This is a genomic window from Streptomyces sp. NPDC008139, assembly GCF_042957025.1.
In the GTDB taxonomy this organism is placed as follows: Bacteria; Actinomycetota; Actinomycetes; order Streptomycetales; family Streptomycetaceae; genus Actinacidiphila.
Map to the genome: position 1 here is coordinate 1 of NZ_JBIBHM010000018.1, position 115343 is coordinate 115343.

The 115343-nt window shown below is 71.6% G+C and carries 98 protein-coding genes, 1 tRNA gene and 2 pseudogenes (1 of these 101 running past the window's edge); 28 read left to right on the forward strand and 73 right to left on the reverse strand.

Going from position 1 to position 115343, the window contains the following annotated elements:
• Nucleotides 1-325: 325 nt before the first annotated feature.
• The 3 genes from ACFZBB_RS30740 to ACFZBB_RS30750 form a co-directional block, all read right to left on the reverse strand.
• Complete coding sequence (locus ACFZBB_RS30740; RefSeq protein WP_391129249.1) at nt 326-916, reverse strand: GNAT family N-acetyltransferase; 591 nt, start codon at nt 914-916, stop codon at nt 326-328.
• Between the two features lie 258 nt (nt 917-1174).
• On the reverse strand, nt 1175-1954 hold the full coding sequence (locus ACFZBB_RS30745; RefSeq protein WP_391129253.1) for an SDR family oxidoreductase: 780 nt from the start codon (nt 1952-1954) through the stop codon (nt 1175-1177).
• An 83-nt stretch (nt 1955-2037) separates the two neighbouring features.
• A complete protein-coding gene (locus tag ACFZBB_RS30750) occupies nt 2038-3003 on the reverse strand; it encodes a TIGR01777 family oxidoreductase (protein WP_391129256.1) in 966 nt (321 codons plus the stop codon).
• A 206-nt stretch (nt 3004-3209) separates the two neighbouring features.
• Between ACFZBB_RS30750 and ACFZBB_RS30755 the strand changes: the two genes are divergently transcribed.
• The gene (locus ACFZBB_RS30755; protein ID WP_391129259.1) at nt 3210-3650 is read left to right on the forward strand and encodes a VOC family protein; all 441 of its coding nucleotides are present in this window, start codon (nt 3210-3212) and stop codon (nt 3648-3650) included.
• 42 nt (nt 3651-3692) lie between these two features.
• Here the strand turns inward: ACFZBB_RS30755 and ACFZBB_RS30760 are convergent.
• Nucleotides 3693-4269: pseudogene (locus ACFZBB_RS30760) on the reverse strand (TetR family transcriptional regulator).
• A 55-nt stretch (nt 4270-4324) separates the two neighbouring features.
• Complete coding sequence (locus ACFZBB_RS30765) at nt 4325-4525, reverse strand: hypothetical protein (protein ID WP_391129261.1); 201 nt, start codon at nt 4523-4525, stop codon at nt 4325-4327.
• On the opposite strand from ACFZBB_RS30765, the gene ACFZBB_RS30770 reads away from it, so the two are divergent.
• Nucleotides 4506-4934, forward strand: coding sequence for a hypothetical protein (locus ACFZBB_RS30770; protein WP_391129264.1), 429 nt, complete (start codon nt 4506-4508; stop codon nt 4932-4934). The genes ACFZBB_RS30765 and ACFZBB_RS30770 overlap by 20 nt on opposite strands.
• Before the next feature lie 115 nt (nt 4935-5049).
• Here ACFZBB_RS30770 and ACFZBB_RS30775 read toward each other — a convergent pair whose 3' ends face one another.
• The 12 genes from ACFZBB_RS30775 to ACFZBB_RS30830 all read right to left on the reverse strand — a co-directional run bounded on the left by ACFZBB_RS30775 (nt 5050) and on the right by ACFZBB_RS30830 (nt 17558).
• A complete protein-coding gene (locus tag ACFZBB_RS30775) occupies nt 5050-7905 on the reverse strand; it encodes a DEAD/DEAH box helicase (protein ID WP_391129267.1) in 2856 nt (951 codons plus the stop codon).
• Nucleotides 7906-8049: 144 nt separating this feature from the next.
• Nucleotides 8050-8946 carry a diacylglycerol kinase gene (locus ACFZBB_RS30780; RefSeq protein WP_391129270.1) on the reverse strand — a complete coding sequence of 299 codons (897 nt, stop codon included), beginning with the start codon at nt 8944-8946 and terminating at the stop codon, nt 8050-8052.
• Nucleotides 8947-9030: 84 nt separating this feature from the next.
• Nucleotides 9031-9960: a twin-arginine translocase subunit TatC gene (tatC, locus tag ACFZBB_RS30785; RefSeq protein ID WP_391129273.1), complete on the reverse strand. Its 930-nt coding sequence runs from the start codon at nt 9958-9960 to the stop codon at nt 9031-9033.
• A gap of 68 nt (nt 9961-10028) precedes the next feature.
• Nucleotides 10029-10316, reverse strand: coding sequence for a Sec-independent protein translocase subunit TatA (tatA, locus tag ACFZBB_RS30790; protein WP_391046241.1), 288 nt, complete (start codon nt 10314-10316; stop codon nt 10029-10031).
• Nucleotides 10317-10563: 247 nt separating this feature from the next.
• Nucleotides 10564-10767: a hypothetical protein gene (locus tag ACFZBB_RS30795; RefSeq protein ID WP_355332978.1), complete on the reverse strand. Its 204-nt coding sequence runs from the start codon at nt 10765-10767 to the stop codon at nt 10564-10566.
• 142 nt (nt 10768-10909) lie between these two features.
• Nucleotides 10910-11164: a hypothetical protein gene (locus tag ACFZBB_RS30800; RefSeq protein ID WP_391046240.1), complete on the reverse strand. Its 255-nt coding sequence runs from the start codon at nt 11162-11164 to the stop codon at nt 10910-10912.
• A 12-nt stretch (nt 11165-11176) separates the two neighbouring features.
• A complete protein-coding gene (locus ACFZBB_RS30805; RefSeq protein ID WP_355333585.1) occupies nt 11177-12103 on the reverse strand; it encodes a WYL domain-containing protein in 927 nt (308 codons plus the stop codon).
• A gap of 141 nt (nt 12104-12244) precedes the next feature.
• A complete protein-coding gene (locus ACFZBB_RS30810; protein WP_391129276.1) occupies nt 12245-13183 on the reverse strand; it encodes a WYL domain-containing protein in 939 nt (312 codons plus the stop codon).
• Nucleotides 13184-13303: 120 nt separating this feature from the next.
• Nucleotides 13304-13675, reverse strand: a complete 372-nt coding sequence (locus tag ACFZBB_RS30815; RefSeq protein ID WP_391129279.1) for an FKBP-type peptidyl-prolyl cis-trans isomerase — start codon at nt 13673-13675, stop codon at nt 13304-13306.
• A gap of 39 nt (nt 13676-13714) precedes the next feature.
• Nucleotides 13715-14725 carry an FKBP-type peptidyl-prolyl cis-trans isomerase gene (locus ACFZBB_RS30820; protein WP_391129282.1) on the reverse strand — a complete coding sequence of 337 codons (1011 nt, stop codon included), beginning with the start codon at nt 14723-14725 and terminating at the stop codon, nt 13715-13717.
• Between the two features lie 205 nt (nt 14726-14930).
• On the reverse strand, nt 14931-16292 hold the full coding sequence (gene pafA, locus ACFZBB_RS30825) for a Pup--protein ligase (protein ID WP_391129284.1): 1362 nt from the start codon (nt 16290-16292) through the stop codon (nt 14931-14933).
• A gap of 9 nt (nt 16293-16301) precedes the next feature.
• Nucleotides 16302-17558: an MFS transporter gene (locus ACFZBB_RS30830; protein WP_391129287.1), complete on the reverse strand. Its 1257-nt coding sequence runs from the start codon at nt 17556-17558 to the stop codon at nt 16302-16304.
• A 153-nt stretch (nt 17559-17711) separates the two neighbouring features.
• Here ACFZBB_RS30830 and ACFZBB_RS30835 point away from each other — a divergent pair, with 153 nt between their 5' ends.
• The gene (locus ACFZBB_RS30835) at nt 17712-18776 is read left to right on the forward strand and encodes a substrate-binding domain-containing protein (RefSeq protein WP_391129290.1); all 1065 of its coding nucleotides are present in this window, start codon (nt 17712-17714) and stop codon (nt 18774-18776) included.
• Nucleotides 18777-18999: 223 nt separating this feature from the next.
• On the opposite strand, the gene prcA is transcribed toward ACFZBB_RS30835, so the two are convergent.
• The 5 genes from prcA to arc form a co-directional block, all read right to left on the reverse strand.
• Nucleotides 19000-19746, reverse strand: coding sequence for a proteasome subunit alpha (gene prcA / locus ACFZBB_RS30840; protein WP_188282987.1), 747 nt, complete (start codon nt 19744-19746; stop codon nt 19000-19002).
• A 71-nt stretch (nt 19747-19817) separates the two neighbouring features.
• Nucleotides 19818-20663: a proteasome subunit beta gene (gene prcB, locus ACFZBB_RS30845; RefSeq protein ID WP_391129294.1), complete on the reverse strand. Its 846-nt coding sequence runs from the start codon at nt 20661-20663 to the stop codon at nt 19818-19820.
• Entirely contained in the window at nt 20664-20882 is a 219-nt protein-coding gene (locus ACFZBB_RS30850) for a ubiquitin-like protein Pup (protein WP_188282985.1), read from the reverse strand. It lies immediately after the preceding gene.
• A gap of 144 nt (nt 20883-21026) precedes the next feature.
• Nucleotides 21027-22538, reverse strand: a complete 1512-nt coding sequence (gene dop, locus ACFZBB_RS30855; protein ID WP_391129298.1) for a depupylase/deamidase Dop — start codon at nt 22536-22538, stop codon at nt 21027-21029.
• Between the two features lie 93 nt (nt 22539-22631).
• Nucleotides 22632-24398 (reverse strand): proteasome ATPase, encoded by a 1767-nt coding sequence (arc, locus tag ACFZBB_RS30860; protein ID WP_355332999.1) that lies wholly within the window; start codon nt 24396-24398, stop codon nt 22632-22634.
• A 284-nt stretch (nt 24399-24682) separates the two neighbouring features.
• On the opposite strand from arc, the gene ACFZBB_RS30865 reads away from it, so the two are divergent.
• Nucleotides 24683-24988 (forward strand): ferredoxin, encoded by a 306-nt coding sequence (locus ACFZBB_RS30865; protein ID WP_391129302.1) that lies wholly within the window; start codon nt 24683-24685, stop codon nt 24986-24988.
• Nucleotides 24989-25055: 67 nt separating this feature from the next.
• Here ACFZBB_RS30865 and ACFZBB_RS30870 read toward each other — a convergent pair whose 3' ends face one another.
• The 3 genes from ACFZBB_RS30870 to ACFZBB_RS30880 form a co-directional block, all read right to left on the reverse strand.
• Complete coding sequence (locus tag ACFZBB_RS30870; RefSeq protein ID WP_391129303.1) at nt 25056-25622, reverse strand: hypothetical protein; 567 nt, start codon at nt 25620-25622, stop codon at nt 25056-25058.
• A 232-nt stretch (nt 25623-25854) separates the two neighbouring features.
• A complete protein-coding gene (locus ACFZBB_RS30875) occupies nt 25855-26775 on the reverse strand; it encodes a tRNA (adenine-N1)-methyltransferase (protein ID WP_391129306.1) in 921 nt (306 codons plus the stop codon).
• A gap of 116 nt (nt 26776-26891) precedes the next feature.
• Nucleotides 26892-28121 (reverse strand): site-2 protease family protein, encoded by a 1230-nt coding sequence (locus ACFZBB_RS30880; protein ID WP_391129309.1) that lies wholly within the window; start codon nt 28119-28121, stop codon nt 26892-26894.
• Nucleotides 28122-28250: 129 nt separating this feature from the next.
• Here ACFZBB_RS30880 and ACFZBB_RS30885 point away from each other — a divergent pair, with 129 nt between their 5' ends.
• Both ACFZBB_RS30885 and ACFZBB_RS30890 read left to right on the forward strand, forming a co-directional pair.
• The gene (locus ACFZBB_RS30885; protein ID WP_355333010.1) at nt 28251-29135 is read left to right on the forward strand and encodes a PD-(D/E)XK nuclease family protein; all 885 of its coding nucleotides are present in this window, start codon (nt 28251-28253) and stop codon (nt 29133-29135) included.
• A 19-nt stretch (nt 29136-29154) separates the two neighbouring features.
• Complete coding sequence (locus tag ACFZBB_RS30890) at nt 29155-29826, forward strand: response regulator (RefSeq protein WP_188282977.1); 672 nt, start codon at nt 29155-29157, stop codon at nt 29824-29826.
• A 113-nt stretch (nt 29827-29939) separates the two neighbouring features.
• Here ACFZBB_RS30890 and ACFZBB_RS30895 read toward each other — a convergent pair whose 3' ends face one another.
• From ACFZBB_RS30895 to metH, 8 genes are all read right to left on the reverse strand, one after another.
• On the reverse strand, nt 29940-31538 hold the full coding sequence (locus tag ACFZBB_RS30895; RefSeq protein ID WP_391129312.1) for an ABC transporter substrate-binding protein: 1599 nt from the start codon (nt 31536-31538) through the stop codon (nt 29940-29942).
• A gap of 26 nt (nt 31539-31564) precedes the next feature.
• Nucleotides 31565-32917, reverse strand: coding sequence for an oligopeptide/dipeptide ABC transporter ATP-binding protein (locus tag ACFZBB_RS30900; RefSeq protein WP_391129315.1), 1353 nt, complete (start codon nt 32915-32917; stop codon nt 31565-31567).
• The gene (locus ACFZBB_RS30905) at nt 32901-34001 is read right to left on the reverse strand and encodes an oligopeptide/dipeptide ABC transporter ATP-binding protein (protein WP_391129318.1); all 1101 of its coding nucleotides are present in this window, start codon (nt 33999-34001) and stop codon (nt 32901-32903) included. Before ACFZBB_RS30905 ends, ACFZBB_RS30900 begins: the two co-directional genes overlap by 17 nt.
• Entirely contained in the window at nt 33998-35041 is a 1044-nt protein-coding gene (locus ACFZBB_RS30910) for an ABC transporter permease (protein WP_355333020.1), read from the reverse strand. Before ACFZBB_RS30910 ends, ACFZBB_RS30905 begins: the two co-directional genes overlap by 4 nt.
• Nucleotides 35041-36060 (reverse strand): ABC transporter permease subunit, encoded by a 1020-nt coding sequence (locus ACFZBB_RS30915; RefSeq protein WP_391129321.1) that lies wholly within the window; start codon nt 36058-36060, stop codon nt 35041-35043. The genes ACFZBB_RS30910 and ACFZBB_RS30915 overlap by 1 nt, the downstream gene beginning before the upstream one ends.
• Before the next feature lie 116 nt (nt 36061-36176).
• Nucleotides 36177-37736, reverse strand: coding sequence for an ABC transporter substrate-binding protein (locus ACFZBB_RS30920; RefSeq protein ID WP_355333024.1), 1560 nt, complete (start codon nt 37734-37736; stop codon nt 36177-36179).
• Between the two features lie 332 nt (nt 37737-38068).
• The gene (locus ACFZBB_RS30925) at nt 38069-38770 is read right to left on the reverse strand and encodes an HAD-IA family hydrolase (RefSeq protein ID WP_391129323.1); all 702 of its coding nucleotides are present in this window, start codon (nt 38768-38770) and stop codon (nt 38069-38071) included.
• 155 nt (nt 38771-38925) lie between these two features.
• Entirely contained in the window at nt 38926-42414 is a 3489-nt protein-coding gene (gene metH, locus ACFZBB_RS30930) for a methionine synthase (RefSeq protein WP_391129326.1), read from the reverse strand.
• Between the two features lie 328 nt (nt 42415-42742).
• Here metH and ACFZBB_RS30935 point away from each other — a divergent pair, with 328 nt between their 5' ends.
• From ACFZBB_RS30935 to ACFZBB_RS30950, 4 genes are all read left to right on the forward strand, one after another.
• Nucleotides 42743-43507, forward strand: coding sequence for an IclR family transcriptional regulator C-terminal domain-containing protein (locus ACFZBB_RS30935; RefSeq protein ID WP_391129329.1), 765 nt, complete (start codon nt 42743-42745; stop codon nt 43505-43507).
• A 190-nt stretch (nt 43508-43697) separates the two neighbouring features.
• Nucleotides 43698-44486: an MIP/aquaporin family protein gene (locus ACFZBB_RS30940; RefSeq protein WP_188282971.1), complete on the forward strand. Its 789-nt coding sequence runs from the start codon at nt 43698-43700 to the stop codon at nt 44484-44486.
• Nucleotides 44487-44556: 70 nt separating this feature from the next.
• Nucleotides 44557-46131: a glycerol kinase GlpK gene (glpK, locus tag ACFZBB_RS30945; protein ID WP_391129332.1), complete on the forward strand. Its 1575-nt coding sequence runs from the start codon at nt 44557-44559 to the stop codon at nt 46129-46131.
• Between the two features lie 8 nt (nt 46132-46139).
• Nucleotides 46140-47747, forward strand: coding sequence for an FAD-dependent oxidoreductase (locus ACFZBB_RS30950; RefSeq protein ID WP_391129335.1), 1608 nt, complete (start codon nt 46140-46142; stop codon nt 47745-47747).
• On the opposite strand, the gene ACFZBB_RS30955 is transcribed toward ACFZBB_RS30950, so the two are convergent.
• The gene (locus ACFZBB_RS30955) at nt 47744-48595 is read right to left on the reverse strand and encodes a hypothetical protein (RefSeq protein ID WP_391129338.1); all 852 of its coding nucleotides are present in this window, start codon (nt 48593-48595) and stop codon (nt 47744-47746) included. The genes ACFZBB_RS30950 and ACFZBB_RS30955 overlap by 4 nt on opposite strands.
• A complete protein-coding gene (locus ACFZBB_RS30960) occupies nt 48592-49167 on the reverse strand; it encodes a TIGR03086 family metal-binding protein (RefSeq protein WP_391129341.1) in 576 nt (191 codons plus the stop codon). The genes ACFZBB_RS30955 and ACFZBB_RS30960 overlap by 4 nt, the downstream gene beginning before the upstream one ends.
• Nucleotides 49168-49275: 108 nt before the next feature.
• Between ACFZBB_RS30960 and ACFZBB_RS30965 the strand changes: the two genes are divergently transcribed.
• Nucleotides 49276-50121, forward strand: coding sequence for a DUF6597 domain-containing transcriptional factor (locus ACFZBB_RS30965; protein WP_391129344.1), 846 nt, complete (start codon nt 49276-49278; stop codon nt 50119-50121).
• Nucleotides 50122-50266: 145 nt separating this feature from the next.
• Nucleotides 50267-50938, forward strand: coding sequence for a FadR/GntR family transcriptional regulator (locus ACFZBB_RS30970; RefSeq protein ID WP_355333046.1), 672 nt, complete (start codon nt 50267-50269; stop codon nt 50936-50938).
• A gap of 198 nt (nt 50939-51136) precedes the next feature.
• On the opposite strand, the gene ACFZBB_RS30975 is transcribed toward ACFZBB_RS30970, so the two are convergent.
• The 7 genes from ACFZBB_RS30975 to ACFZBB_RS31005 form a co-directional block, all read right to left on the reverse strand.
• A complete protein-coding gene (locus ACFZBB_RS30975; protein ID WP_391129347.1) occupies nt 51137-51991 on the reverse strand; it encodes an amidohydrolase family protein in 855 nt (284 codons plus the stop codon).
• A gap of 4 nt (nt 51992-51995) precedes the next feature.
• Nucleotides 51996-52985, reverse strand: coding sequence for an aldo/keto reductase (locus ACFZBB_RS30980; protein WP_391129350.1), 990 nt, complete (start codon nt 52983-52985; stop codon nt 51996-51998).
• 28 nt (nt 52986-53013) lie between these two features.
• A complete protein-coding gene (locus ACFZBB_RS30985; protein ID WP_188282963.1) occupies nt 53014-54051 on the reverse strand; it encodes an ABC transporter permease in 1038 nt (345 codons plus the stop codon).
• The gene (locus tag ACFZBB_RS30990; RefSeq protein ID WP_391129353.1) at nt 54048-55634 is read right to left on the reverse strand and encodes an ATP-binding cassette domain-containing protein; all 1587 of its coding nucleotides are present in this window, start codon (nt 55632-55634) and stop codon (nt 54048-54050) included. The genes ACFZBB_RS30985 and ACFZBB_RS30990 overlap by 4 nt, the downstream gene beginning before the upstream one ends.
• Nucleotides 55635-55637: 3 nt before the next feature.
• Nucleotides 55638-56675 carry a substrate-binding domain-containing protein gene (locus ACFZBB_RS30995; protein WP_391129356.1) on the reverse strand — a complete coding sequence of 346 codons (1038 nt, stop codon included), beginning with the start codon at nt 56673-56675 and terminating at the stop codon, nt 55638-55640.
• 207 nt (nt 56676-56882) lie between these two features.
• Nucleotides 56883-57692 carry an SDR family oxidoreductase gene (locus tag ACFZBB_RS31000; RefSeq protein WP_391129359.1) on the reverse strand — a complete coding sequence of 270 codons (810 nt, stop codon included), beginning with the start codon at nt 57690-57692 and terminating at the stop codon, nt 56883-56885.
• Nucleotides 57689-59014, reverse strand: coding sequence for an enolase C-terminal domain-like protein (locus ACFZBB_RS31005; protein WP_391129362.1), 1326 nt, complete (start codon nt 59012-59014; stop codon nt 57689-57691). Before ACFZBB_RS31005 ends, ACFZBB_RS31000 begins: the two co-directional genes overlap by 4 nt.
• A gap of 282 nt (nt 59015-59296) precedes the next feature.
• Between ACFZBB_RS31005 and ACFZBB_RS31010 the strand changes: the two genes are divergently transcribed.
• A complete protein-coding gene (locus ACFZBB_RS31010; RefSeq protein ID WP_391129365.1) occupies nt 59297-60394 on the forward strand; it encodes a PAC2 family protein in 1098 nt (365 codons plus the stop codon).
• A 59-nt stretch (nt 60395-60453) separates the two neighbouring features.
• Here the strand turns inward: ACFZBB_RS31010 and ACFZBB_RS31015 are convergent, their stop codons facing one another.
• From ACFZBB_RS31015 to ACFZBB_RS31040, 6 genes and pseudogenes are all read right to left on the reverse strand, one after another.
• On the reverse strand, nt 60454-61155 hold the full coding sequence (locus tag ACFZBB_RS31015; RefSeq protein WP_391129368.1) for an NPCBM/NEW2 domain-containing protein: 702 nt from the start codon (nt 61153-61155) through the stop codon (nt 60454-60456).
• A gap of 20 nt (nt 61156-61175) precedes the next feature.
• A pseudogene (locus tag ACFZBB_RS31020) lies at nt 61176-62036 on the reverse strand (glycoside hydrolase); the annotation flags it as partial.
• A gap of 123 nt (nt 62037-62159) precedes the next feature.
• Nucleotides 62160-63389, reverse strand: coding sequence for a cysteine--1-D-myo-inosityl 2-amino-2-deoxy-alpha-D-glucopyranoside ligase (gene mshC, locus ACFZBB_RS31025; RefSeq protein WP_391129371.1), 1230 nt, complete (start codon nt 63387-63389; stop codon nt 62160-62162).
• Between the two features lie 118 nt (nt 63390-63507).
• On the reverse strand, nt 63508-64425 hold the full coding sequence (locus ACFZBB_RS31030; RefSeq protein WP_391129374.1) for an SCO1664 family protein: 918 nt from the start codon (nt 64423-64425) through the stop codon (nt 63508-63510).
• Nucleotides 64389-64979 carry a DUF3090 domain-containing protein gene (locus tag ACFZBB_RS31035; protein WP_355333071.1) on the reverse strand — a complete coding sequence of 197 codons (591 nt, stop codon included), beginning with the start codon at nt 64977-64979 and terminating at the stop codon, nt 64389-64391. The genes ACFZBB_RS31030 and ACFZBB_RS31035 overlap by 37 nt, the downstream gene beginning before the upstream one ends.
• A 102-nt stretch (nt 64980-65081) precedes the next feature.
• Complete coding sequence (locus ACFZBB_RS31040) at nt 65082-65801, reverse strand: MSMEG_4193 family putative phosphomutase (protein WP_391129377.1); 720 nt, start codon at nt 65799-65801, stop codon at nt 65082-65084.
• A 194-nt stretch (nt 65802-65995) separates the two neighbouring features.
• Between ACFZBB_RS31040 and ACFZBB_RS31045 the strand changes: the two genes are divergently transcribed.
• Nucleotides 65996-66625 (forward strand): hypothetical protein, encoded by a 630-nt coding sequence (locus ACFZBB_RS31045; protein WP_355333075.1) that lies wholly within the window; start codon nt 65996-65998, stop codon nt 66623-66625.
• 140 nt (nt 66626-66765) lie between these two features.
• Here the strand turns inward: ACFZBB_RS31045 and ACFZBB_RS31050 are convergent, their stop codons facing one another.
• Complete coding sequence (locus tag ACFZBB_RS31050) at nt 66766-67821, reverse strand: LLM class F420-dependent oxidoreductase (protein ID WP_355333077.1); 1056 nt, start codon at nt 67819-67821, stop codon at nt 66766-66768.
• A gap of 219 nt (nt 67822-68040) precedes the next feature.
• Between ACFZBB_RS31050 and ACFZBB_RS31055 the strand changes: the two genes are divergently transcribed.
• Together ACFZBB_RS31055 and ACFZBB_RS31060 are read left to right on the forward strand one after the other, a co-directional pair.
• Nucleotides 68041-69021 (forward strand): aldo/keto reductase, encoded by a 981-nt coding sequence (locus ACFZBB_RS31055; RefSeq protein ID WP_391129380.1) that lies wholly within the window; start codon nt 68041-68043, stop codon nt 69019-69021.
• A gap of 595 nt (nt 69022-69616) precedes the next feature.
• Nucleotides 69617-71854 (forward strand): helix-hairpin-helix domain-containing protein, encoded by a 2238-nt coding sequence (locus ACFZBB_RS31060; protein ID WP_391129551.1) that lies wholly within the window; start codon nt 69617-69619, stop codon nt 71852-71854.
• A gap of 147 nt (nt 71855-72001) precedes the next feature.
• On the opposite strand, the gene ACFZBB_RS31065 is transcribed toward ACFZBB_RS31060, so the two are convergent.
• Entirely contained in the window at nt 72002-72610 is a 609-nt protein-coding gene (locus ACFZBB_RS31065) for a hypothetical protein (protein WP_188283517.1), read from the reverse strand.
• A 47-nt stretch (nt 72611-72657) separates the two neighbouring features.
• Here ACFZBB_RS31065 and ACFZBB_RS31070 point away from each other — a divergent pair, with 47 nt between their 5' ends.
• Nucleotides 72658-72846, forward strand: a complete 189-nt coding sequence (locus tag ACFZBB_RS31070; protein ID WP_188283518.1) for a DUF5703 family protein — start codon at nt 72658-72660, stop codon at nt 72844-72846.
• Nucleotides 72847-72966: 120 nt separating this feature from the next.
• Here ACFZBB_RS31070 and chpH read toward each other — a convergent pair whose 3' ends face one another.
• Nucleotides 72967-73200: a chaplin ChpH gene (gene chpH / locus ACFZBB_RS31075; RefSeq protein WP_391129383.1), complete on the reverse strand. Its 234-nt coding sequence runs from the start codon at nt 73198-73200 to the stop codon at nt 72967-72969.
• A gap of 146 nt (nt 73201-73346) precedes the next feature.
• Entirely contained in the window at nt 73347-74684 is a 1338-nt protein-coding gene (locus ACFZBB_RS31080; RefSeq protein ID WP_355333086.1) for a M20/M25/M40 family metallo-hydrolase, read from the reverse strand.
• A gap of 245 nt (nt 74685-74929) precedes the next feature.
• Between ACFZBB_RS31080 and ACFZBB_RS31085 the strand changes: the two genes are divergently transcribed.
• The 5 genes from ACFZBB_RS31085 (at nt 74930) to ACFZBB_RS31105 (ending at nt 78718) form a co-directional block, all read left to right on the forward strand.
• Nucleotides 74930-75014 (forward strand) — tRNA-Leu (locus ACFZBB_RS31085).
• Between the two features lie 230 nt (nt 75015-75244).
• Nucleotides 75245-75769, forward strand: a complete 525-nt coding sequence (locus tag ACFZBB_RS31090) for a hypothetical protein (protein ID WP_391129386.1) — start codon at nt 75245-75247, stop codon at nt 75767-75769.
• A 107-nt stretch (nt 75770-75876) separates the two neighbouring features.
• A complete protein-coding gene (locus ACFZBB_RS31095; RefSeq protein ID WP_391129554.1) occupies nt 75877-76983 on the forward strand; it encodes a histidine kinase in 1107 nt (368 codons plus the stop codon).
• Nucleotides 76980-77645 (forward strand): response regulator, encoded by a 666-nt coding sequence (locus tag ACFZBB_RS31100; RefSeq protein ID WP_391129389.1) that lies wholly within the window; start codon nt 76980-76982, stop codon nt 77643-77645. The genes ACFZBB_RS31095 and ACFZBB_RS31100 overlap by 4 nt, the downstream gene beginning before the upstream one ends.
• Before the next feature lie 68 nt (nt 77646-77713).
• Nucleotides 77714-78718, forward strand: coding sequence for an ElyC/SanA/YdcF family protein (locus ACFZBB_RS31105; protein WP_391129393.1), 1005 nt, complete (start codon nt 77714-77716; stop codon nt 78716-78718).
• A 48-nt stretch (nt 78719-78766) separates the two neighbouring features.
• Here the strand turns inward: ACFZBB_RS31105 and ACFZBB_RS31110 are convergent, their stop codons facing one another.
• On the reverse strand, nt 78767-79207 hold the full coding sequence (locus ACFZBB_RS31110) for a type II toxin-antitoxin system PemK/MazF family toxin (RefSeq protein WP_391129396.1): 441 nt from the start codon (nt 79205-79207) through the stop codon (nt 78767-78769).
• A 113-nt stretch (nt 79208-79320) separates the two neighbouring features.
• Between ACFZBB_RS31110 and ACFZBB_RS31115 the strand changes: the two genes are divergently transcribed.
• Nucleotides 79321-79497 (forward strand): hypothetical protein, encoded by a 177-nt coding sequence (locus tag ACFZBB_RS31115; RefSeq protein WP_188283525.1) that lies wholly within the window; start codon nt 79321-79323, stop codon nt 79495-79497.
• Nucleotides 79498-79618: 121 nt separating this feature from the next.
• On the opposite strand, the gene ACFZBB_RS31120 is transcribed toward ACFZBB_RS31115, so the two are convergent.
• From ACFZBB_RS31120 to ACFZBB_RS31145, 6 genes are all read right to left on the reverse strand, one after another.
• Entirely contained in the window at nt 79619-80461 is an 843-nt protein-coding gene (locus tag ACFZBB_RS31120; protein WP_391129399.1) for a DUF1206 domain-containing protein, read from the reverse strand.
• 39 nt (nt 80462-80500) lie between these two features.
• Nucleotides 80501-81580, reverse strand: a complete 1080-nt coding sequence (locus ACFZBB_RS31125; RefSeq protein WP_391129402.1) for a YhjD/YihY/BrkB family envelope integrity protein — start codon at nt 81578-81580, stop codon at nt 80501-80503.
• A gap of 321 nt (nt 81581-81901) precedes the next feature.
• Complete coding sequence (locus ACFZBB_RS31130; RefSeq protein WP_391129405.1) at nt 81902-82507, reverse strand: response regulator; 606 nt, start codon at nt 82505-82507, stop codon at nt 81902-81904.
• A complete protein-coding gene (locus tag ACFZBB_RS31135) occupies nt 82504-83862 on the reverse strand; it encodes a histidine kinase (protein ID WP_391129407.1) in 1359 nt (452 codons plus the stop codon). The genes ACFZBB_RS31130 and ACFZBB_RS31135 overlap by 4 nt, the downstream gene beginning before the upstream one ends.
• 142 nt (nt 83863-84004) lie before the next feature.
• Nucleotides 84005-84820, reverse strand: coding sequence for an ABC transporter permease (locus ACFZBB_RS31140; RefSeq protein ID WP_391129410.1), 816 nt, complete (start codon nt 84818-84820; stop codon nt 84005-84007).
• A complete protein-coding gene (locus ACFZBB_RS31145; protein WP_391129413.1) occupies nt 84817-85857 on the reverse strand; it encodes an ATP-binding cassette domain-containing protein in 1041 nt (346 codons plus the stop codon). Before ACFZBB_RS31145 ends, ACFZBB_RS31140 begins: the two co-directional genes overlap by 4 nt.
• A gap of 155 nt (nt 85858-86012) precedes the next feature.
• Here ACFZBB_RS31145 and ACFZBB_RS31150 point away from each other — a divergent pair, with 155 nt between their 5' ends.
• Nucleotides 86013-87080, forward strand: coding sequence for a phosphotransferase (locus ACFZBB_RS31150; RefSeq protein WP_391129416.1), 1068 nt, complete (start codon nt 86013-86015; stop codon nt 87078-87080).
• A 132-nt stretch (nt 87081-87212) separates the two neighbouring features.
• Here ACFZBB_RS31150 and ACFZBB_RS31155 read toward each other — a convergent pair whose 3' ends face one another.
• From ACFZBB_RS31155 to ACFZBB_RS31195, 9 genes are all read right to left on the reverse strand, one after another.
• Nucleotides 87213-88046 (reverse strand): glucose 1-dehydrogenase, encoded by an 834-nt coding sequence (locus tag ACFZBB_RS31155; protein WP_391129419.1) that lies wholly within the window; start codon nt 88044-88046, stop codon nt 87213-87215.
• Nucleotides 88047-88153: 107 nt separating this feature from the next.
• Nucleotides 88154-89026, reverse strand: a complete 873-nt coding sequence (locus tag ACFZBB_RS31160; RefSeq protein WP_391129422.1) for an NAD-dependent epimerase/dehydratase family protein — start codon at nt 89024-89026, stop codon at nt 88154-88156.
• Complete coding sequence (locus ACFZBB_RS31165) at nt 89020-93153, reverse strand: hypothetical protein (RefSeq protein WP_391129425.1); 4134 nt, start codon at nt 93151-93153, stop codon at nt 89020-89022. The genes ACFZBB_RS31160 and ACFZBB_RS31165 overlap by 7 nt, the downstream gene beginning before the upstream one ends.
• Nucleotides 93150-94109, reverse strand: a complete 960-nt coding sequence (locus ACFZBB_RS31170) for an ABC transporter permease subunit (protein WP_391129428.1) — start codon at nt 94107-94109, stop codon at nt 93150-93152. The genes ACFZBB_RS31165 and ACFZBB_RS31170 overlap by 4 nt, the downstream gene beginning before the upstream one ends.
• Complete coding sequence (locus ACFZBB_RS31175; protein ID WP_355333125.1) at nt 94106-95005, reverse strand: sugar ABC transporter permease; 900 nt, start codon at nt 95003-95005, stop codon at nt 94106-94108. The genes ACFZBB_RS31170 and ACFZBB_RS31175 overlap by 4 nt, the downstream gene beginning before the upstream one ends.
• Nucleotides 95006-95043: 38 nt before the next feature.
• Nucleotides 95044-96390 carry an extracellular solute-binding protein gene (locus ACFZBB_RS31180; RefSeq protein ID WP_391129431.1) on the reverse strand — a complete coding sequence of 449 codons (1347 nt, stop codon included), beginning with the start codon at nt 96388-96390 and terminating at the stop codon, nt 95044-95046.
• A gap of 140 nt (nt 96391-96530) precedes the next feature.
• Nucleotides 96531-97832, reverse strand: a complete 1302-nt coding sequence (locus ACFZBB_RS31185; RefSeq protein WP_391129434.1) for an enolase C-terminal domain-like protein — start codon at nt 97830-97832, stop codon at nt 96531-96533.
• A 53-nt stretch (nt 97833-97885) separates the two neighbouring features.
• Complete coding sequence (locus tag ACFZBB_RS31190; protein WP_391129437.1) at nt 97886-100804, reverse strand: hypothetical protein; 2919 nt, start codon at nt 100802-100804, stop codon at nt 97886-97888.
• A 19-nt stretch (nt 100805-100823) separates the two neighbouring features.
• Nucleotides 100824-102971 (reverse strand): alpha-galactosidase, encoded by a 2148-nt coding sequence (locus tag ACFZBB_RS31195; protein ID WP_391129440.1) that lies wholly within the window; start codon nt 102969-102971, stop codon nt 100824-100826.
• 345 nt (nt 102972-103316) lie between these two features.
• Between ACFZBB_RS31195 and ACFZBB_RS31200 the strand changes: the two genes are divergently transcribed.
• Nucleotides 103317-103565 carry a hypothetical protein gene (locus ACFZBB_RS31200; RefSeq protein WP_391129443.1) on the forward strand — a complete coding sequence of 83 codons (249 nt, stop codon included), beginning with the start codon at nt 103317-103319 and terminating at the stop codon, nt 103563-103565.
• Between the two features lie 77 nt (nt 103566-103642).
• On the opposite strand, the gene ACFZBB_RS31205 is transcribed toward ACFZBB_RS31200, so the two are convergent.
• From ACFZBB_RS31205 to ACFZBB_RS31215, 3 genes are all read right to left on the reverse strand, one after another.
• Nucleotides 103643-104707 (reverse strand): substrate-binding domain-containing protein, encoded by a 1065-nt coding sequence (locus ACFZBB_RS31205; RefSeq protein WP_391129446.1) that lies wholly within the window; start codon nt 104705-104707, stop codon nt 103643-103645.
• A gap of 86 nt (nt 104708-104793) precedes the next feature.
• Nucleotides 104794-107853, reverse strand: coding sequence for a glycoside hydrolase family 2 TIM barrel-domain containing protein (locus tag ACFZBB_RS31210; protein ID WP_391129449.1), 3060 nt, complete (start codon nt 107851-107853; stop codon nt 104794-104796).
• A 164-nt stretch (nt 107854-108017) separates the two neighbouring features.
• Nucleotides 108018-109046, reverse strand: coding sequence for a substrate-binding domain-containing protein (locus ACFZBB_RS31215; RefSeq protein ID WP_391129453.1), 1029 nt, complete (start codon nt 109044-109046; stop codon nt 108018-108020).
• Between the two features lie 198 nt (nt 109047-109244).
• Here ACFZBB_RS31215 and ACFZBB_RS31220 point away from each other — a divergent pair, with 198 nt between their 5' ends.
• The 3 genes from ACFZBB_RS31220 (at nt 109245) to ACFZBB_RS31230 (ending at nt 113578) form a co-directional block, all read left to right on the forward strand.
• Nucleotides 109245-111479, forward strand: coding sequence for a hypothetical protein (locus ACFZBB_RS31220; RefSeq protein WP_391129456.1), 2235 nt, complete (start codon nt 109245-109247; stop codon nt 111477-111479).
• 138 nt (nt 111480-111617) lie between these two features.
• Nucleotides 111618-112484, forward strand: a complete 867-nt coding sequence (locus tag ACFZBB_RS31225; RefSeq protein WP_391129459.1) for a serine aminopeptidase domain-containing protein — start codon at nt 111618-111620, stop codon at nt 112482-112484.
• Complete coding sequence (locus tag ACFZBB_RS31230; RefSeq protein WP_391129462.1) at nt 112481-113578, forward strand: Gfo/Idh/MocA family oxidoreductase; 1098 nt, start codon at nt 112481-112483, stop codon at nt 113576-113578. The genes ACFZBB_RS31225 and ACFZBB_RS31230 overlap by 4 nt, the downstream gene beginning before the upstream one ends.
• Nucleotides 113579-113613: 35 nt before the next feature.
• Here ACFZBB_RS31230 and ACFZBB_RS31235 read toward each other — a convergent pair whose 3' ends face one another.
• Together ACFZBB_RS31235 and metE are read right to left on the reverse strand one after the other, a co-directional pair.
• Nucleotides 113614-113967 carry a hypothetical protein gene (locus tag ACFZBB_RS31235; RefSeq protein ID WP_391129465.1) on the reverse strand — a complete coding sequence of 118 codons (354 nt, stop codon included), beginning with the start codon at nt 113965-113967 and terminating at the stop codon, nt 113614-113616.
• A 247-nt stretch (nt 113968-114214) separates the two neighbouring features.
• Nucleotides 114215-115343 carry the end of a 5-methyltetrahydropteroyltriglutamate--homocysteine S-methyltransferase gene (gene metE / locus ACFZBB_RS31240; RefSeq protein ID WP_391129468.1) on the reverse strand. It continues 1178 nt past the right edge of the window, so 1129 of the gene's 2307 nt are visible here — the last part of the coding sequence; its start codon lies beyond the right edge, outside the window; its stop codon occupies nt 114215-114217.

The following is a 115343-nucleotide window of genomic DNA, read 5'->3' on the forward strand; positions in this document are numbered from 1 at the left end:
CCCTCCGCGCGAAGTCCACGCCGAGTATGAGAAGTTGCGAATCGCCGCGTGAAATAAACGGTCAGAAGCCTGTCCGGAAAACGTGAGGCCCCTCACTGCGCGAGCGCCGCCCGTATCGGGGAACTGGAAGCGGGCGGCGACCCCGCCGTCGCGGATGCACTGCTGGAACGGTCGCGTCGGCGCGCGACACCGGCGCTCATCGACGTGCTGCGCCGCTACCCGCCCGCGACGCGCGGCAGCAGCCGCGTCGCCCACCTGATGAGCACGCTGGACGACTCCCTGCGCCGAGGCGAGTGACGCCGAGGCGCCCGGAAGCGAGCGCCCGTCAACGCCGGCCGGGCCCGGCCTTTGACGTCGATTCCGGTGTCTTTCCCGGTCCGCGATGCGCGCCGACCCGCTGGGCCAGCACTTGTCCCGGCCACGCCCCGAACAGGAAAGGATCGGTGGGAACGAATCCGTTGCGCTCGTAGAACGCGATGAGTTCGCCGCCGCCGCCCGCCCAGCAGTCGACCCGCAGCAGGTCGACGCCTGCCCGCCGGGTCTCCCGCACGGCATGGGCCAACAGCGTCGCCCCGATGCCGAGACCGGCGTGCCGTCGGTCGGAGACCAACAGCCGTACGTACCGCTCGGGTTCCCCGGCCGGGGCGATCGGCATCTCGGGACTGGGCCCGGAGTCCAGCACCATGGCCCCGACCGGTGCTCCGCCCAACTCCGCTATGTGTGGGGCACCTTCGGCCATATACCGCTCAACCCGCTCCGCACCACCGGGCTTCTTCGAATACGGTGTCGTGCCCCACTGCTCGGTATTGCCGCGATCGTTCATCCAGACCACGGCGGAGTCGAGCATGTCCAACACCACTGGTGCGTCGGCCGGGCTGCCCGGTCTGATCCGTATCACACGCCTGTCGTCGTTCATGGCGAAAGCCTATGGGGCGGCGCCGACAGGAGGACGGTCACCGGACTCTTCTCGCGAACGTCCCGGATACCCTGGGCGGCCAAGGGCGCAAGTTCCCAACTCCGCCGACGCCTTGACGCGACTTTCACACCCGGTCACACGGAGCGCGGCCCGGGGGAATCGTTGGTCGGGCTCGCGGCAGCGTCACATGGTCCGCCGGGCAGAGCCTGGGCCGGTCGTAACTGGGCTTACCCCCCGGTCCTGCCGCGTCCCGCCCCGTCAGTGAACGGAGAATCCGCCGTCGACGAAGACCGCCTGGCCGGTGACGTAGGCGGAGGCGCGGCTCGCGAGGAAGACCGCCGCGCCCGCGAAGTCCTCGGGCAGGCCGTTGCGCCCGACCATCGTGCGGGCGGCCAGGGCCGCCACCTTCTCGGGGTCGGACGACAGACGCGTATTGAGGGGGGTCATGACGAATCCGGGCACCAGGGTGTTGCAGGTGACGCCGTACGGCGACCAGGCCTCGGCCTGCGAGCGGGCCAGTGACTCCAGCGCCCCCTTGGAGACGCCGTAAGCGCCGCTCTGGACGAAGGCCCGGTGCGCCTGCTGGGAGGTGATGTGGATGATCCGGCCGAAGCCGCGTTCCGCCATGCCGGGCCCGAAGCGCTGCCCCAGCAGGTAGGGCGCCTCCAGGTTGACCGCCATCGTGGTGTCCCACACGTCCTCGCCCAACTCGCCCATCGGGGGCCGCAGGTTGATACCGGCGGAGTTGACGAGGATGTCGGGTTCGCCGAACGCCTCGGCCGCCTCCTCGGCGGCCCCGCGCATGCCGTCGCGCGTACTCAGGTCGGCGCTCACCCAGGCCGCCCGGCAGCCGTCGGCCGCCAGCTCGCCAACCGTCGCGGCCAGCTCCGCCTCCCGGCGCGCCACGACCACGACGCTCGCCCCCGCGTGTGCGAGGGCCCCGGCGACAGCGCGGCCGATGCCGGAACTGCCGCCGGTCACCACGGCGACCCGTCCCTCCAGCGAGAACAGTTCGGAGAGGTAGGTCTGTGACGTCATGCCCGGATCCTAAACGGCGGACTCACGGCGACGACGACCAGGCCGACCGCAGGCCCGTGGCCGGTTACGCGGCGTCGCCCGCTTCACGGACCCGCATCGCTGCCGCACGCCCGCGTCCTGGCTCGCTCCACGAGGGACGTGGCGGCGCTCCCCCACTCGGGACGGGCGAAAGTGAACCCGGCCGCGAGCAGTCGCCCCGGCACCACCCGGCGGCTCTTGAGCAGCAGCTCCGTGTCCGAGCGCAGCGCGAACGCCCCCAGCTCGGCCATCCAGCGCGTCGCGGGCAGCCCCAGCGGGACGCCCCAGGCCGCGCGCAGCGCCCGCATGAAGTCGCGCTGCGGAAGGGGGCCGGGCGAGGCGAGGTTCACCGGCCCCTCGATGTCCTCGCGGGCGATCAGGAACTCCACCGCCCGCACGAAGTCCTCGTCCTGGATCCAGGAGACGTACTGCGCGCCACCGGCGACCGGACCGCCGAGCCCGAGGCGCGCCAGTCGTGACAGCACGTCGAACACGCCTCCCCGGTCCGGGCTCATGACCATCGCCGAGCGCAGCGCCACCTTGCGGGTCGCGGGGGTCGGCGCCTCGGTCTGCGCCCGCTCCCAGTTCTCGGCGATCGCGACGCTGTACGCCCAGTAGTCCGGCACTCCGTCCTCCGAGCCGCCGATCACCCCGGTCGCCTCGTCGTGTGCCGCGTCGAATCGGTGGGCGTAGACCGTCGCCGTACTCATCTGCAACCAGAGGCGCGGTGGCCGCGCGGCGGCGGCGATCGCCTCGCCGACCACCCGCGCCGAATCCACCCGGGAGTCCATCATGGCCTGCCGGTTCTCGGCGGTGTACCGGCAGGAGACGCTGCGCCCGGCCAGATTGATCACGACGTCGCAGCCGTCGATCGCCTCGGCCCAGCGGCCGAGTGTGGCCCCGTCCCAGCCGATGTCGCGCGCCCGCGCGGGACGCCGGGTCACCACCGTGACCTCGTGTCCTGCCGCCGTCAGCGCGCGGTCGAGAATCGCGCCCACCTGTCCGGTTCCCCCGGGCAGCACTACCTTCATCGGACCCCCTCGGCTTGGCTCGGCATCAGCCTAGCCCCCTTTTTTGAACACGTTCAACTGGGGAGCCGGGTGCACTCAGGGCGCGCGGCGGCACGCATGCTGCCCGAAAATGTCGAGGACGAGAGATGTCGAGAACGAGCCACCGGCTCCGTCCCAGGGACAGCGGCGGCCATCACCGGCCGCGCGAGGACGAAGGAGAGACCAGCATGGCCATTCAGCGGATGGACAACGTCGGCATCGTCGTCGAGGACATGGACGCCGCCATCGCGTTCTTCGTGGACCTCGGTATGGAACTGGAGGGCAGGGCCGAGGTCAAGGGCCGCTTCGCCGACCAGTGCACCGGACTCGACGGCGTCCACTGCGACATCGCGATGGTCAGGACCCCGGACGGTCACAGCCGGCTCGAACTGGCCAAGTACCGCACCCCCAAGGCGATCAGCGGCGGACCGCGCGACCGGCCCCACAACATCCTGGGCACCCACCGCGTCATGTTCGCCGTCGACGACATCGAGGACACCGTCGCCCGCCTGCGCCCGCACGGCGCCGAAGTCCTCGGCGAGATCGCCCGGTTCGAGGACAGCTTCCTGCTCTGCTACGTCCGGGGCCCGGAGGGCATCATCGTCGGGCTGGCCGAGCAACTGAGCTGAGGGGCCAGCCCAGTTCGGCCACCTCCTCGGCGGTCCCCCGGCTCAGGGAGCGGGGATGTCCGCGATGCGCAGGGCGGCGTCGGCGGCGGCGCGGGCGAAGGCGGGGACGGGGCGGGCCGCCGGGGTGGAGCGGTGCACGAGGATGACGCCCTCGATGAGGGCGAAGATCAGGTCGGTGCGGAGGGCCGGTTCGGGGGACGGGCAGCGCGCGCCCCGGGGTGGCGGCCGCCAGCAGGCGGGCGTAGGCGGCCTTGAGGCCGGCGCGGGCGCGGCGGAAGGCGGTGATGCGCTCGGCGGCGACCTCGGGCAGGAGGTGGAGGGCGCCGAGATTGTGCGGCCCCGCACAGAGATGTTTGGCGTCGTAGCGGCACAGGTCCCAGAGTCTGGCTTCGGCGGGGCGGGCGTCGTCGGCGAGCAGCGCGCGGGCCAGGTCGAGGGACGGGGTGACCGTGCCTTCGAGGAGTTCGGCGAGCAGATCCTCCTTGCCGCCGACGTCGTGGTAGATCGACGCCTGCCGCATCCCGGCCTGCTCGGCGACCGCCCGCGTGGTGGTGGCGGTGTAGCCGCGGGTGGTGAAGAGTTCGGCCGCCGCCGCGAGCAGTTCCTCGCGCACGCTCATGCCGCTGTCCGGCCGATGCCGCCGTACGGCTGGGCCCCGCACCGGCCAAGTCCAGCTATCTGGACGGGGAGGACCACGGCCGTATCCGCCGCGTCACCGCAAGCACCACCGCTCTGCTGACCGTCACGCTCACCGGGACGGCCCTGGCGGGCTGTTCGTCGTCGGACTCGTCCGACGACAGCGCCAAGCCGTCCGCGTCGGCCGGGACACCGTCCGCCACGCCGACGACCTCGGCGGTGCCGACGAAGACCGCCAACGGCAGGCTGGACTACACCGGGGACACCACCGGGACCGCCCTGTTCACCTCGGCGATCTCCTGCGAGGTCGTGGCGGGAAAGCTGGTCGGGGTGACCGCCCCCGACAGGACGGACGCGTCGGCGCCGAAGTCCCCGTCGTTCATCGCGACGACCGGGGGCCTCCAGAAGCTGGCGCTGCTCCAGCCGACGGCCACCGACTCGTACTCCCAGCGGTCGTCCGGCAGCGTGACGGCCGCCAAGAGCGCCGGGACCTGGAAGGTGACGGTGAAGGACCTCGTCATCGTGGGCAACCACGGCGGCGACCGCAAATCGATCACCGTCAACGGCTCACTGACCCGCACCAAGCTCACCGGTCAGTGCGTCGGGGCGTCGGGGCGTCGGAGCGGCCGTAATGCCGTGATGCAGTGATGCAGTGATGCAGTGATGCCGTGATGCAGCGATGCAGCGAGTCAACGCGCGGACAGCCCGCGCGGCCCGTCATCCTCCGGGACCGGGCCGCACGGGTTCACGCCGCCGGGGCGGCTCACCCCACCGAGGAGTACGCGACGACCCCGCGTCGCAGCCCGTCGACCGCCCGGCGGGCGTTGCGGCGGACCGGGCTGCCCTCGGGAGCGGCGTCGCTGATCTGGCCCAGGACGTCGATGAGCTGCTTGCACCAGCGGACGAAGTCACCGGCGGGCATGTCGGCGTCGGAGAGGACCGCGTCGAGGCCGTGGCCCGAGGCCCAGCGGTAGGCGGGCCAGGCGAAGCCGAGGTCGGGCTCGCGCTGGCCGACGCCCTCGGCCTGGTTGATGTGGTGGGACTCCTCCAGCGCGTCGAGACGGCCCCAGATGCGGACCATCTCGCCGAGGGCTTCCTTCGCGTTGCCGGTCGGCAGCTTGGGCGCGACGGCGTCGTCGGCCTGCCGGGTCTCGTAGACCAACGCCGAGGCGCAGGCCGCCAGTTCGGCCGGGCCCAGGCCGTCCCAGATGCCCTCGCGCAGGCATTCGCTGGCGAGCAGGTCCAACTCGCCGTAGAGCCGGGCGAGCCGCCGTCCCTCGGGAGTGACCTTCTCGGCCTGGAGATAGCCCAGTTCGGTGAGCAGCGCGCAGATCCGGTCGAAGGTGCGGGCGATGGTGTTGGTGCGGCCCTCGATGCGCCGCTCCAACTGCTGGGTGTCGCGCCGCAGTCGGTGGTAGCGCTCGGCCCAGCGGGCGTGGTCCTCGCGCTCCTCGCAGCCGTGGCAGGGGTGCGCGCGGATCGCGGTACGCAGCCGGGAGATCTCGGTGTCGTCGGCCGCGGCGGCCCGCTGCTTGCGGTGCCGTGAGGGTGCGGCCCAGCCCGCGGTGCCCGCCTTGGAGCGCATCGCGGAGGCGAGATCGCGCCGGGACTGCGGGCTGCGCGGGTTGAAGGACTTGGGGATCCGCATCCGGTCCAGCGCCTCGACGGGAACGGGGAAGTCTATCTGCCCGAGCCGCTTGACCTGGCGTTCCGCGGTGAGCACCAACGGGCGCGGGCCGTCGGCGAATTCCTCGTTGCGATGCGGGTGGCCGTTGGAACGGCCCGCGGGGACACCGGGTTCGAGGACCAGCGCGAGCCCGGCGTACTTGCCCGCGGGGACGTGGATGATGTCGCCCGGCTTCAGCTTCTCCAGCGCGTCGGAGGCCGCGGCGCGGCGCTGCATCGCGCCCTGCCTCGACAGTTCCGACTCGCGTTCCTTCAGCTCCCGCCGCAGCCGCATGTAGGCGTCGAAGTCGCCGAGGTGGCAGGTCATCGACTGCTTGTAGCCGTCGAGCCCTTCCTCGTTGCGCTGCACCTGCTTGGAGATGCCGACCACCGAGCGGTCGGCCTGGAACTGCGCGAAGGACGTCTCCAGCAGTTCGCGCGAGCGGTGCCGCCCGAACTGCCCGACGAGGTTGACCGCCATGTTGTACGACGGCTTGAAGGACGACCGCAGCGGATACGTACGGGTGCCCGCGAGTCCGGCGACCGCGCCCGGGTCGAAACCGCGCTGCCAGAGCACCACGGCGTGGCCCTCGACGTCGATGCCCCGGCGGCCCGCGCGCCCGGTGAGCTGGGTGTACTCGCCGGGGGTGATGTCGGCGTGGGTCTCGCCGTTCCACTTGACGAGCTTTTCCAGCACCACGGAGCGGGCGGGCATGTTGATGCCGAGCGCCAGCGTCTCGGTGGCGAAGACCGCCTTGACCAGGCCCTTGACGAAGAGCTCCTCGACGACCTCCTTGAAGGTCGGGAGCATGCCCGCGTGGTGGGCGGCGATGCCGCGCTCCAGGCCCTCAAGCCATTCGAAGTAGCCCAGGACGTGCAGATCCTCGTCGGGGATGGCGCGGGTGCGCTCCTCCACGATGGCGCGCACCTGGGCGCGCTTGTCCTCGGTGTTCAGCCGCAGGCCCGCGTAGAGGCACTGCTGGACGGCGGCCTCGCAGCCCGCGCGGCTGAAGATGAAGGTGATGGCGGGCAGCAGTCCTTCGTTGTCCAGCCGGTCGATGACCTCGGCGCGGCTGGGCGTCCACACCCGGCTGCGGGCGCGCCGCTCCCGCTCGCGGTCGGCCTCGCGGCCGCGCTTGGCCCGCGGGTGGTAGCTGCGCTGGTTCTCCATCCGCGCGAGCCGTTCCAGATCGGCGTTGACCTCGCGGCGGCCCTTGCCGTCGGTGGCGCCGGCCTTCTCCTCGAAGAGGTCGTACATCCGGCGGCCGGCCAGCACGTGCTGCCACAGCGGGACCGGGCGGTGCTCGGAGACGATGACCTCGGTGTCGCCGCGGACGGTGTCGAGCCAGTCGCCGAACTCCTCGGCGTTGGAGACGGTCGCGGAGAGCGACACGAGGGTGACGGACTGCGGGAGGTGGATGATCACCTCTTCCCAGACAGCGCCGCGGAAGCGGTCGGAGAGGTAGTGCACCTCGTCCATCACCACATAGCCGAGGCCCTCGAGGGCGGCGGAGCCGGCGTACAGCATGTTCCGCAGGACCTCGGTGGTCATGACGATCACCGGCGCGTCGCCGTTGACGCTGTTGTCACCGGTCAGCAGGCCGACCTTCTCGGCGCCGTAGCGCTTGGCGAGGTCGCTGTACTTCTGGTTGGACAGGGCCTTGATGGGCGTGGTGTAGAAGCACTTGCGGCCCTCGGCGAGGGCGAGGTGGACGGCGAACTCGCCGACGATGGTCTTGCCCGAGCCGGTCGGTGCGGCGACGAGGACGCCGCTGCCCGCCTCCAGCGCCTGGCACGCCTCGACCTGGAAGGGATCGAGGCCGAACTCGTACATCTCACGGAACTGGGCGAGGGCCGTTGCGTTCTCCGCTGCGCGGCGACGGCTGGCGGCGAAGCGCTCGGCGGGCGACATCTCATCGAGCGCCATCTCATCTGCGGACATCTCATCGGTCATCTTGGCTCCGAGCCTACCCGCCACCACTGACACGGCACGTGATCTTTATTGCCGCTATACCCGTCGAGCGGCCGGATCAGGCCCGCCACGCCGACCGGATCAGGCCCCCCACGGCGCGCACCGCGCACGCGCGCGGCAACCGGCTCAGACCAGCAGCCGTACGGCCTTCGACACCGTCTCGGCGACCAGCGGCAGCGGGCCGATCCGCTCGCCGTCCGCGTAGCCGGTCACGCCCTGCGCCGGGTCGACGTCCAGCCGGACGCGGGCCGCGCGGTGCACGGTGACGACCGGGTGGCTCGGGTGGGTGCCCCGGTAGACGCGGGGGAAGACCCGCAGCAGGGTGGTGCGGCTGCACGGGCCGACCACGCACACGTCGAAGAGCCCGTCGTCCATCACCGCGTCCGCGCAGATCCGCATGCCGCCGCCGTACGACGAGCCGTTGCCGACGGCTATCAGCGTGGCCTCGATCTGCCGCTCCGGCGCGTCGTCGAAGGTCACCCGGTACGGGATCGGCCGCAGCGCCGCCAGCTCCGCGAGCATCGCCAGGTCGTAGCGGAAGCGGCCGACGGGCCACCGCATACGGTTGCCGCGGTCGTTGACCCGCGAGTCGAAGCCGGAGGCGAGGACGGTGCCGAACCAGCGCTCACCTGTCCTGCCCAGGTCCAGCGCCCGGCTGCGGCCGTCCCGCAGCGCCTCGGCGATGCCCGTACCGGCTGCGGCGGCGTCCCGGACCGGTAGGCCGTTGACCCGCGCGAAGTCGTTGCCGGTGCCGACTGCGACCACGCCGAGCGGCGTGTCGGTCCCGGCGACCGCCTGGAGGGCCAGCGAGACCATGCCGTCACCGCCGACCGCGACCAGCGCCCCCGTACCGCTGTCGACGGCCTGCCGGGCGCGGGCCAGCGCGTCGGCCGCATCCTCGCCCACGACGGTACGGACGCCGTAACCGGCTTCGCGGAGCGCGTGGGCGGCGGGCTGGGCGGCGCGGGCGCCCCGGCCGCGTCCGGCGACGGGATTGACGAAGAGGGTGATCTCGCTGGTCACGCGCGGACCCTACCGGACAGCCGCCCCCCACCAGTAGCGGTGGGGGGCGGCGGTGTCAGGGGTCGGCCGGGCGCGGTCGTGCGCTCAGGTCGCGTCGTCGTAGCCGTCGTCGACGCGCTCGCCGGTCCGGTCCTCGTACGGCTCGGCGGCGATCTGCTCCGGGACGTGGTCCAGGGTGGACGCCTCGTCCGGGTCGAGGGCATAGTCCGGGTTCGCCTCGAGTCGGCGCTTGCGACGGCTGTCGTTGAAGAAGCAGATGCCCATGGCGACGAAGTACAGGAAGACGATCGGCGCGGCCAGCAGGCACATGGTGAGCGGGTCGCCGGTGGGTGTGGCGACCGCGGCGAAGACGGTGATGCCGATCACCATGCCGCGCCACCAGCCGAGCATGCGACGGCCGCTGACCATGCCGGTGAAGTTGAGCAGCACCAGCACCAGGGGCAGTTCGAAGGCGAGGCCGAAGACGATCACCATGCGGACGACGAGGTCGAGGAAGTCGTCCAGGGCCAGCAGGTTGGTGGTGTCATCCGGCACGAAGCCGATCATGATCCTGGCGGTCTGCGGCAGGATCGCGTAGGCCAGCCAGGCACCGGCGAAGAAGAGCGGGACGCCGGCGCCGACGAAGCCGAGGGTGTACCGCTTCTCGCTGCGGTGCAGACCGGGCGCGAGGAACGCCCAGAGCTGGTAGAGCCAGACCGGCGAGGCGCAGACAATGCCCGCCATCAGCGAGACCTTCAGCGCGATGGAGAAACCGCCGAGCAGACCGTTGACGGTCATCTGGGCGCAGGGCTGACCGTTCTTCTGGTGCGTCGCACCGTCCACGCAGCCGACCGATTTAAGGATCGGGTGCTGGAAGAAGTGAATGATGTCCTTGTAGACGAACGCCGCCACGATCGTGACGGCCAGGATCGCCAGGACGGACTTGGCCAGCCTGTTGCGCAGCTCACGCAGGTGGTCCGCGAGGGGCATCCGCCCCTCGGGGTCCTTCTCCTGCTTGCGGGCAGTCTTGAGCACCCACGTCCTCGTCTCGTGCGGCAGCCGCCCGGCTCGCGGTCGGCTTCGTCCTTCAGCAGAGGGTCAGGTCAGGCCTGGGGCGTGCGGTCCGCCGGCTCGGAGACCGGACGGGCGCTCGTGGTGTCGCCGGGCGCGGCCTGGATGGTGCGGGGCGCGGCCTGCTCCTGGGGAGCCGGGGCGGCGGTCGACTCCGCGGTGCCGGAGTCGTCGTTCTTCATCGCCTTGGCCTCGCTCTTGAGGATGCGCGCCGACTTGCCGAGCGACCGGGCCATGTCGGGCAGCTTCTTCGCGCCGAAGAGCAGGACGACGACGAGAAGGATCAGGACGATCTCTAGGGGCTTGAGATTGCCGAGCATAAAATGTCTACCTTCTCACCGGTGGGCGGCGTGTTCCGTGACTGCGAGGGCGTGGCGCTCGCGCGTCCGCTTCCGCAGGTGCACGACGATTCGGGCAGGTGCCCGGCCGCCGCGCTGGCTGTGATCGTATCGTGCACCGATGAACACCGGGGAATGCCCCGGAATCCGCCGGATTGCGACCCTCGCCGCGCTCGTGAGTACGGGCCGCCCGGTCAGCGTACCCCGCGTTCGCGGCCTCGCGGCAGGCTCAGCTTCTGGAGATCTGCCCGGCACGCTCGCTCAACGGGCGTGCGGCGCGCTGTAGACGGTCGCCTGCGGCGGCCAGCGCGTCGGTGGCCGCGGCCACCTGCCGGGCCAGTTCCTGGACGGCGGCGAAGACCCGGACCGCCAGCACCCCGAGCACCAGGAGTCCCGCGGTCGCCAGGCCGACGCAGAGATAGAGCCACCACATGGGCCGCGAGCCTACCGGTTCCGTTTCCGCGCCGACGCCACCCGTAGCGGCCTGTTCCGTACCAGCCTGTTCCGTAGCGGCCTGTTCCGTACCGCCCCCGTGCGCGCCGGCCCTGTCCGCGGCCGCCCGACGTGAACACCCGTCAGTGGGCGTGGAGCCGCATCGTGCGGACCCCGCCGACCGTCAGCAGTTCGACGATCCGCTCCCCCGCCGGTTTGCGGACGGCGGTGTCGCACTCGGGGCAGGTGAAGGAGTAGAAGGTCGTACGCGCCGAGCCGCCGATCGCCAGCAGCAGCGCTCCCGCGGACAGTTCGAAGCTGGTGCGGCAGTGCGGGCAGCCCGCGCGGAAGAGCACGGGCATGGTCATGGGCGCGCAGCCGGACGCCGTGGCCGTCATCGTGATGTCCTCTCACTCCCCGTAGGCGGCGAGCGCCAGCACGGCGGCGTCGCGCGCGTCCCCCGCCAGTTCGGGGGGCGACACGATCCGGCCGTCCTTGCCGAGCCGCAGCGCGAGCCGCCGCAGCGACCCGGGGTCGGGGGTGCGCAGGGTGATGCGCAGGCCGCCGTCGGGCTGCTCCTCGGCACTGTCGTGCGGATAGTATTCCGCGACCCAGCGCCCGCCGGGGCCCACTTCGATCACTACCTCGGGGTCGTCGCCCGCGGGCTGGACCAGGCCCTGCGACAGGTCGCGCGGCTGGAGCCGCGGCGGGTCGGACGGCTCGTCCAGCAACCGGATCTCCTCGACCCGGTCCAGCCGGAAGGTGCGCCGGTCCTCCGAGAGGCGGCACCAGCCCTCGAAGTAGGTGTGGCCGACGGCGAACAGCCGGATCGGGTCGACCTCGCGCTCGGTCAGCGCGTCCCTGGCGGGCGAGTAGTAGCGCATCCACAACCGCCGCCGCTCGGTGATCGCCCGGTCCACGGTGGCGAACACGCTGCCCTCGGACTCGAAGGTCACCGAGAGCTGCGCGCTGGCCCCGGCCGCCTCGCCCGCAGCGGCCTCCAGCTTCGCCCCGGCGCGCAGCAGCGCCTGCCGGTCGCTGTCCCGCAGGCCCGGCAGATTGGCCACCGCGCGGGCGGCCACCAGCAGCGCGGTGGCCTCGTCTGCGGCCAGCCGCAGCGGCTGCGCCACGTCGTCCGCGGTGCCGGGGTTGTGCCACCAGATGCGTTCGCCGTCGGTGTCGATGTCCAGCAGGTCGCCGCCGCGGAAGCTGGTGCCGCACAGCGGCAGCACATTGAGGTCGCCGATCAGCTCGGCCTCGGTCACCCCGAAGGCCCGTGCCACCTCACTGACCCGCGCTCCGGGCCGCTCCCGCAGATACGTCACCAGGGACAGCATCCTGCGCGTCTGGTCGATCGCGTTGCTCACGCCGCCGTCCCCCGCCTGTTCTTCGCTTCCGTGCCCGACCGGCGCAAGGCCGCGGCCGTCGTCCTTGTCCGCCGCCCGGCGGCCCCGCGTGCGTCGCTCACGTCGGCCACGTCAGCCCTTCGCCACGGCGCGCAGCCGGTCCAGCACGTCCGTGCGCAGTTCCTCGGGCGCCAGGACGAGTACGTCGGGGCCGAACTCGGCCAGCCAGGCGTCGAGTCCGTGCCCGTACGGGATCTCCAGCTCGTCCCAGTCGGCGTCCACCGGGGTGGTCGTCACGGCGCGGGAGCGCAGCGGGTAGCCGCTGTCGCGGCGCAGCCGGATGCGGGCGGTCGCGGTGGCGCCCTCGCCCGCCCAGCGGGCCACCGCCTCGCGGACGTCGACGTGCGCGGGCACCTCGGCGGTGAAGGCGCCGCGGGCGCGGACCTTGCCGCTGATCCGGGAGAGCCGGAAGACGCGGACGGCGCCGCGGTCGCGGTCCCAGCCCGCCACGTACCAGTGGCCGCGCCAGCACTCCAGCGCCCACGGCTCGATCTGCCGCGGCTCCGGCCGTGCGGCGTTGGCCTTGCGGTACTCGAAGGAGACGGCGCGGCGCTCGCGGGTGGCGAGCATCAGGGCCTCGAAGGCGGGTTCCGGCGTGGGGATGCGCGGTTCGAGGGCGCTGTGGGTGTCCTCGTACGGAACGCCCGCCGCACGCAGCTTCTGGAGCGCGCCGCTGGCGGCCTCGGCGAATCTGGCCTGCTGCCAGACCTTGGCGGCCAGCGCGAGCGCGGCGGCCTCCTCGGGGTCGAGGGCGATGTCGGGCAGCCGGTTGCGGTCGCGCCGCGCCAGGTAGCCGAACTCGCCGTCGATGCTCTCCACCGTGTCGATGACCAGACCCAGCTCGCGCAGGTCGTCCTTGTCCCGTTCGAACATCCGGTTGAAGGAGTCGTCGGAGGTGACCTCGTGGTACGCCTCGATGGAGCTGCGCAGCTCGCGTTTGCTGACCGGCCGCCGGGTGTTCATCAGGCACAGTGCGAGATTCATCAACCGCTCAGCCTTGGCAATCGCCATCCCGCACCCTTCGTTCGGCTCTCGTCGCCGACCGTACCGCTCCGAGGTCCCGCGACAAAAGCCGAGGAGCCCCGGCCTGGCAGGCCGGGGCTCCTGTGACGGCTGTGCGGACGGGCCCGATCAGACGGCGACGAGGTCGCAGACGAAGATCAGGGTCTCGCCGGGCTTGATCGCGGCACCGGCGCCGCGGTCGCCGTAGGCGAGGTGCGCGGGGATGACGAGCTGGCGGCGACCGCCGACCTTCATGCCCTGCACGCCCTGGTCCCAGCCGGCGATGACCTGTCCGACACCGAGCTTGAACTGGAGCGCGGAGCCGCGGTTCCAGCTCGCGTCGAACTCCTCGCCGGAGGAGAAGGCCACGCCGACGTAGTGGACGGAGACCGTGTCCCCGGCCTTGGCGACCGGGCCGTCGCCCTCCCAGATGTCCTTGATCTCCAGGTCGGCCGGCGGCTCGCCGCCCGGGAAGTCGATCTCGGGCTTCTCGATGCTCACTTCAATGCTCCTTGTGCGTTGCGGGCAACCTGGACAGTCTTACAGAATCGCCAGGATGTCCAAGGAGAAGACCAGGGTGGCGTTGGCCGGGATGTTGCTGCCGCTGGGCGGCGTGGCGCCGTAGGCCAGGTCTCCGGGGGTCACCAGCATGACGCGGCTGCCCGCCTTCTTGCCGACCAGGCCCTCCTGCCAGCCCTTGATGAGCTGTGCGAGCGGGAAGGCGGCGAGCTGACCCGCGGTGTAGCTGGCGTCGAACTCCTTGCCGCCGTCCCACAGCACGCCCTTGTACTGGAGCAGCAGCGTGTCGGTGGCCTTCACCGCGGCGCCGTCGCCCTCCAGGATGTACTCGGAGACCAGCTTGGTCGGTGCCTTGACCTTGGGCACCGTGATGCTGGGCGCCTTGCCGTCGGTGTTGGTGCCGACCTTCGGCAGATTCGCGTCGTTCTGCGGGACGGCCTTGCCCTTGGCGGAGCTCTTGGCGTTGTAGGTCGCCAGCACGTCGATCACGAAGACCAGCGTGTCGGTGCCCTTGATGCCCGCCTGGGAGTTGCCCGAGGTGCCGTAGCCCAGGGCCGGCGGGATCGCCATCTCGACGCGGCTGTTGACCTTCTGGCCGACCAGGCCCTTGTCCCAGCCGGGGATGACCTTCCCCTGGCCGATGACGTTGGTGTACGGCGCGCGGCCGTAGGAGGTGTCGAAGACCTTGGCGGTGTCCCAGATCTGGCCGAGGTAGTTGGTCGTGACGTAGTCGCCCGCGACGATGGCGGCGCCGTCGCCCTGGATGACGGTCTTGACGGCCAGGTCGGTGGACGGGGTGCCGGTGCCCTTGGCGACGGCGGGCTTCTCGCCGAACTTGGTGCCGCCGGTGATGTCCGGTACGGGGCCCGCCACGATCTTCGTGCTGGGCGTGGCGGACGCGGACGGCGAGCCCGAGGTCGAGGGGGATTCGGATGCCGCCGGGTCGCTCTTGCTCTTGCTGTCGTCGCTGCCACAACCGGCGGCGGTGAGCATGAGCGCGGGCACGGCGAGCAGTACGGAGCGTCGGCGCACGGATGTCCTCGGTTCGGATCGGGTTCGGGAACGGCGGCTGGATGCCGTCCCACACCCTACGGCGTGCCACAGGCCCCGTACGAGTTCTGCACGGGGCCTGTGTGCCGTCTGTGACGCCGACTCATGGCGTGCGCCGGTACGTCTAACCGACAGGTCGTACCGGGATGTCACGCCGTCGGTAGGACATATCGGCTCGCGTACCGGCCTACATACCGGCGATGAGCTTTTCCACCCGGTCGTCGACCGACCGGAAGGGGTCCTTGCACAGCACGGTGCGCTGCGCCTGGTCGTTGAGCTTCAGGTGGACCCAGTCGACGGTGAAGTCGCGACGCTGTTCCTGCGCGCGGCGGATGAAGTCGCCGCGCAGCCGCGCCCTGGTGGTCTGCGGGGGCACCGACTTGGCCTCGAAGATCTTCAGGTCGCTGCAGATCCGCTTGGCCTGGCCCTTGCGTTCCAGCAGGTAGTACAGGCCGCGGCGGCGGTGGATGTCGTGGTAGGCGAGGTCGATCTGGGCGACCCGGGGGTGGGACATCGTGATGTTGTCCCGGTTCCGGTAGCGCTCGATGAGCTGGTACTTCATCACCCAGTCGATCTCGGTGCCGATCCGGGCGAGGTCGCCGCTGCCGATGGAGTCCAGGGTGCGGCCCCACAGCTCCAGGACCTGCTCGATGACACCGCTGCGGATGCCGCGGCGCTCGCAGAACTCGACGGCCTTGGAGTAGTACTCCTGCTGGATGTCCAGGGCGGACGCCTCGCGTCCCGAGGCGAGCCGGACCTTGCGGCGGCCGGTGATGTCGTGGCTGACCTCGCGGATGGCCCGGATCGGGTTCTCCAGGGTCAGGTCGCGCATCACGGTGCCCGCCTCGATCATCCGCAGGACGAGGTCGGTGGCGCCGACCTTGAGCAGCATCGTGGTCTCGGACATGTTGGAGTCGCCGACGATGACGTGCAGGCGCCGGTAGCGCTCGGCGTCGGCGTGCGGCTCGTCGCGGGTGTTGATGATCGGACGGGAGCGGGTGGTGGCGGAGCTGACACCCTCCCAGATGTGCTCGGCCCGCTGGCTCACGCAGAAAACGGCGCCGCGCGGGGTCTGGAGTACCTTCCCCGCGCCGCACAGAAGCTGCCGGGTGACGAGGAACGGAATGAGGATGTCCGCGAGCCGGGAGAATTCCCCGTGCCTGGCGACCAGGTAATTCTCGTGACATCCGTAGGAGTTGCCGGCCGAGTCGGTGTTGTTCTTGAAGAGGTACACATCGCCTGCGATGCCCTCTTCGTGAAGGCGCCGTTCGGCGTCCACGAGAAGGCCCTCAAGGATGCGTTCGCCGGCCTTGTCGTGCGTGACGAGTTCGGTGACGTTGTCGCACTCGGGAGTGGCGTACTCCGGGTGCGAACCGACGTCGAGATAGAGGCGGGCACCGTTGCGGAGGAAAACATTGCTGCTTCGGCCCCATGACACGACACGGCGGAAGAGGTACCGCGCCACCTCGTCAGGGGACAGACGCCGCTGTCCCCTGAACGTGCATGTGACGCCGTACTCGTTCTCCAGCCCGAAAATGCGGCGGTCCATGTCTGAACATTACGCCTGATGCGTGGTGCTGAAACGAGGTTCGACCGCTCCGTTTCGATCTTTTTCGGAGGGGCTCCGGAGGTTTGGCGGCGTCAGGATTCGGCCGGTGCACAGCAGGACGAGCATCGCGACCGCGCCGCCCGCGCCCGCGACCCCGAATCCGGCGGCCGTTCCGCCGTGTTGGGCGGCGACTCCGGCGGCGGCCGTGCCGAGCGCCGCGCCGACCCCGGCGGAGGTCACCACCCAGGAAAACGCCTCGGTGACGGTGCCGGCCGGGGCGTGTCGGTCGACCACGAGGAAGCCGCAGGCCAGGGCGGGGGCGAGGAAGAGTCCGGCGAGCGCGGCCAGCGGCAGCATCCACGGCAGGCCCGGCACCAGCGCCAGCGGCGGGTAGCAGAGGGCGAGGCCGACCGAGAGCAGCCGCAGGCGGCGCTCGGGCACGCCGGACCAGACGCGGGCGCCGTAGGTGAGGCCGCCGACGAGGGCGCCCGCGCCGTTGGCGGCCAGGACGTACGCGGCGACCGGGCCGCCGCCGTGCGCGTCGCCGTAGGCCACGGCGGCCAGCGAGACGGCGCCGAGGGCGATGCCGACGAAGAAGAAGGCGCCGAGCAGGACAGCGAGGCCCGGTGAGCGCAGCGCGCCGAGCCAGTGGGCCTCGTGCGGGGCGGCCCGCCACTGCCGGGACGGCCGGGAGGTCACCACGACGAGGGTGCCCGCGACGCCGAGCGCGCCGGTGACGATCAGGGCGACGGCCTGCGAGGCGGCCGAGACGATGACGGTCACCAGCAGCGGCCCGAGGGTGAACAGCACCTCCTGCGCGGCGGCGTCCAGCGCGTACGCCTTCTGCACCCGCTCCTCGTCGCCGAGCACGGAGGCCCACAGCGCCCGCAGGCCGCCCTCCAGCGGCGGTGTGGCGACCCCGGCCAGGACGACGGCGGCGACGGCCAGCGGCAGCGGGTCGGGGCCGACGGCCGCGAGCAGTCCGAAGCCCGCCGCGGCCAACAGCGCGGCGGCGGTCATCACCCGCGGCTGGCCGCGCCGGTCGACGGCCCGGCCGAGCAGCGGCTGCCCGATGGCGACGGCGGCGCCGTAGATCGCGGACAGGGCGCCCGCGAGGCCGTATCCGGCGCCCTCGGAGCGCGCGAAGAGCACGATGGCGAGCGCCGCCATGGCGTTGGGCAGCCGTCCGAGGAGGGTCCCGCCGAGCAGCCGTGCGGCGTGCCGTGTACGCAGCAGGTCCCCGTATCCCGCGGTCTGCCCAGCCATCCCGGCTCCTCTCCCCCGGCGGTCCCCGGTGCCTCGCCGCCGCGACCGGCGGCTCACGACCCGCGAGCCGCGGCCCGCGCCACGGCCCGTACCGCGACCCGCAGAGCCGCGACCGCTCACGTGTTACGTATAACGTCTACGGTCATACGTACCATGTCGGCAGTCGGCGGGTCCACCCGCAGGAGCGAACGGGAAGGGTGCGGAAGGTTGACGGGGAGTACGCGGCCGACCTCTCGTGACGTCGCGCGGGCGGCCGGAGTGTCGCAGGCGACGGTTTCGCTCGTGCTCGGCGGGAAGTGGCACGGCCGGGTGTCGGAGCGGACGGCGCACGCCGTACGGGACGCGGCGGGGCGGCTCGGCTACCGGCCGAATCTCGCCGCCCGCAATCTGCGGCTCGGCCGCACCCGGACGGCCCTGATGGTGGTGCCCGCGCTCACCAACGAGTACTTCGCCCGCGTCTATACGGGGGCGGCGCTGGTCGCCGCCGAGCACGGCTTCGGCGTGGTGCTCTACCCGTCACCCGACGGCGTCGGACCGGCCCGCGACCCCTTCGGCTCCGCCCGGGCGGCCATCGACGGGGTCATCGCCTCCTCGATGGCCGCGGACGCCCTGACCGGCATCGGCGGCGGTGAACTGCCGCTGGTGATGCTGGACAGCGGTCCGGCGGCGCCGGGCGGTCCCCCCACGGTCGACCTGGCGGTCGGCGACGGATTCCGGCAGGTGGTGCGCCACCTCGTCGCGCTCGGGCACCGGCGGATCGCCCATGTCGCGGCCGACATCGACAGCTGGACGTTCCACGAGCGCACGCGGACGGTCGCGGCCGAGCTGGCCGCGGTTCCCGGGGTGGAACTCACCTCCGAGCGCTGCCCGTTGGACGTGGACGCCGGCCGCTCCGCCGCCCTGCGCGCTCTGCGCGGGCCCGGTCCCCGGCCCACCGCCCTGCTGTGCGACGACGACATCCTGGCCGCCGGGGCGTGCAAGGCCGCCAGGAGCCTCGGGCTCCGGGTGCCCACGGACCTGTCCGTCACCGGCTTCGACGATCTGGCGTTGGCCACCGCGCTCGATCCCGAGCTGACCAGCGTGCGGCTGCCCGCCGAGGCGGTCGGGGACCGCGGCATGACCGCGCTGCTCACCCTTCTCGACGGTGGCTCCGTCGGGCCGGTGGAACTCCCCGTCGAACTCGTCGTCCGCGGCTCCTCGGCCCCGCCACCGGCCTGATCCCTCGCCTGGTCACCACCCGCCTCGGCGGGGCGGTTCGGCTGTCCCCGCCCCCACCGGCCGGTGGGGGCGGGCCGCGCAGTTCCCCGCGCCCCTTAAAAGATCGGCTCGCCGCCCGGACGAAGGACGGTGCGCCCCGCAGGTCACCACCCGCCCCCGCGGGGCAATCCGGTTGTCCCCGGACCACCGGGCCGGTGGGGGCGGGCCGCGTCCCTGCGGGGCGCTACTCCTCCTCGTCCGAAGGGTCGTCCGTGGTGGCCGTCGAGGCGGACTCGGTCTCCAGCAGGCGGGAGAGCTGGCGGCCGAGGATGCGCTTGAACTTGCGCTGCTGGGGGCGGGTGCGGTCGAGGACGGCGACCTCCAACTGCTCGGCGGTGAGCTGGCGGTCGCTGCCGTTGTTGTCGCGGCCGAGGGATTCGACGGCCAGCGCCAGCGCCTCGGCGAGCGTCATGCCGTCGCGGTGCCGCTGGTCGAGGTAGCTGCCGATCTGGTCGGAGTTGCCGCCGACCGCGACCGCGCCGTGCTCGTCGACGATCGACCCGTCGTGCGGCAGCCGGTAGATCTGGTCGTCCTCGGGGGCCGAGCCGACCTCCGCGACGATCAGCTCGACCTCGTAGGGCTTCTCCCCCACGCTGGAGAAGATGGTGCCCAGGGTCTGCGCGTAGACGTTGGCCAGCCCACGGGCCGTCACGTCCTCGCGGTCGTAGGTGTATCCGCGCAGATCGGCGTAGCGCACGCCGCCGATCCGCAGATTCTCGAACTCGTTGTACTTGCCGACCGCCGCGAAGGCGATCCGGTCGTAGATCTCGCTGACCTTGTGGAGTGCGCGGGACGGGTTCTCGGCGACGAAGACGATGCCGTCGGTGTACTGGAGCACGACGACGCTGCGGCCACGCGCGATGCCCTTGCGGGCGTACTCGGCGCGGTCGGCCATGGCCTGCTGAGGTGAAACGTAAAAGGGCGTGGACACCGGCTAACCGTGCCTTTCTGCTGTCGGCTCTGAGGGATACGTCGCTTGACCGGTTCTCAACTGACCGGCTCTCAGAGCACTTCGGCCCGCGGGCCGTCAGGGTGCTCCAGACGTCCGTCCAGCACGGCGCGGGCGATCTCGGAGACCTCGGCCTCGCTGAGCCTGCGGAAGCCGTCTTCGGTGATCACCGCGACGATCGGGAAGATCCGCCGGGTGATGTCGGGGCCCCCGGTGGCCGAGTCGTCGTCCGCGGCGTCGTAGAGCGCCTGGATGACGGCGGTGGCCAACTGACGCTCGGTGAGGTCGCTGCGGTAGAGCTTCTTCAGCGAGCTGCGGGCGTAGACCGAGCCGGAGCCGGTCGCGGCGAAGCCCACGTCCTCGCTGCGACCGCCGGTCACGTCGTACGAGAAGATGCGGCCCTTCTCGCGCTCGGTGTCGTATCCGGCGAAGAGCGGGACGACGGCCAGCCCTTGGAGCGCCATGCCGAGGTTGCCGCGGATCATGGTGGACAGCCGGTTGGCCTTGCCCTCCAGGGACAGCGTCGCCCCTTCGATCTTCTCGTAGTGCTCCAGCTCCAGTTGGAAGAGCTTGACCATCTCCACCGCGAGGCCCGCGGTGCCCGCGATGCCGACCGCCGAGAACTCGTCGGCGGGGAAGACCTTCTCGATGTCGCGCTGGGCGATGACATTGCCCATCGTGGCCCGCCGGTCACCGGCGAGGATGACCCCGCCGCTGAAGGTGGCGGCCACGATGGTGGTGCCGTGCGGGAGTTCGACGGCGCCCTTGATCGGCGGGAGCGACCGGTTGCCCGGCAGCAGCTCCGGCGAGTGGTCGCCCAGGAAGTCCAGGAAGGAGGAGGATCCCGGCGTCAGGAACGCCGCCGGGAGCCGTCCGGTGCCATACGTGCCGTCTGCCACCTACTCGCCGCCCTTCTGCACGAAGGAACGCACGAAGTCCTCGGCGTTCTCCTCGAGTACGTCGTCGATCTCGTCCAGCACCGAGTCCACGTCGTCGGAGAGCTTCTCCTGGCGCTCCTTGAGGTCGTCGGCCGCCTGGGCGTCCTGCTGGACCTCCTCGACCTCCTCCGTGGAACGCGTCGCCTTCTGCTGTCCGCCGTCGGTGTCCTTGGTAGCCATGTCCCTCACCCCGCTATTCCGTGCGCTCGGTTGACTGCCTACAAGATCAGACCCTACAAGCAGGGCCCGACATCAGCGCTCGATTACGTCAACGTACGAGTGCCACTGGGTTGTTTCCCGGTTCTGGACCGTTTCAGCCGCGGATCAGCCGCCGGAAAGGATCCGTACCAGGTCCTCCGCCGTACGACAGCGGTCCAGCAGCTCCTTCACATGCTTGCGGGTGCCCCGCAGCGGCTCCAGCGTGGGAACCCGCTGGAGCGAGTCCCGGCCGGGCAGATCGAAGATCACCGAGTCCCAGGAGGCGGCGGCGACGTCGTCCGCGTACTGTTCGAGACAGCGCCCGCGGAAGTAGGCCCTGGTGTCCTCGGGCGGCTTCGTGGCTGCCCTGACGACATCGGGCTCGTCCAGCAGCCGCCGCATGCGGCCGCGCTCCACCAGCCGGTTGTAGAGGCCCTTGTCGGGGCGTACGTCGGCGTACTGGAGGTCGACCAGGTGCAGCCTGGCGGCGTCCCAGCCCAGGTTGTCGCGGCGACGGTAGCCCTCCAGCAGCTCGCGCTTGGCGATCCAGTCCAGCTCGCCCGACAGGCTCATCGGGTCGTTCTCCAGCCGGTTGAGCACGTCCTCCCAGCGGGCCAGCACATCGCGGGTCTGCGGGTCCGCGTCGACGCCGTAGCGCTCCTCGACGTATTTGCGGGCCAGCTCGAAATACTCCATCTGGAGCTGTACCGCGGTCAGCGTCCTGCCGTTACGCAGCGTGACGAGCTGTCGCAGTGTGGGGTCGTGGGAGACCTCGTGCAGGGTGCGGACCGGCTGGTCGACGGCCAGGTCCACCTTGATGAAGGAGTCCTCGATCATGGAGAGCACCAGCGCGGTGGTGCCCAGCTTGAGGTAGGTCGAGATCTCGGAGAGGTTCGCGTCGCCGATGATCACATGGAGCCTGCGGTACTTCTCGGCGTCGGAGTGCGGTTCGTCGCGGGTGTTGATGATCGGGCGCTTGAGGGTGGTCTCCAGGCCCACCTCGACCTCGAAGTAGTCGGCGCGCTGGCTGATCTGGAAGCCGTCCTCACGGCCGTCCTGGCCGATGCCGACCCGGCCCGCGCCGGTCACGACCTGGCGGGAGACGAAGAAGGGCGTCAGGTGCCGCACGATGTCCGAGAACGGGGTCTCCCGCTTCATCAGGTAGTTCTCGTGCGTGCCGTAGGACGCGCCCTTGTTGTCGGTGTTGTTCTTGTAGAGGTGGATCGGCTGCGCGCCGGGGACCTGCGCCGCCCGCAGCGCCGCCTCGGCCATGATGCGCTCGCCCGCCTTGTCCCACAGCACCGCGTCCCGCGGATTGGTGATCTCGGGCGAGGAGTACTCGGGGTGCGCGTGGTCGACGTACAGCCGCGCGCCATTGGTGAGGATCACATTGGCCAGGCCGATGTCCTCGTCGGTGAGCTGCGTGGAGTCGGCCGAGTCCCGGGCGAGGTCGAAGCCCCGGGCGTCCCGCAGCGGGTTCTCCTCCTCGAAATCCCAGCGGGCCCGCCTGGCCCGGTGCATCGCCGCCGCGTAGGCGTTGACGATCTGGGACGAGGTGAGCATGGCATTGGCGTTGGGGTGGCCGGGGACCGAGATGCCGTACTCCGTCTCGATGCCCATTACTCGCCGTACGGTCATGCGGCCCTCCTTGCCCGGCTCCGGCCCGTGCTGAGCCGGAAACACACCGGCTGCGGGTACCCGCTGTGGGGACCCGCAGCCGGAGGGTAGTGCTTACAGATACTGTCCCGTGTTCGCCACGGTGTCGATGGAGCGTCCGGTGTCCGCGCCCTGCTTTCCGGTCACCAGGGTGCGGATGAAGACGATCCGCTCGCCCTTCTTGCCGGAGATACGGGCCCAGTCGTCGGGGTTGGTGGTATTGGGCAGGTCCTCGTTCTCCTTGAACTCGTCCACACAGGCGGCGAGCAGGTGGGAGACGCGCAGGCCGCGCTGGTCGTGGTCGAGGAAGTCCTTGATCGCCATCTTCTTGGCCCGGTCGACGATGTTCTGGATCATCGCTCCGGAGTTGAAGTCCTTGAAGTAGAGGACTTCCTTGTCCCCGTTGGCGTAGGTGACCTCCAGGAAGCGGTTCTCCTCCGTCTCGGAGTACATCCGCTCGACCACCGACTGGATCATGGCGTCCACGGTGCCCGCCTTGGATCCGCCGTGCTCCGAGAGGTCCTCGGTGTGCAGCGGCAGGGTGTCGACCAGGTACTTCGAGAAGATGTCCTTGGCCGCTTCCGCGTCGGGACGCTCGATCTTGATCTTCACGTCCAGGCGGCCGGGCCGCAGGATCGCGGGGTCGATCATGTCCTCACGGTTGGACGCGCCGATGACGATCACGTTCTCCAGGCCCTCCACACCGTCGATCTCGGCGAGGAGCTGCGGGACGATGGTGTTCTCCACGTCCGAGCTGACACCGGATCCGCGGGTGCGGAAGAGAGATTCCATCTCGTCGAAGAAGACGATGACGGGGGTGCCCTCGCTCGCCTTCTCCCGCGCACGCTGGAAGACCAGGCGGATCTGCCGCTCGGTCTCGCCGACGTACTTGTTCAGCAGCTCGGGACCCTTGATGTTGAGGAAGTAGCTCTTGCCCTGCGGCTGCCCGGTGACCTCGGCGACCTTCTTCGCCAGTGAGTTGGCGACCGCCTTCGCGATGAGGGTCTTTCCGCAGCCGGGAGGGCCGTAGAGCAGCACGCCCTTGGGCGGGCGCAGTTCGTACTCCTTGAAGAGTTCGGCGTGCAGATAGGGCAGCTCCACCGCGTCGCGGATCTGCTCGATCTGGCCGCCGAGTCCGCCGATCTGGCGGTAGTCGATGTCGGGCACCTCTTCGAGGACGAGCTCTTCGACCTCGCTCTTGGGGACCCGTTCGTAGACATAGCCGGAGCGCGGTTCCAGCAGCAGGGCGTCGCCGGTCCGCAGGGCGCCGTCGAGGAGAGGTTCGGCGAGCCGTACCACCCGCTCCTCGTCGGTGTGTCCGATCACCAGGGCGCGCTCGCCGTCCTCCAGGACCTCCTTGAGGGTGACGATGTCGCCGACGCGCTCGAACTCCATCGCCTCGACCACATTGAGCGCTTCGTTGAGCATCAGCTCCTGTCCGCGCCTGAGGTCTTCGAGGTCGACGGCCGGGCTGACGTTCACCCGGAGCTTGCGCCCGCCGGTGAAGATGTCGGCCGTGCCGTCGTCATTGGCCTGAAGGAATACGCCGAAGCCGGCAGGTGGCTGCGCGAGCCGGTCGACTTCCTCCTTGAGGGCCACGATCTGGTCGCGGGCCTCCCGGAGGGTGTTCGCCAGCCGTTCGTTCTGCGCGGACACACCTGCCAGGTTGGTCTGCAGCTCGACGATCCGCTCCTCGAGAATCCTCGTGTGCCGCGGAGAATCGGCGAGCTTGCGTCGCAGGACGGCGATCTCCTGCTCAAGAAAGGCGACCTGGCTCATGGGGTCTTCCGAACCACGAGCGGGTCGGCCGCCACGGTTGTAGTCGTCGTCGTGGGCCGCCACGGTCCTCACCTCCTCCAAGGGGAGCTGGACGTTTCCAGACCCTACCTGGGCCGGTAGGGGTGTAAACCCCTAGATCAAAAAGACGATCGCGGTGTGTCCGATCTTCACCCTTGCGTACGTCCCTCCGCCAGTGAGATACCCACCGAGACCCGCCGATCACCATCGGAAAGCCGCCGGTTGTATCGTCGATCCGGTCAACACCCTGCGAGGGCTGTTGCTTCCTGATGGTGTTGCTGATGAGTTTCTGATGCTTCCTGAACGACGAACGGCAGGCGAGGGTTTCCGTGGGCAACGAGACGGCCGAAGCACTCGAGGTCTGGATCGACCAGGACCTCTGCACCGGTGACGGGATCTGCGTGCAGTACGCGCCCGAGATTTTCGAGCTGGACATCGACGGGCTGGCCTATGTGAAGGGTCCGGCTCCGGAGGGTGAGGAAGCCGAGCTGCTCCAGACACCTGGTGCCACCGTACCCGTACCGCTGCCGCTGTTGCGGGATGTGGTGGACTCGGCCAAGGAGTGCCCGGGCGACTGCATTCACGTGCGGCGCGCGGCGGACCGGGTCGAGGTGTACGGCCCGGACGCCGACTGAGCCGGACGGGCGGACGGGGCGGACGGGGGGCGGGCGCCGGGCCCGCGCGGCCGGACGCCGCCCGCGGTCAGATGCTGTTGTTCGCCGGGCCGGGCAGCGCCACGTAGCGCCCGTCGCGCCACTCCCAGGAGTAGTCCCGCTTCAGGTCGGGGCAGCAGCGCGGCGTGGTGTCGCTCGAATAGCCGAGCACGGTGGCCCGTACGGTACGGCCCTGGAGCCGGAAGCCGGTGACGGACCGCTTGTCGGCGGGCCTGACCAGGGTCTCGGCGATCGTGGGACGCCCGCCCGCGGTGGCGGGCGCGGCGAGGACGAAGACGCCGCTGGGCGGGGTGCCGGTGTCGGCCCGGCAGCGCACCACGACGACCGTCTCGGGCCGCCCGTCGCCGTCCAGGTCGCCGGACACCTGGTTCAGGACCTCCACCGGGGCGCCCGCGCAGTCCAGCGGGTACGTGACCGCCTGGGGGTCCGGCGGGGCCGCCGGGGTGGCGGGCGCCTTGGCGCCGCCCGATGAGGCGTCCGCGGGCTGTACGAGGGCCCCCGCGGCCACGATGGCGCCGAGCGCGGCGGCCGTGGTGATCCAGTGCACCGTGCGGGCGCGGGTGTGCGGGAGGGCCGGGCCTGCGGACGGCTGCACTCGCCTGTCTCCTGGGGTCGAACGGCGGGGGGTGGCCAGCATGGTGCCATACGTCACACCAGGGGGGAACGGCGGGGCGGCAGTTGCCCGTGGTACCGCCCGTGCGGTTCGGGGAAAGGCGCACGGACCCGGGGAATCGGACCGCGAAAAAGCCGCCGCCGGTGCCCATCGGAGGGCAAACCGGCGGCGGCCGGGTGAAGTTGGCCGAAACGGCGCTGTTGACCGGGTGGCGCTACGAGGCGGCGTCGGCCGTGGCGGAGCCGCCGCTCGCGCTGCCGGGCCCGGTGTAGTCCTCGCCGTAGGCGCCCTTGGCGGGCCTGCGGCGGCGCAGCGGGGGCTCGACGCCGTCCGCGAGGCGGCGGGCGGTGAGCAGGAAGCCGGTGTGTCCGATCATCCGGTGGTCGGGGCGGACGGCCAGTCCCTCGACGTGCCAGGTGCGGACCATGGTCTCCCAGGCCGCGGGCTCGTTGAAGGTGCCGTGCTCGCGGATGGCCTCCACCGTACGGGCGAGCTGCGTGGTCGTGGCCACGTACGCGCACAGGATGCCGCCGGGGACCAGGGCCTTGGCGACCGGTTCCAGGCACTCCCAGGGCGCCAGCATGTCCAGGATGACCCGGTCCACGTCGGTGTCCGAGAGGTGGTCCTGGAGGTCGCCGACGGTGAGCTGCCAGGCGGGGTGCGGGCCGCCGAAGTAGCGCTCCACGTTCTGGGTGGCGATCTCGGCGAAGTCGGCGCGGCGCTCGTAGCTGTGCAGCATGCCGTGGTCGCCGATCGCCCGCAGCAGGAAGCTGCTCAGCGAGCCGGAGCCCACGCCCGCCTCGACGACCCGGGCGCCGGCGAAGATGTCGGCCATCGCCAGGATCTGCCCCGCGTCCTTGGGGTAGACCACGGCGGCGCCGCGGGGCATGGACAGGACGTAGTCGGGGAGCAGGGGGCGCAGCGCGAGGTAGGCGACGTTTCCCGTGGTTCGGACAACACTGCCCTCGGGAGCACCGATCAGCTCGTCGTGCGGGAAAGCGCCCTTGTGGGTGTGGAACTGCTTTCCGGCTTCGAGCGTGAAGGTGTAGTGGCGTCCCTTGGGGTCGGTGAGCTGGACCTGGTCCCCGACTTTGAAGGGCCCGCGTCGGCGGGCGGCACCGGTCGGTTCGGACATAAGACCACCCTACCGGCTGTTTTACGGCCGCCTGTGCACGCGGCTTCCGGCCGCCCGCTCACCAGGGCCGCCGACGTGGCCCGTTCACGCGCCGGCCCGATCACGCGTCGGGCCGATCACGCGTCGGGCCGGGACATCGCCGAGAGGAAGGCGCGTTCGACGTCCACGGTGGACAGGACGCCGTAGATCTCTCCGGTGGGCTCGACCACCAGGTACTCCGTGGAGGGGGCGGCCCGCAGGGCGTCGAGCAGCTCCTCGCCGGACAGCTCGGCCGAGACGCGCATGCCGGGGGTGAGGTCCTGGGCGAGGCCGCTGACGGCGACCCAGGGGCGGCGGTGCTCGGGGATGTTGACGATCGCGGACTCGCGGACCAGCGCGGTCGCGGCTCCCGCGCCGTCCACGACGACCAGGGCGCGCGCCCCCGCCTCGTTGGCCCGGCGCAGCGCCTCGGACAGCGGGGTGTCGGAGGCGACGGGCACGGCCCTGCGGGTGAGGGTGCGGGCGCGCAGTCCCGGCAGCCGCTCGCGCAGCCTGGCCATGCGCAGGCTGTTGCCCGCGCCGGTCCAGATGATGGCGGCCAGGATCGCGGCGAGCAGGGCGTCGGTGAGCGAGTCCGCGCCGCTGCCGTCGCCGTTGTTGCGCAGGCCGCCCGCGTACGACAGCAGGGGCAGGCCGATCAGTACGGCGATGGCCAGGCCCCGGCCGACCCAGGCGGCGGCGACGGTGCCGGTCATCGGCTTGCCGCTGATCTTCCAGACCACGGCGCGCAGCATCCGGCCGCCGTCCAGCGGCAGGCCGGGCAGGAAGTTGAAGATGGCCACGATCAGATTGCTGACCATGAGTCCGGCGAGCAGCACTCCGGGGACGGTGCCGGACTCCACGAACTGCATGCCGCCGAAGAAGACCCCGGCCAGGACCAGCGAGAGCAACGGGCCGACGAAGGCGAGCACGAATTCGCGGCCCGGTGTTTCCGACTCCTTCTCGATCTCGGAGACGCCGCCGAAGAACTGGAGCTGGATCCGCCGTACGGGGAGCCGGAAGCGGAGCGCGGCGACGGTGTGGGCCAGTTCGTGGATGAGCACGGAGGCGTAGAAGGCGACCGCGAAGAAGAGCGAGACCAGGTAGCGGATGCGGCCCAGCTCGGGCAGCACGGTTTCCAGCTGGCCGCCGAAGACCCAGGTGATCAGGGCGGCGACCAGGAACCAGCTCGGGGCGACATAGATCGGGACACCGTAGAAGCGGCCCATCAGGATGCCGCCTCCGGGCTCGCGCGGCGGCTTGTCGCTGCCGCCGTCCCGGCCCGGGATGTCGGTGTTCTTGGACGGCGGCCGGCCGCTCTCGCTCACTGGTTCCCCTCGTCAGATACGGACCCTGAGTCGATCATGCGGGACGACGGGCTCCGCAACCATGCTATTGCCCCGCTGTTCCGGGCGGGACACCCGCACTGTCGGTGGCAGGCCGTAGGGTCGTCTGCCATGGGCACCAGCACCGAGAGCATCCCGCCGCGACCGCCGTCGTCGCTGTCCCCGTCGCGCGCGGCGGACTTCATGCGCTGCCCGCTGCTGTACCGGCTGCGGGTGATCGACCGGCTGCCCGAGCAGCCGAGCGAAGCGGCCACCCGGGGCACCGTGGTGCACGCCGTGCTCGAACGGCTCTTCGACGCCCCTGCCGCCGAGCGTACGGCCGAGCGGGCCCGGGCGATGGTGCCGGGCGAGTGGCGGAAGCTGCTGGCGGCCCGCCCCGAGCTGGCGTCGCTGTTCCGGGCGGCGGACGACGCGGTGGACGCGGGGGCGCTGGCGCAGTGGCTGGAGAGCGCCGAGCGGCTGGTGGACCGCTGGTTCACCCTGGAGGACCCGACGCGTCTGGAGCCCGCCGAGCGCGAGCTGTACGTGGAGACGGTGCTGGAGTCCGGGCTGACGCTGCGCGGATACGTGGACCGGCTGGACGTGGCACCGGCCAGCGGCGACCTGCGGGTGGTGGACTACAAGACGGGCAAGGCACCGCGCCCGGAGTACGCGGACGAGCCGCTGTTCCAGATGAAGTTCTACGCGCTGGTGCTGTGGCGGCTGCGCGGTGTGGTGCCGCGCCGCCTCCAACTCGTCTACCTGGGCAGCGGGGACGTGCTGACGTACGACCCGACCGAGGGCGATCTGCGGGCCACCGAGCGCAAGTTGCAGGCCCTGTGGGAGGCGATCAGGGAGGCGACGGCCAGCGGGGACTGGCGCCCGCGCCGTACGCCGCTGTGCGGCTGGTGCGACCACCAGGCGTTCTGTCCCGAGTTCGGGGGGACTCCCCCGCCCTATCCCCTGGCGGAAATAGCGGGTGCGCTGCCTCTCGTGGGCGAGAATGGCCCGATCTAGCGAAGGCGAAGGAGAACCCGTGGCTATTCGCGTCCTGCTGGTGGACGATCAGCCCCTGTTGCGTACCGGTTTCCGGATGATCCTGGAGGCCGAAGGCGATCTCGTCGTGGTCGGCGAGGCCGGGGACGGCCAGCAGGCCCTGGACCAGGTGCGGGCGTTGCAGCCCGATGTGGTCCTGATGGACATCCGGATGCCCCGGATGGACGGGGTGGAGGCGACCCGGCAGATCACCGGGCCCGACCGGTCGGGGCCGGCCAAGGTGCTGGTGCTGACCACCTTCGACCTCGACGAGTACGTGGTGGAGGCGCTGCGGGCGGGGGCCAGCGGCTTTCTGCTCAAGGACGCTCCCGCCGCCGAGTTGGTGCAGGCGATCCGGGTGGTCGCGGCCGGTGAGGCGATGCTCGCGCCGAGCATCACGCGGCGGCTGCTGGACAAGTACGCGGGCCGGCTGCCGTCCGGTGAGGACGCGGTGCCGCAGCCGCTGCACTCGCTGACCGAGCGCGAGGTCGAGGTGCTGAAGCTGGTGGCCCGCGGGTTGTCGAACGCGGAGATCGCCGCCGAGCTGTTCGTCAGCGAGACGACCGTCAAGACCCATGTCGGCCATGTGCTCACCAAGCTGGCGCTGCGCGACCGCGTGCAGGCGGCGGTCTACGCGTACGAGAGCGGGCTGGTGCGCCCCGGGGCGGGCTGACGCCGCCCGCGGGCGTACGACATGCGTGAAGCGGCCGGCCGCGGTCCCTGAGGTTCGGGACCGCGGCCGGCCGCTTTCATCGTCGCGCCGTCACCGGACGGCCGGTCTCCGGGTCAGCCGGAGACGCCGCGGCCCAGCTCCCAGAACTGCGTGGTGGTCGAGGAGTTGAGCGCCCACTCGACACCGGTGATGTCGTTGCGCGACGCGATGTACTGCTTGCCCTGCCACAGCGGCAGCATCGGCACGTCCTGCGCGATGAGGTTCTGCGCGGTCGCGAAGTCGGCGCTGGCGGTGCTGCGTTCGGCCTGCTTGCGGGTGGCGGGCAGGATCTGGTCCTGGATCTGCTTGTTCTGGTACGGCAGGTTCAGGAAGTTGTCCTTGTCGAAGAACGGCGCGATGTAGTTGTCGGGGTCCGGGAAGTCCGGGAGCCAACTGATCGCGAAGATCTGGTAGGCGCGGGAGGACGCCTTGGACAGGAAGGCGTTCCACTGCTCGCTCTTGGCCGTGACGGTGAACAGGCCGCTGGCGTTGAGCTGCCGGGCGATCTCCTCGGCCTCCGGCTGGTTCATCGTGCCGCCGGTGTCACGGCGGTAGTTGATGATCAGCTCGACCTTGTCGTCGATGCCCGCGTGGTGCAGCAGCGACTTGGCCTTGCTGACGCTCGGCACCTGGTACTTGTTGAAGAACGAGTTGATGTGACCGGTGATGCCCTGCGGCACGACCGAGTACAGCGGCTCGGCGGTGCGCTTGTAGACGTCACGGGTGATCGCCTGGCGGTCCAGGACCCACGCCATGGCCTGCCGGACCGCGACGTCCTTGAGGTTCGGCGAGTCGGTGTTGAGGAACAGGTAGCGCGCCTCGCCGCCGGGGGCCTCGGTCAGCTTCACGTTCGGGTCGGTGCTCTGGAGCAGGTTGTTGATCTGGTCCGGGTTCAGCGTGCGCGACATCACGTCGATGCTGCCGGCCTTGAGCGCCGCCTCCATCTTCTTGGAGTCGGCGAACAGCTTCAGGTCGACCTTGCTGTTGTTGAGCTTGAGGATGCCGCCGTAGTGCGAGTTCTTGGAGAACACGCCCTGCTTGGCCTGGACGAAGGAGTCCAGCGTGTACGGTCCCGAGCCGACCAGCTTGAAGCCGTTGTACGGCTTGTCCATCTCGTAGACCCGGCTGTCGACGATCGCGGCGGCCGGGGTGGCGAGCTTGGCCGGGAAGGTGGCGTCGGCGGCCTTCAGGTGGAAGATCACGGTCTTGGAGTCGGGCGCCTCGACGGACTTCACGTTCGATATGAGGGACGCCGGGCCGACCTTGTAGTTGATCTTCTGCATGCGCTCGATGGAGAACTTGACGTCCTCCGCCGTGAGGTCGTGGCCGTTGGAGAACTTCTGGCCGTCGCGCATCGTGCAGGTGTACGTCAGCCCGGACGTGTCGTTGTAGTGGCACTCCTTCGCCGCGTCCGGGGTCGGAGTGGTGCTGCCGCGCGGGTAGGTGAGCAGCATCTGGAACGTGTTGTAGAAGATGTTCCAGGTCGCGCTGTCGTAGGAGGTCGCCGGGTCGAGGGGGGCCGGGTTGTCCTTGGTCAGCTCGATACTGTCCGTGGTGCCGACGACGATGGCTTTGCCGCTGTCGCCGCTCCCCCCGCCGGTACCGCCGCACCCAGCGATCAGGGGTGTCATGACGCCCAGCAGGGCGGGCAGCACCAGAAGCTTGCGGTTCATCGTCGTCGTTCTCCTCTTGTTCCCGCTCATGTTCCCTGGGCGCTCGCGGCGTGCTGGTGCAGGTGGCAGGCGACTTGCACGCCGGTCTTCGGAATCAGGTTGAGGCGCGGATCGCGTGGCGGGGCGAACTCCACCACGACCCGGCCGCTTTCGGCATGCATCGTGACCACTCCGCGCCAGAAGGGCTCACGCGGTTCGGCTGCCGATGCTTCCTCGCGCAGACGCCGGAGGTATTCCAGCACATCCTCGGCCGTGTGGCTTCTTCCGGGGGCGATCGATACGCGGCCGAGCCCTGGAGCGGACAGTGAATCGAGGTCCGCGAACAGCGCCTTCTCCACGGTGGTGTCCTGCGGGGGCAGCTCCAGCCAGCGGCGTTCCAGCAGGGCGCGCAGGTCTCGGGCCTCCCAGCCGCACTCGGCGACCGCGACCGGGCAGCGCGGGTGAAAGGCGCAGCCCAGGGGCGGTGCGGCGGCGTCCGGGATCTCGCCGCGCGGCAGTTCGCGCTCCACGGCCAGCCGCGGGTCGGGCTCCGGGATGGCCGCGAGCAGGGCCTTGGTGTAGGGGTGCTGCGGGTCGGCGAAGACCTGTGCGGTCGGGCCGTACTCGACTATCCGGCCGAGATACATGATGGCGATGGTGTCACAGAAGAACTTCGCGCTCGCCAGGTCGTGGGTGACGTAGACGTACGTGAGGTCCAGGTCGCGCTTGAGGTCCAGCATGAGCTGGAGGATCTTGGCGCGGACGCTCATGTCGAGCATCGAGATGGGCTCGTCGGCGACCAGCAGTTCCGGCTCGGCGATGATCGCGCGGGCCAGTACGGCGCGCTGCTTCTGACCGCCGGACAGGTCGGCGGGGAACTTGGAGAGGTAGCGCTCGGGCGGGGTGAGGCCGACGCGCTCCAGTGCGTCGGTGACCCTGGCGTCGTACTCCTGGTCGCTGTCGACGAGTCGGTGGATGCGCAGCGGGTGGCCGACGGCGGTGCGGATGTCCATCGCCGGGTTGAGGGAGGCGTGCGGGTCCTGGAAGACCATCTGGAGCTTGCGGCGCAGGGGGCGCAGCGCGCGTTCGCCGAGGCCGCCGATCTCCTGGCCGCGGTAGCGGATGGAGCCGCCGGTGGCTTTGTTCAGGCCGATCAGGGTGCGGCCGAGGGTGGTCTTGCCCGAGCCGGACTCGCCGACCAGGCCGAGCACCTCGCCCTTGCGCAGGGTGAGGCTCACGCCGTCGACGGCCCTGACGGCGCCGGCCGCCCGGCCGCCGAAGCATCCCAGCAGGCTGCCGCGCAGGCCGAAGTGGACTTCGAGGTCGTCGACCTCGACGAGCGCCTCCGCGCCGTCCCCGGCGGCGTCGCCGGAGGGCATCACATCAGGCTTCGTCAGCAACGCTGATCTCCTTCACCGCGGCGAGCGGCTCGCGCCCGCCCGTTCCCAACTCGTCGGCCAGCGAGGGATCGGCCTCGATGGCCTGGTGCCAGCAGGCGCTGTGCACGCCGGAGGGCAGCGTCACCTCGGGCGGCTCCGCCGTCGCGCATCCCGCCATCGCCACCGGGCAGCGCGGGTGGAACCGGCAGCCTTCCGGCGGTCGCACCAGATCCGGCGGACTGCCGGGGATGTAGTGCAGTCCCGTGGTGGACAGGGAGATGGTCGAGCGGAGCAGTTCCTTGGTGTACGGGTGCTGCGGGTCGGCGAACACCGCGCGGGCATCGCCCTGTTCGACGATGTGGCCGGCGTACATCACCGCGACCCGGTCGCACGCTTCGGCGACGATACCGAGATTGTGCGTGATCAGCACCAGTGAGGTGTCGAAGTTCTTCCTGAGGTCGGCGAGGATCTTGATGATCTGCGCCTCGACCAGGACGTCGAGGGCCGTGGTGGGCTCGTCGGCGACGATGAACGCGGGCCGCAGCACCAGCGCGAGCGCGATCATGATGCGCTGCCGCATGCCGCCGGAGAACTCGTGCGGGTAGTTCTCGTAGCGGCTCTCGGGGATGCCCATGCCGCGCAGCGCCTCCAGGGCGCGCGCCTTCACCTCGCGCTTGGGGAGGTCCTTGTGGTGGGTGCGCAGGGCCTCCTCGAAGTGCTGGGAGATCCGCATGAGGGGGTTGAGCCGGGTCATCGGCTCCTGGAAGATCAGGCCGAGTTCCGGGCCGCGCAGCTTCTGGATCTCGCGGTCGGACAGTTCGGTGAGGTTGCGGCCCGCGCCGCCCTCGCTGTTCAGCACGACCTCGCCGTCGACCGCGGCGGCGGCCGGAGTGAGGCCGAGGACGCCGCGGCCGAGGGTGGACTTGCCGCAACCGGACTCGCCGACCAGTCCGAGGGTCTCGCCGGGGCGTACGTCGAAGCTGACGCCGTCCACGGCGCGGACCGGGCCGCGGTCGGTGCCGTACCAGACGCGCAGGTCGCGTACGGACAGGACGGGTCCGGCGGGCGCGGGCCCGGCGGGGACGGGTTCGGTCACGGTGGTCACTTGGCGGCCGTCCCTTCGGGGGTGATGACGGTGCGGCGGCGGGTGTGCGGCGGGAGCAGCACCTTGGAGATCCGGCGGCGGCGCATGGTCGGGTTGAGGACGTCGTTGAGTCCTTCGCCGAGCAGGGTGAAGCCGAGGATCGCGATGACCATGGCCAGGCCCGGGTAGAGGCAGGTCCACCACATGCCCGCGTTGACGTCGTCGATGGCGCGGGAGAGGTCGTAGCCCCACTCGGCGGCGTCGGTGGGCTGGATGCCCAGGCCCAGGAAGCCGAGGCCGGCCAGGGTGGCGATGGCGTCGGCGGCGTTCATCGTGGTGATGACGGGCACCGACTGGATGACGTTGCCGAAGAGGTACTTGCGGATGACGACGGACGGTTTGGCGCCCATCGCGCGGGCGGCCTCGACGAAGGTCGCCTCGCGGGCGGAGAGCGCGGAGGCGCGGACCACCCGGAAGTACTGCGGGATGTAGACCACGGTGATCGACAGGGCGGCGGTGATGATGCTGCCGCCCGCGATCCCGGCGAAGACGAATCCTGCGACGATCGCCAGCAGCAGGTAGGGGAACGCGAAGAGCGCGTCCATCACGAGCACCAGGATGCGGTCGAGCCAGCCGCCGAAGTAGCCGGAGAGCAGGCCGAGCAGGACGCCGATGATCAGTGAGAACACCACGGCGAGCACCATCACCTCCAGCGCGGTGCGGGCGCCGTAGATGGTGCGCGAGAGCACGTCGAGACTCTGCACGGTGGTGCCGAACCAGTGGTCGCCGTCGGGCGCGCCCTGCTTGGGGAAGCGGGTGCCGCCGGACTGGTACGTGTCGAAGTCGTACGGCGCGATCAGCGGGCCGAAGACGGCCATGATCACGAAGAGCGCGGAGATCAGGGCGCCGGTCCAGAGCATGAACCGCGGTACGCCGCGGGCCTCGCGGATCGCCGCCCAGATCCGCCGCAGGCCGCCGAAGCGGGTCGACCTGGGGGCGGGCAGCTGTGCCTGCGGGGCCTCGGTGGCCGGGCCGGGGGGTATGGGGGTTGTCTGGGCCATCAGTACCGCACCCTCGGGTCGATCAGCGCGTTCACGAAGTCGATCAGCATGCTGATCACGACGACGACCAGGGCGAAGACGGTGACGATGCCCTGGACGGCGACGTAGTCGCGCTGGTTGATGTAGTCGATCAACTGGCGCCCGATGCCGGGCCAGTTGAAGATCTGTTCGGTGAGCACCGCGCCGCCGAGCAGCATGGCGACCTGGAGGCCGAGGACCGTGATCACCGGCACCAGGGCGTTGCGGAAGCCGTGCCGCGCCACGACGTGGCGTTCCTTGACGCCGCGGGCGCGGGCGGCCTCGATGTAGTCGCCCTGGAGCGACTGGATGAGGTTGATCCTGATCATCCGGATGAAGACGCCGACCACGAGCAGGCCGAGGCAGACCGACGGCAGGATCAGGTGCTGGGTGATGTCGCCGACCGCGTCCCAGTCGCCGGCCAGCACCGCGTCCACGATGAGGATGTGCGTCTGGGTGGGCACGTTGAGCTGCACCAGCGGGGAGGCCTGGCCGGAGGTGGAGCCGAAGGCGAGCATCAGCAGCGGCGCGGTGACGAACACGGGCGCGGCGTAGCTGACGGTGCTGAAGAGCCGGCTGGTGACGTCGACCGCGCGGTCCCGGTAGCGGCCGGCGAGCAGGCCGACGGGGATGCCGATGACGGCGGCGAAGACCAGCGCGCCCGCGGTGAGGGTGAGGGTGGCGCCGCCGTTCTCGACGATGATGTCCCGCACGCTGCGACGGTCGGAGAACGTGGTGCCGAAGTTCAGGGTGCCGACGGACTTCAGGTAGTCCCAGAACTGCTGGTGGATGGGGGCGTCGAAGCCCGCCGCGTGGCGTCTGGCGGCGAGTTCGGCCGCGCTGAGCTTGCCGCCCTGCGAGGCCGAGATGGGGTCGCCCGGCGCCACCCGCATCATGACGAAGACCAGGACCAGCAGGATGAGGACCATGGGCACGGCGAGCGCGATCCTGGTGAGGACGTAGCGGCGCAGCGACCCGGACTGCTTGCTCGTGTTGCTCAACTGAGTGTGTCTTTCTTCAGGAACAGAACAGGCTCAGGTACGGGCTGGGGTGCGGGCTGGGGAACAGCCGCGGCGGCCGGTCCGCGGGGGCGTCACCCCCGCGGACCGGCCGTCCGTCACTTGGAGCCGAGCTCGTAGAACCGGAACATCGTCGGGTCGAGCGCCTTGTCGGCGCCGGTCACGCCGTCACGGATGACCACGGTCTGCTTGCCCTGCCAGAGCGGGATGATCGGGACGTCGTCGGCGACGATCTTCTGGATGTCGGCGAACGCCTGGTCGCGCACCTTGGCGTCGTCGGTGCCCTGCTCCTTGACCAGGAGCTGCTGGATCTCCGGGTTGTCGTAGCCGGTGCCGAGGAAGGGCTGCTTGCCCAGGAACGGCGAGACGTCGTTGTCGGCGTCCGGCAGGTCGGGGAACCAGCCGATCATGTACGAGGCGTACGTGTCGGACTTCTCGTCCTTCTGGTACTGCTGCCACTCGGTGGAGCTGAGCTTCACCTTGAACAGGCCGGTGGCCTCCAGTTGCCGCTTGATCGCGGTGGCCTCGTCGGCCGCCGCGGCGCCGTAGTGGCTGGGGGTCCAGGCGTACGCGATGTCGACGGGGGCGGTGATGCCCGCGTCCTTGAGTATCGCGGCGGCCTTGGCCTTGTCCGGGGCGCCGTACTTGTCCTTGAAGGCCTCGGTGTGGCCCTGGATGCCGTTGCCGACCATGGAGTAGAGCGGGGCCACGGTGCCGTCGTAGGCGTCCTTGGCGATGCCCTCGCGGTCGATGACCTGGGCGACGGCCTGGCGGACCGCCTTCTGGTCGGACGGCTTCACCTTGGCGTCGAAGACCAGGTAGCGCTTCTCGGTGCCGGTGCCGTCGAGCACCTGGATGCCGGAGGTCTTCTTCAGGTCCGCGGTGTCGGTGGGCGACAGGGTGCGGAAGGCCGCGTTGACCGTGCCGTCCTTGACGGCCTGCTTGAGCGCGGACGCCTCGGAGAAGTACTGGAGCACGAACTGGCCGTTGTTGAGCTTGGCCGGGCCCTTGTAGGTCTTGCTGGCCAGGAACGACGCCTGCTGCTTGGGCGTGTACTTGTCCAGCGTGTACGGACCCGAGCCGATGATCTTCGAGCCGTCGAGGAGCTTGTCCTTCGGGAAGGTCTTCTCGTCGACGATCGCGCCCGCGTCGGTGGCGAGCACCGAGGGGAAGGTCGAGTCGGCGTTCTTCAGGTGGAAGACCACCTGGTCGTCGCCCTTGGCCTCGGTGCTGTCCAGGCTGGCGAGCAGGCTGGACGGGCCGTTGGGCGCCGCGATGCCGACCATGCGGTCGAACGAGAACTTCACCGACGCGGCGGTGAGCTTGTCGCCGTTGGAGAACACCAGCCCCGGCTGGAGCGTGCAGGCGTACGTCTTCGGGTCGGTGAAGGCGCACGACTTGGCCGCGTCCGGTTCCGGCGTGGTGCCGCCGGTCGGGAAGTGCATGACCTTCTGGTAGACGCTGTCGATGACCTCCCAGGAGCCGTAGTCGTACGCTCCCGCGGGGTCGAGTGACGACACCGAGTCGATGGTTCCGACGATCACGGCGCCTTTTCCGCCACCGGCCGACGAGTTGTCCTTCTTGCCACCACACGCGGACGCACCGACGGCCAGGAAGGCCACGGCGGCTGCGGCGACGACACGCTTGTTACGTGACATCCAGTGAATCCCCTTGCTCAAATGCCGGTCGTTCGATTCGGCATTGACCAGCAGGGACACTAGCCGGAGGGACCTACTCCGCTAGAGCACGGCGGAGTTGAGGCGGAATTACATACCGATAACGGGGCTCGGAACACCGATAAACGGACGGCGGTACGATCCCTCCCCGGTCGGAACATTGCGGACATTCGGCCGCGCCGCACGTCCCGATCTGCGGATCTCATCCAGGCAGGACAGCGCGGTGTCGACCTCCCCGCGCGTGACATAGATCACCAGGGGCCGGATTCCGACCTGTGAGACGCCTCTGGACGGTTCCTATTCAGCAAATACGCTCAGTGAACGCGCGCATTCAAAGCGCGCAGGAAAGGCACGCTCAGCTCTTCGAGCGAACCGACGACCGTACGCCCTGGAGCGGCCTCGACGGGCACCAGCGAGGGCACCGCGACTACCCGGCAGCCAGCCGCCTCGGCGGACGCCACACCGGTCAGGGTGTCCTCGACGACCACACAGGCGGCCGGGTCCGCGCCCAGCCGGGCGGCGGCGGTCAGATACGGCTCGGGGTGCGGCTTGGTGCGGCTCACCTCGTCCCCCGCGACGGTGAAGGCGAAGTTCTCCGCGCCCAGCGTGCGCAGCATCACATCGATGGTCCGCCGGTGCGAGGCGGACACCAGGGCGGTCGGGACGCCGTACGCGGCGAGCTCGGTGAGCAGCCTGCGGGCGCCGGGCATCAGCGGCGCGCCCCGGGCGATCAGCTTCTCGAAGCGGATGTTGACCGCCAGCATCAGCTCGGCCAGCGTCGCGTCCGCGCCGGTGGCGGCGATCAGGTGCCCCACGCTGCGGGCCATCGGGCCGCCGATCACCACCTCGCGGTGCGCCTCGTCCAGCACGTGCCCGAGATCCGCGAAGACCTCACTCTCCGCCGCCCACCAGATGCCCTCGGTGTCCACCAAGGTGCCGTCCATGTCGAGGAGCACCGCCTGGAGGGCGGGGCCTTGCGCCATACGGGTGTCGGCGACAGGGATGCTGCTGGTCATACGCCCCACTCCTCGGCTCGCGCGGTTCCCGGTGCCGGTCGCGCCGGCCCGTCCCGTTTCCGGGGGACACAAAGGCCGGTCGCCGCGTCCCGCGGACGGGAAGGCGACCGGCCTCTGCCGGACCGTCAAGTGTACGACTCGCTGGTGAGCCGCGCTCAACGCGCGTTGAAGTACTTGGCCTCCGGGTGGTGAATGATGATCGCGTCGGTGGACTGCTCGGGGTGCAGCTGGAACTCCTCCGACAGCTCCACGCCGATCCTGCCCGGCTCCAGCAGGTCCGCGATCTTCGCCCGGTCCTCCAGGTCGGGGCAGGCCCCGTAGCCCAGCGAGAAGCGCGCGCCGCGGTACTTCAGCGCGAACATGTCCTCGACCTCGTCCGGGTCCTCGCCGGCGAAGCCCAGCTCCGAGCGGACCCGCGCGTGCCAGTACTCCGCGAGTGCCTCCGCGAGCTGCACGGACAGGCCGTGCAGCTCCAGGTAGTCCCGGTAGGAGTCGGTCGCGAACAGCTCGTTGGCCGCCTCGGAGACCCGGTTGCCGACGGTGACGACCTGGAAGCCCACCACGTCGGTCTCACCGGACTCCTCGGGCCGGAAGAAGTCCGCGAGGCAGAGCTGCCGCCCCCTGCGCTGGCGGGGGAAGGTGAAGCGGGTGCGCTCGGTGCCGTCCTCGCGCAGCACGATCAGGTCGTCGCCCTTGGACACGCACGGGAAGTAGCCGTAGGTCACGGCGGCCTCCAGCAGGCCCTCGGACTGCATCCTGGTCAGCAGCCCGCGCAGCCGCGGCCGGCCCTCGGACTCCACCAGCTCCTCGTACGTCGGACCGGTCGAGCGGGCCTGCTTCAGGCCCCACTGGCCCTTGAACAGGGCGCCCTCGTCCAGCCAGGACGCGTAGTCGGCGAGCTGGATGCCCTTGACGACCCGGCTGCCCCAGAACGGCGGGGTGGGGACGGGGTTGTCGACCGCGACGTCGGAGCGGATCTGGCCGAGGTTGACCGCCTTGTCCGGTCCGTCCGGCTCCGGCTGCTCGCGCTTGGGCACCCGGCGCTGCTTCAGCTCCGGCAGCGCCGCGCCGGGCACGCCGCGCTTGACGCCGATCAGCGCGTCCATCAGCCGCAGGCCCTCGAACGCGTCGCGGGCGTAGCGGACCTCGCCCTCGTAGATCTCGTGCAGGTCCTGCTCCACATAGGCGCGGGTCAGGGCGGCGCCGCCGAGGATCACCGGGAAGTCGGCGGACAGGCCGCGCTGGTTCAGCTCCTCCAGGTTCTCCTTCATGATCACCGTGGACTTCACCAGCAGGCCCGACATGCCGATCACATCGGCGCGGTGCTCCTGCGCGGCGTCCAGGATCGCCGAGACCGGCTGCTTGATGCCGAGGTTGACGACGTTGTAGCCGTTGTTGGACAAGATGATGTCGACCAGGTTCTTGCCGATGTCGTGGACGTCGCCACGCACGGTGGCCAGCACGATGGTGCCCTTGCCCTCGTCGTCCGACTTCTCCATGTGCGGCTCCAGATACGCCACCGCCGTCTTCATCACCTCGGCGGACTGGAGCACGAACGGAAGCTGCATCTGGCCCGAGCCGAACAGCTCGCCGACCACCTTCATGCCCGCGAGCAGCGTCTCGTTGACGATGTCCAGGGCGGGCCGCTCGGCCAGCGCCTGGTCCAGGTCGGCGGACAGGCCGTTCTTCTCGCCGTCGATGATCCGGCGCTGGAGCCGCTCGTCCAGCGGCAGCGCCAGCAGTTCCTCGGCGCGGCTGGCCTTCAGCGACTTGTTGTCGACGCCGTCGAACAGCTCCATCAGGCGTTGCAGCGGGTCGTAGCCCTCGCGCCGCCGGTCGTGGATCAGGTCGAGCGCGACCTCGCGCTGTTCCTCGGGGATCCGGGCGATCGGCAGGATCTTGGAGGCGTGCACGATCGCCGAGTCCAGGCCCGCCTTGACGCACTCGTCGAGGAAGACCGAGTTGAGCACCACGCGCGCGGCCGGGTTGAGGCCGAAGGAGATGTTCGACAGGCCGAGGGTGGTCTGCACGTCGGGGTGGCGGCGCTTCAGCTCGCGGATCGCCTCGACGGTGGCGACGCCGTCCTTGCGGGACTCCTCCTGGCCGGTACAGATGGTGAAGGTCAGGCAGTCGATCAGGATGTCCGACTCGTTGATTCCGTAGTTGCCGGTCAGGTCGTCGATCAGCCGCTCGGCGATCCCGACCTTCTTCTCAACGGTACGGGCCTGGCCCTCCTCGTCGATGGTGAGCGCGATCAGCGCGGCGCCGTGCTCCTGGGCGAGCGCGGTCACCTTGGCGAACCGGGACTCGGGGCCGTCGCCGTCCTCGTAGTTGACGGAGTTGAGCACCGCCCGGCCGCCCAGCTTCTCCAGTCCCGCCCGCAGGACGTCCACCTCGGTGGAGTCGAGCACGATCGGCAGGGTGGAGGCGGTGGCGAAGCGCCCGGCGACCTCGGCCATGTCGGCGACGCCGTCCCGGCCCACGTAGTCCACGCACAGGTCGAGCAGGTGGGCGCCCTCGCGGATCTGGTCGCGGGCCATCTCCACGCAGTCCTCCCAGCGGCCCTCCAGCATCGCGTCGCGGAATTTGCGGGAGCCGTTGGCGTTGGTGCGCTCGCCGATCGCCAGGTACGAGCTGTCCTGGCGGAAGGGGACCGTCTGGTAGAGGGAGGCGGCGCCCGCCTCCGGGCGCGGCCTGCGCGGGTGCAGGTCCTGGCCGCCGACGCGCTCCACGAGTTGCCGCAGGTGCTCGGGCGTGGTGCCGCAGCAGCCGCCGACCAGGGACAGGCCGTACTCGCGGGCGAACGTCTCGTGCGCGTCGGCCAGTTCCGAGGCCGTGAGCGGGTAGTGCGCGCCGTCCTTGGTGAGCACCGGCAGGCCCGCGTTGGGCATGGCGGACAGCGGGATACGCGAGTGCCGGGCGAGATAGCGCAGGTGCTCGCTCATCTCGGCCGGTCCGGTCGCGCAGTTGAGGCCGATCATGTCGATGCCGAGGGGTTCGAGCGCGGTGAGCGCCGCACCGATCTCCGAGCCGAGCAGCATGGTGCCGGTGGTCTCCACGGTCACCGAACAGATCAGCGGCAGGCTCACCCCGGCCGACGCCATCGCGCGGTGGGCCGCGATCACGGCCGCCTTGGTCTGGAGCAGGTCCTGGGTGGTCTCGATGATCAGCGCGTCGGCGCCGCCCGCGATCAGCCCCGCCGCGTTGGCCTCGTAGCCGTCGCGCAGTACGGCGTACGGGGCGTGGCCGAGCGTCGGCAGCTTGGTGCCGGGGCCCATCGAGCCGAGCACCCAGCGCGGGCGGCCGTCGGCGGCGAAGCCGTCGGCGACCTCGCGGGCCAGGCGGGCGCCGGCCTGCGACAGTTCGTGGATCCGCTCGGGGATGTCGTACTCGCCGAGCGCGGAGTGGTTGGCGCCGAAGGTGTTGGTCTCGACGCAGTCCACGCCGACCGAGAAGTACGCCTCGTGGACCGAGCGCACGATGTCGGGGCGGGTGATGTTCAGGATCTCGTTGCAGCCTTCGAGCTGCTGGAAGTCGTCGAGCGTCGGGTCCTGCGCCTGGAGCATGGTGCCCATGGCGCCGTCGGCGACGACCACGCGGGAGGCGAGCGCCTCGCGGAGGGCGGCGGCGCGGGGTGCGTCCATCGGCGACGCGGTCGGGGACGTACGCGTCGGTGCCGTGTTCGTCTCCGATGGGGAGGAACCGGACGTACCAGACGTAGGGGACGACGGAGAAAGCGAGGCCATGGAACGTGCTCCCTGGGATGCGACGGCTGTCGGCTATGCGTTCCCCGTCGGCGCCGACGGATCGGAGGGCGGCGGGACACGCACCCGGCCAGCCTAGCGGGCCGCACCGTCCGGGCTCGAAGGCATTCCGATGGGCGGACCGTGGTGCCAGAATCATCTCTGAGATGATGACGGTCGACATTGTCGACCGCCGATCATGACACCCCCTCTGCTTGGAGTGCCGCCGATGCCAGGTCCCATCCAGTCGCTGGAACGCGCGGCGGCGATTCTGCGGCTGCTGGCCGGCGGTGAGCGCCGGCTGGGGCTCACCGACGTGGCCTCGTCGCTCGGCCTGGCCAAGGGCACCGCGCACGGCATCCTGCGCACCCTCCAGCAGGAGGGCTTCGTCGAACAGGAGCCGGTCTCCGGCAAGTACCAGCTCGGCGCGGAACTGCTGCGGCTGGGCAACAGCTATCTGGACGTGCACGAACTGCGGGCCCGCGCGCTGGTGTGGACCGACGACCTGGCCAGGTCCAGCGGCGAGGCGGCGTATCTCGGGGTGCTGCACCAGGACGGCGTGCTGATCGTGCACCACGTCTTCCGGCCGGACGACAGCCGCCAGGCGCTGGAGGTGGGCGCGATGCACCCGCTGCACAGCACCGCGCTCGGCAAGGTGCTGTCCGCCTTCGACCCGGTGGCGCACAACGAGGTGACCGAGCACGAGCGGGCCTCGCTCACCGCGCGCACCGTCACCGACATCACCGATTTCGAGGCCCTGCTGGACCTCACCAGGGCGCGGGGCTGGGCCGCCGACCTGGAGGAGACGTGGGAGGGCGTGGCCTCGGTCGCGGCGCCCGTCTACGACCGGCGGCGGATGCCGGTGGGCGCGGTGGGCATCACCGGCGCCGTGGAACGGGTCTGCGACGAGGGCGGCATCCAGGCCCGGCTGGTGGCGGCGGTACGGGACTGCGCCCGCGCCGTCTCCCGCGATCTGGGCGCCGCCCGCTTCTGATCCGCCCCGCCCGCACCCGGCCCTCGACGCCGCGCCCGCGCGGCCTTCTTTCCGCGTTTCACAGTCCACGCCTCTTGACCTGCCGCTCCCGGGGAGAAAATATTCGCTGTACGGTCGACATTGTCGAACGCCGGACGCGATCCGGGTCGCCCGTGCCCTGACGTAAAGACACTTGGACAAAGGAGTCGCTGTGTCCAACGGCCATATCTTCATCGGCGAGACCTTCGGCACCGCCGTGCTCATCCTGCTCGGTGGCGGCGTCTGCGCCGCCGTCACGCTCAAGAAGTCGAAGGCCCGGGGAGCGGGCTGGGTCGCCATCTCCTTCGGCTGGGGATTCGCGGTGCTCGGCGGCGCCTACATCGCCAACGGCTACTCGGGCGGCCAGCTCAACCCGGCGGTCACCCTCGGCGTGGCGATCAAGACCGGTGTATGGCACACCGTGCCCTTCTACCTGATGGGGCAGTTGCTCGGCGCGATGATCGGCGCCTTCCTGGTGTGGGTGGCCTACATGGGCCAGTTCCAGGCGCACTTGACCGACCCCGAGATCGTCGGCGGGGGCACGACCTCCCCCGAGGGTCCGGAGACCGACCGCAAGGGGCAGCCCGCGGGACCCGTGCTCGGCATCTTCTCCACCGGACCCGAGATACGGAACCCGGTGCAGAACCTCCTCACCGAGGTCATCGGCACCGCCGTCCTGGTGCTCTTCATCCTCACCCAGGGCATGACGACCGGACTCGCGCTCAACGGCACCGGCATCCTGCTCACCGCGCTCCTCGTCGTCGGTATCGGCCTGTCGCTCGGCGGCCCCACCGGGTACGCGATCAACCCGTTCCGCGACCTCGGCCCGCGTATCGTGCACAGCCTTCTGCCGCTGCCCAACAAGGGCGGCTCGGACTGGAGCTACGCGTGGATCCCGGTGCTGGGCCCGCTGGCCGGCGCCGCGATAGCCGGCGGCCTGTACAAGCTCGCCTTCACGTAGGGCCGCCGCGAGACCGCCACGTCCACTCCCCCGCAGCCACTTCCCCCGCGCAGATCCCGAGGAGCACCACGTGACCGACACCACCGCCGCCGGCACCCACTCGCACGGCACCGGCCCGTTCATCGCCGCGATCGACCAGGGCACGACGTCGAGCCGCTGCATCGTCTTCGACCGGGACGGCCGGATCGTCGCCGTCGACCAGAAGGAACACGAGCAGATCTTCCCCAAGCCGGGCTGGGTGGAGCACGACGCCGCCGAGATCTGGACCAATGTCCAGGAGGTGGTCGAGGGCGCCATCGCCAAGGCCGCCCAGGACAACGAGGGCTTCAGCGCCGCCGACGTCAAGGCGATCGGCATCACCAACCAGCGCGAGACCACGCTGCTGTGGGACAAGAACACCGGTGAGCCGGTGCACAACGCGCTGGTCTGGCAGGACACCCGCACCGACGTGCTCTGCCGCGAACTGGGCCGCAACGTCGGCCAGGACCGCTTCCGCCGCGAGACCGGCCTGCCGCTCGCCTCGTACTTCGCCGGGCCCAAGATCCGCTGGCTGCTGGACAACGTCGAGGGACTGCGCGAGCGCGCCGAGCGCGGCGAGATCCTCTTCGGCACCATGGACTCCTGGGTGATCTGGAACCTCACCGGCGGTGTCAACGGCGGCCGGCACGTCACCGACGTCACCAACGCCTCCCGCACCCTGCTGATGAACCTGCGCACCCTGGACTGGGACCACAAGATCCTGGAGTCGATCGGCGTACCCGCCGCCGTACTGCCGGAGATCCGTTCCTCCGCCGAGGTGTACGGCAGCACGGTCGGCGGCGTGCTGGACGGCGTGCCAGTGGCCTCCGCGCTCGGCGACCAGCAGGCGGCGCTGTTCGGGCAGACCTGCTTCGCCGAGGGCGAGGCCAAGTCCACCTACGGCACCGGCACCTTCATGCTGATGAACACCGGTGAGACCCCGGTCAACTCCTACAACGGCCTGATCACCACCGTCGGCTACCGGATCGGCGACGACGCGCCGGTCTACGCGCTGGAGGGCTCGATCGCCGTCACCGGCGCGCTGGTGCAGTGGATGCGCGACCAGATGGGGCTGATCAGCACCGCCGCCGAGATCGAGACGCTGGCCTCGTCCGTCGAGGACAACGGCGGCGCCTACTTCGTACCGGCCTTCTCCGGCCTGTTCGCCCCCTACTGGCGCGACGACGCGCGCGGGGTGATCGCCGGGCTGACCCGTTACGTCACCAAGGCGCACATCGCGCGCGCCGTGCTGGAGGCGACGGCCTGGCAGACACGGGAGATCGCCGACGCCATGACCAAGGACTCCGGCGTCGAACTGGCCGCCCTCAAGGTCGACGGCGGCATGACCTCCAACAACCTGCTCATGCAGACCCTGGCGGACTTCCTGGACGCGCCCGTGGTGCGCCCGATGGTCGCCGAGACCACCTGCCTGGGCGCGGCCTACGCGGCCGGTCTCGCGGTCGGCTTCTGGCCCGACACCGAGGCACTGCGGGCCAACTGGCGGCGCGCCGCCGAGTGGACCCCGCGCATGGACGCGGCCCAGCGGGACCGCGAGTACAAGAGCTGGCTCAAGGCCGTGCAGGCCACGATGGGCTGGCTCGAAGAGAGCACCGCAGAGGAGCACTGATTCACCCCATGACCACCTCGCAGCGCGTTCCCGCCCTGGGTTCGCATCCGACCGCAGGCGCCAACCCCGGCAGGGCCGAGACCCGGGATCTGCTCGGCCGTGCCACGTACGACCTGCTGGTGATCGGCGGTGGCATCCTCGGCATCACCACCGCCTGGCACGCCGCGCAGTCGGGGCTGCGGGTGGCCATGGTGGACGCCGGTGACTTCGCCGGGGCCACCTCCTCCGCCTCCTCCAAGCTGCTCCACGGCGGCCTGCGCTACCTCCAGACCGGCGCGGTGAAGCTGGTGGCGGAGAACCACCTGGAGCGGCGCGCGGTCTCCCGTGACATCGCGCCGCACCTGGCCAACCCCCTCACCTTCTATCTGCCGGTCTACAAGGGCGGCCCGCACGGCGCGGCCAAGCTCGGCGCGGGCGTCTTCGCGTACTCGGCGCTGTCCGCCTTCCGCGACGGCGTCGGCCATGTGATCAGCCCGGCCAAGGCCGCACGGGACGTGCCCGAGCTGCGGACCGACAATCTGCGCGCGGTCGCCGTCTACGAGGACGGGCAGATGAACGACGCCCGGATGGCGCTGATGACGGTACGGGCCGCCGTCGACGCGGGCGCGACCGTGCTCAACCACGCCGAGGTCACCGGGCTGCGTTTCACACGGGGCCGGGTCACGGGCGCCGATCTGCGCGACCGCGTGGACGGCACCGAATTCGGCGTCGACGCGCGCCTGGTGCTCAACGCCACCGGGCCGTGGGTGGACCACCTGCGGCGGATGGAGGACCCGGCCGCGGCGCCGTCGATCCGGCTGTCCAAGGGCGCGCACCTGGTGCTCAAGCGGCACTCGCCGTGGCGGGCGGCGCTGGCCACCCCGATCGACAAGTACCGCATCACCTTCGCCCTGCCCTGGGAGGACATGCTGCTGCTCGGCACCACGGACGAGGTGTACGAGGGCGATCCGGCCGATGTGCGGGTCACCGAGGCCGACATCGCGCAGATCCTGGACGAGGCGGCCTTCTCCGTCCGCGACCAGCAGCTCTCCCGCGACCTGATCACGTACTCCTTCGCGGGTCTGCGGGTGCTGCCCGGCGGTCCCGGCGACACCTCGAAGGCCAAGCGGGAGACGGTCGTCACCGAGGGGACGGGCGGCATGCTGTCGGTGGCGGGCGGCAAGTGGACCACCTTCCGGCACATCGGCCGCACGGTCATGACCAAGCTGGCTGAGCTGCCCGGGCATCCGCTGTCCGACGACATGGAGCCGATGTCGTCGCTGCCGCGCCGGGCCCCGCTGCCCGGTTTCGCCAGCCCCGACGCGGTCGCCCACCGGCTGCTCATCGACGGCGACGCGCCGGGACCGCGCATGGCGGCCGACACCGCCAGGCACCTGGCCACCCACTACGGCTCGCTGGCCTTCGACATCGCGCGGCTGGCCAACGAGGACCCGGAGCTGGCCCGGCGCGTGCACCCGGACGCCCCGGAGATCTGGGCCCAGGTCGTCTACGCCCGCGACCACGAGTGGGCGCAGGGCGCGGACGACGTGCTGCGGCGGCGGACGACGCTGACGATCCGCGGTCTCGACACGCCGGAGGTACGGGAAGGGGTCGAGCGGGTGCTTCGCCGGGACTAGGGCGTGGGGGCCGCCGTCCCTGCGGGCGGTTCCGTCCCGGCAGGCGTGTCCGTACCGGCAGGCGTGTCCGTACCGGCGGGCTGGGCCGTCTCGGCGGTCAGGCGGTCGAGTTCGGCGAACAGGGCGGTCGGGGCGGGGCGGCCGGTCCTGGGCAGCAGGGTCAGCCAGCGGTCGCGGCCCTCGTGCCAGAGGCTCACGGGGTTGGCCTCTGCCACGGCCGCGATCGTACGGGCGGGCAGCTCGGCCTCCGCGGCGCGCGACGGCGTCAGCCAGTGCGCGGTGCTGTTCTCGGCGAGCCGGGCCATCCACAGCACATGGCGGGCCGCGTGCCAGAGCGCGTCCTGCGCGCGCAGGTGCTCGCCGCGCGCGGTGACGTGCAGCGCCAGCACCAGCCAGTTGGCGAACCGGCCGCACAGGTCGGCGATCTCGTCGGGCGCCGCGGGGAGCACGGGGTGCTCGGGCACCGCTTCGAGCACGGGCGTCAGCAGCCCTTCGCGGTCGACGACGACCATCCGCTCGACGGCGGCGCCGCGCGCGGGCCAGGTGGCGACCGTCGGGATGTCGTCGGTGGTCGCGAAGTGGAATTCACCGCGCACCGGGCCGGGGAAGAGCACGACATGGCTGCCGAATTCGTTGAGCAGCACCAGATTGGCCGGGGCGATCTCCCGGCACCACTGCTCGGGGTCCACTTCCGCGCGCCGCTCCGGGTCGAAGAAGAGCCAGAATTCGACGTCGCTGTGGGCGTCGCCCTCCCCCGCGGCGAAGGAGCCGTACATCAGTGCCGCGCCGAGGCGTTCGTCGGCGCGGCACATGTCCCGTACCCGGGCGATGAGGTCGTGCTGGATCATGCCGCCCAGTATGGGTCGCGGCCGGACAGGGCGACGGCGGTTTCGAAGTCGGTGGCCCCGGCGGGCGGTTCGACCGGTTCCGCGAAGCCCTTGTACTGCCGGAACATCTCGGCCTGCTCGCGCACGACGGCCAGCAGCAGGGCGCCGGACTTCTCGTCGGCCCTGAACTCCTGCCCGGTGGCCTTGGCGACGTCCCAGCCGTGCAGCAGCAGCTCCATGAAGAGCATTGCGGCGATGTCCTTCGCGGGCATCGCCATGCCGCCCATGTCCAGCTCGCCCTCCCAGGCGGCCGGGTCGGCCCACGCGTCCGCGGCCCGGTCGAGCTGCCGCGCGTAGGCGGCGGCCCAGCCGGGCTCCGCGGTGAAGTCGCGCTCGCCGAGGTCGGCGGGGTGCGGCTCCTTGCGGGCGCGCAGCTCCATGCCGAGGCCGGTGTAGGCGACCCAGTGGTTGATCAGGGTGCGGGTGTCGTAGTCGGGACAGGGCGTGGGGCCGGTGAGCTGGTCGTCGGTGACGCCGGCGGCGACCCGGGCGGCCTCCGCGACACTGTCGGCGATCTGTGCGTGGAAGTTCATGCCCTCGACGCTAGGCGCGACCGGGGACGGCGGTCTTGAAGAAACGCGACACCCGGCCCGTGTCGCGTGGCCGCGCCGTTGTCAGTGGCCGCGTTTACAGTGACGGGCATGAGCGGGCACGGGCTGGGGCGTGGGGTGCTGAGGCCGGACGCGGCGGCCGGACGCGTCGAGGTACGGCGGCAGCAGCCGCGGCCCGCGCTGGCGGCGCTGGTCGACTTCTACTGGAATCCGCGCTGGGACCTGCGCGGGCGGCCGGACCACGAGCAGAAGGTGCTCGCCCACCCCAATGTCCATCTGGTCTTCGAGGCCCCTGAGCCACTGGTGTACGGGGTGCAGCGCGGGGTGTTCAGCCGTGTGCTGCACGGGCGCGACCAGGTGTTCGGGGTGAAATTCCGGCCGGGCGCCTTCCGGCCGTTCATCGACGGGCCGGTGGCGGAGCTGGCCGACCGCGCGGTGCCCGCGGCCGGTCTGCTGGGCGGCCCGGCCAGGGCCGTCGAGGCGCTGAGCCGGGAGATCCTGGCACTGGACGACCTGGCGGCGATGACGGCGCTGGTCGAGGAGTATCTGCTGGAGCTGCTGCCCGGCACCCGGCAGGACCCGGTGGTGGCCGAGGTGGCGGACCTGGTCGAGAGAATCGAGAGGGGTGTCCCCCCGGCCGATGAGCGGGGGAGGATCACCGCCGGCCCGCAGTTCTTCCGGGTGGACGAGCTGGCCCGCGAGCTGGACCTGCCCGTGCGGCGCCTCCAGCGGCTCTTCGCGGAGTACGTGGGGGCGAGCCCCAAGTGGGTGCTGCGCCGCGCCCGGCTGCACGAGGCCGCGGCCCGCGCGGACGGCGGCGCCGACATCGACTGGGCCGCGCTCGCCGCCGACCTGGGCTATGCCGACCAGGCGCACCTGACCCGTGACTTCACCGCGGCGGTCGGCGCACCGCCCAGCCGGTACGCGAGCCGCTGAGCCCGTACGGGGGGCGGTTCGGCCGGTACGCGGGCGGCTGTGCCCGGTTCCGGCCGTTGTTAGGCGTTCCGGCGCGCCGGGCCCATAATGGGGCCTCATACATCGGAGGTCTGGCGGCGGCGGGACCTGAACAGGGGAGGCGCTGATGGCGGTCACCGACGAGGCCATCGAGAGGATCAAGGAGATGATCGTCTCCGGGGCGCTGCGTCCGGGCGACCGGCTCCCCAAGGAGAGCGAACTCGCGGCCGAGCTGGGGCTGTCCCGCAACTCCCTGCGCGAGGCCGTCCGCGCCCTCTCCCTGATCCGCATCCTCGACGTCCGCCAGGGCGACGGCACCTACGTCACCAGCCTCGACCCGCAGCTCCTGCTCGAAGCCCTCAGTTTCGTCGTGGACTTCCACCGCGACGACACCGTGCTCGAATTCCTCGCGGTCCGCCGCATCCTGGAACCCGCCGCCACCGCGATGGCCGCCGTCCGCATCTCCGTCGAGGAGCTGGACGCCCTCGAAGGCAAGCTGGACGCGCTCGGCCCGCAGCCGTCCGTCGAGGAACTGGTCGCCTCCGACCTGGAGTTCCACCGCGGCATCGTCCAGGGCTCGGGCAATTCCGTGCTCTGCTCGCTGCTCGACGGTCTGTCAGGGCCCACCACCCGCGCGCGCGTCTGGCGCGGCATCACCCAGGTGGACGCCGTCAGCCGCACGCTGCATGAGCACCGGGCCATTCTCACCGCCCTGCGCGACCGCGACGCCGAGGCTGCCCGTTCGTGGGCGACGGTGCATGTCGCCAGCGTCGAGCAGTGGCTTCGCTCTACGCTTTAGCCCTCCGGGAGGGGGGAGGGCGCGAACCCTGTGCATTCGCCCTCCCCAGCGCCCCTAAAAGCACGTGGCCGGCCCCCCGGCAAAGGAACCGTCCGGAGCCACGCGCCTAAAAACTCGGCCTGCCGCCCCGGCACAAGAACCGCACCGGGGCCGGGCCCCTATGGGCTCGACCTACCTGCGCAAGGTGAAGGCGCCGGCTCAGGGCCCCGACGGGGGCAGGTTCAGGGCGTAGAGCCGAACGGCGTTGCGGCCGAGGACGGCGTCGCGGGCGGCGGGGGTGAGAGGGGAGAGGGCGGCCTCGGCGAGGGCGACGACGGAGGAGTAGTCGGCGGCGAGGGTGCAGACGGGCCAGTCGGAGCCGAAGAGGACCCGGTCGGGCCCGAAGGCGGCCAGGAGATGACGGGCGTAGGGCAGCACGTCGGCGACGCGCCACCGGTGCCAGTCGGCCTCCGTGACGAGCCCGGAGAGCTTGCACGAGATGTTCGGCAGCGCCGACAGCTCGGTCGTGGAGGCGGCCCACGGCTCCCAGCCCCCGCCGCCGACCGGCGGCTTGGCGCCGTGGTCGAGGACGAACCGCACCTCGGGGAGCGCCCGCACCGTGTCGATGGCGGCGGGGAGCTGGTCGACGGTGACGAGCAGGTCGTAGACGAGCCCCGCGGCGCCGACGGCGGCGAGGCCGGACCTGACGTCGGCGCGCGCCAGCCATCCGGGGTCGGCCTCGTCCTGGACCTGGTGCCGTATGCCGACCAGGGGTCCGAGGGCGGCCAACGCGGCCAGGGTGCCGGGGAGTTCGGGCGAGGTGAGGTCGGCCCAGCCGACGACCCCGGCGACCCGGCCGCCGGAGTCGCGGGCGAGGGCGAGGAGTTCGCGGGTCTCGTCGAGCGAGGAGCTTGACTGGACGAGCACGGTGGCGTCGATCCCGTGCGCGTCGAGCAGCGGAAGGAGTTCCGCGAGGCGGAACGTCCGGGCGATGGGGTCGAGTTCAGCCCCGGTCAGCCACGGCTGGGGGCGCCGTTCGAGGTCCCACAGATGGTGGTGGGCGTCGATCCGCATCCGGTCAGGCCCCCTCGGCGGGGGCCCTGAGCGGCAGCGGCGCGTCCTTGTCCAGCAGCCCGCGGGTGACCAGCGCGTGCCAGAGCGCGTCCGGGATGTCGTACGAGAACAGCTCCGCGTTGTCGCGCACCTCGGCGGCGTTGGCGGCGCCCACCACGGCCGAGACCACCGAGGGGTGCGCGAAGGGGTAGCGCAGCGCGGCGGCCCGCAGCGGGACGTCGAACTCGGCGCAGACGGCGGCGATGTGCTGGGCGCGGGCCAGGATCTCCGGTGGCGCTTCGACGTAGTTGTAGTGCGCGCCGGGTCGCGGGTCGGCCAGCAGGCCCGAGTTGTAGACGCCGCCCACGACGACCTTCGTACCGCGCCGTTCACAGACGGGCAGCAGGTCGTCCAGCGCGGTGCGTTCCAGCAGCGTCCAGCGGCCCGCGCACAGCACGACGTCGACATCGAGGTCCGCGACGAGGCGGGCGAGGATGTCGCTGTAGTTCATGCCGAAGCCGATGGCCTTGACCACACCCTGGTCGCGCAGGTCGGCCAGGGCGGCGAAGCCGGTGTCGTAGATCTCCGGCAGGTGGTCCTCGGGGTCGTGCAGATAGACGATGTCGACGGCGTCCACGCCGAGCCGTTCCAGGGAACCCTCCAGCGTGGCGCGGATGCCGTCGGCGGTGTAGTCCCACTCCCGCGCGCGGGCCGGGGAGTCGGTGTAGCCCTGGTCGTCCGGGGCCTCGCCCGGCCGCAGGTCGCGCAGCCTGCGGCCGACCTTGGTGGAGAGCACGTACGTGGAGCGGTCCCGTCCGGCCAGTGCACGGCCGAGCCGTTCCTCGGACCGGCCGAGGCCGTAGTGCGGCGCCGTGTCGAGGTACACGGGCCCCGCGGCCCCCGTCTCGAAGGCGGCGGCCACGGTGGCCTCGGCCTCCTCCTCGGTGACGGCGCGGTAGAGGTTGCCCAGCGGCGCGCAGCCGAGGCCGAGCCGGGGCAGTACCGGTACGGGCATGGTGACGTTCCCTCCCTCGGGTATCCGGTCAGTCCTGCTTCTCGCCGCTCGCGAAGCGGGAGATGATCAGCGCGACGATGATGATCGCACCGTAGAGGAACTTGTCCCACAGCGGCGGCACACCGCCCAGCGTCGTGACGTTCACGACGAGTTGGAGCGCGACGACACCGGTCAGGGCTCCGAAGAGGGTGCCCTTGCCGCCGTTGAGGCTGACGCCGCCGATCACGGTGGCGGCGAAGACCTGGAAGATCCAGCCGTTGCCCTGGGTCGAGGAGATCGCGCCGTAGTGGCCGACGTAGAGCACACCGGCGAAGGCGGCGAGCAGGCCTGCGACGGCGAGCACGACCCAGGTGATGAGGTCGACCCGGATACCGGCCGCGCGGGCCGCCTCCTTGTTGCCGCCGATCGCGTAGAGCGCCCGGCCGTGCCGCAGATAGCCGAGCGCCAGGCCGCCGAGGACGAAGAGCACCAGGCAGATCCAGACCGCGGCCGGGGCGCCGAGCCAGGACGCGCCGCCGAGGTAGGAGAAGGACGCGGGCACCTCGACGATGGACTTGCCCTGGGATATGCCGTCCTGGAGGCCGCGGAGCATGGTCAGCATGCCGAGGGTGGCGATGAAGCCGTTGACCCGCAGTTTCAGGATCAGGAATCCGTTGAAGCCGCCGATGAGCACGCCCACCAGCAGGCAGAGCGGGATCGAGGACCAGCCGGGCAGCAGCCCGATGCCGTGGTAGGTGGCGGAGCCGGTGCTCGGCATCACCAGCCACATGGCGATCACGGGGGCCACGCCGATGGTGGACTCCAGCGACAGGTCCATCCGGCCGGAGATCAGGATCATCGCCTCGCCGAGCACCAACAGGCTCAGCTCGCTGCACTGTTGGAGGACGCCGAGGAGATTGTCGGAGGTCAGGAAGGTGGGCGACACGATGAAGCCGATGACGCCCAGCAGCAGGATCACCGGCAGCAGGGACAGGTCCCGGTAGCGGGTGAGCTGGATACGCGGCGCCGGCCGCCGGGTCTTGTCCGGTACCGCCACATCGGCGGTCAACTGACTGGTGTCACTCATTCCTCGGCTCCCTCGTCGCTGCCCGAGGGCAGCCCTTCCATGGCCGAGACCAGGTCCCGGTCCCTCCATCCGCTGCCGAACTCGGCGATCACCCGCCCGTGGAAGAGCGCGATCACCCGGTCGCAGACCCGCAGGTCGTCCAGTTCGTCGGAGACGATGACGGCGGCGTCGCCGCGGTCCGCGACGCCTCTGACCACGCCGAGCAGCGCGTCCTTGGACTTCACGTCCACGCCCGCGGTGGGCCGGACGGCCACCAGCACGCGCGGCTCGCGGGCCAGGGCGCGGGCGATGACGACCTTCTGCTGGTTGCCGCCGGACAGGTCGGCCACCGGCTGGGCCGGTCCCGAGGTCTTGATGTCCAGCGAGCTGATCATGCGCTGTGCGAATTCCCTGGTCCTGGACGGCAGGACCGTGCCGTACGGGCCGAGTTGGTCGGTCACGGTGAGGGTGGCGTTCTCCGCGACGCTGCGGCCGAGCACCAGGCCCTGCCGGTGCCGGTCCTCGGGTACGTAGCCGATCCCGGCGCCGAGCGCGTGCGGGACGCTGCCGGGGCGTACGGCCTTGCCCGCGACCAGGGTCCGGCCGCCGGTGGCCTTGCGCAGCCCGACCAGGGTCTCGCCGAGCGCGGTGTTGCCGCTGGCGGTGGCCCCGGCCAGGCCCAGCACCTCGCCGGGGCGTACGGCGAAGTCGATGCTGTCGAAGGCGCCGTCGAGCACGAGCCCTTCGGCGCGCAGGACGGCGTCCCCGCTGTCCGTGGCGCCCTTGGAGACCGACACCGACAGCGAGGTGGACAGCGTCCTGGACGCCGACTCGTCGGCCGACCCCCGGGCGTGCCAGGCCAGTTCGGCCTGCGCCGCCTCACCGGTCATCGCCTCGACCAGTTCCGCCTTGCTCAACTCGGCGACGGGCGCGGTCAGGACATGGCGGGCGTCACGGTAGACCGTGACGGTGCTGCACAGGTCGTAGACCTCCTGGAGGTGGTGCGAGATGAACAGGAAGGCCACGCCCTGCTGTTGGAGGCCGCGCAGCTTGGTGAAGAGCCGCTCGATGCCCGCCGCGTCGAGCTGCGCGGTGGGCTCGTCCAGGATGATGAAGCGCGCGCCGAAGGACAGCGCCCGCGCGATCTCCACGAACTGCCCCTGCTCGACGGTGAGATCACCGGCCCGCGCGGTCGGGTCGACGTCGACCCCGTACTCGGCGAGCAGGTCGCGGGCCCGGCGGCGCAGCGCGGACCAGCGGATCCGGCCGCGGCCGAATCTGTTCAGGAACAGATTCTCCGCGACGGTCAGATCGGGGACGACCATCGACTTCTGGTAGACGCAGGCCACTTTGGACTGCCAGGCGGCGGTGTCGCCGGGCGCGGGGGCGGGCTTCCCGAGGAAGGAGACCCGCCCGGCGTCCGGGGCGTGCAGCCCGGTCAGCACGGAGACCAGGGTGGACTTGCCCGCCCCGTTGCGGCCGACGAGCGCGTGCGAGTCGCCGGCCGCGACGGTGATGCCCACCCGGTCCAGGGCCACGGTGGCCCCGAACCGTTTGACGATGCCCTCCGCGTGGACCGCGGGGGGCGGTACGGCCTCGGCCATGGGTCAGCTCTTCCCGAGCTGGTTGGCCCACAGGCTCGCGTCGTCCACGTTGTCCTTGGTGACCAGCGGGGCGGGGAGCTGGTCCTCAAGACCGTTGGGGATCTTGATGATCGTGGAGTCGTGGTCGGTCGGGCCCGGCTGGAAGGTCTTCCCGGCCAGCGCCTCCTTGGCGTAGTACAGCGCGTACTTCGCGTACAGGTCGGCGGGTTGGGAGATGGTGGCGTCGATCTGCCCGGCCTTGATGGCCTTGAACTCCTCGGGGATGCCGTCGTTGGAGATGATCGTGATGTGTCCCGGCGTGCCCGGCGGCTTGAGCAGGTTCTTCTGCTGGAGCAGCGCGAGCGTCGGCTGGAGGAAGACACCGCCGGCCTGCATGTAGATGCCGTTCAGGTCCGGGTCGGCGGCCAGCGTGGTCTGGAGCTTGGCCGAGGCGGTGGCGCCGTCCCAGTTGGTGACCAGCGGGATCACCTTGATGTTCGGGAATTTGCTCTTCATGCAGGCGGCGAACGCCTCCGAGCGGTCCCGGCCGTTGATCGAGGACAGGTCGCCCTCGAACTCCGCGATCTTGCCCTTTCCCTTGAGCTGTTCGCCCAGGTACTCGCACGCCTTCGTGCCGTACGCCTTGTTGTCCGCGCGGACGACCATGTACACCGGGCCCTTGTCGGGGCGGGTGTCGACGCTGATCACCGGGATCTTCTTCTTGGCCATCTGCTCCAGGGTGGAGGCGATGGCGCCGGTGTCCTGCGGGGCCATCACGATCGCCTTCGCGCCCTCGTTGGCGAAGCTCTGCACGTTCGCGACGAGCTTGCCGATGTCGTTCTGCGAGTTGGTGCGGGGCAGGGCCGAGACGTCACCGGCCTTGACGCCCTTTTCTATGTAGCTGTTGTACGAGTTCCAGAAGTCGCTGTCGGAGCGCGGCAGGTCGATGCCGACCTTGCCGGAGCTGCCCGCCTTGCTGTCGCTTCCCCGGTTGCAACCGGCGAGCGCGGTGACCGCGAGCAGTGCGGCACAGGCGGCCACGGTCGTTCTGCGCAGTCTCATCGTCGAGCCCTGCCCTTCGAATTGTGTGTCGGCTCTGCGGAGGATGTGGTGCGGGGGCGGTGCCTGAGGTGCGAAGGAGCTGACGTGCGGAGGAGCTGAGGTACGGAGGAGCTGACGTGCGGAGGAGCTGACGTGCGGAGGAGCTGACGTGCGGAGGAGCTGACGTGCTTGGTGACGGCTGCCGTGCGCCGAAGCCGGGGTGGCGGCTCAGCCCCCGGCGGGGCGCAGGCGCAGTCCCTGCATTCCGCCGTCGACGGCGAGCGCGGTTCCGGTCACGCTCGCCGCGGCGGGGCTCGCCAGGTAGACGATGGCCGCGGCGACCTCGTCGGCGGACACCAGCCGTCCCAGGGGCTGGCGTGCGTCGAGTGCCGCGCGCTCGGCGGCCGGGTCGTCGGCCTGGTCGAGGAGGCGGCCGATCCAGGGGGTGTCGGCGGTTCCGGGGTTCACGCAGTTGACCCGTACTCCCTCGCGTACGTGGTCGGCGGCCATCGCCAGGGTGAGGGCGAGCACCGCGCCCTTGCTCGCGCTGTACAGCGCCCGCTGCGGCAGTCCCGCGGTCGCGGCGATCGAGCAGGTGTGGGTGATGGAGGCGCTGCCCGGCCGGGCGGCGGCGGCCTCGCGCAGGTGCGGCAGGGCGGCGCGGGCGGTCCGCATCATGCCCAGGACGTTGATGTCCAGCACGCGCTGCCACTCGTCGTCCGGGTTGTCCTCGACGGTGCCGATGGCGCCGATCCCGGCGTTGCTCACCACGATGTGCAGGCTGCCGAGTTCGGCGACGGCCGCGCCGACCGCGGCCCGTACGTCCTCGTCCGAGGTGACGTCGGCGGTGACGGGGACGGTGCCGCTCGGCGCGCCCGCGGTGTCGCGGTCGAGTACGGCGACGCGCGCGCCGCGGGCGGTCAGCAGCGCCGCGGTGGCGGCGCCGATCCCGGAGGCGCCGCCGGTGACGAGGGCGGTGAGGCCCGCGAGGTCCTGGGCGGCGGAGGCGGCGTGCGTCGGATCGGCGCTGGTGCTCATCGGGTCAGCTCCTGTCGGGCCTGTCGCGCCTGCCACACCGGGCCGTCCGGGTAGCGGTAGTCGGCGAGCGACTCCGGGACCATACGGGCGGAGAAGCCGGGCGCGGCAGGGGCGCGGTATCGGCCGTGGTCCATCACCACGGGATCGGTGAAGTGTTCGTGCAGGTGCGGGACGTACTCGATCACCCGGTTGTCCCAGGTGCCGGAGACGGCGACGTAGTCGAACATCGACAGGTGCTGGACGAGTTCGCACAGGCCCACGCCGCCGGCGTGCGGGCAGACCGGGACGCCGAATTTGGCGGCGAGCAGCAGGATCGCGATGTTCTCGTTGACCCCGGCGACGCGGGCCGCGTCGATCTGGACGAAGTCCACCGCGCCGGCCTGGAGGAGCTGCTTGAACACCACGCGGTTGGCAACGTGTTCGCCGGTCGCGACCGGCACCGGCTGGCCCGCGCGGATCGCGGCGTGCGCGAGGACGTCGTCGGGGCTGGTCGGCTCCTCGATCCAGTACGGGTCGAAGGGCGCCAGCGCCCGCATCCACTCCACGGCGTCGGAGACGTCCCAGCGCTGGTTGGCGTCGACGGCGATCCTGATGTCGGGGCCGACCGCGTCGCGGGCCAGCCGCATCCGGCGCAGGTCGTCGTCGAGGTCGCCGCCGACCTTGAGCTTGATCTGCTGGAAGCCCGCGGCGACGGCCTCCTTCGACAGCCGGGTCAACTTGTCGTCGGAGTAGCCGATCCAGCCGGGTTCCGTGGTGTAGGCGGGGTAGCCGCGGCGGCGCAGTTCCGCGGCGCGCTCGGCGCGGCCCGGCTCGGCGCGGCGCAGGATCTCCAGCGCCTCGTCGCGGGTCATGGCGTCGCTGAGGTAGCGGAAGTCGACCATGTCCACGAGCTGTTCCGGGCTCATCCCGGCCAGCAGTTCCCAGACCGGCAGTCCGGCCCGGCGGGCGGCCAGGTCCCAGGCGGCGTTGACCACCGCCCCGGCGGCCATGTGCATCACGCCCTTCTCCGGGCCGAGCCAGCGCAGTTGGGAGTCGTGGGTGAGCAGCCGGTAGAAGCCGCCAAGATCACCCGTGACACTGTCCACCGAGCGGCCGACCACGTAGGGTCGCAGTGTCCTGATCGCCGCGGCGACGACGTCGTTGCCGCGCCCGATCGTGAAGCAGAGACCGTAGCCCGCCAGGCCGCCGGGCGAGTCCGTACGGAGCATGACGTAGGCGGCGGAGTAGTCGGGGTCGGGGTTCATGGCGTCCGAGCCGTCGAGCTGCTCCGAGGTCGGAAAGCGGATGTCGTACACGTCGACCTCGGTAATGGTCGGACTCATGCACACCCCCGTCGTGAGACATCGGATCTTTTTTTGATGATCCGATGTATAGCGGCGCGCGGGGCCGGAAGTCCAGGGGCGGGGCCAAACTTTGTGGGGCAACAGATCGGATGTCTCACCTGGTGGCGCTGCCGGTGACTCATCGGGGGCCGCGCTGGGGATCATCCAGCTACGAGAACCACGGCACCGGCCTCGGTACGCCGTAGGCTGGTGCCGCACGTGCAGGAACAGCAGCCGGTACGGGGACGGCACCGCCCCCCTCCGGTCGGAAGGAGGCGCTGGGTGATCGAGCTCGAGGGGGTACCCGAGCTGATCGACCCGGTCATGGTGGCCGCGTTCGAGGGCTGGAACGACGCCGGGGACGCCGCCTCGACCGCGGTCGGGCACATGGACCGGGAGTTCAAGGGCGAGGTCTTCGCGGCACTCGACGCCGAGGACTACTACGACTTCCAGGTGAACCGCCCCACGGTCTGGATGGACGCCGGGGTACGGCGGGTCGTATGGCCCACCACCCGGCTCTCGGTCGTCAGGATCACGACGCCCAAGCCCCGCGACCTGGTGCTGGTCCGCGGTATCGAGCCCAGCATGCGCTGGCGCTCGTTCTGCAACGAGATCCTGGGCTTCGCCCACGAGCTGGGCGTCGAGATGGTCGTGGTGCTGGGCGCGCTGCTCGGCGACACCCCGCACACCCGGCCGGTCCCGGTCACCGGGGTGACCTCGGACCCCGACCTGGCGACGACGCTCAATCTGGAGGAGTCGCGCTACGAGGGGCCGACCGGCATCGTCGGCATCCTCCAGGAGGCGTGCACGCACGCGGGCATCCCCGCGGTGAGCCTGTGGGCGGCGGTGCCGCACTATGTGTCGCAGCCGCCCAACCCCAAGGCCACCCTGGCGCTGCTCAACCGCCTTGAGGACCTGCTCGACCTGCGCATCCCGCAGGGCGAGCTGCCCGAGGACGCGCGCGCCTGGCAGGTCGGCGTGGACCAGCTCGCGGCCGAGGACAGCGAGGTCGCGGAGTACGTCCAGACGCTGGAGGAGGCGCGGGACACCGCGGAGCTGCCCGAGGCGTCGGGTGAGGCCATCGCCAAGGAGTTCGAGCGCTATCTGCGCCGCCGCGACCCGCAGGCCGGGGAGTACGCGAGCGAGGGCGACGGCGGAGTGCCGCAGTTCCGGGACCGTGCGCAGTCGCCGCGGCTGGACCCGGACAGCGGCGCGGGCGCGGGCACGGACACCGATACGGACGACGGCGCCGACAAGGACGCCGTAGCCGAGGCCGAGGCCGACGACAAGGCCGACGCCGGCAAGGAGACCGACGCCGCCAAGGACGGGGAAGGCGACCTGGACGCCCCGGACGGCGACGGGGACGGCCGCGAGGAGTAGACCGCGCGACGGACAGGGGTGAGGGGGTGCGCGGCGCGCCCCCCCTCACCCTCAACCGGTCACGCGCAGTGGAACCGCGCTCCTGCCCAGTCCCCGTGGTCACCGCTGAGTGACGTCGCCGCCGGGGTGATCTTCAGATGGACGTGCCGGGCCCCGGTCACCGGTACCGACACCGGCACGGTGGCCGACGCCCCGGTGAGCACGGGCGAGGTCCACAGCGTGACGCCGTCCGCGACGACGGAGAAGGTCACCGAGCCGTAGCCGTCGATCTCGTCGTCGATGCCCACGTCCGAGGTGAACACCGAGCACCGGCCGCCGAGGTACACCTCGACGTCGGAGGCCGCGTGCGCCCCGATGCCCTTGGCGTACGTCGTCCCGTCCAGGGTCAGCGTGTGCCCGTCGGCCGCGCCCGACTCGCCGTTGCTGCGGTCGCGTTCCGGCGGCCCCCAGCCGTTGGTCGAGGTCAGCCAGGTCAGATCGCCGGCATACGTGTCGACCGTCGGCGGCGCGGGCATCGCCGCGACCGCGAACGGCTGGACGGCGACCCGGCCGGGCGCCGACGACAGGTAGTCGGCCCGTGCGGTGAGCACGGTCTGTCCCGCCGTGACCCCGGCGGGCGGTGTCACCGAGAAGCGCAGCCGCTTGGTGTTCCCAGCGGTCAGCACGGGCACGGTCTGCGGCGCCGACACCTTCCAGCCGTCCGGCGCCTGGAGCGAGACCTTGGCGCCGACCACCGGCAGCATGCCCGCGGTCAGGTCCACGGCGACGTCGGAGGCGACCCGGTGTGGCGTTCGCCGCGGTTGGCGTTGTGCAGGTAGCAGTCGGAGTCGCCCGGCTCCAGGCCGTAGACCGGGGGCAGGAAGGGCTTGCCGGTCAGCTTGGTGTAGTCGCCGATCACCCGCTTGGCGTCGCCCGCGAAGTAGTAGGCGTCAAAGCGCTGTTCCTTGGCGCTCGCGGTCACCGGCTCGCCGAAGCTGTAGGTGTTGGGCGCGTAGGTGTTGCGGAAGACGCCGTATCCGGCCGTGGAGAGGTAGAACGGCACGGAGTTGGGGTGCCCGCCGTCGTTCCAGTTGCCGTCCACGCTGACCTGGACGGTCCGGCCGCGGTGCGAGGTGTTGCCGCGGCCGTTCTGCATGCCGCCGCCGTAGAACTGCTCGGCCGCGCCGCGGTCGAGGGTCTGGGTGGTGCTGTCCTTGGTCCAGCTCAGCGGCTTCGTCTCGGACCAGACCCGGGTGCCGTCGGCCCGGTAGAGGGCGAAGCGCAGCGGCGCCTTGTAGGCCCGCAGCGTGACGGCCGGGGTGCTCAACTCGTAGGCGTCGCCCGCGTCCTTCCAGCGGGTGGCGGGCGGCGCGCCCTGCGGCAGGACGATGTCGTCGCCGGTCGGATCGGTGAAGGTGCCGTCCGGGGCCAGTTCGATGCGGAAGGTGTCGGCCGACACGAAGCTGACCCGGGCCTGGGCCTGGCCCGCGTGCAGCCGGTAGACGGCACCGGCGTGGTCAAAGCCGGTCACGTCCCCCACGGAGGTCTCGGCGGTCGCGGTGGGTGTGGCGGCCTGCGCGCCGCCGGGTCCCGTGAAGGCCATGAGCAGACCGAGCACGGCTGCACCGACCAGCGCCACTCCAGTGCGCACTCTTGTTTGCATGAAGGGTGTTTAGCGCAAAATCGAGCATTGGACCATGGGCAGAACGGAAGCGAAACGGAAACCGCCCTCGGACTCGGGGTGAGTCCAAGGGCGGTCACGGGTGGGGCGGTTGGGGTGTGCGGGCTACAGCGCGACTCCGAGCAGCGCGTCCACCGTGCGCGACACCAGGCCGGGCGCGCCGGTCTCGGTGCCGCCGTCGGACTCCTGCGCGGCGGCCCAGCGGTCCACGGCGGCCAGGGCGCGCGGCGCGTCGAGGTCGTCGGCCAGCGCCTCGCGGATCTCTTCGAGCAGCGCGTCGGCGGACGGCCCGTCCGGCCGGGAGACGGCGGCCCGCCAGCGCGCGAGCCGCTCGACCGCCTCGGCGAGCACGGCGTCGGTCCACTCCCAGTCGGCGCGGTAGTGGTGGGCGAGCAGCCCGAGCCGGATCGCCGCCGGGTCGACGCCGTCGCGGCGCAGCGTGGAGACGAAGACCAAATTCCCCTTGGACTTCGACATCTTCTCGCCGTGCAGCGCGACCATCCCCGCGTGCACGTACGCCTTCGCGTACGGGTACTCGCCGGTGAGCGCCTGGGCGTGCGAGGCGCCCATCTCGTGGTGCGGGAAGGCCAGGTCGGAGCCGCCGCCCTGGACGTCGAAGCCCATGCCGAGGTGGTCAAGCGCGATGGCCACGCACTCGATGTGCCAGCCGGGGCGGCCGGGGCCGAGCGAGCCGCCGTCCCAGCTCGGCTCGCCCTCGCGGGCGCCCATCCACAGCATCGGGTCCAGCGGGTTCTTCTTGCCCGGCCGGTCCGGGTCGCCGCCGCGCTCGGCGGAGAGCACGCGCATCGTGGCGGCGTCGAGCCCGGAGACCTTGCCGAAGTCGGGGTCGGCGGCGATCGAGAAGTACGTGTCGACGCCGAGTTCGTACGCCGCGCCCGCGTCCCGCAGCCGCTCGATCAGCGGGACGATGCCCGGAATGGCCTCGACCGCGCCGATGTAGTGGGCGGGCGGCAGCATCCGCAGCGCGGTCATGTCCTCGCGGAACAGCGCGGTCTCCCGCTCGGCCAGCTCGACCCAGTCGACGTCGGTCGCGTTGGCCCGCTCCAGCAGCGGATCGTCGATGTCCGTGACGTTCTGGACGTACTCCACCTGGCGCTTCGTGTCGAGCCACACGCGCTGCACGAGGTCGAACGCGTTGTACGTGGCCGCGTGCCCCAGGTGAGTGGCGTCGTAGGGGGTGATCCCGCAGACGTAGATCCGGGCCACCGGGCCCGGATCGATCGTCAGCGGCCCACCGGTCGCGGTGTCGTGGAGACGGAGTGCGCGTCCAGTGCCGGGAAGGGCGGGGACGTCGGAAGCGGGCCAGGCATGCATGTCATGAGATTAACCGTGTAGACGACTGGCAAACGAACCGGAGCTGGGGCAATGCCGGACGAGGCGGCTCGGGCGCGCTGCCCGGAACGGTCTCCCGGACGGCCCGGAGTGCCCCGTGTCAGACCGGCGGCCAGGGGATCGACGGCCACTCGCCGCCGGGCTCGGGATGCACTCCCGACCGCAGCAGCCGCTCGGTCCTGGCCCGTACGGCGGCCGCCTCCGCGGGGGTGATCAGCTCGGCGAGCCGGTCGCCGAGCGCCCCCGACAGCTCCGCCTGGAGCTTGCGCAGTACGGCCACGGCCTCGTCCGGCAGCGGCTCGCCCGCCCAGCCCCACAGCAGGGTGCGCAGCTTGTCCTCGGTGTGGAACGTCACTCCGTGGTCGATGCCGTAGAGCCGCCCGTCGGCGGTCTGGAGCAGGTGGCCGCCCTTGCGGTCGGCGTTGTTGATGACGGCGTCCAGCACGGCCAGGCGGCGCAGGCGTATGTCGTCGGCGTGCACCAGCAGGGCGGTGCGGCCGTTCTCCAGTCGGGCCTCGACGACGGGCTTCCAGCCGGGGGCGGGCTCGGTGTCCTCGGTCAGCCCGAAGAGCTCCGGCTGCGCGGGGTCGGCGTCGGAGTTGGGGTCGGCGTCGGCGTCCGGGGCCTCGTCGAGGCCGGCGTCCGGGGCCGTATCCGTGTCCGTGTCCGTGTCCGCGGTCAGGTCCGGCGGATCGATCCAGAGCTGGACCATGCCCTCGCCGTACGGTCCCTCACGCAGCACGGTGGGCGGCACCAGGCCCCAGCCGGTCGCCTCGGAGACCAGGTAGGCGGCCACCTCGCGCTGGGCCAGGGTGCCGTCGGGGAAGTCCCACAGCGGGCGTTCCCCGGCCACCGGCTTGTACACGCAGGCGAGCGCGCGGCCCTCGTACTCGGTCTCGCAGAACAGCACGGCGTTGGAGGCGTCGCGCACCTGGCCGCGCACGGTCAGCTCGCCGTGGACGAGGGCCTCGGTGCCGGGGCTCAGGCCGACCTCCGGTACCCGTTCTGACGCGGGCATACGTGTCCTTCCGGGTCCAGGGGGAGGCTGCACAGCGGGCACGGCGGGCGCCCCGCGGAGACCACGTCGAGCGCGCGCTTGGCGAAGGAGCGGGCCTGGGCGCCGGTCAGCAGGACGCGCAGCAGCGGCGGGCCGTTCTCGTCGTCTTGGAGCAGCTCTTCCTCGGCCGCCTCCAGGTCGTCCTCGTCCTCACCGGACAGCTCGACCAGCGCCTGCGCCTCGATGACCATCCGCTCGTGGGCGCCGTCCCAGGCCAGGGCCATGGTGCCGACCCGGAACTCCTCCTCGACGGGGGCGTCCAGCGGGGCGGAGTCGGCCAGTTCCGCGGGGGCGACGGCGGGCACCGAGGCGTTGCCGCCCGACCTGCGCACCACCTCGTCCAGCAGCTCGTCCACGCGCTCGGCGAGCGCCGCGACCTGCGTCTTCTCCAGCGCCACGCTGGTGGTCCTGCCCGCCGCGGTGGCCTGGAGGAAGAAGGTCCGCTGACCCGGCTGGCCGACTGTCCCGGCCACGAAACGGTCCGGCTGCTCGTAGAAGAAGACCTGACGGGGCACGTCCCGCTCCGTTATCTCGACTGAATCGCTGCTTTGGTGCGATGCGTTCTGGTGGCATTCGCTGGTTCCACTGCCGGTCCCCCACCCTACTGCGGAAGCTGATCACAGGACGCCGGTGGAGCCTCCGACGACCGCGTCGTCCTCGTTGTCCTGCGGCTTGTCGTGCGGCTCGTCCTGCGGCGGGGGCGGGATCAGCGGGGTCAGGTCGCCGGTGTCGCCGAGGCGGAGCAGGAAGGGGCGGTACGGGGTGTAGCGGATGACGGTCACCGAGCAGGGGTCGGTGCTGATCCGCTGGAAGAGGTCCAGGTGCATGCCGAGCGCGTCGGCGGCCAGCGACTTGATGATGTCGCCGTGCGAGCACACCAGATACAGCGCGTCGGGCCCGTGCTCGGCCTCGATCCTGGCGTTCCAGTCCCGTACGGCGTCCACCGCGCGGGCCTGCATCGCGCGCAGCGACTCGCCGTTCTCACCGGGGAAGACGGCCGCCGACGGGTGCCGCTGGACGGTCGCCCACATCGGCTCCTCCGCCAGTTCGGCCAGCTTGCGGCCCGTCCAGTCGCCGTAGTGGCACTCGCCGACCCGCTCGTCGGTGTGCAGCGGCAGCTCGGGGCGCGTGTCGAGCAGCGGTCCTACGGTCTCCTGACAGCGTTGCAGCGGACTGCACACGACGGCGGCGAGCGGCAGTGCGGCGAGCCGGGCGGCGAGCACGGTCGCCTGGGCCCGGCCGGTGTCGTCCAGGGCGACGCCCGGACTCCATCCGGCCAGCACTCCGTCGGCGTTGGCGGTCGACCGGCCGTGCCGGACAAGGATCACGGTGGGCATGCCCGCCACCGTAACCCTTCCGCCGCCGACCCGTTGTGCTGGGTGACGGCCGTGGCGGGGAAGATCCCCCCGAGCCCCCACCACGGCCGCTGAATTCCCTGCGATCCACTGCCCCCGGCCTAGCCCTCGCCGACTTGCCCCATAGGTAAGGTCTAGGGGTCGGGGGGCCCTTCAGTTTTCGGGCAGCAGTCGGGATGGCGAAGCAGGTGGAGATGTTCAGCAAGGCGACGAGGAGCCGTCCGAGCGCGCGCCGGAGTGGTCCGGCCGGCTCTGACTGGTCTCCGTACGGCCGCCTGGAGGACGCCGCCGACGCGTATTTCCTGCACGCGGACGTCGCGCTCGACGCCATCGAGGGTGTACTCGGCCGCCGCCGGGTGCGCGGCTTCACCCTGGAGCGGGTGGTCGACCTGACCGAGGCGGGCACCTCGGTGTGGCAGGAGGCCGCGGTGTGCGACGGGCGGCGGCTGATCCTGTGGCACAGCGAGGAGTTGGCGGACGACAAGGCGCCGGGAGGCACCGTACTGGACTCGTCGGTGCAGGTGCTGCCGCTGGACTCGATCGGGCACGTCGGGATGCGCACCCTGGTCGGCCGCGACGAGGGCGGGCAGCGGATCGACCGCGGGGTCTATCTGGTGCTGGCCACCGCGATGCCGCACGAGATGAGCGCGGTGCAGGCCGACCCGGACTCGCCGCTGCCGGTCGCCTCCGCCAAATTCCGCCCCGAGGCGTTCCGTTTCAGCAAGTCCCTGGACGACGGCGGCGCCGGGCAGATAGCGCGACTCATCGCCTTCGGGCGGCTGTTGGGGCGGCTGGTACCGAGCTGAGCGCGGCGCTGGGCTCGGCCGTCATAGAGGACGGGCGCTGGGCCGCGTCGAGGCGGGCGCCGCGCACGGCCCCGCGCGCGTCGAGCGGCACGGGGCCGTGGCCGGCCCCCGTGGGGCCGACCCGTCGTCACGTCCTCGCCTTACGCCCCCGCGAGCCCGGCCCGCTCCAGCGCCTCGACGCCCGCCCGTACGCCCGCGATCCGCTCGTCCCGCGTGAATCCGGCGGGCGTGATGTTGAGCGTGGTGACCCCGGCGTCGGCGTACTCGCGCAGCCGGTCCGCGATCCGGTCGACCGTGCCGAGCAGGCAGGTGGAGTCGATGAGGTCCTGCGGTACGGCCGCTCCCGCGCCGTTCTTGTCGCCCGCCAGGTACTTGTCCTGGATCTCGGCGGCCTCCTTCTCGTACCCCATGCGCTGCGCGAGCTGGTTGTAGAAGTTCTGCTTGCGGCTGCCCATGCCGCCGACGTACAGCGCGGTGTACGGGCGGAAGATGTCGGCCAGCGCCGGGACGTCCTCGCCGAGGGCGAGCGGCAAGGTCGGGCTGACGTCGAAGCCGTCCAGCGTCAGACCGGCCTTCTCGCGCCCGGCCCTGATGTGCCGCAGCGCGGTGTCCTCCAGGTGCGCGGCGGACGGGAAGATCAGCAGGGCGCCGTCGGCGATCTCGCCGGTCTGCTCCAGGTTCTTCGGGCCGATCGCGGCGATGTAGAGCGGGATGTGCTCGCGCTCGGGGTGCACGGTGAGCTTGATCGGCTTGCCGGGGCCGCCGGGCAGCGGCAGCGTCCAGTGCTCGCCCTCGTAGCTCAGCCGCTCGCGGGACATCGCCTTGCGGACGATCTCCACGTACTCGCGGGTGCGGGAGAGCGGCTTGTCGAACTTGACGCCGTACCAGCCCTCGGAGACCTGCGGGCCCGACACGCCGAGGCCGAGGCGGAACCGGCCGCCGGACAGCGAGTCCAGGGTCGCGGCGGTCATCGCCGTCATCGCGGGGGCACGCGCCGGGATCTGGAAGATCGCCGAGCCGACGTCGATCCGCTCGGTCTGCGCGGCGACCCAGGAGAGCACGGTGGGGCCGTCGGATCCGTACGCCTCGGCGGCCCAGCACACGTCGTAGCCGAGCCGGTCCGCCTCCTGGGCGACGGCGAGGTTGTCCGCGTCCATCCCGGCGCCCCAGTAGCCGAGGTTGATCCCGAGCCGCATACCGCTCCTCTTTCCGCCGCCGTGTCGTCGCTGTCGCGTCGTCGCTCTCGCGTCCGTCGCTGTCAGGTCTTCGCTGTCGTGTCACCGCCGCCGTCCGCCGACATACTGGCGAGTAACGTCGTTGTACCTCCGGACTGTAGCGCCCCGCCGCGGCACGGGGCCCTGTCAGGTACGTCACTGCTGCCCATTCGGCCGGTGCGGGCAGTAATCTCAGCGCCCATGGAGCATAGGCACCTCGGCCGCACCGGGTTGCGCGTGTCCCGACTCGGTCTCGGCACGCTCACCTGGGGACGCAACACCGGCGAACGCGACGCCGCCGACCAGCTCAAGGCGTTCTGGGACGCCGGGGGCAGCCTGGTCGACACGGCGGACGTGTACGCCGACGGCGGCGCCGAGTATCTGCTCGGGCGGCTGATCGAGGATCTCGTGCCGCGGGCCGATCTGGTGATCTCCACCAAGGCGGGCAGCGTGCCGGACCCCGACCGGCGGTTCGACGCCTCGCGCGGACACCTGCTGTCCGCGCTCGACGCGTCCTTGCAGCGGCTGGGCACGGACTACGTCGACCTCTGGCAGGTGCACGCCTTCGACCCCGGTACGCCCATGGAGGAGACGCTCCAGGCGCTGGACATCGCCGTCAGTTCCGGCCGCGCGCGCTACGTCGGCGTCTCCAACTTCTGCGGCTGGCAGCTCGCCAAGGCCGCCGCGTGGCAGCTCGCCGCGCCCGGGCGGACGCCGCTGGCCAGTACGCAGATGGAGTACTCGCTCCTCCAGCGGGGCGTGGAGCGCGAGGTGCTGCCCGCCGCGATCGACCTCGGGGTCGGCCTGCTGCCCTCCTCGCCGCTCGGCCGCGGTGTGCTCACCGGCAAGTACCGCAACGGCACGCCGCCCGAGTCGCGCGGCGGCTCCGACGACATGGCCGCCTTCGTCGCCCCCTACCTCGACGAGACCGCCCGGCTCATCGTGGACGCCCTCGCGATAGCGGCCGACGGCCTGGCGGTCTCCCCCCTGCACGTCGCCCTCGCCTGGGTACGCGACCGGCCCGGTGTCGCCGCCCCCATCCTCGGCGCGCGCAACGCGCAGCAGCTCATCGCCTCGTTGTCAGTGGAGGCGCTTACGCTTCCGGAAGAGATCTGCCTGGCGCTCGACGACGTGTCAGCACCCCTGCACCGCTATCCGGACCACGACTGGAGCACGCTCTGAACGGCACGCAAGCCTCCCGCCGGTCCACCACCCCACGGAGGCCGCAGTGACCGAATCCCCCACTTCCCCGCCCCGCGCGGACACCCCGCCGCCGGGCGGCCCCGCCGGAGGCCCGGCGAACCCACCGGCTGCTGCGGACGGGCCGTCCACGGCCGGAGGCGGCGCCCCCGCGGCGGGCGAAACCAGCGGCTCCGCCTCGGCCGTGCCGGGCGGCACATCGCCGTCGGCGGGCGTCCCCGCACAGACACCGGCGGGACCCGCCGGAACACCTGCCGCCGCCGACGCGCCGTCAACAGCCGGGGACGGCGGCACCCTCGCAGCGGGTGAATCCACCGGTTCCGCCTCGGCCGCCGCCGACGGCCCGTCCGCCGGGGGCGGCTCGCGGACGGCCCCGCAGGAGCGGCCCACGGGCACGGCGGCCGCCGCGGTGCCGGGGAGCCGTGCCGCCGCCAAGCCGGTCGCCGACGTGGCCGCGCTGGCCGCCGCCGTCCGCTCGATCGAGCGCGGCGACAATCCGGCGGCGCCCGCGCCGCGCGGAGACGCGGCCGAAGCCCGCCGCAAGCGGCGCGAGGCGATGGCGGCGGAGGTCGCCACCATGCAGGCCGCGGAGGCGGCGGAGGTCGGTGCCGGTGCCGGTGCCCCGGCGGGCGCGGACGGCGCGCCGGAGGCCGACGCGGAGGCGACAGACGACGCCCAATCGTCCGTGGAGGCGACGGACGGGACTGGGGACGAGGACGGCGCCGAGGAGCCGTCAGGGGCCGGAACAGGCGCGTCCGAGACGGAAGTTACGGACCCGGACGCCGGTGCGGACGTACCCGAATCGGGGGCCACGGGTCCTGCCCCGGGGTCGCGGCCGTCTGCCGGGGCGGACGCGCCCCAGAGCGGAGTCACAGGCCCCGGCACCGCGCCGCAGGCATCGGCCGGGGCCGACGGCCCTCAGGACGGGCGCGAGGGCCACGGCGAGGCTCAGGCATCCTCCGGGGCGGACGCGGCGCCCGGAGTCGAGGCGCGGCCTCGGGCCGGCGGGGGCGCGGCGTCCGGCGGCGGGGCGGCTTCGGCCGGGGCGCGGGGGCGCGAGGGCGGGTTGCGGAAGGCGGCCGTTGATCCGGCGGCCGTCGCGGCGGCTAAGGCCGTGCTGGAAGAGGGCGGCGCGCCAGGGGAGTTGGCGGAGGCGGCGGTCAGGGCGCTCGGGGAGCGGGCGGGGGAGGCACTGCGGGAGGACCCGTGGCTGGTGCTCGGCCTGCCCGGCGTACGGGTGGAGCCGGCGGACACCTTCGCCCGCGCGCTGCTCGGCGCGCGGTGCCGCCCGGACGACGAGCGGCGGGCGAACGCGCTGGTCGGCTGGCTGCTGGAGCGCGCCGCCGAGAAGGGGCACACGGCCCTGCGGTCGGCAGAGCTACAGGCGGAGCTGGCGGCCCGCGCCGTACCGGACCCGGCGGCGGCCGTGGCCTCCGCCGTGGCCGACGGCCAGGTGCTCGTCTTCCCCGAGCCCCCCGCGCACCCCGCAACGGCCTCGGAGGCCGCGAACGAGGAGGACGACGAGGACGAGGACGGCGCGGCGGACGTACCGCTGCTGATCGGCCTCGACCGGTACGCGCTGGCGGAGGAGAGCCTGGCGGACGGCTGTGTGCGGCTGCTGCGCTCCTTCGAGGGCGACCCCGACACGGACTGGGAGAAGGCCGCCACGGGCGCGCCGTCGAAGTCGGCGGCGGAGCTGATCAGGACCGCCGCGGGCAGCGGCCTGGTCGTGCACTCCGGCGGCGAGGCGGCCCGCGAGGAGCCGACCGCCCTGGTGGCCGCGGCGCGCGCGGCGGGCCTGCGGGCGTACGCCGCCGCGTACACGGCGAACGGCAGGCGGCGGCTGGCCGAAACGCTCGGCGAGGACGCGGCCGTGACGGTCGAGGCGCTGCTGGCCGGTACGCAGGGCCCCGGCAGGTCCGGTGACGGCTCCCTCGCCCTCGACCTGCTCGCGGTGCTCGACGCCCAGCAGTTGGGCATCGAGGAGGCCGCCTCGCTGGTGGAGGCGGTGCCGGACGGCGCCCGGCTGGTGTTCAGCGGCGACGAGCACGCGATGTGGTCGGCGGGCCCCGGTCTGGCCTTCGCCGACATGCTGGCCGCCAAGTCCTGCCCGCGGGTGGCCTCCCGCACCCCGGACCCCGGCCCGATCGGCGAGCTGGTCTCGCTCATCGGCATCGGCGAACTCGCCCCGGTCGAGGCCCCGGACAAGGAGGTCGTCGTCGTACCCGTACGCGACCCGCGCGAGGCCGTGCACCGTACGGTGCAGCTCGTCGCCGACTCCGTACCGCGCGCCATCGGCGTACCCGCGGAGCGGACCCAGGTGATCACGCCGGGGCACGGCGGCGCGGTCGGCACCCGCGTGCTCAACGCGGCGCTCAAAGAACGGCTGAATCCCGGCCCCGGCCGCTTCGCCGGTTTCGACCCCGGCGACCGCGTCGTCCACGTGCCGGTCCCCGGCCGTACGCTGCCCGGCACCGTCGTCGGCGCGGAGCCCGACGGACTGCGGCTGGAGTGCGAGGACGGGCCGGTGCTGGTGCCGCGCGCGGACGTGGCGACGACCGTACGGCACGCCTGGGCGATCACCGGGCACCAGGCGGCCGGGATGCGCTGGCCCGCGGTCGTGGTGGTCGTACCGGGCGACGCGGGGCCGCTGCTCACCCGGTCCTGGGTCTACACGGCGTTCGCGCGCGGCGAGCGGCACCTGTCGGTCGTCCAGGGCGCGGATCAGGGTCTGGCCCAGGCCGTGGCCGGTCCCCAGGCCGCGCCGCGCACGACCCGACTGGTGACCGTACTGCGGGAGCTGGCCGCCGACTGACGGGCGGCGCGGGCCCCGTACGGCTCAACCGCCGCCCACCGGCCCCGCGGGCCCGTACGGGTCCGTCCCGCCGCCCACCGGCTCCGGACGCGCCTGGGGGCGGACTGCGCCCGCTGTCCGCCCCCTCCTGGCGCTCGGGTGCCCCGCTCAGTCCGGGTCGAGCACGCTCAGCTCGTCGTCGAAGACGGCGCTCACGTCGAAGCGGCAGATGACGAGCTGCGGGTCGGCCTGCTCGAAGGGCGCGTCCAGCCACTCCCCCGGTTCCGCGGCCTCCGGCACGGCCGACACCCACACCGTGGAGTCGCCCTCCTCCAGGCCGAACTCCTTGTGGCGCTGGGCGATCTCGTCCGGCTCGTACTCGCCGAAGATCACCCCGACCGCCGCGTTCACCGTGGCGTCCGCCGCGCCATCGCCGTCATCGGCCCTTCTGGCCTGCGCGAACAGCCGGTCGGGCTCAACGATCGTGTAGTCGCGGCGAATCAGCACACTGATGGCCTCCGGGTCCTCGGGACCGGTGTACTCCGGCAGCGAGTCGCCCGCGGGCACCTCGAAGGGAGTCACCTCGTCATAGGTGTCGTACAGCAACTCGTCATACGACTCGGCGGCCGAAGCCAGCGACTCGAACGCCGCGTAGACGGCGGGATCGTCTTCGCCCGTACGGTTCTCGATCGCCTCGAGGTGGCGGTCCAGCGCGGCCTTGACCGCCTCGACAGCGGCTCGGACCTCGGCAACGGTGGGCTGCACGTCATCAGACATGAGGCAGACGCTATCCGCACCGGGGCGTTGCCCGCACAATAGATGCGATGCCGGAATACGAATTCAGAGAGATGTACGTCGCACGCGGGGTCTCCCGCAAGGACGCGACACGACTGCTCACGGACGAGGCCGAGTACGGGCACTGGGAACTGGACCGGGTGCGCCTCTACCCCGACGGCAGCCGCAGGGTGCGGTTGCGCCGCCGGATCATCCGCCAGGTGCGGGCCACATGGTGAGACGCGCGACGGTGGGACGCGGGGTCCGCCGCAGACACGGCCCGGCCCCGGAGCGCGGCATACGCGCTTCCGGGGCCGGTTCCGACGGTTCGGACCACAGGGGTTCCGAACGCCTTGGGACTACTTGTTGACGCAGTAGTTGCCGAAGGCCGGGTTGAGCAGACCGATCACGGAGACCGTGTTGCCGCACACGTTCACCGGCACGTGCACGGGGATCTGGATCAGGTTGCCGGACAGCACACCGGGCGACTGCACAGCGGCGCCCTGGGCGCCGGAGTCGGCGACAGCCATGCCCGCACCCGCGAGCACGAGACCGCCGGTGACAGCCGCAGCGGCTACGACCTTCTTGATCATTTTCTTCCTCCTGATTGACAAGTGCGGTCCCAGCCGCGGACCACACACGTCGTAACGAAGCCGGAGGAATAGAGCTACGAAAACACTGGATCAATCACTCGTCCCAGCGATCCGGGCCGCCCGTACTCGTACGGGCGGCCGAACCGTCAGCAGTTCTCGATGAAACGATCGAGCACCCGGACCCCGAACCGCAGGCCGTCCACCGGCACCCGCTCGTCAACGCCGTGGAACATCCCGGCGAAGTCGAGCTCCGGCGGGAGCTGGAGCGGCGCGAAGCCGAAGCAGCGGATGCCCAGGTCGTCGAAGGACTTCGCGTCGGTGCCGCCCGAGAGCATGTACGGCACGGCGCGCGCGATCGGGTCCTCCGCCTTGAGGGCGAGCTGCATGGCGTCCACCAGGGAGCCGTCGAAGTCCGTCTCCAGCGCCTTGTCGGAGTGCACCGACTCGCGCTTGACGCGCGGGCCGAGGATCCGGTCGAGGTCGGCCAGGAACTCCTCCTCGTAGCCCGGCAGGAAGCGGCCGTCGACGTGGGCGGTGGCCTGGCCGGGGATCACGTTCACCTTGTAGCCCGCGCCTAGCATGGTCGGGGCCGCGGTGTTCCGCAGGGTCGTGCCGATCATCTTGGCGACGCCGCCGAGCTTGGCCAGCGTCGTCTCCATGTCCTCCGGGTCCAGCTCCACCCCGAAGGCGTCCGACAGCTCGTCGAGGAAGCCGCGTACGGACTTGGTGACGCGGACCGGGAACTCGTGCCTGCCGAGCCGCCCGACGGCCTCGCACAGCTCGGTGATCGCGTTGTCGTTGTTGGTCATCGAGCCGTGCCCCGCGGTGCCGTCCACCGTGAGCCGCATCCAGTGCATGCCCTTCTGGGCGGTCTCGATCAGGTACAGCCGCAGGTTCTCGTTGACGGTGAAGGAGAAGCCGCCGACCTCGCCGATCGCCTCCGTCACGCCCTCGAAGAGGTCGGGGTGCTTGTCGACCAGGTGCCGGGCGCCGTACACACCGCCCGCCTCCTCGTCCGCGACGAAGGCGAGCACGATGTCGCGCGGCGGCTTGCGCCCGCTGCGCAGCCGGTCGCGTACGACCGCCAGCGTCATCGCGTCCATGTCCTTCATGTCGACCGCGCCCCGGCCCCACACGCAGCCGTCGGCGATCTCGCCGGAGAACGGGTGGTGCGTCCAGTCGTCCGCGTTGGCCGGGACCACGTCGGTGTGCCCGTGGATCAGCAGCGCGGGCCGCGAGCGGTCCTCGCCCTCGATCCGCGCCACCGTGGACGCCCGGCCCTGGTGCGACTCGAAGATCCGCGGTTCGAGGCCGACCTCGGCGAGCTTCTCCGCGACGTACTCCGCCGCCGCCCGCTCCCCCGGCCCCGAGTGGTCGCCGTAGTTGCTGGTGTCGATCCGGATCAGCTCACTGCACAGGTCGACGACCTCGTCCTCGCCCGTGACCGTCCCGTTCTCCGCCCTGCCCGGCCCCGACTCGCTCACGCTGTCTCCTCGCTCGTTGCCTGCCGCGTCCGCCCACCACCCGGGCGACCGCGGCCGATGCCTCCCCCATCCTCCCCCGACACCCCCACCCCGCCCAAGGCTCCCCTCCGGGCCCTCACCCCGGGCCCCGCGCACAGCCCCTTTATCGGCCCCCTCGGCCCGCTCCGCGCCCGTGATCGACGTGACCGGATCTTTGCTATGGTTTACCTCGTCGCCACGGCCCATAGGCCGAGGTGACACACCCCGTCCGGGTGGCGGAATGGCAGACGCGCTAGCTTGAGGTGCTAGTGCCCTTTATCGGGCGTGGGGGTTCAAGTCCCCCCTCGGACACATCTTCTCTCCTTACAGGGCCGCCTTCGGGCGGCCCTTTTCGGTGTCCGGCGCGCGGGCTCTGCGGTGTCCGGGCGCACGGCTTCCGCGGTCTCCGGAGCACGGGCTCCTGCGGTGTCGGGCGGCGCGGCGGCCCCGTGGGGTGGAGGGCCGGGCGGGGAGTCATCTCCACCCTTGGTTCCACCCACGGGTCCAGGTGCTTCGTGCCTGGTCGCAGCAGTCTTGGGGGCATGACATCGACCGAGTGGATCACCGACATCGCTCTTCTCCTCGTCGTCTTCCGGCAACTGCGGGAAGGCCGACTCGGCCTCAAGACCTTCCTGATCCCGCTGGGCATCGTGGCCTTCGTCGCGAACTCGTATCTGGACACCGTTCCCACCGCGGGCAACGACCTGGTGCTCATCGCGGTGCTGATGAGCGTGGGCGCCGCGCTCGGTGTCGCCGGCGGCATCTACACCCGCGTCCGGACCGTCGGCGAGCACGTCCTGATCAAGGCCGGCGCGGTGTCGGCGATCTTGTGGGTCGTCGGCATGGGGGCGCGGATGGGCTTCCAGTTGTGGACCGAGCACGCGGGCGGCGCCCACCAGGTCGCCCGGTTCAGCGTCGCCCACCACATCACCAGCGATCAGGCGTGGGTCGCGGCGTTCGTACTGATGGCGCTCACCGAAGTCGTGACGCGGCTCGCCACCATCTTCATACGGAGCCGGATCCAGATGACGCCGCGCGCCGTGCCCGTCCTCAGCCGCAGGGCCTGACCGTGCGTTATGTTCTCCCCGTGCCCGCGACAGACAGCCCCGCGCCTCCTGGGAAGACCCTGGCCCAGGAGGCGGGGGCGCGGCAGGTGCCGGGGCAGGACCCGTGGATGCAGTGGGCGATGACCCTCGGGGTCGTCGTCGCCGGAATCCTGACGATCCGCCCCCTGGGCTTCAGCGGCCGGGGGCTGGTCGTCGCCGTCCTGCTCGTGATCAACTCGGCGGTGCTGCTGGCCAGGCGCCTGCCCGAGGACAGGATTCCCCAGGGCCTCGTGCTCCCGTGGCTGACGGTCGGCATCGCCGCGGCGGTCGCCCTGATCGGTGTCAGCCGCAGCGGTACGGGCTATCTCTTCGCCTTCTTCCTCGCCGGTCACATCGGATACCGGCTGGAGACCAGACCGGCTCTCGTCCTCGCCGGGATCTGCAGTCTGCTCTGCGGCGGGGTGCTGTACTTCCGTCTCGGTCCCGGGCACGACGAGCTGCCCTGGGTGCTCGGTCTGGCCACCGGTACTCCGGTGCTGGTGGGCATACTCAACCGCAGCCAGCGCCAGGCCGTACAGGCGGTGATCGCGGCGGCCGAGTCGGCGGAGCGCGCCGCGCGGGCCGAGGCGCGGACGGCCGCGCTGACCGAGCGCAGCCGGATCGCCCGGGACGTGCACGATGTGCTCGCGCACTCGCTGGCCGGGATCAACATGCAGTTGGAACTGGCCGACGCGCTGCTCGACACCGGGGACCTGGAGAAGGTCAGGGAGGCCAACGACAAGGCCCACGGTCTGGTGCGGGAGAGCCTCAAACAAGCACAGTGGACGGTGCACGCGCTGCGCGAGGACTCGCTGCCGCTGCTGGAGAGCCTGACGGCGATGCTGGAGTCGTCGGGGCACCGCGATGTCCTCACCGTCACCGGGACCGCCCGTGAGGTCCCGGCCCGGGTGGTCCAGAATCTCCTGCGTATCGCCCAGGAGGCGCTGACCAACGCCGCCCGGCACGCTCCCGGCGGCGATGTCGGTGTGGAGCTGACGTACGCCGCCGCGTCGATCACGCTGGCGGTGCGCAACGGCCCCGCCACCCGCGAGGTGAACGCGGTGGTCGGCAGCGGCATGGGGCTGATCGGAATGCGCGAACGCGTCGCCCTGCTGGGCGGGACGGTGACGGCGGGCCCGGTCACGGCCGGTCCCGACCAGGGCGGCTGGAAGGTGGAAGCAGTGATTCCGGTATGACCGAACCGACCGAGAGGCCGCAGCGGCTGAGGGTGGTCGTCGCGGACGACCAGGCCGCCGTACGGGAACCGCTCGCCGCGGTGCTCGGGCTGTCCGAGGACATCGACGTCGTCGCGTCCGCCGCGGACGGGAGCCAGGTGCTGGCGGCTGTCGCCGCCGGACCGGTGGACGTGGTGCTGATGGACCTGCGCATGCCGGTGATGGACGGCATCGAGGCGACCCGGCGGCTCGGCGAGGAGCACCCGGACGTGGCGGTGGTCGTACTGACCACCTTCGCCGACGACGACTCGATCCTCGGCGCGCTGAGCGCGGGCGCCCGCGGCTATCTGACCAAGAACGCGGGCCGCCAGGACATCATCCGGGCGATCCGTGCCGCCGCCGCAGGGCAGTCGGTGCTCGACCGCGAGGTGCAGAACCGGTTGCTCGCCTCCGTCAGGACCAAGGCCCCGATGGTGGGCCAGGCCCTGCCGGAGGACCTCACGCCCCGCGAACGCGAGGTGCTCGCGCTGATCGGCCAGGGCCTGCCCAACCGCGGCATCGCCGAGAAGCTCTTCATCAGCGAGGCCACCGTCAAGACCCACATCAACAACCTCTTCGCAAAGGCCGCGATCCGCGACCGCGCCGACGCCGTCCGCCGCGCCATCGAAGCGGGCCTGACCTGACCCGCGAGGGGGGCCGGGCGCGGTGGTGGGCGGCGGGTGGGGGTCGGGCGGGCCACTAGCATGTGGGCATGTGGGCGTATGTACCGGCGGTGCTGTTCTTCCTGGGGTTCTGTGTCGGAGTGCTGCGGGAGCGGCGTCGGTTCGGCAATGCGATTCTGCTCGGGCTTTCACCCGTCTTCGCGCTGGGTGCGTGGCTGTTTGAAATAGGCAGGGAACACCCGACGTTGGGCAATGATCTCGGGGTGGCGCTGCTGACGCTCATGGCGGTGGGCGTGGTCGCCATGTCGTGGTTTCTGATTTCCAACGGCGTCGCCATGGTGCGCAAAGAGGGCAGAAGTCCCGCCAACCTGCTGTCCCTGGTGGCCGGGTTCGCGCTGCTGGCGCTCATAGCGCTGTTGATCACCGCGGTGGTGATGCACACCCGCGCACTGCTCGTGGTCGCGGGGACGGCCACCGTCCTCGCGGGGTATGTCGTCTTCCTCTTCCTCTGTTTCATCGTCTACGGGTCGCTCTACGGATGGTTGACCGTCCGCCGCAAGACCGACTACGTCGTGGTTCTCGGCTCGGGGCTCATCGGCGGGACCAAGGTGCCACCGCTGCTGGCCAGCCGCCTCGACCGGGCCCGTACGGTGCACCACAGGCTCTCGTCGCGCGGCAGGCGGCCGGTGCTGCTCACCTCCGGCGGACAGGGCCCGGACGAGAAGCTGCCGGAGTCGCACGCGATGGCCGACTACCTTGTGGCGCAGGGTTTTCCGGCGGATCTGATCGAACGCGAGGATCGGTCGACGACCACCGAGGAGAATCTGCGCTTCAGCAAGTCCATCATGGAGCGGAACAAGGCGGACTACCGCTGCGTCGTCGTCACGAACAACTACCATGTCCTGCGCGCCGCGGTGACCGCGCGGCGGCTGGGCGTCAGAGGACATGTCGTGGGGGCGCCGACCGCCGCGTATTTCTGGCCGAGTGCGACCATCCGCGAATTCGTCGCGATGCTCATGACGTATTGGCGCACCAATCTCACCATCTGCCTCCTCGTTTTCGCGGGAGGCTTCTTCATCTGGTGGCTGAGCTGACCGCAGGACGGGCCCCGCGTCCGCGACGGCCGTTCGCCCGACGGCTCGTCACCGCAGATTCAGCCGCTTCATGACCTGAGGGTCGAGGGCGCCCGCGCGGCGCCGGAAGGCCGAGACAGGCACGCGCCGCAACTCGTTGGTCTCCAGATAGCTCTGCCGGCCCCGGGCGTCGTCGACGGAGCCCGCGGGAAGCGGTACGACTCCGGGCAGCTCCTCATGGTGCTGAGAGGTGATCTTGGCGACCCGCGCGGTCCCGCCGCGCACCGAGACGACCAGGCAGGGACGGTCCTTCGAACCGGCCGTGTCCTCGTACGGCACGTCCGCCCACCACACCTCGCCCCTGCGCGGAGCGGCGCCACCGCCGGACGCGCCGCCCGCCCGCCGTACGGGGGTTCCTCCGCTACGCCGCACGCGCCCGGCCGCCACCACGGCGGCCACCAGCGCCACGACGACCACGGTGCCCAGGACGACCCACATCGGCGTGCTCATCGACTTCTCCTCTTCGTGTACGGGTGTGCGGACGAATGTACGGACGGCAGGACCGGCCGACACCTGCCCCGGTCGTCCGCCGCGACAGCGGGGAGTAGTGGCATGCTTGCGCTGTGGATACAGCGAAACTTGAACTGGCAGCGCATCGCTACGCCGAGGCCGAGGACGCCCTCCAGGCGGCGGCGATCGATCTCAAGGCGGAGAGCGCGGCGGTCCTCGCCAGGGGCGGCGACGAGCACGAGGTGGCGGACGCCGTCGGCCGCCCGCCCGAGGAGATCCGCGAGCTGTGAGCACGCGCGACCTGTGAGCCGCGCGCTTCCGCGACCCGCGACCTTCCGCGAGCCGTGAGCTGACGACGCCGCGGACGCGGACGCCCGGCGCACCCCCGCGCGGTCCGCCTTCCGGCGCCGCTCAGACCTCGCGCCACCGCGCGTTGGCCCAGGAGAACAGCCCGAAGGCGATCAGGCCGACCGCGATGAGCACCAGCAGCCACGGGCCGACCGGCGTGTCGGCGAACGAGCGCAGCGTGTCGTCCATGCCCTTGGACTTGCCCGCCTGGTGCTTGACCGCCGAGGCCACGGCGAATCCGCCGGCCGTGGCGAACAGCACGCCTCGCGCGGTGCCGCCGAACATGCCGAGGAAGTCCACGGCTTGACGTTGGCGCCGCGACATCTGGCCCATCTTCAGGTGCTTGTGGAACTTGCGCATGAGGGCACGGACCGCGATCCACACACCGACGCAGAACACGGCGACACCGGCGACGGCGACGATCCACTGGCCGCCCGGCCAGTCGAGCACCTTGGCCGTCACGTCGTTGGTCCTCTTGTCGGTCGACCCGCTGCCGCTGCTCTTCTCACCGGCCGCGTAGGCGAGCACGGAGTACGAGACGAAGGCGTAGAAGACGCAGCGGCCCGCGGCCATCGCGCGCTTGGTGGGCTTGTCGCCGTCGGGTCCCGCCTGTCCGAAGGCCGCTTCCGACAGCCGCCACAGGGCCATTCCGGCCAGGGCTATGCCCAGCAGCCACAACAGGACGTCCCCGAACGGCTTGTGCGCGATCTCGGCGAGCGCGCCGCCGCGGTCGGCTTGTTGGCCTCCGGCGTCGGAGAAGGCGATGCGCACCGCCAGTGCGCCCACCAGGATGTAGATCACCCCTCGGGCCGCGAACCCCGCGCGGCCCGCGACGGCGACCGCCTTGCTGTCGGCCGCGCGTCTGGCGTTGTGACGGCCCGTCGATGCTGCTGCTTGCGTCTTCACACAGGCCGACTTCCCCGATCGGCGGAGTTGAGGCACCCGCTACGGGACAACGTCCTTCGCGTCCCCCGAACCGTCCTGCGCGGGGAGCCCGGCGCCGGGCGGCGGCGTACCGGTTGCCGTATCCGCCGCCGTACCCGTGGGCGAGGCCACGGTCGGCGGGTCGAACCTCACCTCGACGTGCTGGAAGCCCTTGAAGACCTCCGTGGCGGCGTACGAGGTGTACACCTCTCGGTCCGCGCGGCTGAGCACCACATTGTCGGTGAACGGCGTGAGCAGGCTGCGCGGCCAGAGCCGCCGGGCCCGCACCGCCGCCACCTCAGCGGTGAGGACGAAGATCAGCGCGCCGAGGTAGATCCACGTGATCAGGCCGAGGACGATGCCGAACAGCCCGTACGTGGCGGTCGCCCCGCGCAGCTCGTGCCGGACGTAGTACGTTCCCGCCCACTGCACGAACTGCCAGGCCAGCGCGGCGGCCAGCGCCGTACCCGCCGAGGAGCGCAGCCGTACGGTGCCGACCGTGAAGTAGCGGTACGCGAACAGGAGCAGGCCGGTGTTGACGGCCGTGGACAGTACGGTCGCGGCGATCCGCAGCAGGACGACGGGGTGGACGCCGAACGCGCGGGCGTCCGACGCGAGCGAGGTCAGCGCGGTGGTGGCGGCCAGGCCCACGCCGAAGACCCCCACCACCAGCAGGCTGCGCAGCCGGGAGCGCAGCGGGTTCGGCCGGTCGTGGCGCGGCACGGCCCAGATCTTCAGCAGGGTGTTCTGCGCGGCCTGGGCGACACCGAGCGCGCCGTACAGGCCGCCGATCACACCGGTGACGACCGCGAGCGTGTTGCCGTGGAACGACCGGATGTTCTCGCCGATCTGGTCGCCGATCACCGGGAACTGGTGCAGGGCCGAGTCGACGACCTGCTTCTGGAAGTGCGCGTCGTTGTGCAGCAGGAAGCCGAGCACCGACACCAGGAGCAGCAGCACGGGGAAGACCGACAGGAAGGCGTAGTAGGCGATCAGCGCCGTGAGGTAGCCGCCCTGGTCCTCGCCGAATTTGTACACCACCGCCAGCGGCAGCCCGATCCAGGTGTGCTCGCGCTGATAGGCGTCGAATCTTCGGACCATGCCCACGGTCGCCCCCCATTCGTCGTCGTCGGGCCTGCCGCCGCACGTCACGCGGCTTGGTCCCTGTCACGCCGGTTTCCCCGTGAGCGCCGGTACAGACCACGGCTCAGGAGGCGGTGGCGCAGCCCGACCCGGCCTCGGCGGTGTCCTTGAGGCGGTGGGCCCACTCGTGGAGGCCCGCGTCGAGGGCGGCCTGGTTGCCGGGGACGCCGGCTTCGGCGGGGCGATCGAGACGACCGTGGAGGTGACCTTCATCTTCTGCGGGTGACCGGGCCCTGACCTCCTGCGGCACCCGCCCGCGGTTTCCGGTGCGCTGTGCGGTCACAGCCAGCCGCGCTCGCGGGCGAGGCGCGCCGCGACATGGCGGTTCTCGGCGCCGACCTTGGTGGCGGCGGACGACAGGTGGTTGCGTACGGTGCCGACCGAGAGCATCGCGCGGGCGGCGATGTCGGCGACGGGCGCCCCCTCCTCGGCCATGGCGAGCAGTTCCGCCTCGCGGGGCGTCAGCGGGGAGTCGCCCGCGGTGATGGCGTCGGCGGCCAGCTCCTGGTCGACGTAGCGTCCGCCGTCGTGCACGGTACGAATGATGCGGGCGAGCTGCTGCGCGGAGACGGTCTTGGGTACGAAGCCGCGCACGCCCGCGCTCAGGGCGCGCTTGAGGGCCCCGGCCCCGGCGTGGCTGGTCACGATCATCGTCGCGCAGTCGGGGAGTTCGGCGCGCAGGTGTTGCGCGACGCTGATTCCGTCGCCGCGCGGCATCTGGAGGTCGAGAACGGCGACATCCGGCCGGTGGGCCCGTGCCATGGCGAGGGCCTCGTCGCCGGAGCCCGCCTCGGCGGCGACGAGGATGTCGTCCTCCAGGGCGAGCAGCGAGGCGAGCGCTCCGCGGATGAGGTGCTCGTCGTCGGCGAGCAGGACCCTGATCATGGTGTTTCCTCCCACGGGATGGTCACGGTCAGGCGGAAGACGCCGCCGGAGCGTTCGCTGGTCGTGAGTGTGCCCTGAAGCTGCGTCAGACGCTCTTCGAGTCCGGCGAGACCGCTTCCGGCGGGTGTGGTCCCGTCCGCGGAGGCCGCGTCCGCCGTACGGCTACCCGCCGTGGTGGCGGGCCCGTTCCCGCCTCCCGTGCTCCCCGCGCGGTGGCCGCGCCCGCCCCGGTGGTCGCTGCCGTCGTTCTCCACGACCAGCGTGACAGCGCCCTCGCCGGTGTCGCGCAGGGACACCTCGCAGCGGGTGGCGTGCTGGGCGTGGCGCAGCACATTGGTGACGGCCTCGCGGATGACCCAGCCGAGCGCGGTCTGGATGTCGTCCGGGAGGCGGGCGGCGGGACCGTCGCTGATACGGCAGGGAATCCCGGCGGCCTTCAGGACCTCGCGGGCCCCCGCGAGTTCGGTGTGCAGGTCCGCGGTGCGGTATCCGCGCACGACGGAACGGATCTCGCGCTGGCTGTCCTGCGCGATGTGCTGCACCTCGTACATCAGGTCGACGGCCTCGGGGCTGCCGCGTTCCGCGAGCTTCGCCGCCAGTTCGCTCTTCAGCGCCACCACGGCGAGGTTGCGTCCCAGGATGTCGTGCAGGTCGCGGCCGAAGCGCAGGCGTTCCTCGGCCACGGCCAGGCGGGCCTGGGTCCCGCGGGCCGCGGCCAGCTCCTCAATCAAGAGCACGCTCCAGCCGGAGGCCCGCAGGGCGAGGGCCATGAACGGGACGAGGAACAGGGTCCCGCCGACGACCACCGCCAGCGACTCCCCGCGCAGTCCGGTCGCGAAGACGGCGACCAGCGAGCCCAGTGTGACGGCCGAGACCAGGGCCGTTCCCGCCCGCAGGGACAGCGCCAGCATGGGCGGGCCCGCGTAGAACGTCATCAGCCACAGCACGTACGGCGCGAGGTCCTTCCCCTCGACGCGGTCCCTCGCCTGCAACACGCAGCCGACCGCGACGGCGGCGACCGTGACGGCGGTGTAGAGCGCGGCCAGCAGGTACGGCCGGGGCGCCAGGCCGATGTAGGCGCGGAGTCCGGCGCGGGAGAGCAGCGCCTGGACGACGACGTGGGCCGCGCCCAGGACCGCGACCGCGATCCACAGCGGGCCCACGTCGTTCGTGACGACCCACAGCGTCCACAGGCCCGCCTCGAACAGGGCGAAGCAGGAGAGGGAGTTCAGGGTGTAGCGACGGTAGCGGTCCGTGCCGTGCCGGTGGCCGAGCCACTCCACCCAACTCTGCACGCTCGCCAGCCCGGCCGTTCCCCTGGGTCCCGTCGTGGTCCCTGTGGTTCCCGCAGTCACCGTCGCCCCTTCGTCCCTTCAGTCCTTTGAGTCCTACGGTCCTTCGAGTCCTACGTTTCCGACGCCGTGCGCGCCCGGCCTTCTCGTCGGCCGCGCGGGTGCCCAGCGCCGAGGTTCGGCGCTCGGAGCCGACGCCCGGCACTCAGTGCCGAGGCTCCCAACGGAACCACTTGCGTACGCCGAGCACGGCCACACCGATCCACACCAGCGCCGTGAGAGTGAGTCGGAGCTGGTCCGTCCCGTCCACATTCCCCGTCCAGCCGCCGCGCAACAGGTCCATGACCGGGGTGAACGGCAGGAACGCACCGATGCGCGCCATCGCGTCCGGCAGGGTGTCGCGGGGCAGGAACATCCCGGAACCGGCCATGCTCAGCAGCATGAACGGCAGAAAGGTCAGTTGGGCGCTCTCAGCCGTCTGGGTGAAGGCGGCGGTGAGCGCGGCGCCCACGACCAGCAGCACGATACCGAGGAGCAGGCCGAGGATCAGCAGGTGAGGTGCCTCCGGGGCGGGCATGTCGAGCAGGACGGCGAGTCCGACGCCGAGCAGCAGGGACTGCACGACCGCCATCAGGACCGCGGGCAGCGCGCCGCCGGTCAGGATCTCGGCGTCGCGGACCTCTCCCGAGCGGAGCCGCTTGAGGACAAGGCTCTCGCGGCGGGTGACGTACACGCCGACCATGTTGGTGTAGATCGCGAAGAACAGCGCCATGCCGAGCGCACCCGGCACCAGCACGGTGGCGACGGACAGGCCGGTGTCGCCCAGGTCCAGGCTCTTCACGGCGCTGCGCATCGACACGGCGATGACACCGGGCAGGACGAGGGCCGTCATGAGGGCGGCCTTGCTGCGGACCAGCAGGATCAGTTCGGCGCGGCCGAGCGCGGCCAGGCGTTCGGTGCTCTTACGGGACCGGCGCGCGGTGTCCGTGGGCGCGGTGGTCGTCGTGGTCGCGGAGGTCATCGCGTCGTCTCCTGGCGGTCGTCGGCCCGGTGGGTGGCCCGGTGGTCGGCCCGGTGGTCGGCTCGGCGGTCGGATCGCTGCTCTGTGCGGTCGCCGCCACGGTGCTCGTCCCGGTGCTCGTCCCGGTGGTCGAGGTCCTTGGCGATGTCCATGAACGCCTCTTCCAGTGACGCGGAACGGACGTCGAGGCCGGTCAGTTCGACGCCCTGGTCACGGGCCCAGCACAGCAGCTCGGTGGTGGTGTGCTGGAGGTCGCGGGTCTCCAGGCGCATCTTCTGCCCGGTGACGTCGTGTGCGGTGACGCCGATCGACCGCAGCGGCGGCAGGTCGGCGGGGAAGCGGCCCCAGGGCAGTTCGAAGGTGATCCGCGCGGGCCGCTCGGCGACCACGTCCGCGACGCGTCCGGTGCTGGCGATCCGGCCCGCGTGCATGATGGCCAGCCGGTCCGCCAACTGCTCCGCCTCTTCGAGGTAGTGCGTGGTGAGCAGCACCGTGGTGCCCTGCCGCTTCAGCTCTCCGATCAGCTCCCAGGTGGCGTGCCGGGACTGGGCGTCGAGACCGGTGGTGGGCTCGTCGAGGAAGAGCACCTCGGGCCGTCCGAGCAGCGCGAGCGTGAGGTCGAGGCGGCGCCGCTCGCCGCCGGAGAGCTGCTTGACCCGGACCCCGCGCCGCTGCTCCAGCCGCGTCAGCTCCAGGGCCTCCGCCACGGGCCGGGCGCCGCTGGTGCAGCCCGCCCACATGTCGACGGTCTCCGCGACGGTCAGCTCGGTGGGGAAGCCGCCCTCCTGGAGCATCACTCCGATACGGGGTCGCACCGCGGCACGCTCGCGGTAGGGGTCGGCGCCCAGCACCCGTACGGTTCCCGAGCCGGCGGGCGCCTGCCCCTCCAGGATCTCCAGCGTCGAGGTCTTGCCCGCGCCGTTCGTCCCCAGCAGGGCGAACAGCTCGCCCCGCCCCACGCTGATGTCGACGCCGCGTACGGCCTCGAAGCCGCTGTAGCTCCGCCGCAGGCCGGTGGTTTCGATGACTGTGTCCATGTCTCAAGGCTGTCCGCCCGTCGGCGCTTCGGGCCGTGTGGTCTGTCATGACTGTTCATGACGAATGTCATGGGCGGGGACCGCCACGAACCGGGCGGGGCCGCCGCGCCGTCAATCGCTCCGGGTGTCGTCCCCGCCCGTGCGAGGATGCCGCCATGCGGTCACGGCTGCCCCTCGGGGAGAAGTTGCGGGACGAGTTGGGGACGCCCCGTCGGGGCCGCAGGCTGGGGAGCAGTCCGCGCTCGCGGGTGTGGCGGGCCGAGCTGTCCGGAACTCCCGTGGTGGTCAAGCAACTTGTCGACGCGCCCGAGGCCGACGAGAGGTACGCCCGCGAGGTGGCCGCGCTCCGGCTCGCGGGCCGGGTCGATCCGCCGGTCGTGCCGGCGCTGCTGGGCACCGACGCGCGGGAGCGGGTGCTGGTGCTGGAGTACGTGGAGCACCGGCCGCCGCGCGAGGAGTGGATCGTCGACTACGCCGGAGCACTGGCCCGGCTCCACGCGGCGACCAGCGGCGATGCGGACGTCGGCGACGGCGACGGCGACGGCGACGGCGACGGCTCGGACGTACTCCCCGCCTGGCCGGGCCCGGCGCACACGGACGTCGGCTCCTTCCTCGCCCTCGCCCAGGCCCTCGGCGCCGCCGTACCGCCCGCCGTACGCGGCGAGTTGGACGGCCTCGTGGACCGTACGTCGCGGGCGCGGGGCCGCGCTCTGCTGCATGGCGACCCGTGCCCCGGCAACGACATGCACACCGACGACGGCGTCAGGTTCATCGACTTCGAGCAGGCCGCGTTGGGCGACGGGATCGTCGAACTCGCCTATCTGCGCGTCGGTTTCCCCACCTGCTGGTGCGTCACCGCCCCCGCTCCCCCGCTGTTGGAAGCGGCGGAGGCCGCGTATCGCGACGCCTGGCGCCTGGCGACGGGCACGGACGTCCCGGGTGATCTCACCGACGCCTGCGCCGGTTGGCTGCTGCGCGGTGACGCGCTGGTGCAGCGGGCCGAGCGCGGGACCACCGACCGCCTGGCCCTGATTCCTCACCAGGACTGGGAGTGGGGCACGGTGACGGCCCGTCAGCGGCTGGTCCACAGGCTCGGCGTCGTCGGCCGCATGACCGCCCAGGAGGGCCGCCTGCCGGCTCTCGGCCGTCTGGCCCCCGCGATGCGCGAAGCGATGCTCACCCGCTGGCCCACCCTTCAACCGCCGCCCGCCCGCAGGCCGTAGAGCAACGGCTCGCGCTCTCTGCCGGGACGCCGACGGGGCCGCCCGGCACCGGTCGCTGCGCGCGGCGACCGACTTCACCGTGCCGACAAGGGCCCCCGCTCCCTCGTCACCGCTATCGGTCCGGCCGTGGGCTCAGGCTGTCGCGGGGGGCTCCGGGGCGTCCTGGGGGAGGGTGACGGCCAGGGCCGCGAGGACACCGCCGTCGACCGGGATGTCCGTGCCGGTGACGAATCCGGCGCGGGTGCCGGCCAGGAAGGCGATCACCTCGGCGACCTCGCGGGGCTGGGCTATGCGCCCTATCGGGTGGCTGCGGCCCCACTCCCCGAGCAGTCGCTGCACCCCTTCGTCGCTGCCGTCGCTGAACCGTGCCGCGGAATGGCGCAGCATCGGGGTGTCGACGGAGCCGGGGCAGACCGCGTTGACCCGTACCCCGAAGGGGGCCTCGTCCACGGCCATCGACCGGACCAGCGCGTTCAGCGCGCCCTTCGCCGCCGCGTAGGCGGCCACGTTGGACTGCGCGGCGCGCGACTGCACGGACGAGACCACGACGACGGAGCCGCCGGAGGCGCTGCGCCGCAGGTGGGGCAGGGCGGCGCGGGCGGTCAGGAACACCCCCTTGACGTTGACGGCGAACACCTCGTCCCAGGTCTTCTCGTCGGTGTCGGCGACCGTCCCGTAGCGCTGGATGCCCGCGGAGGTCACCAGCACGTCGAGTCCGCCGTACTCGCTCACGGTCCGCGCCACCGCCTCGGCGACCGCACCGGGGTCCGAGACGTCCGCGACGACGGGCAGCGCCCGGCCGCCCGCCTCCGCGATGGCCGCGGCCGTCTTCTCCGTGTCGTCGGCGTCCACACCGCAGACGGCGACAGCGGTTCCCGACGCGGCCAGCAGTTCCGCGGCGGCGCGGCCGATACCGCTCGATCCGCCGGTGACCAGCGCGACGCGACCGGCGTGTTCCTCACTCATACGTTCCCTCTCCAGTCCCACGGTGTTCGCCAACCGGAGCGCCTGCGCGGCCGGATGACCGAAAACTGTTGCCGTCCGAGCTTGCTGCCGACGGCAGGCCCTTGTCGTCAGCCCAACGGCATAGTGCAGAAATTGGCGCCGACGTGGAAGTTGCGGTCGGCCGCCGGATCGAAGTCCGCGGGACCGAAGGACCCGCACTCCAGGAGCGCGGCCAGGTGCTCCTCGGCGTCGTCCCGGGGGTGGTAGCCGATGGCCTCCCCTTCCGCGAGGGACCACCACCGGCGGGTGTTACGGGAGATGCCCCACAGCATCCGGAATCCGGCGGGCTCCGCGCGCAGACACGCCTCCACCAACCGGGCCGCGTCGTCCGGCGACAGCCAGGCGGCCAGGTCCTCAGGAGCGAGCGGGCGCGGCCGGAAGGCGCCGATCCGCAGGCAGGTGACGTCGATGCCGAAGCGGCTCCGGTAGAGCGCGCCGAGCGCCTCCACCGCGGCCTTCCCCGCGCCGTAGAACGTGTCGGGGCGCGGTGCGATGTCCGCGGGCAGTTCGGCGCGCCCAGCGGCGGGGGCCCCTACGGCAGCGCCCGCCTCCCGTACGGGCACGGCGTCCTCCCGCGTACGGAATCCCGCCGCGTGGATGCTGGAGGCGAGCACCACCCGCGGCACGCCCTGGCGGCGCACGGCCTCCAGCATCCGCTGCGTGCCGTCGATGTTGATCTCCCGAATGCGCTCCCAGGGCGCCTCCCCGGCCAGTCCCCCGAGGTGGAGCACCGCGTCGACACCCCGGCAGGCGGCGTCGATCGCGTCCGGGTCGGTGAACGAGGCGCGTACGGTCTCCACGGCCTCGCCCGGCGCTGGCGGCTGGATCTCGGCGATGTCCAGCAGCCGGAGTGTGCGTCCCGGCCGCGCCATGCGCGGGCGCAGCGCCCGGCCGATGCGGCCCGCGGCCCCGGTGATCAGGATGCGCTGCGCCGTCACCATGTCCGCTCCAACGGGTCCAAGGCGTCGGGCAGTTGGGCGGGCGGGCGCTGTTCGTCGTAGGGCCGCGGGGTCGCGGAGGCGGGGGCGTACGGCGGCTGGTTGTAGGCGTGGTGACGGCGGAAGGCGACGTCGACCGGTGGATTCCAGTGCCGCCAGCTGCCGGGGTCGGTGTCGACGGGGGGCGACATGGGGCCAGTACCGTTTCCGTTCTCGGCGGCCACCGCGTACTCCAGGACGGGCGCCTGCCCCGGCCTCCCGCCGCCGCGAGCACCGTCCGACCCGCGCGGATCGCCGGTCGCCGGTACGACACCGGGCACGCGGTCGACGTACGCGAAGGCCGTGCCCGCGAAGACCTCGCGGAAGTCGGCCTCGCCCTTGCGCCGCCGGTACAGCCGGTACCGTCCGGCGCCCAGCACCTCGCCCCAACTGACGCTCACCGCGCCGTCGTTGAGCCTGACCTTCAGGCCGTCCGGCGGCTCCGGCGCCCGGCCGGTCGCGTAGACCGGGTAGTCGGCGCCGGGAAGGCCCAACCGGTCGGTGTTCCTCGCGGCGACCCTGACGTGGTACTTCACGCCGTCGGACAGTCCGCTCAGGAGTCCGGGGGTGTCGGCGGCGGCGACGGCCGGTGCCCAGGTCAGACCGCCGTCCGTGCTGAGTTCGAGCAGGTAGGAGTCGGCCGCGGCGACGGGGGTGAAGTGCACGACGGCGCCGCCGGGGACGGTCTCGGTACGGATCACCCGCGGCGGCACCGGTTCCGGGCGGCGCGCGGTCAACTCCCATGCGTGGCGGCCTCGTGGGAGCGCCAGCCGCACGGTGTCGTGCGTCCGGTCGAGCGGGCGCAGCGGTGCGCCGTCCACGCAGAAGTCCGCCGAGGCGTCGAGCCCGGCGGGCAGGCGCAGGGTGATCCCGGTGTCCGTCTGCGCGTCGTACGTGCCGCGCAGCTCCGTGGGGTGGAGGTAGCCGATGCTGATGCCCAGGTCGCGGTCGTCGGTCGTCAGCAGGACGTCCTCGGTGCCGATGGCGCTGCCGTGAAAGAGCGTCAGTTCGCGGCGCCCGCTGTCGAAGAGCCGGATCGTGCCCGCCGTCCCCGTGAACCGCAGCCCGTCCTCGGCGAATTCGACGGCGGCCGGTTCGTAGGGCCTGGCGGACTGGTGCCGGAAGACGACGTCGAGGCTGTGCGGGGTGCGGATCCTGGCGCCCCAGGGCGTGTCGGCGGCGGGGTCGACCACCAGGTCGTCGCGGTGGCTCACGACCGCGAGCGTGTTGCCGTTTGCCCCGTCGGCGCGGCCTTCGAGGCGTACGCCGTGCGTGACGTCGGTGGCGAAGGCGCCCCCGAGCGCGCCGGCCTCCCGCACCGCGCCGCCCTGGCCTGCCGCGCCGCCTGCTCCCGCCGTGCCGTCCTCGCGCACCCCGCGTACGAGGTGGATGAACGGCATCCGCTCGGGCAGGTGGGTGTAGCTGTTGGCGTCGTGCCCGGTGGCCTCGGTGAGCACCGACCAGGTCCACACCATGCGCTGGTCGGGCGCGAAGGAGTCGTACGTGACGAGGTAGTCGGTGCCGACGAGCAGCACACTGCGGCCGAGGTACAGGTCGCCGACCGGGCCGTCGGGATCGGGGACGATCTCCGCGTACTGCGCGCCGCCCAGGTCGTACATCGGCCGGTCGAGGGTGTGGCAGCCGATGCCGCGGAAGGCGCCGTCCTTCCAGACCGCGCAGGAGGTCGCGAAGGTCGCGTCGGGCACGCGGCGGTCCCCGGCGTCCTCGGGGCCGTGGCCGCTGTAGGAGGCGCCCGCCGCGTAGTAGTAGAGGTGGCCGCTCCCGTTGTCGTCGGCGATGCCCCAGCGGTAGTTGGGGCCGCGGTCCACCTGCTGGAGGAAGACCGCGACCTCGCCCGGCCGGTCGACGTCGGCGCGCAGGGTGATCCCGTATCCGGTGTATTTGGCGCTGCGCAGACGGGGGTTGGTGCCGGGGTTGCCCTCGGTGCGCACGGTGACGCGCCAGGGGTCGGGTGCGTCGTGCGGGCTGTCCAGGCGCCGGGCGGCGGGGTCGCTGCCCCACAGCAGGTGTTCGGCGACCAGGGGCCGGTAGCGGTGCAGGGTCTCGCCGAGCAGCCGCATCTCGATGGGAGGGCGGCGCGGCCAGTAGGCGTGCGCTCCTTGCGCGGGGTGCAGCCGCCGCAGCTCGCCGGTGCCGGTGACGTCGACCGGCGCGGTCAGCGCGTTGACCAACCAGTCGCCGAGGGCGGCGAGTTCGGGGGTGACGGCCCGGTTGCGGCCGTCGGCCTCCCGCGCCAGGTGGTTGCCCTGGCCGAGGGGCCGCAGATACGCCCACACGTAGGTGGCCAGGCTCTCGGTCCACCGGCCCGGCCGTGCGCGGCGGGAGGGCAGCGCCGGGCGGGTGTGGAACACGCCGGACAGCTCGGCGAACCGTTCGAACTGGTCCAGCCACTCCCCCGCCGCCTCGTGCTCGGGGAAGAGCCAGGCCAGGCAGGCCAGCGCCGCCTTGCCGTCGGCCATGAAGTTGGGATGCCCGCCCGCCATCCGCAGCAGCGGGCCGATCTCCTCGCCCGCCGAGACGTATCCGGTCAGCAGGAGCAGGGCGTCGACGCGTTCGCGCTCGGCGCCGTCGAGCTGTCCGGCGAATCGGTCGTAGCCGTCCAGCAGCCGGTCGTAGAGCGGGCGTTGGCCGATGTTGAGGTAGCCCGCGACGTCGTTGACCCCGTGGGCGATCAGCCGGGGTCCCTCGGGGCCGGTCAGCAGGGCGTCGGCGAATTCCCGCGCGCTGCCGAACTCCCCTTCCCCGCACAGCGGTTCCGGCCGCTTGCCGGTGTAGGTGAGCTTCCAGTCCTTGACCCGGTCGAGGCTGAGCGTGCCCTGCCAGTGCTGGAGATGGCGTACGTACGTGGACTGGTACGCCGTCGACCGCTGCGCGCGCAGCACCGCCAGGTCGCGCTCGTGGTCGTAGAAGGCGATACCGGTGCTGCGGGTGCCGGTGCGCAGCGGCCAGGTCCAGCGCAGGACGCCGTCGTGGCGGAAGTGGACGCGGAGGGTGTCGGCCGACGCCCACGAGGAGTACGTACGGTCGTCCCACCGGCTGTGGTCGCGGACGAACACGCCCATGGCGTCGCGCTGTTCGACGTCCCAGAAGGTGGCGTGCGGCCGGATGTCCCACGCGAAGCTCGGGGCGTAGGGGCCGACGGTGAAGGCCATGTCGGTCTCGGGGTGCTCCCTGCCGCCCGGCCCGGAGAAGGACGGGTCCTCGCCGCAGTCGCCGACGACGACGGGCTCGTCGATGCCGAGCCAGTGGTACAGCTCGGGCGAACCGGCGTCGGCGTGGTCGGCGGCGGACTGCGAGAACGGCCAGGCGGAGGAGAACCGGTGGGTGGGCGTGCAGCCCTCCCAGTCCAGCTCCCACGCCATCGCCGTCGTCGCCGCCGTAGTAGTCGTCGCAATCGCGTCCAACGACACCATTTCCTCGGACAGTTCGAGGAAGTCGCAGTCCCGCAGCACCCGGACGGTCGCGGTGTAACGGGCGCCGCCGGTGAAGACGTACGTGAGGACGTGGGTCGCGAACAGCGGTCCGGCCTCGGTCAGTCGGACGTCGAGGCGGTCCAGCCGCTCGGCGCCGCAGCGCAGTACGGACCTGCCGACCCAGCCGTGCCCTCGGTCGAGCTGCCGGACCGGCCCTGGTATGTCCCCGACGGCGAACCGGCCGGCGGACGGCAGCCGGACCCGCAGGGCGCCGCCGTCGACCACGATGCCGTCGCCGTCCTCGGTGACCTCGACCGGCCCGGTGCCCCGCGCCGGCGGCAGCGTCTCGTCCGCGCGCAGGGTGAACTCGTGGCGGGCGCCGGGCGCGAGGTCGGCGAAGAAGCAGACGGTGGCGGACGTCAGGAACGCGTCGTCGCCCTCCGAGTCCGTGGTCGCCTCGGTGAGTTGGAAGGGCACCGGCGCGCCGGACGCGTCGAGCAGCCGCAGTCGCCCGGCGCGTATCGAGGGCGCCGCCCAGCGCACCGGGTAGTGCAGCAGCGTCCGGGGCCAGGCGAAGTCGGGGTGGCCGAGGGGGTCGCTGAGCACGAACCGCACCTCGTCGCCGCCCGTCGGCCAGTGCGTGACGGCGGACGTCACGATCCCCCTCCCACTTCGGCGCCGCCGGCGCCCGACGAGCCGGGCGCGACACCCTGCGTGCCGAACGCCGCGCCGCCCGCGACGCCTTCGACGAGGTAGCGCTGGAGCAGGATGAACAGCAGCATGATGGGCGCCGCGACGATGAAGGTGCCCGCCGCGATCAGCGGCCAGTTCTGCGAGTACTCGCCGAAGAACGAGTACAGCCCTCGGGTGACCGGCCACAGCGCGGAGTCCGACAGCATCACCAGCGGCAGGATCAGGTTGTTCCAGGCGTGCACGAAACCGAAGATCGCGAACGTGGCCAGGGCCGGTTTCATCTGCGGAATGATGATGGTGAAGATGAACCGGATGTAGCCGCAGCCGTCGAGCGCCGCCGCCTCGTCGATCTCGCGCGGGATGCCCTTGATGTAGCCGACGAAGAAGAAGAACCCCGCGCCGGACAGGCTGGTCAGGATCAGGTAGCCGACCATGCTGTTGTACAGGCCCAGCGTCCTGGCCTCGATGAACAGCGGGATCAGGCCGCCGGGCAGGAAGCCGGAGAAGATGAAGAAGGTGTACAGCCCGTTGGAGTATTTGAAGTAGCCGCGGGAGATGGGGAAGGCCAGGAAGACGCCGAGGATCAGCGTGACGACGTCGGGGATGACCGCGTAGACAAGGCTGTTGATCATCTGCCGTCCGAAGTGCCCCTGGTTCCAGGCCGCCGAGAAGCTCTCGGTGGTCCACGGATGCGGCATCCCGGTGGGGTTCTGGAGGAATCCGGTGTACGTCTTGAACGCCTGGAGCAGGACGTAGACCAGCGGCAGGGCGAACAGACCGGCCGCGATGGCGAAGCACAGCAGGTTCAGCCCCGCCGCCTTGGTCGTCTTGGCGGACATCAGCCGCTGGAGCCGGGTGGGGGCCGCGGGGGTCCTCGGCGCTGACGACGGCGACGCGTCGGCCGCCTGGGCGGTCGTCACAGCGAGACCTCCCGCCTGCGCAGGCCGTACAGCAGGACGCCGCCGATCGCGACGGTCAGCACGAACTGGATCATCGCCAGCATCGAGCCGTAGCCGAGTTGGCTGTCGCTGCCGAACGCGGACTGGAACATGTACAACCCCAGGGTCTTGGTGCCGAAGTTGCCCGCGGTGAGCACCATGATCAGCGCGTACTCGCCCAGCGTGGCCATGGCGGTGAGGAAGACGTTCACGGTGGTGGCCGGGGCCAGCAGCGGCCACGTCACATGCCGGAACACCCGGAACCGCCCCGCGCCGTCCATCGCCGCGGCCTCGTACACCGAGCGCGGGATGTTCCGCAGTCCCGCGATGTAGATGAGCATCGAGTAGCCGGAGAACATCCAGACGTTCACCATCATCACCAGCCACAGCGCCAGTGAACTCGACCCGAGGAAGGCGGAGTCGACGCCGAACAGGCCGTGCACGACCTTCTCCACCGGCCCTGAGTACGGGTCGAGCATGAGGGAGAAGACCGCGCCGACCACGGTGACGGAGAAGATCTGCGGCATGAAGATCAGCGCGCGGTAGAAGGTCAGGGAGCGGCCCGGCCGGTTGAGCAGCAGGGCCAGTCCCAGCCCGATCGCGTTCTGGAGCACGGTCACGCCGATGACATAGATCAGCGTGACCCGTACGGCGCTCCACAGTTGGGTGGACAGCGACGTGAACGCCGCGTCGTAGTTGCACAGTCCGCAGAAGTTGAGCGGCGTGCCCGGGAGCCCGGAGTACCTGGTGAAGGAGTATCCGATGGTGGCCAGGGACGGGTAGAGCCCGAACAGCAGCCAGCCCGCTCCCGGAATCGCGATGCTGGCCCAGGGAATGAACCGCCGCGTCCGTTGGGTTCCGAAGGGACAGCGTGCCACGCCGCGCCTCCTTTCTCATGGTGCCTGGGAGGCGGTGGTCAGTTGCCGACCGACTTGCGGTACGCGCTCGCCGAGCGGCTGAGGATCGTGTCGGCGCTGTCGCCGCCGATCGGCGTCATCTTGGAGAAGTCGGGACCGCCCGCGTCCACGGGCGCGCCCGCGGGCACCCACGGGTTGCTGAGCTGCTGGAAGGCGTCGTCCATGTGGGCGTTCTGCCAGTCCATCCACGGCAGTCCGGTGTTCTTCAGCGCGGGCTGGGTGGAGATGGAGCCGGTCTTGGTCAGCCACTCCTTGTAGTTCTCCGGGTCGGAGAACATCGTCAGCCACTCCATGGCCAGATCCTTGTGCTTGGCGGTCGTCGGGACCATCCAGGTCAGGTCGGGCTTGAGCATGAGGCGGTTGGCCGCCGGGGTGTCGGTGCCGGGCATGGTGAAGAACCCGAGGTTGAGCGTGGGGTTGGCCTTCTGGATGAGCGCGCCGTCCCACGAGCCGTCAAGCAGGAACGGGTAGTCGTCGGACTTCGCGGCCCAGACTCCGGGCGCGGTGAGCTGGGCGACACCGGCCGCGTTGGGCTCGATGTACTTCATGACCTTCTCGTAACGGCCTGCCGCGTCCTTGTAGACCTGGTCGGTCCAGGACTGCGTGCCCTTCCAGAACGCGTCGGCCCGCTCGCTCGACACCTTGACCGAGTCAGAGGCCGGGCGGCCCTGCATGAGCGTCTGGTTCACCGAGCCCTGCCACACCCCGCCCTGCATGTTGTCCTTCGCGGCCACGAAGATCGGGGTCTTGCCCGCCTTCTTCAGCGTCTCGCAGTCGTCGAGGAACTCCTGGAAGGTGGTGGGCACGCCCATGTGGTACTTGTCGAGAAGATCCTTCTTGTACCAGATCGACCCGGCGGCGGCGTACTGCGCGGCCATGACGCCGTAGACCTTCCCGTTGCGCCCGGCCGCGGCGGCCTGGGCCGTCGCGTCGTAGTTCTTCATGAACGGCTGCGCCGACAGGTCGGTCATCTGCCCGGCGTCGATCAGCGCCGCGGCGCCCGCGGGCTTGAGGCTGGTGTAGCTGGGCGCGAAGCCCGCCTGGGTGGGCGCGGAAAGGGCCAGCACGTCAACGGACTTGGACTGGAGCAGGCTGTTCCAGAGCTGCTGCCAGGCGCCGTTGTTGTTCGGCGCCTGCTGGAGCTTGACCTTCACGCCCGGATGGGCCTTCTCGAACTTGGCGTTGAGGTCCTGCGTGAACTCGATCGCGCCCGGGTTGGTCCACTCGGCGACGGTCAGGGTGGTCGTGGCGCCGCCGCTGTCGGACGAGGAGGAGCCGCAGCCGGTGAGCGCGGCCGACACGCAGGCGGTCGCCGCCAGCAGCGTGACGAAGGTACGGGGTCGCATGAGGGTGGGGCTCCTTCGTTTCGAGTTCGGTTCGAGTGCGATTCGGGGTCGGTTCGAGTGCGGATCGGGGTCGGTTCGAGTGCGGATCGGGGTCGGTGCCGGGTGCGGATCGGGGTCGGTGCCGGGCGGGCCGGTGCGCGTCAGGGGCGCTGGAGCGCGCCGTCGGCCCGCCGCGGCGGCCTCCACGCCTGGCCGGGCTCCGCCGCGCCCTTGGGCGGGTACTTCAGCGCCAGCCGCTCGTCGAGGTCGACGCCGAGACCGGGCGCGTCGCTCGGCCACAGGTGGCCGTCGCGGATCTCGGGGCAGCCGGGGAAGACCTCCCGCGCGGCCGGGCCGAACAGATGCTGTTCCTGGATGCCGAAGTTGGGGGCGGCCAGGTCGAGGGCGAGGTTGGCGGCGTGCCCGACCGGCGAGACGTCGCCGGGGCCGTGCCAGGCGGTCCGCACGCCGAACATCTCGCAGGCGGCGGCGAGCCGCCACGCCGGGGTGATGCCGCCGATCGCCGACACATGGACCCGGATGAAGTCGCACAGCCGCTCCATGACGACCGGGCGGTACTCGGCGGGGTTGGTGAACAGCTCGCCGATCGCGATCGGGGTCACCGAGCGCCCGCGCAGGACGCGCAGCCACTCGATGTCCTCGGGCGCGACCGGGTCCTCCAGATAGAACAGGTCGTACGGCTCCAGGTCCGCCGCGATCCGTACGGCGTCGGTGGGGTGCACCCGCTCGTGCACGTCGTGGATCAGCTCGACCTCGGAGCCCGCGTGCTCCCGCAGGTGCTCGAAGAGGCCGCGCACCGTACGCCGATAGGCCGCCGGGTCCCAGGCGTTGGGGGTCAGCGCCTTGGCGGCGCCGGCGGTGGCCGCGGCGGCCGGCGCCCCGTAGGTGCCCGCGCCGGGCACCGCCACCTGGCAGCGGACGTGCCCGTACCCCTCGGCCATCAGGGCCAGCACCTCGTCGGTGACCTCCGCCGCGTCCCGTCCCGCGGCGTGCGCGTACACCGGGACCGCGGTGCGGCAGCGTCCGCCGAGGAGCTGCCACACCGGAAGTCCCGCCTGCTTGCCCTTGATGTCCCACAGGGCCATGTCCACGCCGGACAGCGCGTTGTTGAGCACGGGGCCCGACCGCCAGTAGCCGCTGACGTGCAGGGTCGACGCGATGTCCGTGATGTCCGCCGGGTCGCGGCCGATGAGCTGCGGCGCCAGATACTCGTCGACCGCCGTGGCGACCGCCTTCGCCCGCTGCGTGAAGGTCGCGCAGCCGAGTCCGTACAGGCCGGGCTCGCTGGTGTCGACCCGCACCACGACGAGCGTGGTGCCCGCGGGAGCGGTCAGGATCGTTCTGACCCCGGTGATACGGACTCCGGACGGCTGCGCCCACGGCGGCTCTACGGGCACGGACTCCTTGACGGGTCCGGCGGAATCGGCGGCGTGGTCGGTCACGGGAGGGTGCTCCTGGTTCTGTGCGAAGAGGCGTTACGGGGTGCGGGGGACGGTCAACTGCCGATGCCCCAGCGGGTGTCCACGCGACCGCCGGTGAACTGGGCGCCGGTGCCCCAGAACGGCGCGAAGTTGTAGCAGCCGGACGTGGGCGGCTCCGCGACGGTCGTCCAGTACGTGGCGCCGTGACCGCCGGTTCCCGCGTCCGTCACCTGGAAGGCGAAGGACATCGGGGTGACGGCGCCGGGCTGCGCGTTCTTCACCGCGGCTGCCACCTCGGGGAGTTGGCTCCAGGCGAGCGCGACCTCGTACCTGGTCACCTTGTTGACGTCGTCCCGCGACACCAGCACCCGGCCCTCGGTGCCGCTGTCCGGCTTCGCGTCCATCGGGCCCAGCGGCGTCGGGAGCGTCGCGTTGGTCGGGTAGTACGTCTGGTAGTTGGTGCCGGGCGCGAGCTGGCGGTGCAGTTCGGGGACGCCTCCGGTGGCGAGCGTGACGACGTACAAGTGGGAGAGCGACCGCAGGCACTTCTCGTAGTGCGCGTCCCCGACCAGCAGATCCTCGGTCTTGTGCGCGACCGCGTCGAAGCCGAGTTGGATGCTGTCCGCCTTGAACGGGAAGAGGTACTCGTTCGCCGCGAAGGGCACGTTGGAGAGCTGGACATCGTCCTCGATCAGCGCCCTGAAGTACAGGAAGCCGTCGTCCCAGGCGGCCTGGAGGCTGTACGTCTTGGTGTCACCGGCCGCACCAGTGCTGGTCATCGTCACCGGGACGACGTCGTTCCACTGGCTGGCGCTTCCGCCGACGGTGATCTGACGGAACGGCAGATACGCGAGCTGCACCTTCCGCGTCCCGGTCTGGTGCACCTGCGCCGAGCCGCGCGGCACCGTGATGTCGTAGCCGATCTCGTACTGGTTCGCGGAGTTGGCCGTGAACGACGTCACAGGGAAGGTCAGCGTCTTCGACTGGCCGGGCTTGAGGCTGATCCACGGCGAGACCGACAGCGACACCTGCCAGCCGGACGGCGGGGTGATCACCACCTTCGCGTTCTGCGTCTGCGGCGAGACGTTCTCCACCAGGACGTCGATGGTGCTGCTCGCGCCCAGCGGCTTGGTGAAGGACTGGACCTCGACCTTCAGCGGGGTGTCGTAGTCGAAGCCGGCACCCGTGGTCAGCACCGACTTCAGCGCCTCGGGGCTCAGATCGCTGTCGAAGTACAGGACTTCCCACGGCTTGACCTGGAGCGTGACGGACGACGACGCCCCGTCGGCGAGCCGGCGGCCGAGGTAGTCGTAGACCCGCACGCCCTGCGCGCCGTTGAGGGTGACGGTGCCGTTGTACCCGGCGCTCTGGTCCTCCATCGTGCCGTCGTAGAGCTGGTCGGCGTAGACGGCGGCCCGGCCCTTGCCGTCGGCGCCGCGGAACAGGAAGCCCCACGTCGACTTGGCGTTCGGGTACAACTCCTCTTCCAGCGTGGCGTCTTCGAGCAGGCTCGTCATGGTCGCGTAGGCGACGACGGCGGGCTTGGGGGACTTCGTGGCGATGTCGTAGATGTTGAACTCGACGCCGGAGTAGGTCTTGTCGTAGGACAGCGAGAACCAGAAGATCCGGATCGGCGAGTCCTCCTCGGCGCCCGCGAGCATGTGCAGCAGGTACGTCGGCGCCACCGTGCGGGCCACGCCGTACCCGGCCTGTCCGGCCGGCAGATGGGTGAAGTTGGCGTCGGCGTTGCCCAGTTCGGTCTGCCACTGCCCGGCGCGGCCCTGGGTGCGCGACCAGAGGCGGTCCATCTTGACCTGCGTCTTGGTCATCGCGTACTGCGTGGCGTCGGGGTAGCCGTAGGCGTGGTTCACCGAGCCGTCGATGTAGCCCGTGTCCTTGGAGCCCCGCGCGTACACGATGTCGCGGTTGTACGTGACCGAGCCGCCGCCGATCAGATTCACGTCGGGGAACTCGGGCTTCACCCGGTCCCAGATCAGCTTGCACATGTCGCGGTAGTCCTGGGCGTCACCGGTCATCCACGCCCAGCCGTGCACCCACGGCTCGTTCCACACCTCCCAGTTGGGGACCAGGTCCTGGAGCGGCGCGATGCAGTGGTAGACCATCTCGGCGTGCGCGACCAGGTCCTTGGGCCGGTTCTGGTACGTCTTCACCGGCTTGCCGTCCGGGCCGGGCTGCACATTCCACGACATGTTGTAGTTGATGCCGGCGAGGGCCTCGATGCCGTGGGCGTGCCAGTCGGCGATCTCGGCCCGCGCCGCGTCGATCTGCGGCTGCTGCCAGAAGACGCCGGGGGACGGGCAGACGGTATCCGGCTGCACGGCGTCGATGCCCCGGCACCACTTGACGCCGATGCGCTGGGCGATCTGCCGGGTGATGGCGGGAGTCGACTCCGAGCGGATGCCCAGCCCGAACGCGGAGTTCGGCCTGCGGCCCGCCACGGTCGGCCGGATCACGCCCAACCCGAGCGTCTGCGACAGCAGTTGGGTACCGGAGGCGTTGGTGACCGTGGCCGTGACGGCGTAGTGGTCGGGATCGTACGAGCCCAGCGGGATCGTGGTGGTGGTCTGCGTACCGGCCGGGGCGGTGAACGCCGTGGTGCCGCTGTTCAGCGGCGCCCCGGCGCGGGCGGCGATCGACCAGGTGACCGAACCGCTGAGCGCCGTCGTGGGGTTGAAGACCACGAGCAGGTCGGGGGCGGCCTTCGCCGTACCGGTCACCGGGTAGAGGCCGGTCGGGTCGGAGAATCCGAAGGCGACCACGGGCAGCGCGGCGGCTGCCGCCGTGCTCTCGGGCGCCGCGGCGCGGGCGCTCGGCGCCAGGCCCCAGTCCATGGCGCTCGCGGCGGCGGCGCCCGCGACGGCGGCCGCTCCGTAGCCCACGACCTTGCGCCGGGAGACCTCCGCGGGGGTGGCCGTCGCCGAGGTCGGCGTCGCCGGGGTGGTGCGGTCGGATCTGGCGTGGCTGTCTGTCACGGTCGGTCCTCTCCAGGGTTCAGCGCGGGGATTGTTCGGGTGCCGCCGGCCGGATGACGCACAGGCCGGAGGGCGGGACGGCGATCGGGGTGAGTCCGGGGCCGAGCGTGCGCGGGCCCGAGGCGGCGGTTCTGCCGCAGGCGTCGAAGACGTCCAGCCGGACGCGGACGCCGGGCCCGGCGGCGCCAGGAGCTTCGTTGTCCTGGCACGACACGCCCGCCATGCCCGCCACGCCCGGCCGCTCGGCGCCGGGGTCCTCGATGTCCAGGACCACGCGCGACCCGGCGGTGGAGTTCACCAGGGCGACCTCGGTGAACTCCGCCAACTGGAGCGGGACGACGTGGTGTTCGGCGTAGCAGGCGATGACAGCGCGTCGGCCCAGGGCGGCCGTCACCGTCTGGTGGAGCTGGTCGGGGCGTCCGGCGCGGATCTCGCCCCGGCCGAGGACATCGGCGTACGTCCGCCGGACGCCGAGCCAGAAGGCGGTCATCGCGCGGTGCTCCGCGCTCTGTCCGGCCAGCGCGACGGAGATCTGCGGTGCCGAGAACAGCGCGGAGTGCAGCTGTCGGGCCGCCGCTTCCGCCGGGGCGGCCGGGTCCCACATCAGCATGTCCGAGTGGACCGCCGCCGATCCGGCGAGCACGCCGGTGTCCAGCGTGCGGACCCGGTTGGCGGTGGCGTCCGCCGGACAGTCGGCGGCCCGGAGCATGTTGCCGAAGCGCCGCATGCCGGGGCCGGTGTAGGGCTGCCGCAGCTCGATCAGCAGCTCGTCGCCGCGCAGTTGGCGCAGCCGCTCGCGCAGTTCGGTGAGCAACAGCCGTATGCCCAGGCCCACATCGGCGACGTCCTTGGCAGCGGGGTCGGCGGACACCTCCGTGGTGACACCGCGGCCGGTGTCCTTACCGGTGCCGGTGCCTCCGCCGGTGTCAGGTCCGGCGGCGGTGGCGACACCGGTACCGGCGTCTGTGGAGGCACCACGGCCCGCACCGGTGCCGTCATCGCGGCCGGTCCTGACGTTCTCATCTGCGGCGTTCTCTTCAACAGCAAGCCGGTCGGCCCCATGGACCTCGGCCGCGTGGTCCCCGCCGGCGAGTTCCTCAGCCGCGTACTCCTCGGCCGCGTACGCCATCGCGAAGTCCAGGAAGTCGATCTTGAGCCCGTCCAGGCCGTAGCGCCGGACGAGGTCGACGCAGGAGTCGACGGCGAAGCGCCGGGCCGCCGGGCGGCGCGGGTCGAGGACCCGGCAGCCGAGCCGCGTCACCTCGTGCGGCGCGACCTGCGCCAACTCCTGGTACGCCGGGGTGCGTTCGCCGACCAGCAGGGGCGCGATCCAGGCCACGTACCGCAGGTCCAGACCCTGCACGGTCTTCACGTGCGCGGCGAAGTCCGGGAATTTGGCCGGGTCCGGGGTCCACTGGCCGCTTCCGGAGTAGCCGGGACCGTCCGCGTGGAGCTGCCAGCCGTCGTCCAACAGCAGCACCCCGCAGCCCATTTCGGCGGCGAGCACGGCCTCGGCCTCGACGCCCGTCGCCGTCAGCTCGCGGTGCATCGAGTACCAGGTCGAGTACGCGGGGGCGCGGGCCGCGTCGGGTACGGGCAGCGGCTCGGCGTCCGCGAGACCGCCGGTCACCTCCCGTACGGCGTCGGCCCACGGGCGGCCCGGGGCCTGGACGCGGATCCGACAGGTCTCGCCCGCCGCGAGGTCCATCGAGAGCCACACCCCGAAGCGGGCCGTCTCCTCGCCCACACCGAATCTGACCCGGGTGGTGGCCGCGATCCGGTCGGACGCGAAGGCCAGCAGCGCGCGGCCCGCCGTGTCGTACAGGCAGCCCAGCGGCGCGGAGTCGACCAGGCCGACGGTGCGCCAGGGGTTGGCCCAGTCCGCCACCAGGTGTCGGTCCCAGCCCGCCCCCGGATGCCAGTAACCCGCCGCGTCGCCGAGCGGAACGTCCAGCCGCAGTACGGCCGTTGTGGCCGCGTCGGCGCGCAGTTCGAGCACGTCGGCGTCCACGGGACGCCCGGCGTCCCCGTCCTCACCGGCCACCTGGCCGCCCGTGGGCTCGACGCTCAGCCGCGCGCCGTCCGTCAGCAGGCTGACCGCGGCGCCCCGCATACGCAGGGCGTCGCGTGCGGCCCACAACTGCGCCGGACTGGCGAAGTCGGCCATCACCGCTCCTTTCCGAGGTCGGGGAAACATGTCTGACCAGCTGAGACAACGTTGCCTGACGAGACAAGCGGCGTTCCCCAGGGGGTTGGAGGGGATCACGACGCCCGCGCCACGGCTCCGGCCGCGCGCGCTCACCGACAGGTGGCGCCTTCATGCCTGGTCAGCTACGTCCTGACGGCTGTCGACAGATCAACCGCGCATACCGGAAGGAGAACCGGGGCAGCAGGTCCGACCCGGCCGCCCTCCGCAGGCGGTCGTGCTGAACCCTAGCCACCTGAGACAACGTTGCCTAGAGTTTTCGCGCGAGTGACAGAGAAATCCCGCGCAGGGATCCGGAGAGCGACCGTGTCACAAGCCGTTTACCTGCACGCGCCGGACATCTTCGTCCCCGGCGGAGCCGTGGTCGGCGAGGGTCCCGTTGTGGACCTCCGCACCGGCGAACTGGCCTGGGTGGACATCCCGTCGGGCGCGTGGCGCGCCGCCCTCACCGGCCGGGGATCGGCGGAAGCGGCCCGTATCGGCATGAGCCTCGGCGCCGTCGCGGTACGGGACCGCGCCGGGTACGTGGCGGGGGTGGGGACGTTCGCGGGGTGAGCGTGGGGGGCGGAGGCTGAACAGGACCGACGGCGGCCCGGTTCAGTCCCGCGCGTGACCCGGCGGCCCCGCGCCGGTCACCGTCCGGCGCCCGGCCGCGCCGCGCCGTGCTCGACCAGGGCGGTGGGGATGACCACCGTCTGGGGCCGCGACTTGTCCCCCGCGATCCGCCTGAAGAGCAGTTCCGCGCCGATCCGGCCGATGGCGCGGGCGTCGTAGGACACCACGGTCAGCGGGTGGGCCATCAGCGCGGCGGTCTCGAAGTCGTCGAAACCCACCACTTCGACGGCGCTAGCCGCGCCGCCCGCGCCGACCTCGCCGCCGAGCCGGTTCAGCGCGCCGAGCACGCCGAGTGTGAGCCGGTTGTTCAGCGCGAACAGCGCGGTCGGCGGCTGCGGCCCGGTGAGCATCCGCTCGACGGCGGCCTCGGTGTCGCGCACGGTGTGCAGGCCGTATCTGATCAGGTCGGGGCGGTACGGCAGCCCGGCCCGCTCCAGCGCGGTCTCGGCGGCCGACAGCCGCTCGACCATGGGGTGGATGCTCAGCCAGTCCGAGACCACGCCGATCCGCTCGTGGCCGCGGGCCGTCAGATGCTCGATCGCGGACCGCGCGCCCGCCGCGTTGTCGATGAGCACGGTGTCCGCGCGCAGGTTGGTGGGCGGCCGGTCGAGGAACACCGCAGGGGTGCCCATGTCGATCTCCGCGCGCAGGTAGACGTGGTCGGCGGTGCTGCCGGCCGGTACCACCAGCAGCCCGTCGACGCGTCGCTCGCACATCTGCAACAGCAGTCGGCGTTCCCGCTCGGCGTCCTCCTCGGAACTGGCGGTGATCAGCAGGGTGTCGTTCTCCAGGGCGCACTGCGCCGCGGCGGCGGCGATGCCCGCGTAGAACGGGTTGGCCAGATCCTCGATGAGCAGGCCGACCGTGGCCGAGGTGGACTGCGTGCGCAGGTCCCTGGCCATGTTGTTGCGGCGGAAGCCGAGCCGCACCACGGCGGCCCTGACCCGCTCGGCCATCTCCGGATCGACGGTGGACACGCCGTTGACCACACGCGAGACCGTTTTGAGACTGACGTCGGCCTCCCGGGCGACGTCGGTCATCGTCGGCCGCCGCGGGGCCGCGCTCGGGCTCGGTGTACTCACGTGCTGCTCCCCTCGGCGACGCGGCGCCGAGGGGAGGGCCAACGTTGTCTCACGCTCGGATCATACCGCCGCCGGGGTCGCCGAAATCACCCTACGCCATCGGCTGCGGCCTCCCCTTCCGTCAGACCGAACCCGAGCGTGAAGCGGCCCGGTACGGCGGCCAGATGGTGCCGGGGCTGCAACGCGTGTCCACAGGAGGCGCTGCCGAGGCCGTGGTGTTCGAGGTCGACATTGAGGTGGATACGGCCGTCGGGCCTGAGGTCGGCGGTGTGCCTGGCCGCCGCCAGGGCCGCGGTGGACCAGGGCCGCGCGGTCAGGTCGAACCAGGGGCTGCCGGTGATCTCCAGACCGGGCCCCGCGGAGTCGCCTTCGGGACCGGTGAGGCGGGCCCAGCGCACATGGCGCCGGTTGCCGTTCTCCTGCGGGTACACGTACGGCGTCTGCGCCTCGGCGACCGTGGTCGCGTACCGCCCGACGCGGACGGCCTCCTCGCTGTCCCGGTAGGACTCGCCGGGACCGAGGCCGAACCAGCTCAGCCGGTCGAGCGCCGCCGGGAGGGTCAGCGCGACGCCGAGCCGGGGCAGCGGTACCTCCCAGGTGCCGACGGGCCGGGTGTCGACGGTGAGTACGAGCCGGTCTCCGGGCGCGATGGTCCAGTGGTAGTCCGCCAGCATCGCCAGGTCCAGGCCCGCCGGGGCGATCCTGGTCCTCACCGTGAGGCTCGCCTCGCCCGCCGAGATCTCCAGCACCTTGTGCCGGAGCCGGTGCAGGCCGCTGCGGTGCCAGGCGGCCAGGAGCGGCGACCGGCCGTCGTTGTCGATCGGGGCACGCCACAGGTCGACGCGGGGGCCTTCGAGTGCCAAGTCACCGAGGCGGAGCAGCCGTCCGTCGGCCGCGTCGAACTGTCCGGCGCCGAGGGTGATCGTTCCGCGGCGGCGCGCCTGAGGGGTCGTCGTGGTGGAAGTCCCGCCCGCCGGTCCCGCCGTCAGCGTAGTCGCGGCGGAAGCCCCGCCCGCCGGTCCCGCCGTCAGCGTGGTCGCGGCGTTGTCGTCCGGGGCGAACTGGGACCAGGCGACGGTGTGCCCGGCTCCGGCCCACGACTCGTCCGCGCCGAGCTGCGCGCTGAGGGTCACCCAGCGCTCCCCCGGTCCCGCCGCAGCGAGCGCCTTGGCCAGGCTGTCGGGCCAGTCCGCGCGGCGGGTGTCGCCGGGGCCGGTCACCGGGACCTCCCATGCGCCCTCCCCCGCCTGCTCGCCGTCGACTTCGAGCAGCCAGACCCAGCGCAGGTAGCCGGTGTCCCGGGTGTGGTGCAGATTGCGGATCTCGACTCCGCCGCCGTCGCGGCGGGCGGTGATCCTGACCGGCTCGATGACCTTCGCGTACTCCAGGAGTCCGGGAGAGGGGGTGCGGTCGGGGAAGACCAGGCCGTCGGCGACGAAGTTGCCGTCGTGGACGGGCTCGCCGAAGTCGCCTCCGTAGGCGTAGAAGAGCGTGCCTTCGTCGTCGCGCTGGGCTACGCCGTGGTCGATCCACTCCCAGACGAAGCCGCCCGCCAGCCGGGGGCTGCTCTCGAACAGCTCCTGGTACTGGCGCAGTCCGCCGGGGCCGTTGCCCATCGCGTGGGCGTACTCGCACAGCAGGAACGGCATCGCGCGCCTGCGGGCGTCGTTGGCCGGGTCGCCGGTGAGCGGTTCCTGGCGCGCGGCGACCGCCGCCACGAACGCGTAGTCGGGATACATCACCGAGTACACGTCGGTGTAGGCGCAGTCGTCCCAGTCGCCCTCGTAGTGGATCAGCCGGTCGGGGTCGCGGTCGCGGATCCACTCGGCCATGGCCGCGAGATTCGCGCCGACGCCGGACTCGTTGCCGAGCGACCACATCACGACGCTGGGGTGGTTCTTGTCGCGCTCGACCATCCGCTCGGCCCGGTCGAGCAGCGCGGGGCGCCACTCGGGCTCGTCGGAGGGGTTGCGGCGCCAGCCGTTCTCCGAGAAGCCGTGGGTCTCCAGGTCGCACTCGTCGACCACCCACAGGCCGTGCTCGTCGCAGAGGTCGAGGAAGGCGGCGGCAGGCGGATAGTGGCTGGTCCGCACGGCGTTGATGTTGTGCCGCTTCATCAGCAGCACGTCGGCGAGCATCGTCTCGCGGGTCAGCGCGCGGCCCCTGACCGGATCCCATTCGTGCCGGTTGACGCCGCGGAAGACGAGCGGCCTGCCGTTGGCGGTGACGACGCCGTCCTCGACCACGACCCGGCGGAAGCCGATACGCAGCGGAACGCGCTCGGTGGCCGTGACGAGTTCGCCCGCGTAGAGCCGGGGCTGTTCGTCGCTCCAGGGGGTGACGCCCGGCGCGGTGTGCGGACCGGCGGGATCGGCGTCGGCGATGCCGAGTTCGGGGACGCTCAGGCGCGCGTCGCCCGCGCCGTCGACGTCGACCCGCAGGGTGCCGGTGCCGGAGTGGTGGTCGTAGTCGGCGTGCACGAAGAAGTCGGCGATGCCGCCGGCCGGCCGGACCAGCAGCCGTACGGGGCGGAAGATACCCGACAGCCACCACATGTCCTGGTCTTCCAAGTAGCTGGCGGACGACCACTGGTGGACCCGTACGGCCAGCACGTTACGGCCGGTCCGCAGGGTGTCGGTGACGTCGAATTCGGTGGGCAGCCGGCTGCCCTTCCCGTCGCCGAGCGGCCGGCCGTTGAGCCAGACCGCGAAGGCGGAGTCGACGCCCTCGAAGCGGAGCACCGCGGTGCCGCCGTCGGCGAAGCCCTCCGCGACGTCGAACTCCCTGCGGTACTCGCCCGTCGGGTTCTCGTCGGGCACGCGCGGCGGGTCGACGGGGATCGGGAAGGTGACGTTGGTGTACGCGGGTGTGCCGAAGCGGCCGGGTCCGGGGACGCCGTCCATCTGCCAGGACGAGGGCACGGGAATGGTCGTCCACTCGGCGGCGTCGAACTCCGGGTCCTCGAAGCCCACGGTCACGTCGTGGAGTCCGTCGCCGAGCCGGAAGCTCCAGTCGCCGTTCAGGTCGAGGGCGGGTGCGTCGGAGTCGAACGACGCGCGGGGCCGCATCCGGCCGTTGCCGGGTGATACGTCCTCGACGTAGGCGCAGGCGTCCGGGCTTTCGCTCCGGTTCTGGGCGTGGTCCATCGGTGCGACCGGTCCTTTCCGGGGGTCTGGGGCGTACCCATAGGGGGTGTACGAGTCGGGGCTGACGCGTCAGGCGGCGGGATCGCGCGGGGCGGGGCTGATGTGCGGCGGGCTTGCGCGAAGCGGGGCCGACGCGGGGCGGGATCGCGCGGGGCGGCGGGTGCTCAACCGGCCGCGCGCGGCGGCGCTGTGGACGCGCGGACCTTGAGCGTGCTGGGCATGACGTTCTCGCGCTGGGCCGGCGGGCGGCCGTCCAGCAGGTCGAGCAGGATCTGCGCGGCGCGCCGGCCCACGTCGACACTGTGCAGGTTGACGCTGGTCAGCGTCGGATCGACGAGGTCGGCGGCCTCGGTGTCGTCGAAGCCCGCCACGGACACGTCGGCGGGCAGGGCGTGTTCGTGCTCGCGCAGCCAGCGCAGCGCGCCCAGGGCCATGCCGTCGTTGAAGGCGAAGATCGCGGTGGGCGGTTCCGGGTGGGCCATGAGCCGTTCGGCCGCCGCGTAGCCGGACGCGGCGGTGAAGTCGCCGTGCTCCATGAGGTCGTCGGGGACAGTGCGGTGCGCGTCGGCCAAGGCGCGGTGCAGCCCGCGCAGCCGGGCGGCCATCGCGAGCCGGTTCTCCCGGGGGCCGTTGACCACGCCGATCCGGCGGTGGCCGAGGGCCAGCAGGTGCTGGGCGACGGCGTAGGCGCCGCCCTCGTCGTCGGGGTGGACGCAGGTGAGGTCTTCGGCGGTGTAGCCGATGACCACGGTGGGGTATCCGGCGGACCGCAGGGCGGGCAGCGACTCCCCGCCGGTTCCGGCCTCGACCAGCAGGCCGTCGACCTGGCGGCGCTGGACGAACCGGCGGTAGGCGGAGGCGGGTTCGTCGGCCACCTCGCGGGTGGACAGCAGCAACCCGTAGCCGCGCGAGGTCAGTTCCTGGTCGGCGCCCTGCACCAGGCGGATCAAGTGGTCGTTGGAGAAGGCGAATCCGGGGTTGTGCGGCAGGACGACGCCGATGACCTCGGTACGGCCGCTGGCCAGGGCGCGGGCACCGGCGCTCGGCCGGTAGTCGAGCGTCCGCATGGCGGCCAGCACCCGGCCGCGTACGGCGTCGGTGACCGTACGGTCGCCGTTGATCACCCGGGAGACCGTCTGGTGGGAGACACCCGCCTCGGCCGCGACGGTACGCAGGGTCGGCCGGTCCGACACGCGGCATCCTCGATTCTTCAGTGACCGTTCACATGACGTGTCACTCATCGTAGAACCGATCGCTCCCGAGCGGAAGAGGTATTTGCCATTGACGCCGGGTGCGGCGAGTTCTAGCTTTACCTCCCGTCAAGTGAACGGTCACTCGTGTACCGCCAGACCGGCTCGAAGGTGTCGGCCCCACGACGGAGGACCCCGAACATGAGCGAGCAGGAACCCGCAGACAATCCCCCCGCACCCCGTCACACCCCGCGCGGTGCCGGCGCGGTCTCCCGCCGGCGGATGCTGGCCTACGGCAGGAACGCCGCGATCGTCGCCGGAGCCGCCGTGGCGCTTCCGGCCGCTGTCACCTCCGCGGCGCGGGCCGCCGCCCCGCCGGCCACCGCGCCCACCGGTGCGTCAGGGCCGCTCGCCGCGCCCCCGGTGGCCACCGCGATCCCGACCAACACCCTGCCGAACGTGGTCACTTCCTGGACCGGGAACACCTTCTCCGGGGCCACCGAGTGGGTGCAGGACTTCGTCTTCAACATCGCCGTCGCCAAGGACGGCACCGTCTACACCGTCAGCTTCTGGGACGAGGGCGGGAACTACGCCGGTATCTACAAGGACGGCCACCTCATCGGGAACTGCCACGGCGCGAACGGCGACGCGGTGGCGGTCAACGACTCGTACGTCTATCTCAGCGTCGGCAACGGCCTGACGCGCTTCGGCCTGAACGGCGCCGCCACCTCGCTGACCTACGCCGTGGGCAGTTCGCCCGCCGCCGCCGCGGCCTCGGCGACGCAGGTGGTGGCCACCGACCGGGCGGCCAACCTCGTCAAGGTCTTCGATGCCGCCAGCGGCGCGCTGCTGCGCAGTTGGAGCGTCAACAAGCCCGGCGCGGTGGCGATCGGCGCCAACGGCGAGATCTGGGTGGTCGCGAATGTCACGCGCGACGCCAACGACGGCCACTTCTGGCACGCCGACCCCGCGCACCCGGCGCAGGTCCTGCACTTCTCCAACACCGGCGCGGCGCTGGCCGGAACGATCAGCGGCCCTTCCGCCGACTGGCTGCCCACCTCGCTCGCCCTGGACGTCCACGGCGACCTCCTCGTCGGCGACAACGGCCCGCTGCGCCAAGTCCACACGTACACCGGCCTGTCCGGTACGCCCACCCGGGCCCGCAGCCTCGGCCAGGCGGGCGGCATCGGCGCGGGGACACCGGGCCGGGTCACCGCGGACAAGTTCTTCGGCATCGTCGGCGTCGGCGGCGACTCCGCGGGCAACGTCTATGTCGCGATGTACGAATTCGGCACCTGGCTGCGGAAGTTCACCGCGGCCGGGGCCGTGGTGTGGCAGCTCCAGGGCAGCGCCTTCGTGGACTCCGCCGACTTCGACCCAGCGTCCGACGGCGTCGAGGTCTACACCAAGCAGAATCACTACACCGTCAACTACGCGCGGCAGCCCGGCACCGACGCGACCTGGCGCAGCTACACCCTCGACTCCGTCAACTACCCGCAGGACGCACGGCTGTTCCTGCCCGGCCATCACCACCACGCCACCTCGCCCTTCCTGAAGCGGCTCAACGGGCAGATGTACATGTACGTGACGGGCATGTACTGCGGTCACCTGCTCATCTACCGCTTCCAGGGCGAGATCGCGAAGCCGTCGGGGGCGATCTTCAAGGCGCACTGGTCGGGCGCCGATCCGGGCGACGACCCCAACTGGCCGCCGAACCAGCCCGCCTCGGGTCAGTGGATCTGGCGCGACCTGAGCGGCAACGGCGCCTTCGAGGCCGGGGAGTTCATCCAGCCGGGCGACGGCAGCAACTCCCCCGGCAACTGCTGGGTCTGGTACGTCGACGACCGGGGCGACATCTGGGAGGGCGGCGACCGCGACCTGCGCCGCTACCCGTTGCAGGGCTTCGACGCGCAGGGCAACCCGATCTACACGTACGCGAGCCGGGAGACGATCGCGCTGCCCGCGCCGTTCAGCGTCGTCCGACGTCTGCACTACGACGTGGCGACCGACGTGATGTACATGGTCGGTTACACCCCTGACCAGGTCTTCGACAACGCCCACTGGAAGGAGTGCGGCAAGGTCCTGGTGCGCTACGACAAGTGGAGCACCGGCAACCGCACCCCGACCTGGACGCTGCTGCTGCCCTGGGACACCGCCGCCAACCCGATCGTGACCATGGTGAGTCTGGCCTTCGCGGGCGACTACATCTTCATCTCCGGTATCGCGACGCGCGGGCAGATCTGGGTGTGGAAGGCCGCCGACGCCAGCCCGGTCGGGACCTGGCAGCCCGGCGCCAACGTCGGCGGCGTGGAACGTACGGGGTGGGTCGACGTGCCGTACGGCATCACCGCGACCCGCAGGTCCAACGGCGACTATCTGGTCCAGGTCGAGGACGACCTGTTCAACAAGGTGCTGCTGTACCGCTGGACGCCGTAGGGACGCTTGGGTGCGCGGACGGGCGGCCGGAGGGGTGCCGCCCGTCCGCGCCGAAGCGCACCGGTACCAGCCGCTACACGTCGTCACATGTCGGTCCGTGTGGATGACGTCAACACATCGAGCAGGCAGGGAGTTTCCGTGACGGACGGACAACGGGTGCGGGTGGTCGCATCCGACGGCATCGAACTGGACGCCGTCGTGCACCGCCCCGCGTCCGGCGCCCCCGGTACAGATTCCGGGACAAGGCCCGGGAGCAGGCCAGGGACCAGGTCCGGAACGGGCCCCGAGGGCACGGTGCTCCTGGTCCACGGCATCTCCGCGGATCTGGACGAGGGCGGGGCGTTCGTACGGCTCGCCCAGCGGCTGGCCGAACAGGGCCTGACCGCCCTGCGGTTCAGCTTCCGCGGGCACGGGCAGAGCGGCGGCGCTCCGCAAGGTGTGACGATCGCCGGGGAGATGCTGGACCTGGCGGCCGTCGCGGCCTACGCCGAACGGGAGTTGCCCGGTCCGCTGGCGGTGGTGGCGGCGAGCTTCGGCGCCGTGTCCACCGGCCTGTCGATGCCCTGGCTGGGCGGACGGCTGGCCCGCCTGGTGCTGTGGAATCCCGTGCTCGACCTGCGCCGGACCTTCCTCGAACCCGAACTCCCCTGGGGACTGACGAACTTCGGACCGGGACCCATGAAGGGCCTCGCCGAGCACGGGGAGCTGTTGATCGGCGGCCGGTTCGCCCTGGGCCGGGTGCTGTTCGCGGAACTGGCCGCCCACCGGCCGATCGACGCCTACACCGCGGGCGGGCCGCCCGCCCTCGTCCTGCACGGGAACCGCGACGACTGCGTCTCCTTCGACATCGCCCGTGACGTCGCGGCGACCATCCCGCACTGGGAATTCCACCCGCTGCACGGCGCCGGCCACGGTTTCCACTCCCCCGAGCACGAGCCCGAGGCGATCGCGGTGACCGCGCGGTGGCTCGCGCGCGGCATGACGACCCAGGGAGGCACCGGATGACCCGGCCGGCCGGAGACCTTCCGTACCGTACGGCGCTGATCGGCGCGGGCAGCATCGCCGACGACGCCCATGTCCCCGCGATCCGGGCGCTGTCCGGGCAGCTCGACCTGGTGGCGGTCGCGGACTCCGACCCGGCGCGGGCCGGGGACTTCGCGGCGCGGCACGGAATCGCGCGCGGTTACGACGACCCGCTGGAAATGCTGGCCGTCGAACGGCCCGACCTGGTGGTGATCTGCTCCCCGTCGTTCACCCACGCCGATCTGACGGTGGCCGCGCTGGAGGCGGGTGCCTGGGTCTACTGCGAGAAGCCGCTGTGCGGCTCGCTGGCCGACCACGACCGGATCCTGGCCGCGGAGCGCGCGACGGGCCGCTCCTGCGCGCCGGTCTTCCAGTGGCGCGCGGGGTCGGGCGCCGCGCACGTACGCGGTCTGCTGCGCGACGGTGTGCTCGGGCCGCCGCTGCTGGCGCTGTGCCAGACCACCTGGTACCGGGGCGCGGATTACTACGCGGCGCCGTGGCGCGGTCGGCGCGCCACCGAACTGGGCGGTGCCACCGTCACGCAGGGCATCCACGCCATGGACCTGATGCTGTGGCTGATGCCCGACTGGGCGGAGGTGAGCGCGCGGATCGCGACGGTCGACCGGGACATCGAGACGGAGGACGTGTCCCTCGCCCATGTCGCCTTCGCCTCCGGCGCGCAGGCGTCGATCGTGAACAGCGTCGTGTCGGCGCGCCAGGAGTCGTATCTGCGGATCGACTGCGCGCGGGCCAGTACGGAGCTGCGCCACCTGTACGCGTACGGCAACGAGCACTGGACCTTCACCCCCGCGCCCGACCGGCCGCCGTCCACGCCCGGCTGGGACACCATCGGCGCCGAGGTGCCCGCGCACCAGGCGCCTCAGCTCGCGGACCTGGTCGCGCGGATGCGGCGGGGCGAGCCGCCCGAGCACACGGCGGCCGACGCGCGCCGCACCACCGAATTCGTCACCGCCCTCTACAAGTCGGCCGCGACCGGCCGCCCGGTCCCGCGGGGCTCGATCGGCGCGGACGACCCCTTCCACCGGTCCTGGTGGGGCGCCCCGCTCCCTTCCTGACCGCTCCCGCCCTCCCCCGGCCCGGCGCCGCGCCTTCACCGCCGGGCGGTACGCGGGCGCCGGCGGCGCAGGTGCTCGAAGAGCAGGACGTTGGCGAAGGCCGCGGCGATCAGGAGGACGACGTTGAGCGTCGCGCTGCCCGCGCTGAGCCAGGCGGCGTCGTCGCCGCCGGCGGTCGTGGTCGACGCCCAGAGCCCGCCGACCCCCTTGAGCAGCGCGTAGCCGCCGTAGACGAGGACCAGCGCCGCCATCCCGAAGGGCAGGGTCACGGCCACGGCCAGCAGGTACGGAAGGCTCGTCCCGGTGACGGCGCCGAGCACCGCCAGGACGGCCACGACCGCCAGGTACAGGCCCTGGACGGTCCGCCATCCCCATGTCGCGCCGCGCATCGCCGTACTCCCCCCGCCGACGAACCACCACCGCGCATGACTGTATGCCCGGCGTGCGCGCAGGGAGCCAGGAGGGTCTCGCCGTACGGGCCGTACGGGCCGTACTACGCGTCACGTACGCCACACGCGCCGTACGCATACCACGTCGAGCCGGGACAGGCGGTGGCCCGCCCGGCCGGGAGGGACGGCGAAGGCTCCGCGCGTCCCTCCCGGCCGTCGCCGCGTCACGCGGCCGTCGGCCGGAGCCTCACAGCTCCGCGCGCACCGTACGGGCCGCCGCCACCAGATTCTCCAGCGACGCCTTCGTCTCGGGCCAACCGCGGGTCTTCAGGCCGCAGTCGGGGTTGACCCACAGCCGCTCGGCGGGGATGGCGAGCAGGCCCTTGCGCAGCAGCGAGGCCGCCTCCGCCGCGTCGGGCACGCGCGGCGAGTGGATGTCGTACACGCCGGGTCCCGCCTCGCGCGGGTAGCCGTGCTCGGCCAGTTCGGTGGCGACCTGCATGTGGGAGCGGGCGGCCTCCAGGCTGATGACGTCGGCGTCGAGGTCGTCGATGGCCTGGACGATGTCGCCGAACTCCGCGTAGCACATGTGGGTGTGGATCTGGGTGCCGGGAGCGACGGCGCCGGTGGTGAGCCGGAACGCCTCGGTGGCCCAGTCCAGGTACGCGGGCCGGTCGGCGGCGCGCAGCGGCAGGGTCTCGCGCAGCGCGGGCTCGTCGACCTGGATCACGGAGGTGCCCGCGGCTTCGAGGTCGGTGACCTCGTCGCGCAGGGCGAGCGCGACCTGCCGCGCGGTGTCGCCGAGCGGCTGGTCGTCGCGGACGAAGGACCAGGCCAGCATGGTGACGGGACCGGTGAGCATGCCCTTGACCGGGCGGTCGGTGAGCGACTGGGCGTACGACGTCCAGCGCACCGTCATCGGCTCCGGCCGGGAGATGTCCCCGGCCAGGATCGGCGGGCGCACGTACCGGGTGCCGTAGGACTGCACCCAGCCGTGCCGGGTGGCGAGGTAGCCGGTGAGCTGCTCGGCGAAGTACTGCACCATGTCGTTGCGTTCGGGTTCGCCGTGCACGAGCACGTCGAGGCCGGTCTTCTCCTGGAAGGAGACGACCTCGCCGATCTCGGCCCTGATCCGCTCCTCGTACCCCGCGGTGTCGATCCGGCCGGCCCGCAGGTCGGCGCGGGCGGCGCGCAGGTCGTCGGTCTGCGGGAACGAGCCGATGGTGGTGGTCGGCAGCAGCGGCAGCCCGAGCCGGGCGCGCTGGGCGGCGGCGCGCTCGGTGTACGGCTGGGAGCGGCGCCCGTCGGCGTCGGTGGCGGCCGCGCTCCTGGCGCGTACGGCCGGGTCGCGGGTGATCGGGGAAGCGGCGCGGGAG

Bases quoted from the DNA above. Each gene is read 5' to 3' on its own strand.
- ACFZBB_RS31140 (WP_391129410.1), bottom strand. From the start codon at position 84,820: ATGACCTCCGCGACCACGACGACCACCGCGCCCACGGACACCGCGCGC.
- ACFZBB_RS30745 (WP_391129253.1), bottom strand. From the start codon at position 1,954: ATGACGTCACAGACCTACCTCTCCGAACTGTTCTCGCTGGAGGGACGG.
- ACFZBB_RS30970 (WP_355333046.1), top strand. From the start codon at position 50,267: ATGGCGGTCACCGACGAGGCCATCGAGAGGATCAAGGAGATGATCGTC.
- ACFZBB_RS31000 (WP_391129359.1), bottom strand. From the start codon at position 57,692: ATGAGCACCAGCGCCGATCCGACGCACGCCGCCTCCGCCGCCCAGGAC.
- ACFZBB_RS30955 (WP_391129338.1), bottom strand. From the start codon at position 48,595: ATGATCCAGCACGACCTCATCGCCCGGGTACGGGACATGTGCCGCGCC.
- mshC (WP_391129371.1), bottom strand. From the start codon at position 63,389: ATGCATGCCTGGCCCGCTTCCGACGTCCCCGCCCTTCCCGGCACTGGA.
- ACFZBB_RS31090 (WP_391129386.1), top strand. From the start codon at position 75,245: ATGACATCGACCGAGTGGATCACCGACATCGCTCTTCTCCTCGTCGTC.
- ACFZBB_RS30775 (WP_391129267.1), bottom strand. From the start codon at position 7,905: ATGACCGATGAGATGTCCGCAGATGAGATGGCGCTCGATGAGATGTCG.
- ACFZBB_RS30805 (WP_355333585.1), bottom strand. From the start codon at position 12,103: ATGCTGTCCCTGGTGACGTATCTGCGGGAGCGGCCCGGAGCGCGGGTC.
- ACFZBB_RS31230 (WP_391129462.1), top strand. From the start codon at position 112,481: ATGACCCGGCCGGCCGGAGACCTTCCGTACCGTACGGCGCTGATCGGC.
- ACFZBB_RS30895 (WP_391129312.1), bottom strand. From the start codon at position 31,538: ATGAACCGCAAGCTTCTGGTGCTGCCCGCCCTGCTGGGCGTCATGACA.
- ACFZBB_RS30965 (WP_391129344.1), top strand. From the start codon at position 49,276: ATGAGCGGGCACGGGCTGGGGCGTGGGGTGCTGAGGCCGGACGCGGCG.
- ACFZBB_RS30810 (WP_391129276.1), bottom strand. From the start codon at position 13,183: ATGGCGATTGCCAAGGCTGAGCGGTTGATGAATCTCGCACTGTGCCTG.
- ACFZBB_RS31095 (WP_391129554.1), top strand. From the start codon at position 75,877: ATGCAGTGGGCGATGACCCTCGGGGTCGTCGTCGCCGGAATCCTGACG.
- ACFZBB_RS31195 (WP_391129440.1), bottom strand. From the start codon at position 102,971: ATGGCCGACTTCGCCAGTCCGGCGCAGTTGTGGGCCGCACGCGACGCC.
- ACFZBB_RS31150 (WP_391129416.1), top strand. From the start codon at position 86,013: ATGCGGTCACGGCTGCCCCTCGGGGAGAAGTTGCGGGACGAGTTGGGG.
- ACFZBB_RS30985 (WP_188282963.1), bottom strand. From the start codon at position 54,051: ATGAGTGACACCAGTCAGTTGACCGCCGATGTGGCGGTACCGGACAAG.
- ACFZBB_RS31030 (WP_391129374.1), bottom strand. From the start codon at position 64,425: ATGCCCGCGTCAGAACGGGTACCGGAGGTCGGCCTGAGCCCCGGCACC.
- ACFZBB_RS31060 (WP_391129551.1), top strand. From the start codon at position 69,617: ATGCAGGCCGCGGAGGCGGCGGAGGTCGGTGCCGGTGCCGGTGCCCCG.
- ACFZBB_RS31105 (WP_391129393.1), top strand. From the start codon at position 77,714: ATGTGGGCGTATGTACCGGCGGTGCTGTTCTTCCTGGGGTTCTGTGTC.
- ACFZBB_RS31055 (WP_391129380.1), top strand. From the start codon at position 68,041: ATGGAGCATAGGCACCTCGGCCGCACCGGGTTGCGCGTGTCCCGACTC.
- ACFZBB_RS31100 (WP_391129389.1), top strand. From the start codon at position 76,980: ATGACCGAACCGACCGAGAGGCCGCAGCGGCTGAGGGTGGTCGTCGCG.
- ACFZBB_RS30990 (WP_391129353.1), bottom strand. From the start codon at position 55,634: ATGGCCGAGGCCGTACCGCCCCCCGCGGTCCACGCGGAGGGCATCGTC.
- ACFZBB_RS31180 (WP_391129431.1), bottom strand. From the start codon at position 96,390: ATGCGACCCCGTACCTTCGTCACGCTGCTGGCGGCGACCGCCTGCGTG.
- dop (WP_391129298.1), bottom strand. From the start codon at position 22,538: ATGACCGTACGGCGAGTAATGGGCATCGAGACGGAGTACGGCATCTCG.
- ACFZBB_RS30925 (WP_391129323.1), bottom strand. From the start codon at position 38,770: ATGACCAGCAGCATCCCTGTCGCCGACACCCGTATGGCGCAAGGCCCC.
- ACFZBB_RS31220 (WP_391129456.1), top strand. From the start codon at position 109,245: ATGAGCGAGCAGGAACCCGCAGACAATCCCCCCGCACCCCGTCACACC.
- ACFZBB_RS30830 (WP_391129287.1), bottom strand. From the start codon at position 17,558: ATGGCTGGGCAGACCGCGGGATACGGGGACCTGCTGCGTACACGGCAC.
- ACFZBB_RS31045 (WP_355333075.1), top strand. From the start codon at position 65,996: ATGGCGAAGCAGGTGGAGATGTTCAGCAAGGCGACGAGGAGCCGTCCG.
- ACFZBB_RS30750 (WP_391129256.1), bottom strand. From the start codon at position 3,003: ATGAAGGTAGTGCTGCCCGGGGGAACCGGACAGGTGGGCGCGATTCTC.
- ACFZBB_RS30920 (WP_355333024.1), bottom strand. From the start codon at position 37,736: ATGTCACGTAACAAGCGTGTCGTCGCCGCAGCCGCCGTGGCCTTCCTG.
- ACFZBB_RS30910 (WP_355333020.1), bottom strand. From the start codon at position 35,041: ATGGCCCAGACAACCCCCATACCCCCCGGCCCGGCCACCGAGGCCCCG.
- ACFZBB_RS30850 (WP_188282985.1), bottom strand. From the start codon at position 20,882: ATGGCTACCAAGGACACCGACGGCGGACAGCAGAAGGCGACGCGTTCC.
- ACFZBB_RS31070 (WP_188283518.1), top strand. From the start codon at position 72,658: ATGCCGGAATACGAATTCAGAGAGATGTACGTCGCACGCGGGGTCTCC.
- metH (WP_391129326.1), bottom strand. From the start codon at position 42,414: ATGGACGCACCCCGCGCCGCCGCCCTCCGCGAGGCGCTCGCCTCCCGC.
- ACFZBB_RS30875 (WP_391129306.1), bottom strand. From the start codon at position 26,775: ATGTCCGAACCGACCGGTGCCGCCCGCCGACGCGGGCCCTTCAAAGTC.
- ACFZBB_RS30980 (WP_391129350.1), bottom strand. From the start codon at position 52,985: ATGCCCGTACCGGTACTGCCCCGGCTCGGCCTCGGCTGCGCGCCGCTG.
- ACFZBB_RS31040 (WP_391129377.1), bottom strand. From the start codon at position 65,801: ATGCCCACCGTGATCCTTGTCCGGCACGGCCGGTCGACCGCCAACGCC.
- ACFZBB_RS30950 (WP_391129335.1), top strand. From the start codon at position 46,140: ATGACCACCTCGCAGCGCGTTCCCGCCCTGGGTTCGCATCCGACCGCA.
- ACFZBB_RS30995 (WP_391129356.1), bottom strand. From the start codon at position 56,675: ATGAGACTGCGCAGAACGACCGTGGCCGCCTGTGCCGCACTGCTCGCG.
- tatA (WP_391046241.1), bottom strand. From the start codon at position 10,316: ATGCTCGGCAATCTCAAGCCCCTAGAGATCGTCCTGATCCTTCTCGTC.
- ACFZBB_RS31125 (WP_391129402.1), bottom strand. From the start codon at position 81,580: ATGGTCCGAAGATTCGACGCCTATCAGCGCGAGCACACCTGGATCGGG.
- ACFZBB_RS30740 (WP_391129249.1), bottom strand. From the start codon at position 916: ATGAACGACGACAGGCGTGTGATACGGATCAGACCGGGCAGCCCGGCC.
- ACFZBB_RS30755 (WP_391129259.1), top strand. From the start codon at position 3,210: ATGGCCATTCAGCGGATGGACAACGTCGGCATCGTCGTCGAGGACATG.
- chpH (WP_391129383.1), bottom strand. From the start codon at position 73,200: ATGATCAAGAAGGTCGTAGCCGCTGCGGCTGTCACCGGCGGTCTCGTG.
- ACFZBB_RS30975 (WP_391129347.1), bottom strand. From the start codon at position 51,991: ATGCGGATCGACGCCCACCACCATCTGTGGGACCTCGAACGGCGCCCC.
- ACFZBB_RS31160 (WP_391129422.1), bottom strand. From the start codon at position 89,026: ATGGTGACGGCGCAGCGCATCCTGATCACCGGGGCCGCGGGCCGCATC.
- ACFZBB_RS31130 (WP_391129405.1), bottom strand. From the start codon at position 82,507: ATGATCAGGGTCCTGCTCGCCGACGACGAGCACCTCATCCGCGGAGCG.
- ACFZBB_RS31145 (WP_391129413.1), bottom strand. From the start codon at position 85,857: ATGGACACAGTCATCGAAACCACCGGCCTGCGGCGGAGCTACAGCGGC.
- ACFZBB_RS31065 (WP_188283517.1), bottom strand. From the start codon at position 72,610: ATGTCTGATGACGTGCAGCCCACCGTTGCCGAGGTCCGAGCCGCTGTC.
- ACFZBB_RS30835 (WP_391129290.1), top strand. From the start codon at position 17,712: ATGTCGGCAGTCGGCGGGTCCACCCGCAGGAGCGAACGGGAAGGGTGC.
- ACFZBB_RS30800 (WP_391046240.1), bottom strand. From the start codon at position 11,164: ATGACGGCCACGGCGTCCGGCTGCGCGCCCATGACCATGCCCGTGCTC.
- pafA (WP_391129284.1), bottom strand. From the start codon at position 16,292: ATGGACCGCCGCATTTTCGGGCTGGAGAACGAGTACGGCGTCACATGC.
- ACFZBB_RS30795 (WP_355332978.1), bottom strand. From the start codon at position 10,767: ATGTGGTGGCTCTATCTCTGCGTCGGCCTGGCGACCGCGGGACTCCTG.
- ACFZBB_RS30885 (WP_355333010.1), top strand. From the start codon at position 28,251: ATGGGCACCAGCACCGAGAGCATCCCGCCGCGACCGCCGTCGTCGCTG.
- ACFZBB_RS30935 (WP_391129329.1), top strand. From the start codon at position 42,743: ATGCCAGGTCCCATCCAGTCGCTGGAACGCGCGGCGGCGATTCTGCGG.
- ACFZBB_RS31210 (WP_391129449.1), bottom strand. From the start codon at position 107,853: ATGGACCACGCCCAGAACCGGAGCGAAAGCCCGGACGCCTGCGCCTAC.
- ACFZBB_RS31110 (WP_391129396.1), bottom strand. From the start codon at position 79,207: ATGAGCACGCCGATGTGGGTCGTCCTGGGCACCGTGGTCGTCGTGGCG.
- ACFZBB_RS30960 (WP_391129341.1), bottom strand. From the start codon at position 49,167: ATGAACTTCCACGCACAGATCGCCGACAGTGTCGCGGAGGCCGCCCGG.
- ACFZBB_RS31235 (WP_391129465.1), bottom strand. From the start codon at position 113,967: ATGCGCGGCGCGACATGGGGATGGCGGACCGTCCAGGGCCTGTACCTG.
- ACFZBB_RS31155 (WP_391129419.1), bottom strand. From the start codon at position 88,046: ATGAGTGAGGAACACGCCGGTCGCGTCGCGCTGGTCACCGGCGGATCG.
- ACFZBB_RS31050 (WP_355333077.1), bottom strand. From the start codon at position 67,821: ATGCGGCTCGGGATCAACCTCGGCTACTGGGGCGCCGGGATGGACGCG.
- ACFZBB_RS31005 (WP_391129362.1), bottom strand. From the start codon at position 59,014: ATGAGTCCGACCATTACCGAGGTCGACGTGTACGACATCCGCTTTCCG.